Annotated in this window: 101 protein-coding genes and 1 pseudogene (2 of these 102 only partly in view); 48 read left to right on the top strand and 54 right to left on the bottom strand. The window is 60.1% G+C overall.

What is annotated here, in order from left to right:
- Positions 1-604, bottom strand: the 5' end (the start) of a protein-coding gene (eat, locus tag ACYZTY_RS19530) for an ethanolamine permease (RefSeq protein ID WP_461955083.1). Its footprint begins 761 nt before the window's first position; the window shows 604 of its 1365 coding nt (coding positions 1-604); its start codon is at positions 602-604; its stop codon lies off the left edge, out of view.
- A gap of 396 nt (positions 605-1000) precedes the next feature.
- Between eat and kdpF the strand changes: the two genes are divergently transcribed.
- The 6 genes from kdpF (at position 1001) to ACYZTY_RS19500 (ending at position 9188) form a co-directional block, all read left to right on the top strand.
- The gene (gene kdpF / locus ACYZTY_RS19525) at positions 1001-1090 is read left to right on the top strand and encodes a K(+)-transporting ATPase subunit F (protein WP_007899818.1); all 90 of its coding nucleotides are present in this window, start codon (positions 1001-1003) and stop codon (positions 1088-1090) included.
- Positions 1091-1098: 8 nt separating this feature from the next.
- Positions 1099-2793: a potassium-transporting ATPase subunit KdpA gene (gene kdpA, locus ACYZTY_RS19520; protein WP_461955082.1), complete on the top strand. Its 1695-nt coding sequence runs from the start codon at positions 1099-1101 to the stop codon at positions 2791-2793.
- A 10-nt stretch (positions 2794-2803) separates the two neighbouring features.
- Positions 2804-4861: a potassium-transporting ATPase subunit KdpB gene (gene kdpB, locus ACYZTY_RS19515; protein ID WP_461955081.1), complete on the top strand. Its 2058-nt coding sequence runs from the start codon at positions 2804-2806 to the stop codon at positions 4859-4861.
- 236 nt (positions 4862-5097) lie between these two features.
- Complete coding sequence (gene kdpC / locus ACYZTY_RS19510) at positions 5098-5643, top strand: potassium-transporting ATPase subunit KdpC (RefSeq protein WP_461955080.1); 546 nt, start codon at positions 5098-5100, stop codon at positions 5641-5643.
- 132 nt (positions 5644-5775) lie between these two features.
- Positions 5776-8427 (top strand): DUF4118 domain-containing protein, encoded by a 2652-nt coding sequence (locus tag ACYZTY_RS19505; RefSeq protein ID WP_461955079.1) that lies wholly within the window; start codon positions 5776-5778, stop codon positions 8425-8427.
- Positions 8428-8489: 62 nt separating this feature from the next.
- Positions 8490-9188, top strand: coding sequence for a response regulator (locus ACYZTY_RS19500; RefSeq protein ID WP_461959359.1), 699 nt, complete (start codon positions 8490-8492; stop codon positions 9186-9188).
- Positions 9189-9360: 172 nt separating this feature from the next.
- On the opposite strand, the gene ACYZTY_RS19495 is transcribed toward ACYZTY_RS19500, so the two are convergent.
- Positions 9361-10401: a patatin-like phospholipase family protein gene (locus tag ACYZTY_RS19495; protein WP_461955078.1), complete on the bottom strand. Its 1041-nt coding sequence runs from the start codon at positions 10399-10401 to the stop codon at positions 9361-9363.
- Positions 10402-10623: 222 nt separating this feature from the next.
- Here ACYZTY_RS19495 and ACYZTY_RS19490 point away from each other — a divergent pair, with 222 nt between their 5' ends.
- The 3 genes from ACYZTY_RS19490 to ACYZTY_RS19480 all read left to right on the top strand — a co-directional run bounded on the left by ACYZTY_RS19490 (position 10624) and on the right by ACYZTY_RS19480 (position 12748).
- A complete protein-coding gene (locus tag ACYZTY_RS19490) occupies positions 10624-10902 on the top strand; it encodes a hypothetical protein (RefSeq protein ID WP_010461623.1) in 279 nt (92 codons plus the stop codon).
- Positions 10903-10945: 43 nt separating this feature from the next.
- Complete coding sequence (locus ACYZTY_RS19485) at positions 10946-11713, top strand: CHAD domain-containing protein (protein ID WP_461955077.1); 768 nt, start codon at positions 10946-10948, stop codon at positions 11711-11713.
- Positions 11714-11950: 237 nt separating this feature from the next.
- A complete protein-coding gene (locus tag ACYZTY_RS19480; protein WP_461955076.1) occupies positions 11951-12748 on the top strand; it encodes an acyl-CoA thioesterase in 798 nt (265 codons plus the stop codon).
- On the opposite strand, the gene ACYZTY_RS19475 is transcribed toward ACYZTY_RS19480, so the two are convergent.
- From ACYZTY_RS19475 to ACYZTY_RS19465, 3 genes are all read right to left on the bottom strand, one after another.
- Positions 12749-13114 (bottom strand): terminase, encoded by a 366-nt coding sequence (locus ACYZTY_RS19475; RefSeq protein ID WP_461955075.1) that lies wholly within the window; start codon positions 13112-13114, stop codon positions 12749-12751. It lies immediately after the preceding gene.
- A 225-nt stretch (positions 13115-13339) separates the two neighbouring features.
- On the bottom strand, positions 13340-14821 hold the full coding sequence (locus ACYZTY_RS19470) for a methyl-accepting chemotaxis protein (RefSeq protein WP_461955074.1): 1482 nt from the start codon (positions 14819-14821) through the stop codon (positions 13340-13342).
- Between the two features lie 111 nt (positions 14822-14932).
- A complete protein-coding gene (locus ACYZTY_RS19465; RefSeq protein WP_461955073.1) occupies positions 14933-15742 on the bottom strand; it encodes a TatD family hydrolase in 810 nt (269 codons plus the stop codon).
- A gap of 235 nt (positions 15743-15977) precedes the next feature.
- Between ACYZTY_RS19465 and ACYZTY_RS19460 the strand changes: the two genes are divergently transcribed.
- From ACYZTY_RS19460 to ACYZTY_RS19450, 3 genes are all read left to right on the top strand, one after another.
- On the top strand, positions 15978-17399 hold the full coding sequence (locus tag ACYZTY_RS19460; RefSeq protein WP_461955072.1) for an MltF family protein: 1422 nt from the start codon (positions 15978-15980) through the stop codon (positions 17397-17399).
- Between the two features lie 103 nt (positions 17400-17502).
- Positions 17503-17937: a DoxX family protein gene (locus tag ACYZTY_RS19455; RefSeq protein ID WP_461955071.1), complete on the top strand. Its 435-nt coding sequence runs from the start codon at positions 17503-17505 to the stop codon at positions 17935-17937.
- Between the two features lie 248 nt (positions 17938-18185).
- Complete coding sequence (locus tag ACYZTY_RS19450; RefSeq protein WP_461955070.1) at positions 18186-18494, top strand: class I SAM-dependent methyltransferase; 309 nt, start codon at positions 18186-18188, stop codon at positions 18492-18494.
- Between the two features lie 4 nt (positions 18495-18498).
- Here ACYZTY_RS19450 and greB read toward each other — a convergent pair whose 3' ends face one another.
- The 3 genes from greB to ACYZTY_RS19435 are packed head-to-tail and all read right to left on the bottom strand — an operon-like array spanning position 18499 to position 22218.
- The gene (greB, locus tag ACYZTY_RS19445; RefSeq protein WP_033057207.1) at positions 18499-18996 is read right to left on the bottom strand and encodes a transcription elongation factor GreB; all 498 of its coding nucleotides are present in this window, start codon (positions 18994-18996) and stop codon (positions 18499-18501) included.
- 34 nt (positions 18997-19030) lie between these two features.
- Positions 19031-21535, bottom strand: a complete 2505-nt coding sequence (locus ACYZTY_RS19440) for an ABC transporter permease (protein ID WP_461955069.1) — start codon at positions 21533-21535, stop codon at positions 19031-19033.
- Positions 21535-22218 (bottom strand): ABC transporter ATP-binding protein, encoded by a 684-nt coding sequence (locus tag ACYZTY_RS19435; protein ID WP_109633656.1) that lies wholly within the window; start codon positions 22216-22218, stop codon positions 21535-21537. Before ACYZTY_RS19435 ends, ACYZTY_RS19440 begins: the two co-directional genes overlap by 1 nt.
- 10 nt (positions 22219-22228) lie before the next feature.
- Here ACYZTY_RS19435 and ACYZTY_RS19430 point away from each other — a divergent pair, with 10 nt between their 5' ends.
- The 3 genes from ACYZTY_RS19430 to ACYZTY_RS19420 all read left to right on the top strand — a co-directional run bounded on the left by ACYZTY_RS19430 (position 22229) and on the right by ACYZTY_RS19420 (position 24258).
- On the top strand, positions 22229-22834 hold the full coding sequence (locus ACYZTY_RS19430) for an arylesterase (RefSeq protein ID WP_461955068.1): 606 nt from the start codon (positions 22229-22231) through the stop codon (positions 22832-22834).
- 56 nt (positions 22835-22890) lie between these two features.
- On the top strand, positions 22891-23184 hold the full coding sequence (locus ACYZTY_RS19425; protein WP_003226812.1) for a hypothetical protein: 294 nt from the start codon (positions 22891-22893) through the stop codon (positions 23182-23184).
- Positions 23185-23286: 102 nt separating this feature from the next.
- The gene (locus ACYZTY_RS19420; RefSeq protein WP_461955067.1) at positions 23287-24258 is read left to right on the top strand and encodes a L,D-transpeptidase family protein; all 972 of its coding nucleotides are present in this window, start codon (positions 23287-23289) and stop codon (positions 24256-24258) included.
- A gap of 123 nt (positions 24259-24381) precedes the next feature.
- Here ACYZTY_RS19420 and oprI read toward each other — a convergent pair whose 3' ends face one another.
- On the bottom strand, positions 24382-24633 hold the full coding sequence (oprI, locus tag ACYZTY_RS19415; RefSeq protein ID WP_002553018.1) for an outer membrane lipoprotei OprI: 252 nt from the start codon (positions 24631-24633) through the stop codon (positions 24382-24384).
- 642 nt (positions 24634-25275) lie between these two features.
- Here oprI and ACYZTY_RS19410 point away from each other — a divergent pair.
- The gene (locus tag ACYZTY_RS19410; protein WP_010461341.1) at positions 25276-25563 is read left to right on the top strand and encodes a GNAT family N-acetyltransferase; all 288 of its coding nucleotides are present in this window, start codon (positions 25276-25278) and stop codon (positions 25561-25563) included.
- Between the two features lie 66 nt (positions 25564-25629).
- On the opposite strand, the gene ACYZTY_RS19405 is transcribed toward ACYZTY_RS19410, so the two are convergent.
- Positions 25630-26706 (bottom strand): 3-deoxy-7-phosphoheptulonate synthase, encoded by a 1077-nt coding sequence (locus tag ACYZTY_RS19405; protein ID WP_017339811.1) that lies wholly within the window; start codon positions 26704-26706, stop codon positions 25630-25632.
- 162 nt (positions 26707-26868) lie between these two features.
- On the bottom strand, positions 26869-27312 hold the full coding sequence (locus tag ACYZTY_RS19400; protein WP_461955066.1) for a PilZ domain-containing protein: 444 nt from the start codon (positions 27310-27312) through the stop codon (positions 26869-26871).
- On the opposite strand from ACYZTY_RS19400, the gene ACYZTY_RS19395 reads away from it, so the two are divergent.
- The 5 genes from ACYZTY_RS19395 (at position 27311) to cysB (ending at position 31268) form a co-directional block, all read left to right on the top strand.
- The gene (locus ACYZTY_RS19395) at positions 27311-27697 is read left to right on the top strand and encodes a thioredoxin family protein (RefSeq protein ID WP_461955065.1); all 387 of its coding nucleotides are present in this window, start codon (positions 27311-27313) and stop codon (positions 27695-27697) included. The genes ACYZTY_RS19400 and ACYZTY_RS19395 overlap by 2 nt on opposite strands.
- Positions 27694-28650, top strand: a complete 957-nt coding sequence (locus ACYZTY_RS19390) for a putative 2-dehydropantoate 2-reductase (RefSeq protein WP_461955064.1) — start codon at positions 27694-27696, stop codon at positions 28648-28650. Before ACYZTY_RS19395 ends, ACYZTY_RS19390 begins: the two co-directional genes overlap by 4 nt.
- A 25-nt stretch (positions 28651-28675) precedes the next feature.
- A complete protein-coding gene (locus tag ACYZTY_RS19385) occupies positions 28676-29581 on the top strand; it encodes a 5'-nucleotidase (RefSeq protein ID WP_109633637.1) in 906 nt (301 codons plus the stop codon).
- Positions 29582-29676: 95 nt separating this feature from the next.
- Positions 29677-30180 (top strand): universal stress protein, encoded by a 504-nt coding sequence (locus ACYZTY_RS19380; RefSeq protein WP_461955063.1) that lies wholly within the window; start codon positions 29677-29679, stop codon positions 30178-30180.
- A gap of 113 nt (positions 30181-30293) precedes the next feature.
- A complete protein-coding gene (gene cysB / locus ACYZTY_RS19375) occupies positions 30294-31268 on the top strand; it encodes an HTH-type transcriptional regulator CysB (RefSeq protein ID WP_008148549.1) in 975 nt (324 codons plus the stop codon).
- A gap of 5 nt (positions 31269-31273) precedes the next feature.
- Here the strand turns inward: cysB and ACYZTY_RS19370 are convergent, their stop codons facing one another.
- Both ACYZTY_RS19370 and ACYZTY_RS19365 read right to left on the bottom strand, forming a co-directional pair.
- Complete coding sequence (locus tag ACYZTY_RS19370; RefSeq protein ID WP_461955062.1) at positions 31274-31756, bottom strand: GreA/GreB family elongation factor; 483 nt, start codon at positions 31754-31756, stop codon at positions 31274-31276.
- 14 nt (positions 31757-31770) lie between these two features.
- On the bottom strand, positions 31771-32181 hold the full coding sequence (locus tag ACYZTY_RS19365) for a hypothetical protein (protein WP_461955061.1): 411 nt from the start codon (positions 32179-32181) through the stop codon (positions 31771-31773).
- A 124-nt stretch (positions 32182-32305) separates the two neighbouring features.
- Here ACYZTY_RS19365 and earP point away from each other — a divergent pair, with 124 nt between their 5' ends.
- Both earP and ACYZTY_RS19355 read left to right on the top strand, forming a co-directional pair.
- Positions 32306-33448 (top strand): elongation factor P maturation arginine rhamnosyltransferase EarP, encoded by a 1143-nt coding sequence (gene earP, locus ACYZTY_RS19360; RefSeq protein ID WP_461955060.1) that lies wholly within the window; start codon positions 32306-32308, stop codon positions 33446-33448.
- Positions 33449-33496: 48 nt separating this feature from the next.
- Complete coding sequence (locus ACYZTY_RS19355) at positions 33497-34066, top strand: elongation factor P (RefSeq protein ID WP_032626910.1); 570 nt, start codon at positions 33497-33499, stop codon at positions 34064-34066.
- A gap of 189 nt (positions 34067-34255) precedes the next feature.
- Here ACYZTY_RS19355 and ACYZTY_RS19350 read toward each other — a convergent pair whose 3' ends face one another.
- The 4 genes from ACYZTY_RS19350 to ACYZTY_RS19335 all read right to left on the bottom strand — a co-directional run bounded on the left by ACYZTY_RS19350 (position 34256) and on the right by ACYZTY_RS19335 (position 37554).
- Positions 34256-35269, bottom strand: a complete 1014-nt coding sequence (locus tag ACYZTY_RS19350; protein ID WP_461955059.1) for an alpha/beta hydrolase — start codon at positions 35267-35269, stop codon at positions 34256-34258.
- A 32-nt stretch (positions 35270-35301) separates the two neighbouring features.
- Positions 35302-35721, bottom strand: coding sequence for an organic hydroperoxide resistance protein (locus ACYZTY_RS19345; RefSeq protein ID WP_010461312.1), 420 nt, complete (start codon positions 35719-35721; stop codon positions 35302-35304).
- A 345-nt stretch (positions 35722-36066) separates the two neighbouring features.
- Entirely contained in the window at positions 36067-36528 is a 462-nt protein-coding gene (locus tag ACYZTY_RS19340) for a MarR family winged helix-turn-helix transcriptional regulator (protein WP_461959358.1), read from the bottom strand.
- A 69-nt stretch (positions 36529-36597) separates the two neighbouring features.
- Positions 36598-37554 (bottom strand): LysR family transcriptional regulator, encoded by a 957-nt coding sequence (locus ACYZTY_RS19335; protein ID WP_461955058.1) that lies wholly within the window; start codon positions 37552-37554, stop codon positions 36598-36600.
- Between the two features lie 124 nt (positions 37555-37678).
- Here ACYZTY_RS19335 and ACYZTY_RS19330 point away from each other — a divergent pair, with 124 nt between their 5' ends.
- Complete coding sequence (locus ACYZTY_RS19330; RefSeq protein WP_461959357.1) at positions 37679-38413, top strand: sulfite exporter TauE/SafE family protein; 735 nt, start codon at positions 37679-37681, stop codon at positions 38411-38413.
- On the opposite strand, the gene ACYZTY_RS19325 is transcribed toward ACYZTY_RS19330, so the two are convergent.
- Positions 38403-39257 (bottom strand): LysR substrate-binding domain-containing protein, encoded by an 855-nt coding sequence (locus tag ACYZTY_RS19325; RefSeq protein ID WP_131060042.1) that lies wholly within the window; start codon positions 39255-39257, stop codon positions 38403-38405. The two genes, ACYZTY_RS19330 and ACYZTY_RS19325, sit on opposite strands and share 11 nt — an antisense overlap.
- 96 nt (positions 39258-39353) lie before the next feature.
- On the opposite strand from ACYZTY_RS19325, the gene ACYZTY_RS19320 reads away from it, so the two are divergent.
- Both ACYZTY_RS19320 and ACYZTY_RS19315 read left to right on the top strand, forming a co-directional pair.
- Positions 39354-39569 (top strand): DUF1127 domain-containing protein, encoded by a 216-nt coding sequence (locus ACYZTY_RS19320; protein WP_133838411.1) that lies wholly within the window; start codon positions 39354-39356, stop codon positions 39567-39569.
- Positions 39570-39633: 64 nt separating this feature from the next.
- Complete coding sequence (locus ACYZTY_RS19315) at positions 39634-40863, top strand: winged helix-turn-helix domain-containing protein (protein WP_461955057.1); 1230 nt, start codon at positions 39634-39636, stop codon at positions 40861-40863.
- Positions 40864-40959: 96 nt separating this feature from the next.
- Here ACYZTY_RS19315 and ACYZTY_RS19310 read toward each other — a convergent pair whose 3' ends face one another.
- Positions 40960-42306 carry a class II 3-deoxy-7-phosphoheptulonate synthase gene (locus ACYZTY_RS19310; RefSeq protein ID WP_461955056.1) on the bottom strand — a complete coding sequence of 449 codons (1347 nt, stop codon included), beginning with the start codon at positions 42304-42306 and terminating at the stop codon, positions 40960-40962.
- A gap of 149 nt (positions 42307-42455) precedes the next feature.
- On the opposite strand from ACYZTY_RS19310, the gene ACYZTY_RS19305 reads away from it, so the two are divergent.
- Positions 42456-43211: a spermidine synthase gene (locus tag ACYZTY_RS19305; RefSeq protein WP_461955055.1), complete on the top strand. Its 756-nt coding sequence runs from the start codon at positions 42456-42458 to the stop codon at positions 43209-43211.
- A gap of 111 nt (positions 43212-43322) precedes the next feature.
- On the opposite strand, the gene ACYZTY_RS19300 is transcribed toward ACYZTY_RS19305, so the two are convergent.
- On the bottom strand, positions 43323-44114 hold the full coding sequence (locus tag ACYZTY_RS19300) for a crotonase/enoyl-CoA hydratase family protein (protein WP_461955054.1): 792 nt from the start codon (positions 44112-44114) through the stop codon (positions 43323-43325).
- Between the two features lie 421 nt (positions 44115-44535).
- Between ACYZTY_RS19300 and ACYZTY_RS19295 the strand changes: the two genes are divergently transcribed.
- Complete coding sequence (locus tag ACYZTY_RS19295; protein WP_461955053.1) at positions 44536-46209, top strand: DEAD/DEAH box helicase; 1674 nt, start codon at positions 44536-44538, stop codon at positions 46207-46209.
- 98 nt (positions 46210-46307) lie between these two features.
- On the opposite strand, the gene ACYZTY_RS19290 is transcribed toward ACYZTY_RS19295, so the two are convergent.
- Positions 46308-47075, bottom strand: coding sequence for a DODA-type extradiol aromatic ring-opening family dioxygenase (locus tag ACYZTY_RS19290; RefSeq protein WP_461955052.1), 768 nt, complete (start codon positions 47073-47075; stop codon positions 46308-46310).
- Positions 47076-47178: 103 nt separating this feature from the next.
- Here ACYZTY_RS19290 and ACYZTY_RS19285 point away from each other — a divergent pair, with 103 nt between their 5' ends.
- Positions 47179-47835, top strand: coding sequence for a thiopurine S-methyltransferase (locus ACYZTY_RS19285; RefSeq protein ID WP_461955051.1), 657 nt, complete (start codon positions 47179-47181; stop codon positions 47833-47835).
- 229 nt (positions 47836-48064) lie between these two features.
- Here the strand turns inward: ACYZTY_RS19285 and htpX are convergent, their stop codons facing one another.
- Together htpX and ACYZTY_RS19275 are read right to left on the bottom strand one after the other, a co-directional pair.
- Complete coding sequence (gene htpX / locus ACYZTY_RS19280) at positions 48065-48952, bottom strand: protease HtpX (RefSeq protein WP_059403635.1); 888 nt, start codon at positions 48950-48952, stop codon at positions 48065-48067.
- Between the two features lie 317 nt (positions 48953-49269).
- Positions 49270-50481 (bottom strand): pyridoxal phosphate-dependent aminotransferase, encoded by a 1212-nt coding sequence (locus tag ACYZTY_RS19275; protein ID WP_461959356.1) that lies wholly within the window; start codon positions 50479-50481, stop codon positions 49270-49272.
- Between the two features lie 226 nt (positions 50482-50707).
- Here ACYZTY_RS19275 and msrB point away from each other — a divergent pair, with 226 nt between their 5' ends.
- From msrB to ACYZTY_RS19260, 3 genes are all read left to right on the top strand, one after another.
- Positions 50708-51103, top strand: coding sequence for a peptide-methionine (R)-S-oxide reductase MsrB (msrB, locus tag ACYZTY_RS19270; RefSeq protein ID WP_461955050.1), 396 nt, complete (start codon positions 50708-50710; stop codon positions 51101-51103).
- Positions 51104-51290: 187 nt separating this feature from the next.
- The gene (locus ACYZTY_RS19265; RefSeq protein ID WP_438659299.1) at positions 51291-51776 is read left to right on the top strand and encodes a glutathione peroxidase; all 486 of its coding nucleotides are present in this window, start codon (positions 51291-51293) and stop codon (positions 51774-51776) included.
- The gene (locus ACYZTY_RS19260) at positions 51773-52234 is read left to right on the top strand and encodes a MarR family winged helix-turn-helix transcriptional regulator (RefSeq protein ID WP_461955049.1); all 462 of its coding nucleotides are present in this window, start codon (positions 51773-51775) and stop codon (positions 52232-52234) included. Before ACYZTY_RS19265 ends, ACYZTY_RS19260 begins: the two co-directional genes overlap by 4 nt.
- Here ACYZTY_RS19260 and ACYZTY_RS19255 read toward each other — a convergent pair.
- Complete coding sequence (locus ACYZTY_RS19255) at positions 52218-54539, bottom strand: hybrid sensor histidine kinase/response regulator (protein WP_461955048.1); 2322 nt, start codon at positions 54537-54539, stop codon at positions 52218-52220. The two genes, ACYZTY_RS19260 and ACYZTY_RS19255, sit on opposite strands and share 17 nt — an antisense overlap.
- 168 nt (positions 54540-54707) lie before the next feature.
- Between ACYZTY_RS19255 and ACYZTY_RS19250 the strand changes: the two genes are divergently transcribed.
- Entirely contained in the window at positions 54708-55598 is an 891-nt protein-coding gene (locus tag ACYZTY_RS19250) for an ATP-binding protein (protein ID WP_461955047.1), read from the top strand.
- Positions 55595-56077, top strand: a complete 483-nt coding sequence (locus ACYZTY_RS19245; protein WP_461955046.1) for a GAF domain-containing protein — start codon at positions 55595-55597, stop codon at positions 56075-56077. Before ACYZTY_RS19250 ends, ACYZTY_RS19245 begins: the two co-directional genes overlap by 4 nt.
- On the opposite strand, the gene ACYZTY_RS19240 is transcribed toward ACYZTY_RS19245, so the two are convergent.
- The 10 genes and pseudogenes from ACYZTY_RS19240 to ACYZTY_RS19195 form a co-directional block, all read right to left on the bottom strand.
- The gene (locus ACYZTY_RS19240; RefSeq protein ID WP_461955045.1) at positions 56078-59026 is read right to left on the bottom strand and encodes an HD domain-containing phosphohydrolase; all 2949 of its coding nucleotides are present in this window, start codon (positions 59024-59026) and stop codon (positions 56078-56080) included.
- 49 nt (positions 59027-59075) lie between these two features.
- Entirely contained in the window at positions 59076-62720 is a 3645-nt protein-coding gene (locus tag ACYZTY_RS19235; RefSeq protein WP_461955044.1) for a transporter substrate-binding domain-containing protein, read from the bottom strand.
- 8 nt (positions 62721-62728) lie between these two features.
- Complete coding sequence (locus ACYZTY_RS19230) at positions 62729-63355, bottom strand: response regulator transcription factor (RefSeq protein WP_094468347.1); 627 nt, start codon at positions 63353-63355, stop codon at positions 62729-62731.
- A gap of 257 nt (positions 63356-63612) precedes the next feature.
- A pseudogene (locus ACYZTY_RS19225) lies at positions 63613-63699 on the bottom strand (response regulator); the annotation flags it as partial.
- 146 nt (positions 63700-63845) lie between these two features.
- A complete protein-coding gene (locus ACYZTY_RS19220; protein WP_461955043.1) occupies positions 63846-65177 on the bottom strand; it encodes a deoxyguanosinetriphosphate triphosphohydrolase in 1332 nt (443 codons plus the stop codon).
- A 67-nt stretch (positions 65178-65244) separates the two neighbouring features.
- A complete protein-coding gene (locus ACYZTY_RS19215; protein ID WP_461955042.1) occupies positions 65245-66408 on the bottom strand; it encodes an EAL domain-containing protein in 1164 nt (387 codons plus the stop codon).
- A gap of 125 nt (positions 66409-66533) precedes the next feature.
- Positions 66534-66875 carry a hypothetical protein gene (locus ACYZTY_RS19210; RefSeq protein ID WP_461955041.1) on the bottom strand — a complete coding sequence of 114 codons (342 nt, stop codon included), beginning with the start codon at positions 66873-66875 and terminating at the stop codon, positions 66534-66536.
- Positions 66872-67261, bottom strand: coding sequence for a phage holin family protein (locus ACYZTY_RS19205; protein WP_461955040.1), 390 nt, complete (start codon positions 67259-67261; stop codon positions 66872-66874). Before ACYZTY_RS19205 ends, ACYZTY_RS19210 begins: the two co-directional genes overlap by 4 nt.
- A 1-nt stretch (position 67262) precedes the next feature.
- The gene (locus tag ACYZTY_RS19200; RefSeq protein ID WP_090186370.1) at positions 67263-67577 is read right to left on the bottom strand and encodes an ElaB/YgaM/YqjD family protein; all 315 of its coding nucleotides are present in this window, start codon (positions 67575-67577) and stop codon (positions 67263-67265) included.
- A gap of 89 nt (positions 67578-67666) precedes the next feature.
- A complete protein-coding gene (locus ACYZTY_RS19195) occupies positions 67667-67885 on the bottom strand; it encodes a hypothetical protein (protein ID WP_461955039.1) in 219 nt (72 codons plus the stop codon).
- On the opposite strand from ACYZTY_RS19195, the gene ACYZTY_RS19190 reads away from it, so the two are divergent.
- A complete protein-coding gene (locus ACYZTY_RS19190; protein ID WP_461955038.1) occupies positions 67884-69092 on the top strand; it encodes an ammonium transporter in 1209 nt (402 codons plus the stop codon). The genes ACYZTY_RS19195 and ACYZTY_RS19190 overlap by 2 nt on opposite strands.
- Position 69093: 1 nt before the next feature.
- Here ACYZTY_RS19190 and ACYZTY_RS19185 read toward each other — a convergent pair whose 3' ends face one another.
- A complete protein-coding gene (locus tag ACYZTY_RS19185; protein ID WP_461955037.1) occupies positions 69094-70806 on the bottom strand; it encodes a cation:proton antiporter in 1713 nt (570 codons plus the stop codon).
- Between the two features lie 206 nt (positions 70807-71012).
- On the opposite strand from ACYZTY_RS19185, the gene ACYZTY_RS19180 reads away from it, so the two are divergent.
- The 3 genes from ACYZTY_RS19180 to ACYZTY_RS19170 all read left to right on the top strand — a co-directional run bounded on the left by ACYZTY_RS19180 (position 71013) and on the right by ACYZTY_RS19170 (position 72700).
- Complete coding sequence (locus ACYZTY_RS19180) at positions 71013-71249, top strand: glutaredoxin family protein (RefSeq protein ID WP_461955036.1); 237 nt, start codon at positions 71013-71015, stop codon at positions 71247-71249.
- A 168-nt stretch (positions 71250-71417) separates the two neighbouring features.
- Complete coding sequence (locus ACYZTY_RS19175) at positions 71418-71738, top strand: transcriptional regulator (RefSeq protein ID WP_461955035.1); 321 nt, start codon at positions 71418-71420, stop codon at positions 71736-71738.
- Between the two features lie 71 nt (positions 71739-71809).
- Positions 71810-72700 carry a pseudouridine synthase gene (locus ACYZTY_RS19170; protein WP_461955034.1) on the top strand — a complete coding sequence of 297 codons (891 nt, stop codon included), beginning with the start codon at positions 71810-71812 and terminating at the stop codon, positions 72698-72700.
- Between the two features lie 69 nt (positions 72701-72769).
- Here ACYZTY_RS19170 and ACYZTY_RS19165 read toward each other — a convergent pair whose 3' ends face one another.
- Positions 72770-72991: a YgdI/YgdR family lipoprotein gene (locus ACYZTY_RS19165; RefSeq protein ID WP_109633577.1), complete on the bottom strand. Its 222-nt coding sequence runs from the start codon at positions 72989-72991 to the stop codon at positions 72770-72772.
- Positions 72992-73067: 76 nt separating this feature from the next.
- Complete coding sequence (gene mobA, locus ACYZTY_RS19160; protein WP_461955033.1) at positions 73068-73670, bottom strand: molybdenum cofactor guanylyltransferase MobA; 603 nt, start codon at positions 73668-73670, stop codon at positions 73068-73070.
- 81 nt (positions 73671-73751) lie between these two features.
- Between mobA and moaB the strand changes: the two genes are divergently transcribed.
- Positions 73752-74291 (top strand): molybdenum cofactor biosynthesis protein B, encoded by a 540-nt coding sequence (gene moaB / locus ACYZTY_RS19155; RefSeq protein WP_461955032.1) that lies wholly within the window; start codon positions 73752-73754, stop codon positions 74289-74291.
- Positions 74275-75501: a molybdopterin molybdotransferase MoeA gene (locus ACYZTY_RS19150; RefSeq protein WP_461955031.1), complete on the top strand. Its 1227-nt coding sequence runs from the start codon at positions 74275-74277 to the stop codon at positions 75499-75501. The genes moaB and ACYZTY_RS19150 overlap by 17 nt, the downstream gene beginning before the upstream one ends.
- Before the next feature lie 65 nt (positions 75502-75566).
- On the opposite strand, the gene ACYZTY_RS19145 is transcribed toward ACYZTY_RS19150, so the two are convergent.
- A complete protein-coding gene (locus ACYZTY_RS19145; protein WP_461955030.1) occupies positions 75567-75875 on the bottom strand; it encodes a hypothetical protein in 309 nt (102 codons plus the stop codon).
- 324 nt (positions 75876-76199) lie between these two features.
- On the opposite strand from ACYZTY_RS19145, the gene yegS reads away from it, so the two are divergent.
- On the top strand, positions 76200-77117 hold the full coding sequence (gene yegS / locus ACYZTY_RS19140; protein ID WP_461955029.1) for a lipid kinase YegS: 918 nt from the start codon (positions 76200-76202) through the stop codon (positions 77115-77117).
- Here yegS and ACYZTY_RS19135 read toward each other — a convergent pair.
- The 3 genes from ACYZTY_RS19135 to ACYZTY_RS19125 all read right to left on the bottom strand — a co-directional run bounded on the left by ACYZTY_RS19135 (position 77101) and on the right by ACYZTY_RS19125 (position 79544).
- Positions 77101-77760: a response regulator gene (locus ACYZTY_RS19135; RefSeq protein WP_461955028.1), complete on the bottom strand. Its 660-nt coding sequence runs from the start codon at positions 77758-77760 to the stop codon at positions 77101-77103. The genes yegS and ACYZTY_RS19135 overlap by 17 nt on opposite strands.
- A complete protein-coding gene (locus tag ACYZTY_RS19130; protein ID WP_461959355.1) occupies positions 77757-78650 on the bottom strand; it encodes a sensor histidine kinase in 894 nt (297 codons plus the stop codon). The genes ACYZTY_RS19135 and ACYZTY_RS19130 overlap by 4 nt, the downstream gene beginning before the upstream one ends.
- 423 nt (positions 78651-79073) lie before the next feature.
- Complete coding sequence (locus ACYZTY_RS19125) at positions 79074-79544, bottom strand: hypothetical protein (protein WP_131060073.1); 471 nt, start codon at positions 79542-79544, stop codon at positions 79074-79076.
- 462 nt (positions 79545-80006) lie between these two features.
- Here ACYZTY_RS19125 and ACYZTY_RS19120 point away from each other — a divergent pair, with 462 nt between their 5' ends.
- Together ACYZTY_RS19120 and ACYZTY_RS19115 are read left to right on the top strand one after the other, a co-directional pair.
- Positions 80007-80942 (top strand): chemotaxis protein CheV, encoded by a 936-nt coding sequence (locus ACYZTY_RS19120; RefSeq protein WP_131060074.1) that lies wholly within the window; start codon positions 80007-80009, stop codon positions 80940-80942.
- Between the two features lie 192 nt (positions 80943-81134).
- Complete coding sequence (locus ACYZTY_RS19115; protein WP_461955027.1) at positions 81135-81941, top strand: MOSC domain-containing protein; 807 nt, start codon at positions 81135-81137, stop codon at positions 81939-81941.
- A 73-nt stretch (positions 81942-82014) separates the two neighbouring features.
- On the opposite strand, the gene ppnP is transcribed toward ACYZTY_RS19115, so the two are convergent.
- The 8 genes from ppnP to ACYZTY_RS19075 all read right to left on the bottom strand — a co-directional run bounded on the left by ppnP (position 82015) and on the right by ACYZTY_RS19075 (position 91335).
- A complete protein-coding gene (gene ppnP, locus ACYZTY_RS19110; RefSeq protein WP_054614024.1) occupies positions 82015-82299 on the bottom strand; it encodes a pyrimidine/purine nucleoside phosphorylase in 285 nt (94 codons plus the stop codon).
- Between the two features lie 61 nt (positions 82300-82360).
- Positions 82361-82909, bottom strand: a complete 549-nt coding sequence (locus tag ACYZTY_RS19105; RefSeq protein WP_461955026.1) for a 3'-5' exonuclease — start codon at positions 82907-82909, stop codon at positions 82361-82363.
- Between the two features lie 71 nt (positions 82910-82980).
- The gene (locus ACYZTY_RS19100; protein ID WP_461955025.1) at positions 82981-84942 is read right to left on the bottom strand and encodes an acetyl/propionyl/methylcrotonyl-CoA carboxylase subunit alpha; all 1962 of its coding nucleotides are present in this window, start codon (positions 84940-84942) and stop codon (positions 82981-82983) included.
- Between the two features lie 110 nt (positions 84943-85052).
- Complete coding sequence (locus ACYZTY_RS19095; RefSeq protein ID WP_461955024.1) at positions 85053-85850, bottom strand: enoyl-CoA hydratase/isomerase family protein; 798 nt, start codon at positions 85848-85850, stop codon at positions 85053-85055.
- Positions 85847-87004 (bottom strand): citronellyl-CoA dehydrogenase, encoded by a 1158-nt coding sequence (gene atuD, locus ACYZTY_RS19090; RefSeq protein WP_461955023.1) that lies wholly within the window; start codon positions 87002-87004, stop codon positions 85847-85849. The genes ACYZTY_RS19095 and atuD overlap by 4 nt, the downstream gene beginning before the upstream one ends.
- Before the next feature lie 26 nt (positions 87005-87030).
- Positions 87031-88647 (bottom strand): geranyl-CoA carboxylase subunit beta, encoded by a 1617-nt coding sequence (gene atuC / locus ACYZTY_RS19085; RefSeq protein ID WP_461955022.1) that lies wholly within the window; start codon positions 88645-88647, stop codon positions 87031-87033.
- 3 nt (positions 88648-88650) lie between these two features.
- Positions 88651-89520, bottom strand: a complete 870-nt coding sequence (locus ACYZTY_RS19080) for an SDR family oxidoreductase (RefSeq protein ID WP_461955021.1) — start codon at positions 89518-89520, stop codon at positions 88651-88653.
- Between the two features lie 12 nt (positions 89521-89532).
- Positions 89533-91335: an acyclic terpene utilization AtuA family protein gene (locus ACYZTY_RS19075; protein WP_461955020.1), complete on the bottom strand. Its 1803-nt coding sequence runs from the start codon at positions 91333-91335 to the stop codon at positions 89533-89535.
- Between the two features lie 178 nt (positions 91336-91513).
- Here ACYZTY_RS19075 and ACYZTY_RS19070 point away from each other — a divergent pair, with 178 nt between their 5' ends.
- The 3 genes from ACYZTY_RS19070 (at position 91514) to ACYZTY_RS19060 (ending at position 94141) form a co-directional block, all read left to right on the top strand.
- The gene (locus ACYZTY_RS19070) at positions 91514-92140 is read left to right on the top strand and encodes a TetR/AcrR family transcriptional regulator (protein ID WP_461955019.1); all 627 of its coding nucleotides are present in this window, start codon (positions 91514-91516) and stop codon (positions 92138-92140) included.
- 93 nt (positions 92141-92233) lie between these two features.
- Complete coding sequence (locus tag ACYZTY_RS19065) at positions 92234-93028, top strand: substrate-binding periplasmic protein (protein WP_461955018.1); 795 nt, start codon at positions 92234-92236, stop codon at positions 93026-93028.
- Between the two features lie 99 nt (positions 93029-93127).
- A complete protein-coding gene (locus ACYZTY_RS19060) occupies positions 93128-94141 on the top strand; it encodes a GNAT family N-acetyltransferase (RefSeq protein WP_461955017.1) in 1014 nt (337 codons plus the stop codon).
- A gap of 126 nt (positions 94142-94267) precedes the next feature.
- Here ACYZTY_RS19060 and ACYZTY_RS19055 read toward each other — a convergent pair whose 3' ends face one another.
- Positions 94268-94816 (bottom strand): RNA polymerase factor sigma-70, encoded by a 549-nt coding sequence (locus tag ACYZTY_RS19055; protein WP_461955016.1) that lies wholly within the window; start codon positions 94814-94816, stop codon positions 94268-94270.
- Between the two features lie 379 nt (positions 94817-95195).
- On the opposite strand from ACYZTY_RS19055, the gene ACYZTY_RS19050 reads away from it, so the two are divergent.
- Both ACYZTY_RS19050 and ACYZTY_RS19045 read left to right on the top strand, forming a co-directional pair.
- The gene (locus ACYZTY_RS19050) at positions 95196-108179 is read left to right on the top strand and encodes a non-ribosomal peptide synthetase (protein WP_461955015.1); all 12984 of its coding nucleotides are present in this window, start codon (positions 95196-95198) and stop codon (positions 108177-108179) included.
- A 200-nt stretch (positions 108180-108379) separates the two neighbouring features.
- Complete coding sequence (locus tag ACYZTY_RS19045; protein ID WP_461955014.1) at positions 108380-109192, top strand: alpha/beta fold hydrolase; 813 nt, start codon at positions 108380-108382, stop codon at positions 109190-109192.
- 92 nt (positions 109193-109284) lie between these two features.
- Here ACYZTY_RS19045 and dsbG read toward each other — a convergent pair whose 3' ends face one another.
- From dsbG to ACYZTY_RS19025, 4 genes are all read right to left on the bottom strand, one after another.
- Positions 109285-110055 carry a thiol:disulfide interchange protein DsbG gene (gene dsbG / locus ACYZTY_RS19040; RefSeq protein ID WP_131060089.1) on the bottom strand — a complete coding sequence of 257 codons (771 nt, stop codon included), beginning with the start codon at positions 110053-110055 and terminating at the stop codon, positions 109285-109287.
- Positions 110031-110897: a TlpA family protein disulfide reductase gene (locus ACYZTY_RS19035; RefSeq protein WP_461955013.1), complete on the bottom strand. Its 867-nt coding sequence runs from the start codon at positions 110895-110897 to the stop codon at positions 110031-110033. The genes dsbG and ACYZTY_RS19035 overlap by 25 nt, the downstream gene beginning before the upstream one ends.
- Entirely contained in the window at positions 110897-112630 is a 1734-nt protein-coding gene (dsbD, locus tag ACYZTY_RS19030; RefSeq protein WP_461955012.1) for a protein-disulfide reductase DsbD, read from the bottom strand. Before dsbD ends, ACYZTY_RS19035 begins: the two co-directional genes overlap by 1 nt.
- Before the next feature lie 93 nt (positions 112631-112723).
- On the bottom strand, positions 112724-112863 hold the end of the coding sequence (locus ACYZTY_RS19025) for a hypothetical protein (protein WP_461955011.1). The gene runs 547 nt beyond the window's last position; 140 of the gene's 687 nt are visible here — the last part of the coding sequence; its start codon lies off the right edge, out of view — the gene reads right to left on this strand; its stop codon occupies positions 112724-112726.

Here is a 112863-nt window from a genome sequence, read left to right as displayed (position 1 = left end):
AGATGGCAAAAGGAATTGCCGCGAACATCCCGGCAATTGCCGGCGCCCCGAACACATCGGAACCGGCCCAGCCATTGAGTGCGAAGTTGCTGAAGCTGAACGCCGGGGCGACCACGCCCATGAACACCAGCAGTTCCGCCACGGCCAATACGCAGACAATCAACTCGAAGGTTGCGGCCAGTTTTACCCCGAGAATGTTCAGACCCATGAACACGATGTACGCGCCGACCGCTGCATGTTTCGGGTCAAGGGCGGGGAATTGCACATTCAGATAAGCGCCGATTGCCAACGCAATCGCCGGCGGGGCGAAGACGAATTCGATCAGCGTCGCCAGCCCGGCAATCAATCCGCCTTTTTCGCCAAAGGCGCGACGACTGTAGGCAAAGGGGCCGCCGGCATGGGGAATCGCCGTCGTCAGCTCGGTGAAACTGAAGATAAAGCAGGTGTACATCGTGGCGACCATGAAGGAGGTCACCAGAAAACCGAGTGTTCCGGCCACGCCCCAGCCGTAACTCCAGCCGAAATACTCCCCGGAAATTACCAGCCCGACCGCAATGCCCCACAAGTGCAACGTGCCCAGCGTGGGTTTGAGTTGTGTGTTCATGCGTTTGCTCCCTGAACGGTTTGGACAGCTTCGGGGGAGGGCGTTTGCAGTGGGCGTGCCAGTGTTGTGATGGCAGTCGTAAAGCGTAAAAAGGCGTCGTTGCGGGGATGTTCGGTGGTGGATGGGCACTTTTTGTGCGCCAGTTCGGAGCGTTGTTGCCTGTGATGCCGCCTTCGCGGGCAAGCCTCGCTCCTACAGGAATCGTGGCGCTTGTGACCTTGTAGGAGCGAGGCTTGCCCGCGAAGGGGCCCGCCCGGACATCGCTGTAACGCCGGCATAAACCCACTCTTTACTCTTTCTTTATGCCCAGCCAACCCCCTCGATCTCGCTCCTTTACAGCCTCCCTGCCGACAATCACTCCACACGCGGCAATACGCCGTAACACGGAGAACTTCCATGAGCGTTCTGGACGGGGTGTCACTGCTACTCGCAGTGGGGCTGTTCATTTATCTGTTGGTTGCGCTGTTGCGCGCGGACCGGAACTAGGAGCGGCTATGCACAGTTATGACTATTGGCTGATCCTGGCCTTCTTTGCCTTGGTGCTGATCCCGGCACCGTTCCTCGGGCGGTTCTACTACAAGGTAATGGAAGGTCAGCGCACCTGGCTGACACCGATCCTGGGACCTGTGGAGCGTGGCTGTTATCGGGTGGCCGGCGTTGATCCACAGGCCGAACAGAGCTGGCAGAAATACACCTTGGCCCTGCTCGCCTTCAACCTTGCGGGCTTCTTGCTGTTGTTCGTGATCCTGTTGTTCCAGGACCACTTGCCTCTGAATCCGCAAAACCTGCCGGGTCAGGAATGGACGTTGGCGTTCAACACCGCCATCAGCTTCATGACCAACACCAACTGGCAGGCCTACAGCGGTGAAGCGTCCCTGAGCTACCTGAGCCAGATGGTCGGCCTCACCGTGCAGAACTTCGTCAGCGCCGCCACCGGCCTGGCGGTATTGGTTGCGTTGTGTCGCGGTATCGGTCGCAAATCGACCAAGACCCTCGGCAACTTCTGGGTCGACATGACCCGTGCCACCCTCTACGGCCTGTTGCCGCTGTGTCTGCTGCTGGCGCTGTATCTGGTCTGGCAGGGCGTGCCGCAAACTTTCGCGCAATACGTGAATGCCGTGACGATGCAAGGCGTCGACCAAGTGATTCCACTGGGCCCGGCCGCCAGCCAGATTGCGATCAAGCAACTGGGCACCAACGGCGGTGGCTTCTTCGGCGTCAACTCGGCGCACCCGTTCGAGAACCCGACGGCGTGGAGCAACTTGTTCGAGATGACCTCGATCATCCTGATCCCGGTCGCCCTGGTGTTCACCTTTGGCCACTACGTGAAAGACCTGCGTCAGAGCCGCGCGATCATTGCCTGCATGCTGGCGCTGTTCCTGATCGGCGGTGCGACTTCGCTGTGGGCCGAGTACCAACCGAACCCGACCCTGAACAACGTCGCCGTCGAACAGACCGCGCCGCTGGAAGGCAAGGAAGCACGGTTCGGCACCACCGCCACGGTGCTGTGGTCGGTGACCACCACGGCGGCGTCCAACGGTTCGGTCAACGGCATGCACGACAGCCTCAACCCGCTGAGCGGTATGGTCGCGCTGGTCAACATGATGGTCGGCGAAGTGATCTTCGGCGGCGTCGGTGCCGGGCTCTACGGCATGTTGCTCAACGTGTTGATCGCGGTGTTCCTCGCCGGCCTGATGATCGGCCGCACGCCGGAATACCTCGGCAAGAAACTGCAAGCCAGGGAAGTGCAACTGCTGGTGGTGACCTTGCTGGTGATGCCGGTCGGCGTGCTGGTGCTCGGTGCGATTGCCGCGAGCCTGCCCGGTCCGGTCGCGGCGGTGAGTAACCCTGGCGCTCACGGTTTCAGCCAGTTGCTTTATGCCTATACCTCGGCCAGTGCCAACAACGGTTCGGCGTTCGGCGGCTTCGGTGCCAACACCGCGTTCCACAACCTGATGCTCGGTCTTGGCATGTTGATCGGTCGCTTCGGTTACATCCTCCCGGTACTGGCATTGGCCGGCAGCCTGGCGATGAAGAAAACCGCACCGATCGGCCAGAACAGCTTCCCGACCCATGGTCCGCTGTTCGTGACCCTGCTGACCGTGACCATTTTGCTGGTGGGTGGTTTGACCTTCCTGCCGACTTTGGCGCTGGGGCCGATTGCTGAACACCTGAGCATGGGATTCTGAGGACTAGATGATGAATATGCCCGTAACTAAAACCGCCACCGTCAAGGCGCCGGAACAACCGAAAACCGCGATCTCGGCCCTCTGGCGCCCGGCGCTGGTGCAAGCCTTCGTCAAGCTCGACCCACGGCAATTGCAGCGTGCGCCGGTGATGCTGGTGGTCGAACTGACCGCGATCCTGACCACCGTGCTGTGCTTCATTCCCGACAGCACCGTGCCGACCTTCGTCGCTGCACAAATCGCACTGTGGTTGTGGTTCACCGTGCTCTTCGCCAACTTCGCCGAAGCCCTGGCCGAAGGTCGCGGCAAGGCCCGCGCCGACAGCCTCAAGGCCGGCAGCGAAGGCTTGAGTGCCCGCCGCAAAACCAGTAACGGCGTCTTTCAAGTAGTGCCGGCGACCACCCTGCGCAAAGGCGATGTGGTGCGCGTTGAGGCCGGGGAAATGATCCCTGGCGACGGCGAGGTAATCGAAGGTATCGCCGCCGTCAACGAAGCGGCGATTACCGGTGAATCCGCGCCGGTGATCCGTGAGTCCGGGGGCGACCGTTCGGCCGTCACCGGCAACACCCGTCTGGTCTCCGACTGGCTGTTGGTGCGCATTACCGCCAACCCCGGCGAGTCGACACTGGACCGCATGATCGCTCTGGTCGAAGGTGCCAAACGGCAGAAAACGCCTAATGAAGTCGCGCTCGACATCCTGCTGATCGGCCTGACCCTGATCTTCCTGCTGGTGGTCGTCACCCTGCAACCGTTCGCCCACTTCGCCAACGGCAGCCTGCCGCTGGTGTTCCTGGTGGCGTTATTGGTCACGCTGATTCCGACCACCATTGGCGGTTTGTTGTCCGCCATCGGGATCGCCGGGATGGACCGTCTGGTGCGCCTGAACGTAATCGCCAAGTCCGGTCGTGCCGTGGAAGCGGCGGGGGACGTGCACGTCCTGCTGCTGGACAAGACTGGCACCATCACCTTCGGTAACCGTCGCTGCACCGCTGTTTATGCAGCGCCCGGCGTGACCGCGAAGGAATTGGCCGAAGGTGCGTTGTTCGCTTCGCTGGCCGATGACACCGCTGAAGGCAAGTCCATCGTTGAGTACCTGCGTGGGATTCATCCGCAACCTGAGCCCTCCGCTGACGTGTTGACCGCGGTGCCGTTCAGCGCCGAAACCCGTTTGTCCGGTGTTGACTATCAAGGTCGCGTGTATCGCAAAGGTGCGGTCGATTCGCTGCTGGCTTTCGTCGGTCTGAAACGCGCTGACCTGGCCGCGCCGCTGTCCCGGGAAATCGACAAGATCGCCCAGAGCGGCGGCACGCCGTTGCTGGTTTGCGCCGAGGGTAAATTGCTCGGCGCGATCCACCTCAAGGACGTGGTCAAGCCTGGCATCCGCGAGCGTTTCGCCGAGCTGCGCAAACTGGGGATCCGCACGGTCATGGTGACCGGTGACAACCCGCTGACCGCCGCAGCCATTGCCGCCGAAGCGGGCGTCGATGACGTGCTGGCCGAGGCCACGCCAGAGAAAAAACTGGCGCGCATTCGCCACGAACAGAACGACGGTCGTCTGGTCGCCATGTGCGGCGACGGCGCCAACGACGCCCCGGCCCTGGCCCAGGCTGACGTCGGCATGGCGATGAACGATGGCACACAAGCGGCACGTGAGGCGGCGAACATGGTCGACCTCGACAGCGACCCGACCAAGCTGCTGGACGTGGTGCAAATCGGCAAGGAATTGCTGGTGACCCGTGGTGCGTTGACGACGTTTTCCATCGCCAACGACGTGGCCAAGTACTTCGCCATCCTGCCGGCATTGTTCGCCTCGATCTACCCGCAATTGGGCGTGCTGAACGTCATGCACTTGACCAGTCCGCAAAGCGCGATTCTGTCGGCGATCGTGTTCAACGCCTTGATCATTGTGGTGTTGATTCCGCTGGCGCTGCGTGGTGTGCGAGTGCAGGCGGCCAGTGCGGCGGCGTTGCTGCGACGCAATCTGTTGATCTATGGACTGGGCGGGATTCTGGTGCCGTTCGTGGGGATCAAGGCGATCGACATGCTGTTGACGGCGTTGCATCTGGTTTGAGGCTGAAATCGACCCCCTCACCCTAGCCCTCCCGAAACGTCGGACCGCCCGTGGGGCGAGGGGACTGATTTCGGATGTCTTGCGAAATTTAGCGACCTGAGAGACCAGGTCGAACTCAGGTTTTGAAAGGCACGAAGATCGGCTCCCTTTCCCCTCTCCCCCGTGGGGAGAGGGCTGGGGTGAGGGGCTGGATTTTCCTGACACCCCATAACTTCTCCAATTTCGAGGATTTTGAAATGTCCACAATGATACGTCCGGCCCTGAGCCTGCTCGTGCTGATGACCCTGATCACCGGCGTCGCTTACCCCCTGGTCGTCACCGGCGTTGCCCAGGTCGCGTTCCCGGATCAAGCCAATGGCAGCCTTGTGCGCGACGCCGACGGCAAGGTCCGTGGCTCGTCGCTGATTGCCCAGGATTTCGTTGGTGATGCCTGGTTCCACCCACGGCCCTCCGCCGGTGCGTTTGCCACGGTGTCGAGCGGCGCCAGCAACCTTTCGCCGAGCAACCCGGCGCTCGCAACTCGCGTGATTGACGATGCCAGCAAACTGCTGGTGCCAGGTCAGGGGCCAGTGCCGTTGGCCATGCTCACCACCTCCGGCAGCGGCCTCGATCCGCACTTGCCACCGGCGGCGATTGCCTATCAACTGGCGCGAGTTGCGGCGGCGCGTAATCTGCCGGTGGCGACCCTCCAGCAATTGATGGATGCGCATATCGAGCAGCCATTGGTGGGCCCGCCGGTGGTTAATGTGTTGGCGCTGAATGCGGCATTGGAAAACCTGTAGATCGGTGGTGGCGCCAATCGCCAGCAGGCTAGGTCCCACAGGGGAATGCATTTCAAAATGTGGGAGCTAGCCTGCTAGCGATGGCAACAGAATAATCACCACATCAACATCTGAATAAAGTGAGCTTCAAGCATGAGTGACTCCGGCCGCGCCGACGCGCTGTTAGCAGACCTGCCCCGCGATGGCCGTGGCCGGCTCAAGGTTTTCCTCGGCGCCGCGCCCGGTGTCGGCAAGACCTACGCCATGTTGCAAGCGGCCCATACCCAATTGCGCCAGGGCGTGAAAGTCATCGCCGGCGTGGTCGAAACCCACGGCCGCGCCGAAACCGAAGCGCTGCTCGGCGGCTTGCCGCAACAGCCTTTGGTGCGCTCGGAATACCGTGGCGTGATGCTCGAAGAAATGGACCTCGACGGCCTGCTCGCCGCCCAACCGAAACTGGTGCTGGTGGACGAACTGGCCCACAGCAACGCCCCCGGCAGCCGCCACGCCAAGCGCTGGCAAGACATCCAGGAATTACTGGCCGCCGGCATCGACGTGTTCACCACGGTCAACGTCCAGCACCTCGAAAGCCTCAACGATCAAGTGCGCGGAATCACCGGCGTGCAGGTTCGCGAAACCCTGCCGGACTGGGTGCTGCAAGAGGCCTACGAACTGCTGCTGATCGACCTGCCACCCCGCGAACTGCTTGAGCGTCTGCGCGACGGCAAAGTCTACGTGCCGGAGCAGGCACGGGCGGCCATCGATGCCTTCTTCACCCAGACCAATCTCACCGCCCTGCGCGAACTGGCGATGCAAACCGCTGCGGCTCAAGTCGACAATGACCTGGCCCAGGGTTATCGCCAGCTCGGCCAGGCTGCGCCAGCGGTGCGCGGTCGATTGTTGGTGGGCGTCGATGGCGATGCGCAGGCTGAACGCCTGGTGCGTCACGCCAGCCGCGTTGCCCAGCGCCGGCATCTGCCGTGGAGCCTGGTGCACGTGGACAACGGCAGCGTGCGCGACGAGCAATCGCGCCTGCGCCTGCAAAGTGCTCAGCAACTGGCGGAGCGCCTCGGCGGGGAAGTGGTTTTATTGCGCGCTGGCGAAGTCGCCAAGACGCTGATCCAACACGCTGCCGAACGCCGCGCCAGTCTGGTATTGGTCGGTCAGTCCCGGCAGCGATTGCGCCGTCGGCTGTTCGGTGGCGGCTTGGCAGCGCGTTTGTTGCGTCATGCCCGCGGGCTGGAAATCAACGTCCTCGACAGCGATCACGAACAGCACCAGCCACGCCAGCGATCAACGCAGTCGCTGGCGTGGTTCGATTACGCGTTGGCTCTGGTGGCTACGATTTTGGCCAGTGCTTTGGCCTGGGCAGTGGCGAGCGTTTTGCCGCTGCCGAACATCTCACTGGTATTCCTCGCCGCCGTGTTGCTGGTGGCGGTGCGCAGCAGCCTTGGCCCGGCGCTGGCCTGTGCGGCGCTGTCGTTTCTGACTTATGACTTTCTGTTCATCCCACCGACCTTCTCCTTCAGCATCCAGCGCGAAGAAGACGTGTTGACCTTGCTGTTCTTCCTGCTGATGGCGGCCCTCACCGGTAACCTCGCGGCGCGGCAACGGCGGCAATTGCAGGCATTGCGTGACACCCAGGAAGAGACCACCGAACTGCTCGACCTGTCGCGCAAACTCACCGCCGCCACTGATCGCCAGGCCGTGATCAGCGCCGCGGCCCAGCACCTTAACGGCTGGAGCGAATTGCAACTGTGCCTGCTCAATCGTGACGGCCCGGCAGGCTGGAAAGTCGAAACCGGTGGCCCGCTGGAGCTTTCCGAAGCCGAGCGCGCCGCCGCCGATTGGGCCTGGCAACACGATCAACCGGCGGGCGCGGGCACTGGTACGCTGCCGTTCGGGCGTTGGTGGTGGTGGCCGTTGTCGGTGGAGGACGGACCGTTGGCGCTGCTCGGCGTGTGTGCCAAAGAAGGCCAGACATTGAGCGGCCAACGTCGGCGTTTGTTGACGGCATTAAGTCAGCCGCTGGCTCAGGCATTGGCGCGTGCGCAACTGGCCGAAGACCTGGAGGCGGCGCGCCTGCACGGCGAAACCGAGCAGTTGCGCAGTGCGTTGCTGGCGTCGGTGTCCCACGATTTACGCACGCCGCTGACCTCCATGCGCGGCAGCATCGACAGCCTGCTGGCCCTCGGCGATGCCATCCCGCAGGAGGATCGTCTTGAACTGCTCGAAGGCACCCGCGATGAGGCCGAGCGCCTCGACCGCTACATTCAAAACCTGCTGGACATGACCCGCCTCGGCCACGGCGCGTTGAAGCTGGCGCGGGACTGGGTGTCGCCGGCCGACATTGTCGGCAGCTCACTCAATCGCCTGCGGGCAGTGCTGGCGCCGTTGCAGGTCACGACTGAAGTGCCAGCCGAATTGCCGCTGCTGTACGTGCATGCCGCATTGATCGAGCAGGCGCTGGTCAACGTGCTGGAAAACGCCGCGCGTTTTTCCCCGCCTCACGGCCGTCTGCAATTACGTGCCGGAGCCAATGACAGCGAGCTGTTTTTCTCGGTCAGCGACGAGGGGCCAGGTATTCCGGAAGAGGAGCGGGCGAAGATTTTCGACATGTTCTACACCGCTGCGCGCGGTGATCGGGGCGGGCAGGGCACGGGGTTGGGGCTGGCGATTTGTCAGGGCATGGTCGGCGCGCATGGCGGTCGGATCAGCGTCGCAGACGGCATCGAAGGGCGCGGCACCTGCATCACGCTGCACTTGCCCTTGCAGGCGCAGCCAGACATTGAAAATGAGGGCTGAAAGTGAGCATTGAAAGTGAAGCCTGATACCCTTTGGACATCTCCATGCTGCGATCAGAAAACATGAGCCAGACCGCGACCATTTTGGTCATCGACGACGAACCGCAGATCCGCAAGTTCCTGCGCATCAGCCTCGCCTCCCAAGGCTACAAAGTGCTGGAGGCCGGCACCGGCAACGAAGGCCTGGCCCAGGCGGCGTTGAACAAACCCGACTTGCTGGTGCTCGACCTCGGCCTGCCGGACATGGACGGCCAGCAAGTGCTGCGCGAGTTTCGCGAGTGGTCGACGGTGCCGGTGCTGGTACTCTCGGTGCGTGCCAGCGAAGGGCAGAAGGTTGAAGCACTCGATGGCGGTGCCAACGACTACGTGACCAAGCCGTTCGGCATTCAGGAGTTCCTTGCCCGGGTGCGCGCCTTGTTGCGACAGGCGCCCGCTGGCGAGGCCCAGCAAGCGGCGCTGACATTTGGCCCGTTGACCGTGGATCTGGCCTATCGCCGGGTGCTGCTAGAAGGCACCGAAGTCGCGCTGACTCGCAAGGAGTATGCGGTGCTTGCGCAACTGGCGCGGCATCCCGGGCGGGTGATCACGCAGCAGCAGTTGCTGAAAGATATTTGGGGGCCGACGCATACCGAGGACAGTCATTATCTGCGAATTGTGGTGGGGCATTTGCGGCAGAAGCTGGCGGATGATCCGACTCAGCCTCGGTTTATTGTCACCGAAGCGGGGGTGGGGTATCGGTTGTTGAGCGAGGGTAGCCTCTAGATTTTTGGTGTCCGGTCTATTGTCTTCGCGGGCAAGTCGGATCGCCGCACCGCTCGCTCCTACAGGGATTTGAGTCGTTCACATAGCTCGCGAACGATTCAATCCCTGTAGGAGCGAGCGGTGCGGCGATCCGACTTGCCCGCGAAGAGGACCTCAGATTCACTCGGGAACGTCAGGAATCCCGCTCACTTTCATACCGATCCAGCGTATCCCGAGCAATCTCCCGTCCCAACGCGATCAACTCCGGTGCCTTGTAAAACTCGAAAAACCGGCACACCCGTTTTGGCACGTTGATCAGGATATCCGGCGGATACCCGGCGATCTTGTACTGCGCCAATGACGTCTGCATCACCTCGAAGCTCTGGTTGATCAGGTCCAGCAAGGACGCCGGCCCCACGTTGTCGATGATGAAAGAACCGGTGGCGGACTTGGGCGCGCCTTCGCGTTCGGGGGCGGCCGCCGGTTGCTGGGCTTCGGGTTCGGCGGATTCGATCCAGGGGTTGATGTCGGCCGCTTCTGCCATCAACGCTTCCTTCTCCAGCAGCAGCAATTGCTCCGCCTGCTTGCGGCGGAACGGCATTTTTGAACCCAGCGAGTTGATCAGGCTGTCGAACCGGGTCTTGAACGCCGCCGGGCGCTGAATCACCGGCAGTTGATAGTGGCGCTGGTTGGTGGAGTTGAGGTTGACCGCGATGATCAGGTCGCAGTGACTCGATACCACGGGCACGATCGGTAAAGGGTTGAGGATGCCGCCGTCCACCAGCATGCGATTGCCCTGCATGACGGGCGTGAACAGGCTGGGAATCGCCGCCGACGCACGCATGGCCTGGTGCAGGCAGCCTTCCTGGAACCAGATTTCCTGCTGGTTGGTCAGGTCAGTGGCCACCGCCGTGTAGGGGATGCGCAGGTCTTCGATGTTGATCTCGCCGACGATCTTGCGGATCTGCCCGAACACCTTCTCGCCGCGAATTGCGCCCAGACGAAAACTGACGTCCACCAGACGCAAGACGTCGAGGTAGTCCAGGCTTTCGATCCAGTCGCGATACTCATCGAGTTTACCTGCGGCGTAGATTCCGCCGACCACGGCGCCCATCGAGCATCCCGCGATGCAGGCGATGTCGTAGCCGCGCCGTTCGATTTCTTCAATGACTCCGATATGGGCATAGCCCCGGGCTCCACCCGAGCCCAACACCAGCGCGACACGCTTTTTCATGAATCGACCTCGTCTGACAAGGTTCAACAATGCACCCATCAAGGGGCACGCTTCAATCGCTAAGGTCGCTCGATAGGCTGGGGGCGTCGTTTTTTCGACACTCCGTGGCGGCGCACGGATATTCTTGCGACCGCTATAGTTTCCGCGGTGGGGCCAAGGCACTTTTCACGTGCCAGACCGTCTTACCTGCACGACTGTTTACCTATTTTTGAGGTGTGAGTGATGAAAGCCTGGATCTGTGTGCCTTTGATTGCCCTGGCACTTGCCGGTTGTGCCGGCAAAACCGCTTATCGTGACAGCTGCGGTAGCGGGCTCGATGCTGCGTGGCATGAATTGGACCTGGCCAAGGCCGAGGGTTTTGCCGGCACCGTCAGCTACTCCAAAGCCCTGTCGCTGTTAACCGCGGCCAAGACCCAGCAGCAGTTCGAAGGCTTCGAAGGCTGTACCAAGAAGGCCGAGAAGGCGCGTTTCTATATTCGTGAGTCACGCGCCGGCCGTTAAGGCATGATCTAGGCTTAGGGAAATTCATTTCAGGGAGCAAAAAATGCCTGCCTTGGTTGATCGGTTGGTGGCTCAAGTACTGGGTATGGAGGTTCGCCTGCTGGCCTGCCAGGCACGCCTGAGTGCTCGCACTGACCCCGAAGCATTGCACGACCTGCGCACCACGGTTCGCCGTTTGCGCAGCCTGTTGCGGCCTTTGCGTGGGCTTCCCGGCGTCGAGCAGCTGGAAGCGGCGGCGTCCCGGGTCGGCGAGCTGACCACGCCCATGCGTGATCGCGAGGTGCTGGCGGCGTATTTGCTCCAGCACGATCAACCGGAAGCGGCGCAACGGCGCATGGCGCAGATGGCCGCGGCTTATCCGGCGGTGGCGATAAGCCCCGAGGTGACGCAGTTGTTGATGATCCTCGACGCCTTTCCGCGTTTTCTGCGCGCCTCCCAGCGTCAGGGCTTGCTCAAGGGCTTGCGCAAACGCATCGAAAAACGCCTGGCCAAACAATGGAAGAAGCTCGATCAGGCCCTGCACGATCCTGCCCACGATCGCCATCGCTTGCGCTTGCTGATCAAGCGCGTGCGCTATGGTATCGAAGCCTATCCCGAACTTGATCGATTGCCCGACGCTGCGATGCCGCGGTTGAAGTCTGCGCAAGGTGCCCTTGGTGACTGGCACGACTGCTGGCAATGGCTGGCCAGAGCCGAGCAGGAAGCCGATTTGCAACCTTGCGTCGCGGTCTGGAAAACCACCATGGCCAAGGCCGAAGAGCGCGCCGACCGCGTCCTCGACAAACTCAGCGCCGCCTGCTTCAAATCCTGACCCCACCACAAATCCCTGTAGGAGTGAGCCTGCTCGCGAAAGCGTTTTCACATTCAATATGGATGTGGCTGACAGACCGCTTTCGCGAGCAGGCTCACTCCTACAATGGATCTCTGTTGAATTTGGAATCGATGTTCAACGCGGCCTATCTGTCAGCCTATTTGGCCGGAATAAGCGCTGTGCCGGCCTCCCTGGCTGGTTAAGATCCCTCCATCCATTTTCCGTACCGAGGTTTCCATGCGCTTTTCCGATCTGCTCGACGCCGTCCGCAGCCAGCCGCTGGAGCTGTCTATCCCGGCCGGATGGGCTCAGGGGCGTGCCAGTTTCGGTGGCCTGGTGGCCGCGTTGCAATACGAAGCCATGCGCGCAAAAGTCCCGGCGGATCGTCCGGTGCGTTCGCTGGCGATCACCTTTGTCGGGCCGGTCGAACCCGAAGTGCCGGTCAGTTTTGAGGTCGATGTGTTGCGCGAAGGCAAAGCCGTCAGTCAGGTGCTGGGCCGCGCGATGCAGAAGGGGCAAGTGGTGACGCTAATCCAGGGCAGCTTCGGCGCCTCGCGGCCTTCCGAAGTCACGGTCGCGGCCGAGCCGGCACCTGAGATGAAACACTGGGACGACTGTCAGGAGCTGCCGTACATCAAAGGCGTACTCCCGGAATTCATGCAGCATCTGGCGATGCGCTGGAGTGTCGGCGGCCTGCCGTTTACCGGCAATAAATCCCGCGAGATGGGTGGCTGGGTGCGTTTACGTGGGGATGTGAAGGAAGAGGCGGTCAGCGAGTCGCATATTCTGGCACTGGTCGACGCCTGGCCTCCGGCCCTGTTGCCGCACCTGAACAAACCGGCGATGGGCAGCACGCTGACCTGGACCATCGAATTCGTCCAGCCGCTGCTGGTATTGAGCACGCTGGACTGGTGCAAGTACCTGGTTGAAATCGAGCATGGCGCCGACGGCTACGGCCATGCGGCCGCGAAACTGTGGAGCGCGGACGGTCAGTTGATCGCCATGAGCCGGCAGACGGTAACGATTTTCGCCTGATCAATGACGACGGTGGCGCTCACGCCAGGCGCGCCACCAGCCGCCGCTCAGGAAAAAACGTGGAAAGGTCAGGAACTGCTCGACCAGTAAGCGCGACATTGCATCTTTGCGATCACTGAACGGCTCGGAGGCTTGCGCCTCCAGGCTATGGCCGTGGCGTTGCAAGCCCAGTGCGGCGATCACGCCAATGACACCGATGGCAAAGTTCGCGAAATTCAGGCCGAACACCCCGGAAACAATCAGCAGAAACGCCACGATGAACAGCGGCACGGCAATCAGGTGCAACACCAGATTGGTCGGGTGCTGGTGATTGCCCGGGTAGGCGCGCCATTGCCAGGCGGGAAGGTTGGGGTGACGTTTGCCCATGATGCTAATCCTCGATCCATGTTGAACACATGATTGAAGAATAGGCGGGGTGAGGGCGGGCGGCGAATCGAGGTTGGCTATCGGAGTGATAGCGGTCATGGTCGGGATTGATGTTGCCCGGGCGGACGCCTTCGCGGGCAAGCCTCGCTCCTACAACATCAAGAGCATCGCAACGCCCTGTAGGAGCGAGCGGTGCGGCGATCCGACTTGCCCGCGAAGGGGCCCTCAGAGCTTGAGCTGCCCGATCGCCTTGTTCAATTCCCCGGCCAGCGCCGCCAGTTCATTGCTGGTGGTCGCTGAGTCCACAGTCTGCTGCACGGTGTTCTCGGTCACATCGCGAATACTCACCACCGCCCGGTTCATCTCTTCCGCCACCTGACTCTGCTGCTCGGCCGCAACCGCAATCTGTGTATTGCTTTCGCGCATTTGCGCCACCGCGCTGGTGATTTGCGCCAATGCGACGCCAGCCTCCTGGGCCTGTTGCACGCAGTCGTCGGCCTTGAACGAGCTTTCCTGCATGAAGTCCACCGCGTCCCGGGTCCCGGCCTGCAGCGCGGACACCATGAGGGTGATCTCGTCGGTGGACGTCTGGACACGCTTGGCCAGGTTGCGCACTTCATCGGCGACCACCGCAAAGCCGCGTCCCATTTCGCCGGCCCGGGCCGCTTCAATCGCTGCGTTCAGGGCCAGCAGATTGGTCTGCTCGGCAATGCTGTGAATCACGCTGACCACGCCGTTGATTTTCTGACTGTCCTCGGCGAGGCGCTGGATCATCTCGGCCGTCTGTTGCACGCCGCTGGACAACCCGGCGATGGATTTCTGCACCCGACTGACCACTTCCTGTCCGCTGCCGGCCAAGGTGTCCGCGGTTTGCGAGAGGTCGCGGGTCGCGCCGGCGTGCTGGGCGATGTGGTAGACGGTGGCGGTCATTTCGTTGATCGCAGTGGCCGCCTGATCGGTTTCGCTTTGCTGGCCGAGCATGCCGTGACGCACCTCGTTCATGCTCGAGGCCAGTCGCGCCGCGCCGACATCCAATTGCCGTGCGGTGCTGGCGACGGTGTTGACCACTCGTTGGTAACCGGCCTGCATCGCGTTGAAGGCATTGGCCATCTGCCCGACTTCATCCTTGCAGGCCAGCGGCACACGGGCTGACAGGTCGCCGGTTTTCTCGACGTGGAGCATCACGTCTTTCAAGGTGTTGAGCTGACTCAGCAGGAATCGGATCAACAACTGCGAAGCGCCCAGCATCGCCAGCATCAGGATGAACACCGCCACCGCGTAGTTGGCGAAGCGTTCGCCGAACACCTGGCTCAGGCTCGGGCCGTAGGCCACTACCGCGACCTGTTGACCGTCGGGGCGAGACAACACCTCGGCGCCCATCAATGGGTTGTCGCCGAACAGCGGCATGACGTTGATCTCGACCCAGCCATTGGCATCGGCCAGTTCCAGCATCGGGCGCCCGTTCAGCAATGGCGCCTGCCCGCGACTGGAAACCAGCAGATGATCGGCCTTGGGCAGCGGTTGCCCGGCTGGCCAGGCATTGAGTAAGCGTGCCTGAGTCTGAGCCGCTGCTTGGGAGGCTTGGCTGCGGGCTTGTTGTTCGAGCTGCACGGCGTACAGCACAAGCAAAAGGGTGGTGAAGAAGGCGACTGCGTTGACCGCCCAGAATTTGTATTTCAGCGAGATATTGCTAAGCCAGGCACCCATGGAGGTCTTCTCTGATAGCGGAAACAGCATTGGCAAGGTGCCAGCATTGTGCCGCTATGCAGGAACTCAGATGTTGATGCAGGTCAACGAGCACCACAAAACCACCTGTGGTTACTGGGGGATTGAGGGCAGGCCATAGAACGCACGCGCACAAGCAGTGCTATGGGCCGCCAGATCCTCTTCCGTCTCACCACGATGCAACGCCACTTCCCGCAGCACTTCCGTCAAATACGCCGGCTCATTGCGGCCATTCTTCGGCTTGGGCCGCAAGCTGCGCGGCAACAGATACGGCGCATCGCTTTCCAGCATCAAACGCCCGCGCTTGATCTCCTTCACAAGCGGATGCAGATGCGTGCCCCGGCGCTCGTCGCAGATCCAGCCGGTGATGCCGATGTGCAAATCCAGATCGAGGTAACTGAACAGCGCCTTCTTTTCCCCGGTGAAGCAATGCACCACCGCGGCCGGCAGCTGATCACGGTAATCGCGGAGGATTTCCAGCAGTCGCTGACTGGCATCGCGCTCATGGAGGAAAACCGGCAATTGCAGGTCGACCGCCATCGCCAGGTGTTCTTCGAGGACTTTTTCCTGCTGTGGGCGCGGCGAGAAATCGCGATTGAAATCCAGCCCGCATTCACCCACGGCCACCACGCAGGGCTCCTTGAGCAAACCGCGCAGGCGTTGAGCGCTGTCGGCGTTCCAGTCGCTGGCCGAATGAGGGTGAATGCCCGCTGTGGCGAACAGCCGCTGAGCCGATTCGTCCAGCTCCCGGCACAGTTCCAGTGCCTGTTCGCTGCCCTCGACACTGGTGCCGGTCAGGACCAATTGGCAGACCCCCGCGGCATACGCGCGATCAAGTACGGCCTGGTGTTTATCACCAAAACTGGGGTTGGTCAGGTTGACGCCGATATCGATGAGTTGCATGGTGCTACCTCGGACCAAAGGCCGGAAAGCATATCAGAGCTGTAGATTTATAAAAAAAGCCAAGAACTACAACGAGTTAAAGCTGTCTCTTGATGCCGCGAGACTCGCTGGGGTGGTCAAGGTGCCATCACTGTGCCAGTCTTTCGCACTTTGTCAGCGCTCAAGGCGCTCTGTTTCTGTCGTTCGATTTCATGAAAATTCTTGAGATCGGCCCAGTATTCTTTCCGGAGAGTGGATGACACGTCCCTCGATTTTGCTACTGCTGTACTGTTCGTTGCTGCTGCCGATGCCGGCGGTTGCGCGTCTGGCCGGCCCGCTGCAAGCCGTACCGGCGGCCAAGGTCCGTGACCTGACGGAGATTCGCAGCAGCCGTGTGTTGCGGGTGCTGGTCAACCAGAGCCGCAACAGCTCCGGCGAAGTCCAGGGCCAGGCCATCGGCGTCGAATACCACCGCCTGCGTGCCTTCGAGCAATACCTCAACGGTCACGCCCGTGACGGTCAGGAAATCACCCTCAAGATCATTCCCAAAGCCAAGGATCAACTGCTCGGTGCCTTGCAGCGCGGGGAGGGTGACCTGGTCGCGCCGGGCGAGCTGCTCGATTTGCAACCGGGCCACGCGGTCAGCAGCAGCGAACCGATTGCCAGCAACATTCCGTTGGTGCTGGTAGGCATCAAAGGTGAACGCCGTTACACCCGAGTCGAACAACTCTCGGGCAAAACCCTGGCGCTGCCCACCGGCAGTGCCGCCGGGGACGCGGTCAGTCAGATCAATTCAAAGCTCGCCCTGCACAAACTGGCGCCGGTGAAAATCGAATGGGTCGACCCCAGTCTTGCCGTCGAGGATGTGCTGGAAATGGTTCAGGGCGGGATTTTTCACCTGACCATCGTCGAGCAACCGATTGCCGAGCGCTGGGGCAAGATCCTGCCCAAGTTGCGCTTCGACAAGCAGGTGCTGATCAGCGAGCCGGGCGAGGAATACTGGTTCGTGCGCCGTGACGCCTCGATGCTGCGCGCGAGCATTGATCGCTTCCTGACAACCTACAAGAAACCGTCGGACCAGGATGCGGCGTTCCTGCGAATCTATCGACGCCTGTATCAAGTGCACTATCCATTAGCCAAAGCTGACCGGCAGCGTCTGGAAAAACTTCGCCCGGTGCTGCAAAAGCATGCTGATGCCCAAGGCATGGATTGGCTGAACCTGGCGGCGCTGGCCTTCAAGGAATCCGCGCTGCAGCCTAATGCCCGCAGCGGCAGCGGCCCCACCGGGCTGATGCAGATCACCCCGTCCGCGGCCCAGCGTGTTGGGGTCAGCAACATTCAAAACCTCGACGCCAATGTTCAGGCCGGTGCCAAGTACCTGGCGATGATCCGTCGCAAATTCTTCGCCAGCCCCAAACTCAATGAGCGCGAGCGCATGGCGTTCGTGCTGGCGGCATACAACATGGGACCGGAACGGGTTCAAGGCATGCGCGCCGAAGCCCGGCGGCGCGGCCTGAATCCCAATCAGTGGTTCTTCCAGGTCGAGCGCATTGCCATGGAGCAGGTGGGAATGGGCGCCGTCAGCTATGTTAATAGCGTGAACAAGTATTACCTGGCGTTCGATCGTGAAAGGGAGTCGTTGGAGCCCCAGGGGCAAAAAGTTGCCTCACGCAAGTGATCGACTAAACTGATTGTTATGTCGCAAAAATTGCGCTTATAACATTGGATTAATCGATTAATATAGCGGCCAACCAACACACAATCACAATGGATGACACAGCATGAGCTCACTGATCAACAAGGTACTGTTTACCCGCGCTGGCTACGGCTTGACCGTTCTGCGGATCTTCGTCGGCATCATCTTCGCCGCTCACGGCGCGCAGAAACTCTTCGGCATGTTCGGTGGTTACGGCATTGCCGGCACCGCGCAGTACATGGAAAGCCTGGGTCTGGCACCGGGTCAGCTGATGGCGATTCTGTCCGGTGGTACTGAGTTCTTCGGCGGTCTGGCCCTGATCATCGGTCTGCTGGTACGTCCGGCAGCACTGGGTCTGGCCTTCCTTTCGCTGGTCGCCATTTTCACTGTGCACATCAGCCACGGTCTGTTCATGTCCAACAACGGTTATGAATTCGCCCTGGCCTTGCTCGGCGGCAGCATCGCTGTATTGATCGAGGGGGCCGGCAAACTGTCGGTAGACCGCGCGATCGCTGACTGACCGCTCTGGCTCAACGAAAAGGCCCGCATCGCGCGGGCCTTTTTTGTTGCGCGTCATTCTTGACACTGTCCGGTCAGCTTCTCTAGGATGCTGCTCATGCGCCGATTTAAACAGCTACTTGCGGGGCGCCAGGTGACTCGTCCAGTTGCCGATAGAAGCTTGAAACAGGCTTCGAAATACCGCTAAAGCGCTGGTTCGGTGTTGCCTCTCACCTGCCATGCAGACTTTTGAGGCAGAGACACGACACAATGAATGCACTAAGCCCCGTTGTACGCCCCGCGCCGATCACGGCACACCTCACCCAGCGCAATCCAAAAATCCTGCTTGGCGGAAAACATCAGCCGACGCTCCTGCGTTACCTCGATGGCTGGCCACGTCGCACTGGCGGGCCCGCAGCGTTCCTGATCCAGTTTGTCGAAGAGGGCGAATCACTGGTGCGATTTGCCAGCGACAGTTTCGATCTGGCGGTGATTCAATCGCCCAGCGTTGAAGACGCACCGGAAGTGATCAGGCAACTGACTCGGGTTGCCCGGCAAGGTTTGATTACGCGCCGCTGAGGCTTTAGAGATATTCGATCGCCACGATGTACACGCACTGCTCGCCGGTCGGTGTCTGGACCCGAACCTCGGCGTCCAGCGCCTTGCCGATCAGCGCGCGTGCGAGTGGCGAGTCGATGCTGATCAGGCCCAGTTTCAAGTCCAGCTCATCGGGCCCGACAATGCGGTAGCGTGATTCTTTGCCGTCTTCATCTTCGATGGTGACCCAGGCGCCGAAGTAGACCTTGTTCGGGTCGCTGGGCTTCTCGCTGACGACTTTCAGTGCTTCGAGCCGCTTGGTCAGAAAGCGCACGCGACTGTCGATCTCGCGCAGCATCTTTTTGCCATAGGTGTACTCGGCGTTTTCCGAGCGATCACCCTGTGCCGCCGCCTCGCTGACCGATTGCGTCACCTGAGGCCGACGGACATGCCAGAGCTCATGGAACTCGGCCCGCATCCGCGCTTCACCTTCGGGGGTGATCAGCGCGGTGCCAGCGGTGCGGGGAGGGCGATAACGGCTCATGGCAACTTCTTGTGAAGGAAAGGCCTTGAGTCTATCAACCCTCGCGCAACACTGTCAGGGGGCTGGCGTTCAACGCGCGACGGGTACCGAACACGCCAGCGCCGCCGATCAGCACCGCGCCAATCAACGGCAACACCAGCAGCCACGGATGCGGATGCCACGGCAGGTCGAAGGCGTAGCGGTAAAGCACCAGGCTCACCAGTTCCGAACCCAGTGCCGCCAACAACCCGCTGACCGCGCCGAGCAAACCGAACTCGATCCGCCGTGCCTTGACCAGCAACTGCCGTTCGGCTCCCAGTGCTCGCAGCAGCGCACCTTGGCGAATGCGTTCATCGAGGGTCGCCTGCAAGCCCGAGAACAACACCGCCATCCCCGCCGCCAATACAAAGAGCAGCACGTACTCGACCGCCAGGGTGACCTGAGCGAGGATGCTGCGCAGCTGCGCCAGCAAGGCTTCGACTTGCAGAATGGTCACCGCCGGGAACGACCGGGACAGGTCGACGATCTGCTGATCGTGACCCGCCGCCAGATAGAAACTGGTCAGGTAGGTCGCCGGCAGATCCTTCAACGTACCGGGCTGGAAAATCATGAAAAAGTTCGGCTGGAAGTTGTCCCAATTGATCTCCCGCAGGCTGGTGACTTTCGCTTCGCGATTGGCCCCGCCAACGGTAAACACCATGTGATCGCCGAGCTTGAGCTTCAAGCTTTCGGCAACCTTGCCTTCCACCGACACGCCAGGAATCTCATCGGCTGGCTGCTCGTTCCACCAGTTGCCCGCCGTGAGTTTGTTGCCCGCCGGCAGATCCGCCGCCCAGGTCAGGCTCAGGTCGCGCTGGATGGCTCGATCACCCGCCGAATCCTTGCTGACGATTTCCTGCACCGGCTCGCCGTTGATGCTGATCAGGCGACCGGGCACCACCGGGTACAGCGGCGCCGATTGGGCTGACAGTTCGATCAGGCGATCGGTGAAGGCCTGTTTGTCGGCGGGCAAGATGTTCAGGGCGAAATAGTTTGGCGCGTTTTTCGGCAACTGGTTCTGCCAGGTATCCAGTAACTCGCCGCGCAGCAATGCGATCAGCGCCATGGACAACAGGATCAGGCCGAAGGCCAGGGATTGTCCCGCTGCCGCCAAAGGATGGCGCAGCAGTTGGCCCAGCCCAAGGCGCCACGGCAATGATGCGCGTGCCAGCATCCGACGCAGGCTTTTGAGCAGCAGCAACAGCAGGCCACCGAGGATCAACGCCGCAATCACGCCGCCGCCGAGCAGGGCGAAGGTCAACACCAGATCAAGGCTCAGGCGCCACATGATCAGGCCGAGGGCGCCCAAGGCGGCGCCATAGACCATCCAGGTGCTGGAAGGAATCGGCAGCATGTCCCGACGCAGGACCCGTAACGGTGGCACTCGACCGAGTGCAGCCAGCGGTGGCAGGGCAAAACCGGCCAATGCCACCAGCCCGGTACCGATCCCGGCGATGGCTGGAAACAGCCCGCCCGGTGGCACATCGGTCGGCAACAGATCATGCAGCAACGCGAACAATCCAAGCTGTGCGAGCCAGCCGAGGAGGGCGCCACTGAGGCTGGCGAGCAGGCCGAGTACCGTCAGCTGCAAACTGAACAGCACCATGGTTTCCCGGCGCGACAGACCCAGGCAACGCAGCAAGGCACTGGCATCGAAGCGGCGGGTGGCGAAGCGCGTGGCCGACAGCGCCACGGCCACGCCGGACAGCAGAACCGCCACCAGACTGGCCATGTTCAAGTAACGCTCGGCCTTGCCCAGCGCGCCGCCGATCTGCCGGTTGCCATCGCGCGCATCCTGTATGCGCTGGTTGGCGGCCAGACCGGGTTTGATCAGTTGACGATAGGTTTCCAGGGCTTCAGCTTTGCCGCGCCAGAGTTCGCGGTAACTGACCCGGCTGCCGGGTTGCACCACGCCGGTCGCGGCGAGGTCGCTGAGGTTGATCAGCACCCGCGGCGTGAGGCTGTAGAAATTGCCGGCACGGTCCGGCTCGTAAGTCAGGACTCGCGCCAGTTTCAGGGAGCGCAGGCCGACATCGATGCTGTCGCCGATCTTCAAATCGAGCGCGGTCAACAGCCGCGCTTCGACCCAGGCTTCGCCGGGTTTCGGTCCGCCACCGGCTTCTTCCGGGGCGAAGGGCTGCGGGGCGCTTTTCAGTTCGCCACGCAGCGGATACACATCGTCGGCCGCCTTGATGCTGGACAGCTGAATGCCGTTGTCGGTGGCGATGACACTGGAGAACTCCACCACTTGAGCGTGTTCGAGTCCCAGCTCCGTGCCGCTTTTGATCTGTTCGGGCCGCGCGGGAGAGCTGCCTTCAAGCAACAGGTCGGCGCCGAGAAACTCGGTGGCGCGCAGCATCATGGCGCCGTTCAGGCGAGCACCGAAATAGCCGATGGCGGTGCTCGCCGCGACGGCCACCACCAAGGCGAAGAACAGCACGCGCAATTCACCGGCACGGGCGTCGCGCAGGAGTTGGCGGATGGCAAGACTGAACAGGCGCAACAGCGGCAGGCGTGCCATCAAGGCTCCAGAGGGGCGACCAGCAGGCCGGCTTCAAGGCGGATCAGGCGCCGGCAGCGATGTGCCAGGCGTTCGTCGTGGGTCACCAGCACCAAGGTCGTGCCGCGTTCCTGGTTGAGTTCGAACAACAAGTCACTGATGCGCTCGCCGGTGTGGCTGTCGAGGTTGCCGGTGGGTTCGTCGGCGAACAGCACATCGGGTTCGGCGGCAAACGCCCGGGCAATCGCCACGCGCTGCTGCTCGCCACCGGAAAGCTGGCGCGGCGAATGGGTCAGGCGCTGGCCGAGGCCAACGCGCTGGAGCAACTGAGTGGCACGTTCACGGGCGTCTTTGCGGCCATCGAGTTCCAGCGGCAGCATGACGTTTTCCAGCGCGTTGAGGCTGTCCAGCAGTTGAAAGGACTGAAACACAAACCCGACATGCTCCGCCCGAATGCGCGCGCGCTGGTCTTCATCGAGATTGCTCAGGCCTTGGCCGGCGAGGGTGACTTCACCGCTGCTCGGCAGGTCAAGGCCGGCGAGCAGACCGAGGAGGGTGGATTTGCCGGAACCGGAGGCGCCGACGATGGCCAGGCTGTCGCCCTTGTTCAGTTCCAGGCTCAGTTCGTGCAGGATAGTCAGTTCACCTTCCGCGCTGGGAACCACTTTGCTGAGGTTCTTCGCGGTGAGAATGCTTGCGCCCATGGAGAATCCGATGCGAGTGTGGTTTTTGAGTGCTGGCCTGGCCTTGATGTGCATGGCCCAGAACGCAGCGGCGGGTACAGTCCTGATCGTTGGCGATAGTATCAGCGCCGGTTTCGGACTGGATACCCGCTTGGGGTGGGTGTCGTTGCTTGAGCAACGGCTCAAGCGCGAAGGTTTCGACGATAAAGTGGTCAACGCCTCCATCAGCGGCGACACCAGTGCCGGAGGCCAGGCGCGCCTGCCCGCGCTGCTTGCAGAGCATAAGCCGGAGCTGGTGATCCTCGAGTTGGGCGGCAACGACGGGCTGCGCGGAATGCCCCCGGCTAATTTGCAACAAAACCTTGCGTCAATGATCGACAGCTCCAGGGACAGTGGCGCCAAGGTGCTTTTGCTCGGCATGCAGTTGCCACCCAACTACGGCGTTCGTTACACCGAGGCCTTTGCGAAGGTCTACAGTGCGCTGGCCAACGAGAAAAACATCCCGCTGGTGCCGTTTTTTCTCGACGGCGTGGGCGGTCATCCCGAGCTGATGCAGGCCGACGGATTGCACCCGGCTGCCGGGGCTCAGGACAAGTTGCTGGAAAATGTCTGGCCGACACTGAAACCGCTGCTTTGACGCTTTTCTAGCGGCGGCGTTTCGGCTAAGGTGGCGCCCCCGATTTGGAGCCCCCGATGCCGCGTCCCGCCTGGTCCCTGTTTGCCTACCAACTGATCGAGCCTGACGAACAGCTGGATCTGTTCGCCTGCCAGGAAGTGCGGGTGCATCTGGTGACTCGTCAGCTAGAGCTGGGCGGCTCGGCCGATCGAACCTTGTGCGGCAGTCTGCTGCCCGCGCAACCGCGCTGGTCGAGTGTCGACCGTCGGGTGTTCCAGGACCAGCGCCTGTGTTCGCTGTGCCGGGCCATCCTGGAATCACAGAAACGCGGCACCTCGCCGATCTGGCCAGAGTTGCGGTTCGAGCTGTAAAGCGCCAAAGATAGCTTGCTATCGGCCAACTCCCCGAAATTCCGGATGCCGGTGTACAATCGCGTTTTTATACCCTTGTCGATCATGCGAAGGATTTTCCGGATGTTGCCGCGTTTTCCTGCCGTCACCCGCTGCCTGTCTCTTGCCGCCCTTTGTGTGGCGGGCCCCGTAGCCGCATTGGAGCTGCCCCTGCCACCACCCGGTGAAGACATCATCGGGCAGGTGCAAGTGATCAAGGCCAAGTACGAAGACACCTTCGCCGACCTCGGCACCACCTACGATCTGGGCTATACGGAAATGGTCGCGGCCAACCCGGGCGTGGACCCATGGTTGCCGGGCGCTGGTACCGAGATCATCCTGCCGACGCGTTTCATCCTGCCGCCGGGCCCGCGTGAAGGCATCGTCATCAACCTGGCTGAATACCGCCTCTACTACTTCCCGAAAGGCCGGAACGTGGTTTACACCTTCCCGCTGGGTATCGGTCGTGAAGGCTGGGGTTCGCCGATTGCCCACACTAGTATCACCGCCAAGACGCCGAACCCGACCTGGACGCCTCCAGCCTCGATCAAGGCCGAGCACGCCGCTGATGGCGATCCGTTGCCGAACGTCGTGCCGGCAGGCCCGGATAACCCCCTGGGGCCGTTCAAGTTCACCCTGGGCACGCCGGGCTACCTGATCCACGGTTCGAACAAGAAGTTCGGCATCGGCATGCGCACCAGCCACGGCTGCTTCCGCATGTTCAACAACAACGTGCTGGAAATGGCGGGCATGGTGCCGGTCGGTACGTCGGTACGCATCCTCAGCGATCCGTACAAATTCGGCGTCAGTGGTGGCAAGGTCTATCTGGAAGCGCACACACCGCTGGACGACAAGGGCAACCCTTCTGTGGTCGACAAACACACCGCGGTGATCAACGCGATGCTCAAGCGTGAGGACATCACCAATAACCTGCGCATGAACTGGGATGTGGTCCGCGACGTGGTTGCCGCTGAAGATGGCCTGCCGGTGGAAATCGGAGTGCCGAACACTTCCGCGCCGATGGTGACGAGTGCACCGATCGACCCGCTGCAGTAACGCTTGAAAAGAACCCGCCGACGCAGGCCGCGTCGGCGGGTTTTTTGTTGCCCACAGGAAACGTCAGGCAATAAAAAAGCCGACCCATAAATGGGTCGGCTTGATAACAATCCCGAAGGATTATTACTTGCGGCTAGCTTTGTCCAGCATGCGCAGAGCACGCTCGTTAGCTTCATCAGCAGTCTGTTGTGCTTTTTGAGCAGCAGCCAGAGCTTCATCAGCTTTACGGTAAGCTTCGTCTGCACGAGCCTGGGAGCGAGCTGCTGCGTCTTCAGTAGCAGTCAGACGTGCTTCGGTTTCTTTCGATACGCTGCTGCAACCGGTAGCCAGAACTGCGGCCAGAGCCAGAGCAGAGAATTTCAGAACGTTGTTCATCGTGTTCCCCTTCAAGGACTTTCTATTAAGTAGCTGTCTCCTCAGAGTGAGGAAATGGCCGGCGTACATACTACCCATTACTTCTAGTAAGTAAACTGACGTGTAGCAAGAAGCAAAAAAAATTGTAGGCGTTGATTCTTTTTCGAGCAACTTTTAACTGCATTGTTTAAAAAATATCCAGCTGGGAGGCCCGAGCTGAGCGAGCCGGCGAAAAAAAGTTCCGTGCACTCAGCGCTGTTTTTCTCAATCTTGGCTAAAGTCTGTCTATATGGATTCGTCCACACTTCTGTTCGGATTTTGCGCCGTGGCTCTCATAATCTTTAACCATCTTGATGGTGACTTTAAGAGCGCGCGTTCGTCTTAAGTCTCAACATCCGGCAATGTTCAGGCTATCGACCCGCGGATATTTTCGGTCGAGCCGTCCCTGCGTCACCCGGAGCAGCACCCGCCACCTGCGCGCGATGACGAGCGTACCTTGAGCATTTCTGCCAATGGTGCCTACTATTTGATACGTGTCAGGTTGCGCGAGATCGGTGCAGCTCTTCTCGGTGTCCATTCAGGCACGGGGTGGCGTAGATGTTCCTTCGCCGGAAAAACATCGGTAAGGTAGGGGTCAGAATTCAAGACCCGCGAGGAGTAGTGATGAGCGAGGCGTTGTCCATCCACCATGACCAGGCTGGTCATCAGTTCGAGACCAGTGTGGACGGTCATCGTGCCTACCTGACTTATATGGATCTGGGGAAACAGACCCTGGATATCTATCGCACGTTCGTGCCCAACGCGTTGCGTGGTCGCGGCATCGCGGCGGCCTTGACCGAGAAGGCGCTGGAGTACGCCGAGGAAATGGGCTACACCGTCATTCCTTCGTGTTCCTACGTGGAGCGCTACATGGAGCGTCACCAGCGGCATGCCGCCAAGCTGAGCCAGTAACCTCAGAATACGAACACAAAAAAACGCCGGGTTTAGCCCGGCGTTTTTGTGTGCGGCGAAAAGTGATCAGGTGCGAGCGCGTTTCGGCAGCACATCCTTGAGCTTGGCGTGCATGCTGCGCAAGGTGTTTTCAGTGGCGGACCAATCAATGCAGGCATCGGTGATCGACACGCCGTATTGCAGGTCGGCGAGGTCTTTCGGAATGGCCTGGCAGCCCCAGTTCAGGTGACTTTCGACCATCAGGCCGATGATCGACTGGTTGCCTTCGAGGATCTGGTTGGCGACGTTCTCCATCACCAGCGGTTGCAGGGCCGGGTCTTTGTTGGAGTTGGCGTGGCTGCAATCGACCATGATGTTCGGCTTGATCTTCGCCTTGTTCAGCGCTTGCTCGCAGAGCGCGACGCTGACCGAATCATAGTTCGGCTTGCCGTTGCCGCCGCGCAGTACGACGTGACCGTAGGCGTTGCCCTTGGTGGTGACGATCGACACGCCACCTTCCTGGTTGATACCCAGGAAGCGGTGCGGGCTGGAAACCGACTGCAGGGCGTTGATCGCAACCGTCAGGCCGCCATCGGTGCCGTTCTTGAAGCCGACAGCCGAGGACAGGCCGGAAGCCATTTCGCGGTGAGTCTGGGATTCGGTGGTGCGTGCGCCGATGGCCGACCAACTGATCAGGTCCTGCAAGTACTGCGGGGAGATCGGATCAAGGGCTTCAGTGGCGGTTGGCAGGCCCATCTCGGCCAGGTCCAGCAGCAACTGACGACCAATGTGCAGACCGTCTTGAATCTTGAAGGAGTCATCCAGGTACGGGTCGTTGATCAAGCCTTTCCAGCCGACGGTGGTGCGTGGCTTCTCGAAATACACGCGCATGACCAGATACAGGGTATCGGACACTTCTGCGGCGAGCACTTTCAGGCGCTCCGCGTATTCGTGGGCTGCCTTGATGTCGTGGATCGAGCAAGGCCCGATCACGACGAACAGGCGGTGGTCGGTGCCATCAAGAATGTTGCGAATGACTTCGCGGCCCTTGGTGACGGTGCGCAGGGCAGCGTCGCTCAGAGGGATATCACGCTTGAGCTGATCGGGAGTGATCAGGGTCTCGTTGGAGGCGACGTTTAGGTCGTTGATCGGTAAATCAGCCATCGTTTACTCGTCAGGTCACGGGTGCCGGCCGCCAGCGAACCCGCGCGGCGGAGCACAGCAAATTAAGCGCGTCGGGGAGCCGAACCTTAGCGCGTTACGCGCCTGCTCGACAATGGGCAGACAGCGGTTTCGGGGGCATTCGCCACGAATTGATGACGTCCCTCAATCCAGCACAGCATGGGCAAATGCCTTGCGAACCGTGTCGTGGGAGAACTCGTCGGCGTGTTGCTGGACCCATTCGAGTGCCAGCGCCTGGGTTTCCTGCAGATCGTCGTGGGCGTCATGCAGTCGACAATAACGTTCGATCTGGCACACCTGCTCGCCCATCCGGGCACTGAACATCATCTGTTCGTCAACAAAGGCAATGCCCACCAGATAACCGCGTTTGCGCCGCAGACACCAGGCTACATAGCCCAGAAAACGCAAATCGGGGTTCAAGGTCGGCATGCGTACTTCCAGCGCCGTACCGTGACGCCAGGCGCGGTGGTAATTGCAAGCCATGCCCCCGAGGCTGATAGTGTGCAGCTGTTGTCGCGAAATACACTCAGGCTTCAGCAACGTTAATTCGACGGGCACATCGTCAGGATGAGGAATAAAACGTCCCATGAACACGGACTCCATGTGTCGGCCATTTGACATTGTTTCCCCCAGTATAGTGGTCGAATTGGAACTGACCGATTTCGACGCCGACCAACGGCTGCTGGCGATGAGCGGCGTGTCGCTGGTGATTTTCACCAGTGTCGGCTGCGCCAGTTGCCGTTTTGCCCGCGAGCAATTGCCAAGACTCGATCTGGCAATCGACCGGCTGTGCTGGATCGATGCCGGGGACAATGGCGGGGTGGTCGAGCGTTATCAGGTTTTTCATTTGCCGGCGCTGTTTGTGGTGCGCGACGGCGAGTTCTTCGGGCCAGTACAGTCGCGCCTGACCAGCACCGGGCTCAATGAAGCCGTGCGCCAGGCGCTCAGTCGAATTGCAGAGGAGTTGCCATGATGGGGGCAGTTGCCAAACCGACAATCGGTATTATCGGAACCGGCGCAATCGGTGGGTTCTACGGGGTGATGCTGGCGCGTGCCGGTTTCGATGTGCATTTCTTGTTGCGCAGTGAGTTTGCAGCGGTCGCCGAACGCGGGTTGCAAGTCGACAGTGCGGCGCATGGCGCGCTGACGCTGAACCCGGTTCAGGCCTATTCATCCGCTGAAGACATGCCCGCCTGCGACTGGTTGCTGGTCGGCGCCAAGACCACCAGCAATGCCGATCTGGCGCCGGCGATCATTCAAGCGGCGGCCCCGAACGCCAAGGTGCTGTTGCTGCAAAACGGCCTGGATGTCGAAGACAGTCTGCGTGCCTTGCTTCCGGATTCCCTGCACCTGCTCGGCGGGCTCTGCCTGATCTGCGTCCATCGCACCGGCCCCGGCGCGATCACCCACCAGGCTCTCGGCGCGGTCAATGTCGGTTACCACAGCGGCCCTGCCACCGATGAACAGGCGCGCATGGCGATTGTCGAGGAGGGCGCAGGTTTGTTCCGCAGCGCCGGCATCGACTCCCAGGCCATGCCGAACCTGCATCAGGCACGCTGGCAGAAACTGGTCTGGAATATCCCTTACAACGGCCTGTCGGTGCTGCTGGTGGCGGGCACCACGCCGTTGATGGCCGATGCCGACAGTCGGGAACTGATCAAGGCCTTGATGGCCGAAGTGGTTCAGGGTGCCAAGGCCTGCGGGCACGACATGCCGGCCGGTTACGCGGACTATCTGTTCATGATGACCGAAAAAATGCCGGACTATTGGCCGAGCATGTACCACGATTTCCTGCATAAACGACCGCTGGAACTGGCGGCGATTTATGCCCGGCCACTGGCGGCAGCCAAGGCCGCCGGCTGCGAATTGCCGCGTATCGAAGCCTTGTATCGCAGCTTGAGTTTTATCGATCGACGCAACACGTAAGTCGATCAACCTGAGGGGGAAGGGCATGGCAAAGACTATCGACGACAAACTGGTGCTGGCGATTTCGTCGCGGGCACTGTTCGACCTGAGCGAAAGTCACAAGGTCTATCTGTCGAGCGGCGTCGAGGCCTACCGGCAATATCAGATCGAACACGAAGACGAAATCCTCGAGCCCGGTGATGCGTTTCCGCTGGTGCAGAAACTGCTGAACCTGAACGCCAGCCTCGGTCGCGCCCGGGTCGAGGTGATCCTGGTGTCGCGCAACAGCGCCGACACCGGCCTGCGGGTGTTCAACTCGATTGATCATTACGGCCTGGCGATTTCCCGCGCGGCGTTTGTCGGCGGACGCAGTCCTTATCCGTACCTCAAGGCCTTTGGTTGCGACCTGTTTCTGTCCACCCATGCCGAAGACGTGCGCAGCGCGCTGGATGCCGGATTCGCCGCAGCGACCATTCTGTCGGGCGGTGCCAGCCGTGCGGCCAGCGATGAACTGCGTATCGCCTTTGACGGTGATGCCGTGCTGTTTTCCGACGAGTCTGAGCGGATCTACCAGTCCGGTGGCCTGGAAGCGTTTCAAGCCAGCGAACGTGAGTCTGCCCGCGAGCCCTTGCGCGGCGGGCCGTTCAAAGGCTTCCTCGCCGCCCTCAATCTGTTGCAGCGTGAGTTTCCCGATGACGCCTGCCCGATCCGCACCGCTCTGGTGACGGCGCGGTCGGCGCCGGCCCATGAACGGGTGATCCGTACGTTGCGCGAATGGGACATTCGTCTGGACGAGTCGCTGTTTCTTGGCGGGCTGACCAAGTCGGCGTTTCTTGAAGCGTTCGCCGCCGACGTGTTTTTCGACGATCAGGCCGGCCATTGCGAGTTGGCCCGGGAAGTGGTCGCCACCGGTCACGTGCCTCACGGCATAAGCAACGAGCAAAAGGTTTAAGCCCACGGTTCAACGCGTTACGCGGGCCGTCGTACTCGCCAAGGCACTGCTAAGCTGAATCAAATCTCCGCCATGTTGGCACGCGAGGAGGTCATATGATTCGTTCAATGCTGTATGCCACTGACCTCGGCCTGTATGCACCGTTGGTGATGCAGCATGCCCTGGCGTTGGCACGGACATTCAATGCCGACTTGTATGTGGTGCACGCCGTTGAACCCATGGGGTTGTTTGCTGAATCCGTGCTGCAGAGTTACCTCGATGAGCAGGCCTTGAGCGAGTTTCACAGTCAGGGCCTGAGCACGGTGATCGCCAGTATCGAGCAGCGGGTGCTCGACAGCTTTCGGGAAGAGTTGGGGGATGAAGGAGAGCAGGACCTGGAGCGGATTCAAGCGGTTCGGGTGCTGCAGGGCGACCCGTCGCAGGTGATTCTCGACCAGGCGCAGAAACTCTCGGTGGATTTGTTGATCGTAGGTAGTCATAGCCATGGTGCTGGCGCGGAAACGCCTTTGGGCAGGACCGCTGCGCGGGTGTTGCAGTTGGCACGGGTCCCGGTCTATCTCGTGCCGCTGGTGGAACGTCGTCGCCAGAGCGATCGCTAGAACACGAATAGTGGCAATTTGACAAAAAAGTTCTAGATTTATTCTTCAAACCATTAATATAGTTATATACCGTCGCTGATGCCCGTGGCGTCTACCTGCTTTGAGGGATTCATATGAAGCTTCAACAACTGCGCTACATCTGGGAAGTGGCGCACCACGACCTCAACGTTTCCGCTACAGCCCAAAGCTTGTACACCTCGCAACCGGGTATCAGTAAGCAAATCCGTCTGCTGGAAGACGAACTCGGCGTCGAGGTATTTGCTCGCAGCGGCAAGCACCTGACCCGCGTCACCCCGGCCGGCGAGCGCATCATCACCACCGCCGGCGAGATCCTGCGCAAGGTTGAAAGCATCAAGCAGATCGCCCAGGAATTCTCCAACGAGAAGAAAGGCACCCTGTCGATCGCCACCACGCACACTCAGGCACGTTACGCATTGCCGCCGGTGATCAGCAATTTCATCAAGCAGTACCCGGACGTTGCCCTGCACATGCACCAAGGTTCGCCGATGCAAATCGCCGAAATGGCCGCTGACGGCACCGTGGATTTCGCCATCGCCACCGAAGCGCTGGAACTGTTCGGTGACCTGGTGATGATGCCGTGCTACCGCTGGAACCGTTGCGTGGTCGTGCCTCAGGGACACCCGCTGACCAAGCTGTCGAAGCTGACCCTCGAAGCCCTGGCCGAATACCCGATCGTGACGTACGTGTTCGGTTTCACCGGCCGTTCGAAACTCGACGAAGCGTTCAGCCATCGTGGCCTGACGCCAAAAGTGGTGTTCACCGCCGCCGACGCTGACGTGATCAAGACTTACGTTCGACTCGGTCTGGGTGTGGGTATCGTGGCGAAAATGGCCGTTGACGCCAAACTCGACAGCGACCTGGTCATGCTCGATGCCAGCGACTTGTTCGAATCCAGCATCACCAAAATCGGTTTCCGCCGTGGCACCTTCCTGCGTGGCTTCATGTGCGACTTCATCGAGAAGTTTGCTCCGCACCTGACCCGCGAAGTCATGGCCAAGGCCATTCAGTGCCACAACAAGCAGGAACTGGAAGAGCTGTTCGACGGCGTCGAACTGCCGGTCCATTAATCCGCTTAAATCACCTCGGTGACAGCAAACTGTTGCCGAGCACCCGCCACCAGAATATCCACCTCGTCCCCTTCAAACTTGCCCAGCAGGCTTTTGCCCAGCGGTGAGCGAGGGGTAATGACGGTGATCATTTGCCCCACCATATCGACTTTCAGACCCGCCGCGTCAGGGGCCAGAAACAGCCACTGCTCACGACCCTTTTCGTCTTCCAGGCCGAGCAGGGCGCCGACTTCGATTCCGCGTTGTTCGTCATACGGACGTAAGGTCAGGTTCTGGCAAAGCGTGAGTGAATGACGGATTTCTTCCACACGTTTGGCTTGTCCAGCCGCCAGATAAGACGCCTCCAGACCCAACGTGTCGTACTTGTTTTCTGCGATGTTTTCTTCGTGGGTCGCGGTTTCGTAAGCGGTTTGCGCGGCACGCTCGGCGATGTCGAGATCGATCCGAAGCTTGTCGATAATCAATTGGTGGACGGTTTGCTTGTGCATAGAGAGCTTCATGGTCAGTCGCAGAATTGCAGGACGTTGGCGCGGCTTTTTTCGCTCGGCGCGTTCTGGTCCTGTTGCAGCCAGAACTGGCATTTCGGATTGGACAGATTGCGGCGGGTGCTGCGGGCCTGATCCATTCGATGCTGCTGCTCGTTTTTGCGCAGGTTCTCTTCGTACTGTTCGAACAGCGGGCTTTGCGGCGGGATGTCCGGCACCGGTTGCACCACCACCGGCGGTTTGGCCAGTTGCTCTACCGCGGCGGCGACAGGCGCGAGTTGCTCGCTGAACAGCAGGCGCGAGGCGAGCCAGCAGGTCAGCGCGATCGCGAGAAATCCAAGCCACAGACCGAGGGCAATGCTGCCGGTCAATTGCAGCGCATTGAGCTGAATCGGCAACGGACGGCGCGGGTTGGGACGGTAGGGCATGGCTGCCTCCTGGCGGGTGGTCGCGGGCGAATGGCGATTGTCGCACGAAGATTAATCGCCGTCGGCTCTTCTGCGCGAGGTAATTTATGCGGACAATCGGCGCCTTTGCCAACGGGAGCCTGGAATGCCTGAAATGAACACCCGCTGGGATATTTTTTGCACCGTGGTCGACAACTTTGGCGACATCGGTGTGACCTGGCGCCTCGCCCGACAGCTGGTGGCCGAACATGCCGTGACGGTGCGCTTGTGGGTCGATGACCTGCGGGCCTTCGAACGCATCTGTCCTGAAATCGACATCAGCACCGCGCAGCAATGGCAGCAGGGTGTCGAGGTGCGCCAATGGCCGACCGAATGGGAACCCACTGAAGCCGCCGATGTAGTGATCGCCGCGTTCGCCTGCCAGTTGCCAAGCGCCTACATGGACGCCATGGCCTCACGGGAAAAGCCGCCACTGTGGATGAACCTCGATTACCTGAGTGCTGAAGACTGGGTGATTGGCTGTCACGGTCTGCCGTCGGTGAAGTACAAAAGTGTGCAGAAGTACTTCTTCTTTCCGGGGTTTCAGAAAGGCACGGGTGGCTTGCTGCGTGAAAGCGGATTGCTTGAACGTCGCAGGCAGTTTCAGCAAAACCCCGAGGCACAGCGAGAATTCCTGCAAGGCCTGGGGATTGATCGCGCCCCGAACGCACAGCTGATTTCGCTGTTTGCCTACGAAAATGCCGGATTGGCCAGTTGGCTGGAGGTGATGGCCGCCGATTCGATACCCACGCATCTGCTGGTGCCCGAAGGCCGGATTCTCGGGGATGTCCAACGCTGGCTCGGTGTCGATCAGCTGGCGGCCGGCGCGTTGCACGTGCGTGGTGGGCTGACCGTGCAAGTGCTGCCGTTCGTCCGACAGGATCAATACGATCACTTACTCTGGTGCTGCGATTTCAACGCCGTGCGCGGCGAAGATTCATTTGTCCGCGCGCAATGGGCAGGGCGTCCGCTGCTCTGGCACATCTATCAGCAGGACGAAGACATCCACCTGGATAAGCTCGATGCCTTCCTGACGCTGTACACCAAAGGCCTGTCCGAGCCTGCCAGCGAGGCGATCAGCGGTCTTTGGCGTACGTGGAATGCAGGTCAAAATATGTCTGACCACTGGCTGGCAACCCGTAAACACTGGCCGGAGTTGCAAAAACACGCCGAGACGTGGTGTCTGGAACAGGCCTTGCAGGCTGATCTTGCCGCAGCGCTGGTACAGTTTTATGTAAATTGGATATGATACGCGGCCTAGATTTTTGTAAATCCCATCCAAATTCGGATATTCGTAATGAAAACTGGTAAAGAACTGAAACCCGGTACCGTGATCCGTCTCGAAAACGATCCATGGTTGGTTCAGAAAGCTGAATTCACCAAATCTGGTCGTAACAGCGCGATCATGAAGACCAAGCTGAAAAACCTGCTGACCGGTTACAAGACCGAGATCGTTTACAGCGCCGACGACAAACTGGACGACGTAATCCTCGACCGCAAAGAAGCGACTCTGTCCTTCATCAGCGGCGACACCTACACGTTCATGGACACCACCGACTACACCATGTACGAGCTGAACGCTGAAGACATCGAAGCTGTTCTGCCTTTCGTTGAAGAAGGCATGACCGATGTTTGCGAAGCGATCTTCTTCGAAGAGCGTCTGGTTTCCGTAGAACTGCCGACCACCATCGTGCGCGTAGTTGACTACACCGAAGGCTCCGCTCGCGGCGACACTTCCGGCAAAGTCATGAAGCCTGCCAAGCTGAGCAACGGCACTGAGTTGCAAGTTGCTGACTTCATCGAAATCGGTGACCGCATCGAAATCGACACCCGCGAAGGCGGTTCCTACAAAGGCCGTGCTAAATAAGCACAGCTTCAGGAATAAAAAAGCCCGACCATCGAGTCGGGCTTTTTTGTGCCTGCCAGAAACACGCAGTACTCCGTAGGAGCGAGGCTTGCCCGCGAAGGCGGTGTGTCATTCAACATTGATGTCGACTGACACTACGCTTTCGCGGGCAAGTCGGGACGCCGAACCGCTCGCTCCTACAAGGTGTCGTTATTTCAGGTGTTGCTTCAGTTCTTCGGAGGCTTGCAGCATCGCCGAACGCACCGCCGGCACCTGGCTCACCACATTCAGCAAACCGTAGTCGTGAATCATGCCGTTGTAGCGAACCGACGTGACCGGCACACCCGCCTCGTCCAGTTTGCGGGCATAGGCTTCACCTTCATCGCGCAGCACATCGGCACCGGCCGTCTGCACCAGCGCAGGCGGCAAGCCCTTCAGTTGCGCGGTGGTTGCCCGCAGCGGTGAGGCATAGATCTCGTTACGCTGCTTGGCATCGGTGGTGTAGTTGTCCCAGAACCACTTCATCATGTTTTTGGTGAGGAAGTGCCCCTCGGCAAACTGGTTGTAGGACGCGGTTTCGAAGCTGGCATCCGTCACCGGCCACAGCAGCACCTGGAACTTGATCGCCGGGGTGCCCTTGTCTTTGGCCATCAGCGCAACCACGGCGGCCATGTTGCCACCGACGCTGTTGCCGGCCACGGCCAGGCGCTTGCCGTCGACGTTGATCTCTTTACCGTGCTCGGCCACCCATTTGGTTGCAGCGTAAGCCTGGTTGATCGCCACCGGGTAATGCGCTTCCGGCGACGGGGTGTAATTGACGAACACCGCCGCTGCACCCGAACCCGTTACCAGGTCACGAACCAGACGTTCGTGGGTCGGGAAGTCCCCCAGCACCCAGCCACCGCCGTGGAAGAACATGAACACCGGCAACTCACCTTTGACCCCGGCCGGCCGGACGATGGTCAGGCTGAGCGGTTGGCCGTCGACTTGAATGGTCTTCTCGCTGACATCGGCTTTTGGCAGTGTCAGTTTTACCGAGGCTTGCGCACCCACCAGCACCGCGCGGGCTTCTTTGGGGGTGAGTTGTTCCATCGGTTTGCCGGTGCCCGCATTCAGGGCGTCGAGGAAGGCCTGAGTGTTGTGTTCAACCCCATCGCCTGCAAACGCGTTGCTGATGGACAAAGCGAGAAGGGTACCGGTCAAGACTTTGCTGAAAGTGTTCATGTTCGTTTCCTGTTCGGTCTGGTTGTCAGCGGTTAGACGGTAACGTGCAAGCGCACATCGACGTTGCCACGGGTAGCGTTCGAGTACGGGCAGACCTGGTGGGCCGCCTCGACCAGGCTTTGCGCGTCGGCTTGTTCAAGACCTGGCAGGCTGATGTGCAGGTCGATGTCCAGACCGAAACCGCCAGGGATCTGGCCGATGCCGACATGGGCGGTGATCGAAGCGTCGTTCGGGATGCTGCGCTTGGTCTGGCTGGCGACGAATTTCAGCGCGCCGATGAAGCAGGCGGAGTAGCCGGCTGCGAACAGTTGCTCAGGGTTGGTCGCTGCACCGCCGGCACCACCGAGTTCTTTCGGGGTCGCGAGTTTGACGTCGAGGATGTTGTCACTGGAAACCGCACGACCGTCACGGCCGCCAGTGGAGGTTGCGATTGCGGTGTAGAGAGTTTGCATGGTGTGAGCCTCGTTTGAATTTGGTTTTTTTGCGCTAAATATTTGCGCGCTAAGTAAGTGCGAGATGAATGTATCGCGCTAATATTTTGCGCGCAAGATAAATTTTTGAAAAAGTTTTGTCTTTCAGAAGGGTTTTGATTGGATGTATTGAGTTAGAGCGGTCGCGGCAGGATTTTCAGCAGAGATTTTTTTGAAAGACGAAGCGAGATCGACAGGCGCACCACAAAACTAATGTAGGAGTGAGCCTGCTCGCGATGACGGAGTGTCAGTCAATATCAATGCTGACTGACACTCCGTCATCGCGAGCAGGCTCACTCCTACAGGGGATTTGTGGGGGGTGGAGGGTTAGAGGCTGTCTTGCAGGTTGCTGCGCAGCACTTGCAGCTCCGCTTGCAGTTTCTGCAATCGTTCAAGCGTCATGCCGCTGGCGCCGAGAATGCACTGGGGCACGCTGCGCGCCTTGTCCCGCAAGGCACGACCTTGTTCAGTCAACTCGACAATCACCACCCGTTCATCCTCACGGCTGCGGGTGCGGCTGAGCAATCCCTCAACCTCCAGGCGTTTGAGCAAAGGTGTCAGTGAGCCGGGGTCTGTCAGCAGTCGCGTGCTGATTTCGCCTACGGTCAAACCATCCCGCTCCCACAGCACCATCATCGCCAGATACTGCGGATAGGTCAGGCCCAGCGCTTGCAGCAGCGGCTTGTACACCTTGGTCATCAGCAGCGAGGTGGAATGCAGGGCGAAACAAGCCTGATTGTCCAGCAGCAGGTCATCGCAGTTATCCGGGGTGTTGCGCTCGGTGGTCATTTCAAAGCCTTGATCAGTGATCGTCATGAATCTAGCGGACGAATCTTTAATGCACCAGACAATTCTAGACTAGTGCCGGTCCAGGGTGTTTTGTAGTGCCAGATCCCACGGCGGAATGGGGCTGAATCGGGTTTTCAGGTATTCCAGCAGCAAGCGACTGCGGGAATTGGGTTGTTGCGACAAGCGCAGTGCATAGATGCCGGTGGTCTCTGGGGGCGGCAGGCCTTTATCGCAAAACAGTGGCAGCAGCTCGCCGCGCAACAGGTATTCGCTGGCCAGCCAGGTCGGCAAATGCGCGATGCCCAACCCGGCCAGTGCACCGCAGACCAGTGCCTCGGCATTATTGGCACTCATGCGGATTCGTGCAGGGCGATGCAGGTGCATGTGGCCGTCGCGTTCAAAGCGCCAGGCGAAGGGTGGGGCCAGGCCGTCCCAGTCGAGGCCGTCATGTTCGATCAACTGCGCCGGCTCGCTCGGGACGCCGCGACGTTTCAGGTACTCAGGGCTGGCGCAGGCAATGCGCACCATACTCGCCAGCGGCGTGGCCACCAGCCGGGTGTCGGCCATTTGCCCGGCGCGCAGTACCAGATCAACCTTGCCGAGGTTCAGCCCCTGCATGTCGACAAAACTGTCGATCAGATGCAATTGCACATCGAGGCCTGGGTAGAGCATCAGGAAGTCAGCAATCACCGGCGCCAGATGCCGTCGCCCGAATGCCGCAGGCGCATCGATCCGGATCAAGCCCTCCGGCGCGCTGCTCAGGGACACGGCTTCGGCGCGGGCCAGGCGCAATTCCGCCACGATCCTTCGCGCCCGTTCGGCAAACGCCAGGCCGGCGGGCGTCGCGCGCACTGCGTGGGTGCTGCGAATGAACAGTTGGCTGCCGACCGCATTCTCGAGGCTGTCGATACGCCGCGCCACGGCCGAAGGCGTCAGCGGATGCCGGCGGGACGCCGCGGAGAAACTCCCGGTTTCCAGCACATCAAGGAACAGGCCGAGCTGATCGGTCAATTGATTGGGGTTCATGATTTGTCGGCACTTGTGCGAAGTTGGCACAGCCATTGTGCGTTGCTGTGCGTTTCCCCGCCAGCCTCGACTGCGTAGGATGAGTCTCCTGACAAAAGGGAAATCGCCTGTGATTGAGTTCGTGATGTATCTGGCCTTTGGCGCAGCCCTGGGAACCCTCGGCGGGATATTCGGCATCGGCGGTGGATTGATCGCGATTCCGTTGCTGGGTGTGCTGTTCGGTCTCGATCAGCAAATTGCTCAAGGCACGGCGTTGGTCATGGTGGTGCCCAATGTGATGCTGGCGCTGTGGCGTTATCACCAGCGCATCCGCATCGAAATGCGCCACGCCCTGCCATTGGCCGCGATGGGTTTCTGTTTCGCCTGGATTGGCTCGATCTGGGCAGTAGGCATCGACGCGCAAACCATGCGCGTGGGGTTTGTCGCGTTCCTGATTGCCCTGTCGGCCTACAACCTTGTGCGCATGTTCACCGCTAACGCACCTGCTTCTGCACAAATGCGTTATTCCTGGCCATGGTTGGGCGTGCTCGGTGCGGCATCCGGCACCATGGGCGGGCTGTTCGGGGTCGGCGGTGCGGTCGTGGCGACGCCGGTGTTGACCAGCGTGTTTGGCACCACCCAGGTTGTGGCCCAGGGTTTATCACTGGCGCTGGCGCTGCCCAGCACCGGTGTCACGCTGGTGACTTACGCGGTGCACCATCAAGTGGACTGGATGATCGGGTTGCCGTTGGCCGTCGGCGGATTGATGAGCATCAGCTGGGGCGTGAAGATCGCCCACGCCATGCCGGAGCGGCTATTGCGCGCGCTGTTCTGCGGTTTCCTGGTGCTGTGCGCGGTGATGCTCGCGTTTAAAGTTTGAAGCCTTCGACGATGTGCTCGGCCAGGCACTCGGTAATTGGTGACGGGTTGTGCAGGTTGCGCACCAGCATGATGCTGGCTTCCGGCAACAGCGGCAGGTCCTCGGCGGCGCCGAGGATGCGCATGTCCGGTGTGATCAGGCTTTCCAGTTGCGCGGTCACCGCGAGTCCTGCACTGACCACGGCCATCAGCGCCGACAGGCTCGAACTGTTGTAGGCAATGCGGTAATCGCGACCCATGGCGTCCAGCGCATTGCATGCCCACAGCCGGCAGAAGCAGTCACTGTTGAACATCGCCAGTGGCAACGGCGTCTGCTCGTGGGCGCTGTAGCATTGTGCTTCGGCCCAGACGAAGCGCTCCTTGCGCAGCAACTGACCGATTTCAGTGCCGGGTTCACGGGTGACGATGGACAAGTCCAGGTCCTGGCGCTGCAACAGTTGCTTGGTTGATTCGCAGTGAACCTCGATCTGGATCAGCGGATAGAACTTGGCGAAGCGCGACAGAATCCCCGGCAGAAAACGCATGACGTAATCGTCGGGCGTGCCGATGCGCACGGTGCCGACCATGTGCGGCTCGCGCAGGGTATTGAAGACTTCGCTGTGCAGTTTGAGGATACGCCGCGCATAACCCAATAATACCTGGCCTTCGGCGGTCAACTTGACCTGGCGTCCATCACGCTCGAACAGCTGGCGCTGCAACACGTCTTCTTCAAGACGCTTCATCTGCATGCTCACCGCCGACTGCGTGCGGTTGACCATTTCACCGGCACGGGTAAACCCGCCCTGGTCTGCGATAGCGACAAAGGTGCGCAGCACATCGGTATCGATACTTGGGTACGCCGACATCCATCAATCTCCGAGATGGTTACCATCAGAAACATTCGTTGGATTGATCTTAGTCCTGAGGCGAGACTTGAGCCATCCCTAAAGGAGGGCAACAAGATGAAAGGTCAACACGAGCATGTAACGGCAGAAAAATTCTCAATCCACGCGGTATCCGATCTGCTGCACAAGTTTAGTCGCTGGTACGAACTTCACCGTGAGCGTGAGTTGCTGGCGAGCCTGAGCGACGAAGCGCTGAAAGACATCGGCGTAAGTCGTGCCGATGTGGAACATGAATCGGTCAGGCCGTTCTGGGACGATCCGATGCATAAATGATGAGGCCATTGCTACACAAACCCCTCTACGGTGAGGTAGGTTGCGAGCAGACAAGGAGATGCTCATGCCCGCAACAGTGTCCTTTACCCTCAAACAGGCTCGACGTCTGGCGCTGGCCGCCCAAGGGTTCAACGGGCGGCGACCGCCAGCGGCGATCAAACCGGTTCAGCTCAACGGGCTGATCGAACGGCTGGGCATTCTGCAGATCGATTCGGTCAATGCGTTGGTGCGTTCGCACTACCTTCCCTTGTTTTCCCGCCTCGGTAATTACTCCTCCGATTTGCTCGATCAGGCCGCCTGGAGTCAGGGCCGACGACGCACGTTGTTCGAATATTGGGGCCATGAAGCTTCGTTACTCCCCATGTCGATGTACCCCTTGATGCGTTGGCGCATGCTGCGTGCGACTCGCGGCGAAGACATCTATCAGCAACTGGCGCAATTCGGTCGCGAGCAAAAGGACACGATTCGCCGGGTGCTGGCCTCAGTTCAGGAACTGGGCGCACTGGGTGCCGGAAGCTTGTCGACCCGTCAGGAGCGGGCAGGGCCATGGTGGGACTGGAGCGCTGAAAAACATGCGCTGGAATGGTTGTTCGCCGCCGGTGAAGTGACGGTCGCCGGCCGTCGTGGGTTCGAGCGGCTTTATGATTTGCCTGAGCGGGTGATTCCTTCGGAGATTCTGCAGCAGCCTTTGCTCAGTGAGGCCGAGGCCCAGCGCGGGCTGTTGCTGCATGCCGCGACGGCATTGGGTGTCGGCACGGAAAAGGATCTGCGTGATTATTTTCGCCTGAGCCCGACAGACAGCCGGCCGCGTCTGGCGGAACTGGTAGAGGCGGGTGAGTTGCTGACCTGCGAGGTTCAGGGCTGGCGGCAAGCGGCCTATTGCTTGCCTAAGCCGAAAGTGCCGCGCAAGGTCGAGGCCAGTGCGTTGCTATCCCCATTCGATTCGTTGATCTGGGAGCGCAGCCGCACCGAGCGGCTGTTCGATTTCCGTTACCGACTGGAGATTTATACGCCGCAGGACAAGCGGGTCTACGGCTATTACGTGCTGCCGTTTTTGCACAATGAACGGATTGCCGCACGGGTGGATTTGCGTGCCGAGCGAGCGTTGGGCCGTTTGGCGGTGCATGCCGTGCATGAAGAGGAACCGGGGCTGGACGAGGCGGGGATGCAGGCTTTGGCGGTCAATCTGCGGCAGATGGCGGATTGGCTGGGGCTTGAGCAGGTTCAGTTGAACTGCCCGCGGGCAAGTGCGGCGCGGTTGCGGGTGGCATTGGCACAGATCGGTGGTGATTAACCTGACGCCTTCGCGGGCAAGCCTCGCTCCTACAGATTTTATGAGCGACAAAGATCCTGTAGGAGCGAGGCTTGCCCGCGAAGGGCTTAACGCGATTTAACGGCGGACTTGCTTCAACGTCTCGGCAATCAGAAACGCCAACTCCAGCGACTGATCCGCGTTCATCCGCGGGTCGCAATGGGTGTGGTAACGATCCGACAACCCGTCTTCCGTAATCGGCCGTGCGCCACCAATGCATTCGGTGACGTTCTGCCCGGTCATCTCGATGTGGATACCGCCGGCGTAACTGCCTTCCGCTTGGTGAACCTGGAAGAACTGCTTCACCTCGCCAAGGATCTGCGCAAAATCGCGGGTCTTGTAGCCGCTGCTGGCCTTGATGGTGTTGCCGTGCATCGGATCGGAGCTCCAGAGCACCTGCTTGCCTTCACGCTGCACTGCACGGATCAACGCCGGCAAGTGATCGCCGACCTTGTTTGCGCCCATTCGCGCAATCAGGTTCAAGCGGCCCGGGTCGTTGTCCGGGTTAAGCACGTCGATCAGGCGAATCAGGTCTTCGGGGTTCATGCTCGGGCCGACCTTGACCCCGATCGGGTTATTCACCCCGCGCAGGAATTCTACGTGGGCGCCGTCGAGCTGACGGGTACGGTCACCGATCCACAGCATGTGCGCCGAGCAATCGTAGTAATCGTTGGTCAGGCTGTCGCGGCGCACGAAGGCTTCTTCGTAATTGAGCAGCAGCGCTTCATGGGCGGTGAAGAAACTGGTTTCGCGCAGTTGCGGCGAAGTGTCCATGCCGCAGGCGCGCATGAAGGCCAGGGTTTCATCGATGCGATCGGCCAGGTGGCTGTATTTCTCGGCCAGTGCCGAGTTGGCGATGAAATCCAGGTTCCACTTGTGTACTTGATGCAGGTCGGCAAAACCGCCCTGGGCGAAAGCACGCAGCAGGTTCAGGGTGGCCGTGGACTGGTGATAGGACTGCAGCAGACGCTCCGGGTCCGGCACGCGGCTTTTTTCGTCGAAACCAATGCCGTTGACGATGTCGCCGCGGTAGGCGGGCAGGGTCACGCCGTCAATGGTTTCATCGTTGGCCGAGCGAGGCTTGGCGAACTGGCCGGCCATGCGCCCGACCTTGACCACCGGGCAACCCGCGGCGAAGGTCATGACGATCGCCATTTGCAACAAGACTTTAAAGGTGTCGCGAATTTTCGCGGCGGAGAACTCGGCGAAGCTTTCGGCGCAGTCGCCACCTTGCAACAGGAACGCGCGGCCCTGGGTGACCTGGGCAAACTGACGGCGCAACTCCCGGGCCTCACCGGCAAATACCAGTGGCGGGTAACTCGCCAGGGTTTGCTCGACCTGCAGCAAATGCGCCGCGTCGGGGTAGTGGGGTTGTTGCTGGATCGGCAGGGCGCGCCAGCTGTCAGGGCTCCAGGGTTGGCTCATCACGGTCTCTGTTGTTTTACGCTCGGACGTTCATGTTATCAGCAAATTAGTGCGTGACCTGTTCCGGTTGCTTCGCGGACAATCGCGCCTTTGCCGCTTCATGTTGCGGTTTGTCGCGTTGCCGGACTCGGCGACGATCAGGAGACGAAATGACTGAGGAGCGCGTCGAGCATCTGCTCGCCGAGGTACAGGATGAGTTTGGCGTGATTCGCGTGCTCGAAGTGGCCGATTACCGTTTTCTCGAGTTCGGTGATGCCATCGAGCAGAGCTGCGTGTTCACGGCTGACCCGAGCTGGCTCGAGTACGATTACACCCGGGCGATGCTGATTGGCGCGCTGTGCCACGAACAGCCGGAAAGCGCGCTGTTTCTCGGCCTCGGCGCCGGCACGCTGACCCAGGCGTGCCTCAAGTTTCTGCCGCTTGAAGATGTCGAAGCCATCGAGCTGCGCCCCGACGTACCGCGTCTGGCCATCGAATACCTTGGGCTGGATGACGATCCGCGGCTGTATATCCGCGTTGGCGATGCGCTGGAATTGCTCGATACCGCTGAACCAGCGGACCTGATTTTCGTCGACCTTTACACCGATGTCGGTCCGGGTGTCGGGCATCTGGCCTGGAATTTCCTGGAAAACTGTCAGAAACGCCTGAACCCGGGCGGCTGGCTGGTGATCAATCAATGGGCGACTGACGACGGCAAGCCATTGGGCGCGGCGTTGTTGCGTGGCCTCTATCACCGGCATTACTGGGAGTTGCCGGTGAAGGAGGGCAACGTGATTTTGCTCGTGCCTTCGGAGCTGGATCAGGAACTGGACATGGACGGGTTGATCGCCCGGGCCGAAGGGCTGGCGCCGCGGTTGGGGTATTCGTTGCAGTCTTTGATCAAGGCCATCCGTCCGGCGACCTGATTTGTTGCCTGTAAGGGCCTCTTCGCGGGCAAGCCTCGCTCCTACAGGGCTTGCGTGATCCCGTAGGAGCGAGGCTTGCCCGCGAAGAGGCCCTTACAGCCGATACATCACTTAGATCCCTTTGAAGATTCCCGGTCGCTTCTCGATCATAGACCGCACACCTTCCCTGGCATCCTCACTCGCCAGCAACTTCTTCACCAACGGCGGCAACCCCTGCGCCGCAGCCGTTTCCCCTTCGTATCGCGCCTGTCGGGCAGACATCAATGTCGCCTGAACCCCCAACGGCGCCTGCCGGGCAATCCGCTCAGCCAATTCAATCGCCCGTGGCAGCAAGTCCTCGCTGGCCATGACTTCCTGCACCAATCCCAGGTGCAAGGCATCGTGAGCATCGAATTCATCGCCGGTCAGCAACCAGCGCATGGCATTGCCCCAGCCGGCGACTTGATGCAGACGCAACGTGGCGCCACCGAAGGGGAATATCCCGCGCTGCACTTCCTTCTGGGCAAAGCGGGTGTTACTGGCGCAGAGGTTGATGTCGGCGGCCAGCATCAGCTCGATGCCGATGGTCAGGCAGTAGCCTTGCGCGGCGACAATCACCGGTTTGCTCACCCGGGGGCCGGCAAACACGCCCCACGGATCGCAACCGCCGGGCGGTGCCTGCCAGCCTTCGGCCAGGGCCGCGCTGGCATTGATCAGGTCGAGCCCGGCGGTGAAATGTTCACCATGAGCGAACACCACCGCCACCCGCGCCTCTCTGTCGGCCTCGAACTCGCCGTAGGCCAGGCTCAGTTCGTTGAGCAGGTCGAGATCGAAGGCGTTGCGCTTGGCCACCCGATCCAGGCCGATCATCAGGACATGGCCGTGTTTTTCACGGGTGACACGACTGGAGCCGGGCTGATTCATGGAGCATTTCCTCGGGCGGGAAGGGTGTGCCAGACCGAAGGTCTGCGTCACTAGGATGAACCGTTTTAGCGCCATCGCCAGCAGGGCCGGGCCTTTGAAAAATAGACCGTCGCACGATTATCCGCAAAGCGTGTGACACAACGGTGTATACGTCAGTTTTCCGACAAATAATGCTCCCTTTTTGGGCGAATTCCGGTATAGTGCGCGCCGGCCTTTAACCGGGCCGCGTTTAGGTAGCGCAATTTCCCGAAGTCAGCTTCGGCTGCACGTCCGCACAGCGGACTCTCCCTTGACGAATCTTTTTCATTCATTCGTTTTCGCAAATCCCCGCCGACAAAGCAGCCAGGGCGACTCTTGAGTCTTACACGGCATGCGCAGCTTTGGAGCATGGGTCTTTGCGGATGCACTTAGAGGCAGACCCATGACCCAGGAAACCGGCGGCTTCGCCGCTTTTAATCTTAATCCGAATATTCTTGCAGCCGTCATTGCGACTGGCTACGAAGAGCCTTCGGCTATTCAGCAGCAATCGATCCCGATCATCATGGCCGGTCAGGACATGATTGGTCAGGCGCAAACCGGTACGGGTAAAACCGCCGCATTCGCCCTGCCGATCCTGCACCGCATCGATCCTGCCAAGCGCGAGCCGCAAGCCCTGATCCTGGCGCCAACCCGTGAGTTGGCGCTGCAAGTAGCAACCGCTTTCGAAACCTACGCCAAGCAAATGCCGGGCGTTACCGTTGTGGCCGTTTACGGCGGCGCCCCTATGGGCCCACAACTGAAAGCAATCCGTAATGGCGCACAGATCGTTGTCGCCACGCCGGGCCGTCTGTGCGACCACCTGCGTCGTGACGAAAAAGTCCTGTCGACCGTGAACCACCTGGTTCTGGACGAAGCGGACGAAATGCTCAAACTGGGTTTCATGGACGACCTCGAAGTTATCTTCAAGGCTCTGCCCCCAACCCGTCAGACCGTATTGTTCTCGGCCACCCTGCCACAGTCGATCCGTGCCATTGCCGAACGCCATCTGCGCGATCCGCAACACGTGAAGATCCAGACCAAGACTCAGACCGTTACCGCGATCGAACAGGCTCACCTGTTGGTTCACGCTGACCAGAAGACCTCGGCTGTATTGAGCCTGCTGGAAGTGGAAGACTTCGACGCCCTGATCATGTTCGTGCGCACCAAGCAAGCGACCCTGGACCTGGCCAGTGCCCTGGAAGCCAAAGGCTACAAAGCCGCTGCGCTGAACGGTGACATTGCTCAGAACCAACGTGAGCGCGTGATCGAATCCCTCAAGGATGGCCGTCTGGACATCGTTGTGGCGACCGACGTTGCTGCTCGTGGCCTGGACGTTCCGCGTATCACTCACGTGTTCAACGTTGATATGCCTTACGACCCGGAATCCTACGTTCACCGTATCGGCCGTACCGGCCGTGCCGGTCGCGAAGGTCGTGCACTGCTGCTGGTGACTCCACGTGAGCGCCGCATGCTGCAAGTGATCGAGCGTGTAACCGGTCAGAAAGTTGCCGAAGTCCGCCTGCCGGACGCTCAGGCTGTTCTCGATGCCCGCATCAAGAAACTGACCAACAGCCTGTCGCCGCTGGTGGCTGATGCCGAATCGACTCACGGTGATCTGCTGGATCGCCTGACTGCCGACATCGGTTGCACCCCGCGTGCACTGGCCGCTGCTCTGCTGCGCAAGGCAACCAACGCTCAGGCGCTGACCCTGGCTGCAATCGAGAAAGAACGTCCACTGGTGCCGAACAACGCACCGCGTGGCGATCGTCCAGAGCGTACCGGTGACCGTCCGGACCGTGGTGATCGTGAGCGTCGTGCTCCGGTTCCATTGGCCGAAGGTCGTGCTCGTTGCCGTACCGCGCTGGGTGCGCGTGATGGTATCGCTGCCAAGAACCTGCTGGGCGCTATCCTCAATGAGGGTGGTCTGGCTCGCGAAGCAATCGGTCGCATCCAGGTGCGTGACAGCTTCAGCCTCGTCGAGCTGCCGGAAGATGGTCTGGAGCGTCTGCTGACCAAGCTGAAGGACACTCGCGTTGCCGGTAAGCAGTTGAAGCTGCGTCGCTATCGCGAAGATTGATCCGCTCTCGGGCTGATTGATCGAACATAAAAAATCCCCGACTGGTTCGGGGATTTTTTTTGCCTGATCGTTCCCACGCAGAGCGTGGGAACGATCATTTACCCAAAGCGATAAATGTCCATCCCCAGCGCCCCCATGGTGAACCCTTGGTGTGCAATCCCGAACTCACCCCCAGCCCCGCGAGCAAAGTACAACGGCAGCAAATGCTCATCGCTGGGATGGTTGCGCACCGCATTGGGCGCCTGTTGACGATAATCGTGCAGCGCGGTTTCATCGTTGGCCGCGAGTTTTTCAATCATCCAGTCGCGAAACGTTTTGGCCCACGGTTCGACGCTTTCCGGGCCGGCATGCCAGTCCAGTTCTCGCAGGTTGTGGGTGATGCTGCCAGAACCGATCAGCAACACGCCGTGGTCGCGCAGGCTGGCCAGGGCGTGGCCGACCCGGGTTTGCAGGGCAGGGCCGCCACGGGTGGGCAGCGAGACTTGCACCACAGGGATGTCGGCCTGTGGGTACATCAATGACAAAGGCACCCAGACCCCGTGGTCAAACGGCCGCTTGGCGTCAATGCGCGACGGCAGACCATCGGCCTTCAACAACTCCACAACTTCTGTCGCCAGCTGCGGATCGCCGGGCGCTGGGTATTGCACCTCGAACAGGGCCTTGGGAAAGCCGCCGAAGTCATGCCAGGTTTCAGGCCGGGGATTGCCGCTGACCAGCAGCTCGTCACTTTCCCAGTGTGCAGAGACGATCACGACGGCTTTCGGTTTCGGCAATTCTGCGGCCAGGCGAGCCAGGGCGGGTCCGCTGGCGCCCGGTTCCAGTGCCAACATGGGCGAGCCATGGGATATGTACAGGCTGGGGAACATGAATGACCTCCTGAGGGGTAAGATGGCAGCATCTTCAGTCAGATCATTGATCTAAATCTAATATAAGTTTTAGGGTCTTTTGATCGAATTTTCGGGATTAATTATGCAGCCGGAGTTTTGGCACAAGCGGTGGACGTCGAATCAGATCGGCTTTCACCTGCCGGAAGTGAATCCATATCTGCAACGGTACTGGCCGCAGCTGGGCCTGGAGGAGGGCGCGCGCGTACTGGTGCCGCTATGTGGGAAAAGCCTGGACCTGCTGTGGCTGGCGAAATGCGGTCATGAGGTGTTGGGTATCGAATTGTCGGAAAAGGCGGTGGAAGACTTTTTCCACGAGCATCAATTTGACCCGGACGTCAGCGACCAGGGGCCCTTCACGGTCTATCGTGCGGGTTCGATCGAAGTCTGGTGCGGCGACTTCTTCGCGTTGACTGCCGGCGATGTCGCCGATTGCAGCGCGCTGTACGACCGCGCGGCGCTGATCGCCTTGCCGCCGACGATGCGTGAGCAATACGCCGAGCATCTGAAGCGGATTCTGCCGAAGGATTCGCTGGGGCTGTTGATTACCCTGGATTACGACCAGACGCAGAAGGACGGCCCGCCGTTTGCCGTGCTGGATGATGAAGTGCAGCGGTTGTTTGGGGCGACCTGGGAACTGAAAATTCTGGAGGACCAGGATGTGCTGGGCGAGAGCTGGAAGTTTGTCGAGAGTGGTGTCACTCGGCTCGAAGAGCGGGTTTATCGGGTTTCCAGCCATTAAGGTGTGTTGAGTTTGCTGGCTCTTCGCGGGTAAGTCGGATCGCCGCACCGCTCGCTCCTACAGATATTGTGTCGTTCACATAATCGGCGAGTGACACAAAACCTGTAGGAGCGAGCGGTGCGGCGATCCGACTTGCCCGCGAAGAGTCCCTGATGAACACCACGCCAACTAGAAGCTAAAAAAAAGGCCCGCATTCACTGCGGGCCTTTTCTTTTTAGTGCGGAACCTCTCAGCCCCGACGACGCAGCGCGTCAATACGCTCTTCCAGCGGCGGGTGGCTCATGAACATGCGAGCGAACCCTTGTTTGATGCCACCGTTGATGCCAAAGGCATTCAGCGTATCCGGCATGTGTACCGGCAGGCCCTGTTCTGCACGAAGGCGTTGCAAGGCGCCAATCATTGCACTGGTGCCGGCCAGGCGTGCACCGGCTTCGTCTGCGCGGAACTCACGTTTGCGCGAGAACCACATGACGATGGAGCTGGCCAGGATACCCAGGACCAGTTCGGCGAAGATGGTCGCCACGTAGTAGGCGATGCCCTGGCCTTCTTCGTTCTTGAAGATCACCTTGTCGACAAAGTTGCCGATGATCCGTGCGAAGAACATCACGAAGGTGTTCACCACGCCCTGGATCAACGCCAGGGTGACCATGTCGCCATTGGCCACGTGGCCGATTTCGTGGGCCAGAACGGCCTTCACTTCGTCCGGCGAAAAACGCTCGAGCAAGCCCTGGCTGACCGCGACCAGTGCGTCGTTCTTGTTCCAGCCCGTGGCGAACGCGTTGGCCTCGTAGGCGGGGAAAATCCCGACTTCGGGCATCTTGATCCCGGCTTCGCGGGACAGTTGCTCGACGGTTTGCAGCAGCCATTGCTCGTGACGGGTGCGCGGCTGGCTGATGATTTGGGTGCTGGTGCTCATCTTCGCCATCCACTTGGAGATGAACAGCGAGAACAGCGAACCGGCGAAACCAAAGACCGCACAGAAAATCAGCAGCTGATTGAGGTTGAGATCAACCCCGTTGGCCGCCATGAACCCGTTGAAGCCGAAAAGGCTCAGGGTGATGCTGGCAATCAGCACGACCGCCAGGTTAGTGGCCAAAAACAGCAGGATGCGCATCATGGTTGTAGAAATCTCCTCATGCTAAAGATGTAGCGTACTGCGGGGTATATAAGGTGCTGCACCGGGCTATTCAACCGAGTGACTATTTCAAACTGTGTCCTACGGCAACAGTCTAGCTGCTTGAAGGGCATTTCCGACGGGAATGCGGGAAACGTTTGACAGTCAATTCGCGTCACAGGCCCCGTCTTTGTTAGACGCGGCCGCAAAACGAGGCATCAGTCAGCGATAGGTGCAGTGATGTCTGGCGGGGTGCAAAGATATGTTGCTGAATTAATCACCGTGCGACAGACGCACGCGTCGCACGGTGAATATCAAGTTTACTGGCGGTAGGTTTTGAGGAAGTTGCCGATCCGGCCGATGGCCATGTCCAGGTCATCCACCCGTGGCAAGGTCACGACACGGAAGTGATCCGGCCAAGGCCAGTTAAAGGCTGTGCCTTGTACCACCAGCAGCTTCTCGGAGAGCAGCAGGTCGAGCACGAACTTCTCGTCGTTGTGGATCGGACAGACCTTCGGGTCGATCCGCGGGAACGCGTACAGCGCCCCCATCGGCTTGACGCAGCTTACGCCCGGAATATCGTTGAGCAGTTCCCAGGTGCGGTTGCGCTGTTCCAGCAGGCGACCTTGCGGCAACACCAGGTCATTGATGCTCTGATAACCGCCGAGTGCGGTCTGGATCGCATGTTGGCTCGGCACGTTGGCACACAGGCGCATGTTGGCCAGCATGTCGATCCCTTCGATGTAGCTCTGGGCGTGGTGTTTCGGGCCGGAAATGGCGATCCAGCCGGAACGGAAACCGGCAACGCGATAGGACTTGGACAGACCGTTGAAGGTCAGGCACAGCAGGTCAGGCGCCAGGGACGCGGTGCAGATGTGCACGGCGTCGTCGTACAGGATCTTGTCGTAGATCTCGTCGGAGAACACCACCAGATTGTGCTGGCGAGCCAGCTCCAGCATGCCCAGCAGCACTTCTTTCGAGTACACGGCGCCGGTCGGGTTGTTCGGGTTGATGATCACCAGCGCCTTGGTGTTCGGGGTGATCTTGGCCTTGATGTCGGCCAGATCCGGCCACCAGTTGGCCTGCTCGTCGCACAGGTAATGCACCGGGTTGCCGCCGGACAGGCTCACGGCAGCGGTCCACAGTGGATAATCAGGCGCTGGCACCAGTACTTCGTCGCCATTGTTCAGCAGTGCCTGCATCGACATCACGATCAGCTCGGAAACGCCGTTGCCCAGGTAGATGTCTTCAATACCGACGCCTTCCACCTGCTTCTGCTGGTAGTACTGCATGACGGCCTTGCGCGCACTGAACAGGCCTTTGGAGTCGCTATAACCCTGAGCGGTCGGCAGGTTGCGGATCACGTCCTGGAGGATTTCGTCCGGCGCTTCGAAACCAAAGGGCGCCGGGTTGCCGATGTTCAGCTTGAGGATGCGATGACCTTCCTCTTCCAGGCGTTTGGCGTGCTTGAGCACTGGGCCGCGAATGTCGTAGCAGACGTTGGCGAGCTTGTTCGATTTGCTGACCTGCATGGCGATGTGTTCCCGAAAATGAACGATCCAGGCGGCGTATGAACGACCGTACTGGGAATCCTGCGTATTCACACAGGCCCGGCGCCTTGAGAGGCAGCACCCATAAATCCGTTTGAATGCGCGTGGTCTGGCTGCCAGACTGGCGTTTGACGAGGCGCAATCATACGTGCCGCCCGATCCGTGGAAAAGGTACAGATCGGGCTTTTTCAACTGCTGAGGTGTGACGATGGAAAAGTTGGAAAAAACCCTGGAAGAATGGAAGGCGATGCTCGATCCAGAGCAGTACAACGTTTGCCGCCTCAAGGGCACCGAACGGCCGTTCTCCGGCAAATACAACGACACCAGGACTGACGGCGTCTACCACTGCATCTGCTGCAGCGAACCGCTGTTCGACTCCAAGACCAAATTCGACTCCGGCTGCGGCTGGCCGAGCTTCTACGCGCCGATTGGCGAGAGTGCGATGGTCGAGATCCGCGATGTCAGCCACGGCATGATCCGCACCGAAGTGGTCTGCGCCAAATGCGAGGCGCACCTGGGCCACGTGTTCCCGGATGGCCCGCCGCCGACCGGTCTGCGCTATTGCATCAACTCGGTGTGCCTGGACCTGGTGGCGCGCGCCTGACGCAGGCCCCTGTAGGAACAAGCTTGCTCGCGAAGGCGTCGGGTCAGTCAACATCAATGTTGAATGTCAGGACGCCTTCGCGAGCAAGCTTCGCTCCTACAGATGATCAGCGTTCAATAATTTAAATTGCACGCAATTCAATTGCTCGCTATGTTCAGTGCTTGTTCCTTTATATCGAGCCTAAGCCATGAGCGACAACCTGCTGACCATCCCGGTGACCACCATCAAAGGTGAACAAAAGACCCTGGCCGATTTCGCCGGCAAAGCCGTGCTGGTGGTCAACACCGCCAGCAAATGCGGTTTTACCCCGCAATACAAAGGTCTCGAGGAGTTGTGGCAGACCTACAAGGATCAAGGCCTGGTGGTGCTCGGCTTTCCCTGCAATCAGTTCGGCAAGCAGGAGCCGGGTAACGAAGGGGCGATTTCCGAGTTCTGCGAGTTGAACTTCGGTGTCAGCTTCCCGCTGTTCAAGAAGATTGATGTCAACGGTGCCGGCGCGCATCCGCTGTTCGTGCAGTTGAAAAAACGTGCGCCGGGCGTGCTGGGTTCCCAAGGCATCAAGTGGAACTTCACCAAGTTCCTGATCGGCAAGGACGGCCAGTTGGTCAAGCGTTTCGCTCCGGCGACCAAGCCGCAGGACCTGAGCCGCGAGATCGAAGCCCTGCTCAAATGAACACCTTGTCAGTCGACTCCCTGAATCTCGACAGTCAGCTGTGCTTCAAGTTGTACGCCGCTTCTCGGGCGGTGATTCGTGCCTACAAGCCGATGCTTGATCAGCTTGGCCTGACCTATCCGCAATACCTGGCGATGCTGGTGTTGTGGGAATGGCAGGAGGCGGCGCCGGAACAGCCGACGGTCAAGGCACTGGGCGAACGCCTGGCGCTGGATTCCGGCACCCTGACGCCGTTGCTCAAGCGTCTTGAGCAGCTGCAACTGGTACAGCGCCAGCGGTCGGCCCGCGATGAGCGGGAGGTGCACCTGAGTCTTTCGCCCACCGGCAAGGCCTTGCGTGATCAGGTCGGGCCGCTCAAGGCCCGGTTGTTGTGTGACAGCGGCGTCGATCTGGATCGCCTGAATGATCTGCGCGACGGTCTGGATCAGCTGTTGGGGCAGATCAAAGGGCTGTCGTAGTCGGAATCCACAGGTCGAGCAGGGCGGCCAGTTCCTCACGGCGAAAGGGCTTGGCCAGGTAGTCGCTCATGCCCGCCACACGGCAGCGCTCGCGTTCCTCGGACATGGCGTTGGCGGTCAGGGCAACGATGGGCAATTGTGGCCAGCGCCCGCTGCGGCGGATTTGCCGACTGGCTTCATAGCCATCCATCACCGGCATATTGCAATCCATCAGCACCAGATCGAATTCGCTGTGCTCAAGCTGATCCAGGGCTTCGGCACCGTGAGCGGCGACGATCACCTCGCAACCGAGTTTGCCGAGCATGCCCTTGGCCACCAACTGATTCACCGGGTTGTCCTCGACCAGCAGGACACGTCCGCGCCGTTGGGGGGTAAGGGCTTCGACCCGGGCACCGTTGATCAGGTTGCTTTCAGGCTGCAAAACCCGACGCAATGTCTGGTAAAGCGCATTGCGCGCCAGAGGTCGTGCCTGTTGTTGCAGGGGCGCCAAGGCGCTGGCTTCTTCGCTGGGCATGAAGCTGCCATAGGCGGTCACCAGCAGAATCGGGGCGTCGAGGGTCGGACGCAGGCCAAACAGGCATTCGGGACAGTCAGTGATCAGCACATCCGGGTCGAGGCCGATAAACGAGTCATCGATGGAGCGTTGTTGGTAGTCCAGGCCCCAGCCGGGCAACAGGTTTTTCAACAGCTCCGCCAAGCCACTGTTCGCCGCAGTGATCGCGATAACCTTGCCCGGTAAAGGCTGCGGGGGCATGGCCCGGGTGTGGGAGGGTAACGGCAGGTCGGCGCAGAACTGGCTGCCGAAACCTGCTTCCGAGCTGATGGTCAGGCGCCCCTGCATGGCTTCGCAGAGGTTATAGGTCAGCGCCAGCCCCAGCCCGGTGCCGCCGAACTGCCGGGTGATGCCGGCACCGGCCTGTGTGAAGGGCTGGAAGATTTTGACCTGAGCATCCTGGGCAATCCCGATACCGGTGTCGCAGACTTCGATTCTGACGCCATCTTCAAACGTTGAAAGACGCACATCGACCCGACCGAATCGGGTGAATTTGAGGGCGTTGGACAACAGGTTGCTGACGATCTGCCGGACCCGGGTCGGGTCCCCCAGCACCAATGCTGGAAAGTGCGGATCGATCAGGCAGGTCAACTCGACGCTGGGCGCAGCGTTCTGCGACAGCAGGTTGGCGGTGTCTTCGATCAGCGACCCGAGGTCGAACGGAATGTGTTCGAGTTCGAGCTGGCCGGCATCGAATTTCGACAGGTCGAGAATATCGTTGAGCAGCTCCACCAGCACTTTGCCCGAGTCGTGGGCGATAGACAGCTGTTGCTGTTGTTCGGCATTGAGCGGGCCGTCCAGCGAGAGCGCGATCATGCCCAACAGGCCGTTGAGCGGCGTGCGGATTTCATGGCTCATATTGGCGAGGAACACCGAGCGTGCTTCGGCCATATCGAGGGCGGTGCTGCGCGCGACTTCCAGTTCCTGGTTGGATTGGCTGAGCCGGGCGTTGATCGCCTTGAGTTCCGCGGTGCGCGCCGAGACGATATTTTCCAGTTGCCCGAGGTAGTCGGTCAGGCGGTTTTCGGCGTTGCGTCGCTGCTGGATTTCGGTGGCGATGTTCTCGAATTGCTGGTTGGCCACTTTGACCAGTACACCGATTTCATCGTTTTTATGCCCGTTCGGGTATTCCAGCCAGGTCGGTTCCGCGCTGCGCGGATCGCGTCCGCTGAGTTCGCGGATAACCCGCACCAGCGGTTTTGTCAGCATCACGTAGAACAGCGCCAACAGGATGCCGGTCAGGAGCAGGCTGCGAGCGAAGCCGTTGAGCAGCGTCACCTCGGCCCGGCGCAGGAAGCGGCTGCCGTAGGCGTAGGTATCGACCTCCAGTCGCAAGGTCCCGAGGGATTCGTCCGGCAAGTGGTCGAGGTAGAGGCGGTCTTCAAACTGGCGGTTTGCGCCGAACAGGAAGTCGCTGATCATCCGGTAATTGTTTTGCTGGGTCGGACGTTTGACGCTGGCCAGAACGGTACCGTTGTTGTCAGTCAGTTGCCCGCCGACGATCGCCGGTGAGCGCAACAGGCCCATCGTCAGTTCCTGAGCGAGTTCGGCGTCGATGTTGTAGGCGATGCGGGACGCGGGGTTATGGCTGATTTCCAGCAAAGACAGTATTTCGCGGTTGATGGAGGCGTCTTCGCTGGCATAATCGATGCCGATTTGCAGCAGACTGAGCAGCGTGCCCAGAATAAAACCGACCAGCACAGTCAACCTGGCTTGCTTGTATGACAGCCGGTGGGTGAATTTGATATCCATGGGGTGTTGAACCACTTCCGTTTCCCTTCGCTGCTCAAGCATAGTCGATCATGCATGGATACCGATGTTCTCGCGAGCCCTTGTGCAACAAGGGATGAACAGGTTACCGAACGCTGTGTTACGTCGCTGTAATGCCATCATCACTGTGAACGTGCCCGAGGAGAAGACGTGGATTCCCGATTGAATGCTTTTCTTGAACGCGCCGATGCCGTCCTGGCCCGTATCGAACCGCTCTTGCCTGCACATCGGCAAGCCATCGACTGGACGCAATGCCTGGCTGCGCGCTGGCAACGCGAGGGCCGCAGCGGTTTTCTGCTGCCGCTGCACGTCAGCCTCGACACGCGGTTGTCCGACCTGATCGGTGTCGACCGGCAAGTGGAGCAACTGGGGCGCAATACCCAGCAGTTCCTCGACGGCATGCCCGCCAACCACGCACTGCTCTGGGGCGCGCGCGGCACCGGCAAATCGTCGCTGGTGCGTGCATTGCTGGCCGAGCACGCCAAGGCCGGCTTGCGGCTGATCGAGATCGAGCGCGATCACCTGGCGGACCTGCCGCGCGTAGTCGAACAGATCGCCAAGCTGCCTCAGCGTTTTGTGCTGTTCTGCGATGACTTGTCGTTTGAGTCGGGCGAAGGCGATTATCGCGTGCTCAAGAGCGTGCTCGACGGTTCTCTGGAACAGGCTCCGGATAACGTTTTGCTCTACGCCACCTCCAACCGTCGCCACCTGGTGCCGGAGAAGGAAAGCGATAACGAAAACTGGAAAAGGGTCGATGGCGAACTGCATCCCAGCGAGGCGGTGGAAGACAAAATCGCGCTGTCGGACCGTTTTGGATTGTGGCTGTCGTTCTATCCGTTTACTCAAGAGCACTTCCTTAACGTCGTCGAGCACTGGATCGGTCAATTGGCCGAAAAATCCGGCCTTGAGTGGCAGCGTAACGAAGAACTGGACATCCTCGCCGTGCGCTGGGCTACCGGCCGGGGCAATCGCAATGGACGCTGCGCGTATCAATTTGCCCGTTATTGGGTGGGGCTGAAGCTGTTGGAGCACAAAGCATGATCGATTTACACAAGAGCGGCCAAGGCCTGGACGGTTACGGCATGTTATGGGCGCAGCTGGAGTCGTTACTGGCGGACGAGCGTGACTTTATCGCCAACGCCGCACAGTTTTCGGCGTTCCTGTACAGCCAGCTCGACGACCTGAACTGGGCCGGTTTCTACCTCAATCGCAACGAAGAACTGGTGCTGGGCCCGTTTCAGGGGCAAATCGCCTGTGTACGTATTCCGTTCGGTCGCGGCGTGTGCGGGACGGCGGCGGCGACCTTGCAGACCCAGCTTGTCGAAGACGTTCACGCGTTCCCCGGGCACATTGCTTGCGACAGCGCATCGAACAGCGAGCTGGTTGTGCCGCTGGTCAAGGACGGCCGCCTGATCGGTGTGCTGGACCTCGACAGTCCGAGCCTGGCGCGGTTTACCGCTGACGATCAAGCCGGTATCGAGCAACTGGCGGCGATTTTCCTGCGTCTGACCGATTGCTGATCACGCCCTCAAGCCGGCCTTGGCCAGCAGGCTTGACGGGTCGACTGTATCGATCTGTCGTGGATCGAGGAATCGGTCGGCGTACTGCAAATAGATTCCGGCGTTGATGAACAGGCCGAACAACTCCGGATCGATATGGGCGTCACGGCACATGGTGGCCATGATGCCCAGCGCTTCGCTCAAGGATTTAGCCTTCTTGTAGGGGCGATCGGCGGCGGTCAGCGCCTCGAAAATATCGGCAATTGCCATCATTCGTGCCGGCAGGCTCATTTCTTCGCGTTTCAACTGTTTTGGGTAACCGGTGCCGTCCATTTTCTCGTGATGACCACCGGCGATTTCTGCGACGTTGTTGAGGTGGCCGGGGAAGGGCAAATGGCTGAGCATCAGGATCGTCTGCACCATGTGATGATTGATGATGTAACGCTCCTCGCGGGTCAGCGTGCCTCGGGCAATGCTCAAGTTGTAGAGTTCGCCCCGGTTGTACTTGTAGTGCGGCAAATCGAGTTTGAAACCCCAGGGGTTGTCTTCCGGGATCAGCTCGCTTTCGGCGCGTTCGAACAGGTGCTCGGGCTTGTCCGCCAACAGCGGTTCGTTGATTGGCAAGGTCGGCGCCGAGGTTCGTGCCTGACGGCGGTTTTCCTCCCAGGACACGCCGAGTCGATCGTCCAGGGTTCGGGTCCAGCTGCGTTGGGCAATGCTGCGCAGACGTTGCAGATCGGCCTCGGCCATGGTCTCTGCACCCAGATTGCAGCGGGCGACGAAGGCGAAATCATCATCCAGACCAGCCAGGTTGGCATTGCGCAATTGGGCCAGGTGCTGCTCGTCACCGCCCAGGGCGATGGCCTGCCAATAGTTGATCCAGGCATCGCGCTTGAGAACCTCGAAACGGGTGCGGATTTCATGGATGCGGTCGTTCAGGGTCTCAAGCTTGGTGGCTTTGTCGACTACATATTCAGGCGTCGTGACCTTTCCGCAGTCGTGCAGCCAGGCCGCAATGTGCAGTGCTTCCCACTCATCCTCGGTGGGTTGGTAGTCGCTGAAGGCCGGAGCCTGACTGGCGGCAGCGGCCTGGGCAAGCATCAGGGTCAGCTCCGGCACTCGTTGGCAGTGACCGCCGGTATAGGGGCTCTTGGCATCGATTGCACCGGCCAGCAGTTGAATGAAGGCGTCCAGCAGTTGTTTCTGTTTGGCTTGCAGGCGCTGGCTCTCAATGCTCACGGCGGCTGCGCCGGAAACAGCCTGGAGAAACGCGATGCGGTCCGGGCGAAGCTTTTCCAGGTCGCTCTGTGCGCCGCTGTCGGTCAACAGCAGGATCAACAGGCCCACGGTTTCGTTGTGCCGATTGTGTAAGCGGATGCCGATCAGGTGAACCCGGGGGCATTCCAGCGCGAGCATCACCTTCTGCAAATCCCCCGCCTGTTCGAACCCCAGATTGATGACGACATTGTCGGTACTCGACAGCTGCTGCAGCCACTCAGGGCTCTGCGGGTCCTGGAGTTCGTGTCCTTGAACATCGAACGACGGCAACGTCTTTGACGTACCATTGATGACCAGGCCCTGGGGCTCCATGCGATCGCTGTCACGTTCGCGCAGGTAAATCAGCCCGGCCTGGGCTTGCCCGATCTTCACGGTTTCAAACAACACTCGCTGCAGCAACGGTGCGAAGCGGGTCTCGGCGCTCAGGCTATCGGTGATCTGGAAAAAACTCCCAAGGGTGTCCTTCATCCGCGCCATCGACACGCTCAGTTGATCAATTTCAAGCACCGGCGAACGACGGCCGATCGGAACGTTGAAATTGAAACTGCGAACAGCATCGGCTTCCTGAACCAGCGCGCGCAGCGGCTTGACCAGGACTCTTGAAGTCAACCATCCCACGGGCAGGCACAGCAGCAATGTCGCCAGGGTAATCAACGCGCCTTGCCAACGCATGCGGTAGGCATCGGCGAGCAATTCGTCCTCTGGCACCAGCAACGCCAATTGCAAGCCCTGTGGTCCGCCCTCCGTCATGCTGCTGCGCGCCACGATCCATTGACGACCGGCGGCATCCAGACGATTACCGGCGGGAGGACGGGTGAGCAGGGCTCCGAGGCCGGGGCTCAGGTCGGCCGCCTTGTTCAGGCGAGCGGTCTGGTCGTCGATGATCAGTTTGCTGCTGTCGGGGTAAGCGACCGCATTGCCTTGGGCATCGAACAGCACGATTTCGGTATGGGGCGTTACCACATGTTTGGCCAGGGTGGCCGACAATTCCACCAATGTCAGGTCGGCACCCATCACCGCCTGTTCACCGCTGCGTCTGGCCAGGGTGGTGCCGACGTTGTGGGTGGAGAAAAAAACGTAAGGTTCGGTGGTGATCTGGTCCACGTCGCCGAGCGCGCTGGTGAACCAGGCGCGGGTACGGGGATCGTAGGCTTCGTCGAGATTGTCCTGACGGTTGATGAGTGTCAGGGACTGATCAAAAAACAAGGATTGGGAGCGCAGTTGACCACTGCTGACATTGCGCTCGATGCTCCAGACTTGAAACGCCGCCGTGTCCGGGGCTTTCAGGGCTGTTCTCAGGGCTGTGGTCCGCAGCGGGCGAACCATGAAAAAGTCGCCATTGCCGTAGCCCAGGTACAACGATGCGAGGTTGGGGTTGTCCTTGAGCGACTGGCTGAAGGGCTGAAGCAATGCCAGTCGCTGTTCCAGATCCGGTGCCCGGGTCGCCGGGTAGTCCGCCAGCAGGCTTAGCAGATGGCGAATCGGCTCATAGGTGCCTTGCAGGTCCAGGCGGACATCCTGCTCAATGCGGTCGAATAGCTTTTCACTGCTGGACAGAATGATCTGCGTGGTTTGTCCATAATTGAAGATGCCGAGCACCACGCCGGTCAGCAATAACAGGAAGGTGAACATCACACTGATATGGATGTGCAGGGGAAACCGGCGTTGATCCGGGCGCAGTGGGCTGGGCATTGCGGGTCTCTCCATGATGTTTAACTCACTGCTCAGCGTCCAAGCATAGTTAAGGCTCCATCATTCTGCTTTTGTCGTTTTGGCCTATCTGTTGTTGCAATGCCTGCTCCAGTTCGAGCATGGCGCGCTCCATGGCCTTGGTGCAATTGACGACTTCGTCAGGGTGGAACACCTCATGACAGGCGTTTTCGAGCGCCTCGCAGCTGTCGATCAATCGACAAGCCTGGACAATTCGCGCAGCACCCTTGATTTTGTGGGCAACGTCGATGAAAGACTGCCGGTCTTTTGAGGGGGACAACGCCAGCAATTCTTGCCGGTCCAGACGGTTACTGTTCAGCAGTTCGGACAACAACCGGTGGTCCAGTGTCGGGTTGCCACCCGTTAACAGGTGCAGCCCTGCAAGGCTGAAGGCCGGGGCGCGGACCATCGGCGCAACGCCTCCAATCCATTGACTCAAGGCTGTCAGGCTGAGGGGTTTGAACAGGCAGTCGTCCATTCCGGCGAGTTTGCAGCGTTGGATTTCTTCTGGCTGTGCATTGGCGGTGAACCCCAGCACGGTACAAGGCTGGCACCGGGTTTGCTGTTCGTGATGGCGAATGGTGCGAGCCAATTCGTATCCATCCATGATCGGCATGTTGCAATCGACAATCACCAGGTCGAACAGCTCGTCCTTCCAGGCCTTCAACCCTGCTTCGCCATCCGGTGCGGCGCTGGAGCGATGTCCCAGGAACTCCAGTTGCTGGCACATGAGCAAGCGATTGGCGGGATGGTCGTCGACCACTAGGACATTCAGCGTAACCGTGGTTGTCTGGATATACGGTTCAACGGTTTTCGTCACCCGCTCCGGGGGCAGCGTTGCAAGGTTCAGCGAGACCTGAACCTGGGTGCCGATACCGGCCTGGCTGCTCAATTGCAGGCTGCCGCCCATCATCTCGCACAGGCTGCGGCTGATCACCAGGCCCAGTCCCGCACCGCCTCCGACGGACTGACCGGCATTGTCGGCCTGGGCAAAAGGCTCAAACAAACGCCGTTGATCCTGCTCACTGATCCCGACCCCGCTGTCCTGAACCTGCAACTGCAGCAGCACGCGGTCGGGTTCGTCGGTCGGATGCAGCTCGACCACAATCCGGACCTGACCCTGTTCGGTGAACTTGATGGCGTTGCTCACCAGATTGGACAGCACCTGCTTGAAGCGCATCGGGTCCAGCAGAACGTCGGTGGGTGGTTCGCCAGGGTTGAAGTCCAGCCGCAGGCGAAGATTTTTCTGGCGTGCCAGTCCGTCGAAGATCCGCATCACCGACGCCACGGTTTCTCTCAGGTTGACGCGTTCCGGGCTCAGGCTCAGGCGTCCGGATTCAATTCGCGCAATATCAAGAATGTCCCCGATCAGGTTCAGCAGGTCTTTCGCCGAGTGGTAGGCCACGTCAATGGCCGGGCGATCCGGATGGCTGTGATCGATGCGCTTGAGGGTCAGTTCGAGCATGCCGATGATTGCGTTCATCGGGGTGCGGATTTCGTGACTCATGGTGGCCAGAAAGCTGCTTTTGGTACGGTTGGCTTCATCCGCACGCTCTTTCGCGGCACGCAGGTCATCGAACAGTTGTCGGCGCTCGCTGATGTCGATCCAGCCACCAATGATGCCTTGTACTTCCCCGCTGGAGTCCCGGTAGGGAAGTATCCAATGATAAATCGTCAGCGAGCGGTCGCCGATATGCAATGGCCGGTCGAGAATCAACGGCACACCTTCGGCCACGACGCGTTGGTAATCCGCTTGGTATTCCTGCGCTTCAAATGAGTTGCTCATGCTGCCCTGCATGACGTTTTTTCCCACTACGTCTTCGCGTCTGGCGCAGAAGGTCGCCAAGTAGCTGTCATTGCAGCTTTGCAGCAAGCCCTGGCGATCACGCACGTAGATGGGATGAGGCGTTCCGTTGACCAGTGATCGCATGAATTCGAGCTGGTCGTTCAGGGCGAGCTCGGCGGCCAGCCGCTGATTGATCTGGCGACGCATGTACGCGTTCCAGGTCACGGAAATCAGCAGCAACACGCCGATACCGAGAACGATCTGATAGAACACCCGGTGAAAGTTGCGCCAGGTACTTTGCGAGGCAGACGAGTAGCCGCGCCAGCGGCTGTTGATAATGCCCAGTTCTTCCGGCGCGATGCTCAGCAGTGCTTTGTCGAGGATCGAACCCAGCTCTTTGGCGTCGCGCCCGGTCGCCAGGGAGAACGCTGCTTGCCGGGTGCCGATGGTGGTGCTGATTTGAAGTGTGTGTTCGAAAATTCGCGATGAGATGAAATAGTTGGCGATCACCAATGAGCTCACCGCGCCTTCAGCCTGACCCTCGGCGAGCAGTTCCACCGCACTGAAAGTATCCGGCGTTTCGATCAGATGGATTCGCGGGAACTCGCGGCGCAGGTAATCCACTATCGGATTGCCTTGGGCGATGGCCAGGCGCTGGTCCTTCAGTTGCGTCAGGTTTGACGGGCTGCCAGCCGCTTTGCGAGTCAGCAGGACAACGGAGTTTTCCAGATAAGGGCGGCTGAAGTTCAGCATCGTTTCACGTTGCGCGCTTGGGAGCAGAGCGGCGATCAGGTCGGCCTGATGGCTGTTGACCTGCTCGATCATCTCGTCATCGTTGCGGCTGCGATGGATTTCGAAGCGCAAACCGGTGCGCAATCTGATCAGCTCGAGCAAGTCGGCGGAGATGCCCCGAAAGTTGCCGTTGCTGTCGAAAAAAGTCAGCGGTGCCAATGCCTCGTTGACCACGACGCGCACGACTGGATGTTGCGCCAGCCAGCGTTCTTCGCGGTCGGTGAGTTGCAGTTTCTGATCGGTGAGAAGCATGTCACTGCCCGCACTCCAGCGTTTGGCAATGTTTTCTCGCTCACTGCCAGGGGTCGCTTTGAGGATTGCGTTTATGATCCCGAGCAGATCCGGGTTGTCCCTAGGCACGGCAAAGCTGAAACCGTGGGCTTCGTGTTTACCGAAGTTGGCCATGCGGATGTTGTTCAGATACCCCTTGTTGATCATGTAATGGGTGGAAATGGTGTCGCCAAGAAAAACATCGGCCTGGTCGAAAGCCACCGCATTGATTGCATTCTGGTAGGAGGGGTAGGAAGTGATGATCGCTTTCGGGTACAGGGCCTTGACTTCGTCCAGCGGTAAATAGTGATAGACCATGCTCAGCCGCAGCCCGGCGAGGCCATCGCTCAGGGACCTGGTTTCTCCTTCTCGTGTCACCAGAACCGGTTGATCCACGGCATAGGGTGTGGACAGTACAATGTCGGCATTGCGGGCTTCAAAACCATTGGCGCTACCGAGCATGTCGACCTCGCCTTTTTCCAATGCCTCGATCGCGTCTCCCCGGGAAGGGTAGCGCTGCACCTTGACTGGCAAACCGGTGGCCTTGCCCAGGATACCCGCGTAATCAGCGGTGAAGCCTTCGTAGTCGTGGCCGCTGATGGTCAGGTCGAAAGGAGGATAGTCAGGGGCAGAGGTGCCCAGAATCAGTTCACGCTTGTTGTTAAGCCATTGTTGTTGCGATTTATCCAGCTGGACTTCCATGTGTCCGGTCATTGAACGACTGAGCAGAGTGTAATGCTCACTCGCAGCCTGTGCCGCGTGCACTGAGGTGCTCAGGCATAAACCCGCGGTCAGCAGTATCAGATAATCCTTTATACGACTGGGCATCCGGTCTCTCACACTAACGCGTTGCGTTTTGCCATATCAATGAGTTCAACGAGTGACTTGGCTTTGAGTTTTTGCATGAGGCGTTTCTTATAGGTGCTGACAGTCTTGTTGCTCAGAAACATGCCCTTGGCAATTTCCTTGTTAGTCCGGCCCTGGGCAAAAAGTTGCAATACCATCAGCTCGCGGTCGTTGACTGACTTGAACAATTCCAGGTCGGCGTATCGCTCGTCATCGGCACGAACAGGATTCAAAGCCTGGCTGGGGAAATAGTTGTAACCTGATAGTACTGCCTTGATTGCGCTCACCAGTTCACTAAGGTCTTCCTGTTTGCATACATAACCTGATGCCCCCGACTGCATGCAACGGATACCAAAAAGTGTCGGGCACTGGGCCGTTAATACCAGTGTTTTGAGGGGTGTACTCATTGCGTTGAAACGGGAGAGAACTTCGAGTCCATCCAGTTTGGGGATGCTGATGTCGAGAATGACCAGGTCGGGCATGCACTCACGAACCATCTGCATGGCGTCGACCCCATTATCAGTTTCGCCGACGACTTTGTAACCCTCATGTTCGAGCAACATTCGGACGGCAAGACGGATGACAGGGTGATCGTCGACAATAAAAACGGAGTTCATAATCAAATCCCATACGCGCTCAAATAAAGCGGGCACCTTAGCTCAGATAGTTGAAGTGGACATGAACTGACGGGCCTGTAGTGGCAATATCGGACAATTCCTACGGCGGAAGAAGAATCGGACTACGGATCAACTAGGTTTTGCATGAGGACGTATGGAAGTATTGTAGGTGTGTCCGAGTCATCGGACAGATGGGTTGATAGCGTTTTACTTGTGTTTTAAATGTTTGGTTCTAGTGTGTGATTGTTGCGGTATTTTTATAATGAAGCCAAGGTCAACACGTTTCTAAAGTCCGATTGTTTCAGGGGTTTGATCAAGTAGCCCAACAAGGGCAGTCTGTGTTTGCCGGTCATTTTTTCAGATTATTTCGCGATCAGAAGTTTCAATCGATGGGTGTAGGGCGATTCTGTTGACGCCGGGATTGAAATGAAAAATGCGCAGAAAATCGATCAGCCGTCAGGCGACCCTGACGCGGCTGATCGATGCAGGCTCATCCGTGGCTTGAACGACCGGTCATTTCCAATGCCATTTGACTGGCGTAGCTGTCGGTCATGCCGGCGATGAAGTCGATCATTCTCAGGAACGAGGTGTGCAGAGGGCCGTGAGGATCGGGCGCATTGTTGCCCAGCAGGTCGAGAATGCGCCGGCTCTTGAAGGACGGTGTTCGACCGTTGTGTTGTTCCAGTGCCGCGCCGCAGAACGCGTTGAGCAGGATTTCGAGAGTGGTGTAAGCACCGATTTCGTGCAGCGTCTTGCGCTTGTCCTGGAAGATCTTTTTGCGCGCCATGTCTTTGGCATTCAAGACGCAGCGCTTGGCCGGACCATGCATGTGCTCGACCAGATCACCGGGCAGTGTGCCGGCCAGCAGCGAGTCCTGTTGCTCGACGAAAGCCCGGGCGGCGGCGTTGGTCAGGTGCTCGATGGCCTTGCCCCGCAGGATCGCCAGTTTTCGCCGACGCGAATCCAGCGGGCCCAGCTGGCGATAGGTTTCCGGAAGGTCATCGCCCACAAGGTCGAGCAGCAAGGACTCGACTTCGGCGTACTCCAGCAACTCCATTTCCAGACCATCTTCCAGATCGATCAGCGCGTAACAGATGTCGTCCGCAGCCTCCATCAGGTACACCAGCGGATGGCGCGCCCAGCGCTGGTCCTCCAGTTGCGGCAGGCCGAGTTTAAGCGCGATCTGCTCCAGTAGCGGGAGTTCGCTCTGATAGCAGCCGAACTTGTGTTTCTTGTAGCCCAATGAATCGGCGTGCTTTGCCGTCCACGGGTATTTCAAATAGGTGCCCAGCGTGGCGTAGGTCAGCCGAGTGCCGCCGTCGAACTGATGGTACTCAAGCTGTGTGAGCACCCGGAAGCCTTGGGCGTTGCCTTCGAAGTTCAGGAAGTCATTGCGTTCGGCTTCGCTCATTGCGTCTAGCCAGCCACGGCCTGCAGCCTGCTGGAACCAGTGACGGATTGCGTCTTCGCCGGAATGCCCGAAGGGCGGGTTGCCGATGTCATGGGCCAGGCAAGCCGATTGCACCACCATCCCCAGGTCGCTCGGTTCGCACCAATCGGGCAGGGCGCTGCGAATGGTCTCACCGACGCGCATGCCCAACGACCGACCCACGCAGCTGACTTCCAGCGAGTGGGTCAGGCGCGTATGGATGTGATCATTGCTGGACACCGGATGAACCTGAGTCTTGCGCCCGAGGCGGCGGAAAGCACCCGAGAAAATGATGCGGTCATGGTCTTTGTGAAAAGGGCTGCGGCCGAGTTCTTCCGGGCTGTGCAGAGGCTTTCCGAGGCGTTCGCGGGTAAGCAGGGTTTGCCAATCCAAGGCTGGACTCTCCGTCAGGTGACTGAGCCTCTAGCTTCCGGGTTCGTGCCTGCGCCTGCAAGCGGAACTAGAGCCCGGCGGCATCGATGTCGATGAGCAGCAGTCGCTCGCCGTTGTCGAAAAATTGCCCGGCGGTGAGGCAATACTGATTGCTGGTGGCATCGCGGTAGGTCGTGGACAGTGTCAGGCGCCGCTCTTCCCAGCCCTCGGCCAGCAAGTGATAAAAGTACGGTCGCCACGACCAGTTATGGCCCAGGTAGCGGTTATCGGCCTCCCAGCCGTTGTTGCGCCATTCCAGATTGGGCGTCAACTGGGTGCCGTGACGGTCGCACTGATAGAAACGCAGCAGCCAGGGAAATGCTTGCAGTTGTGGCAAGGCGCTCAGTGGCGCACGGGCCAGGGCCCAGGCTTGCAGGATGGTCATCAGTTCGCAGAGTTGCTGGCGCATGATCATCAGTCGACCGCGTTCGCCCAGTTTCTGCTGAACATAACGCTGGCGCAGTTGCGCGAAACGTTCGACAAAGGCGTCGGTGGCAAAGAAGTCCACCTGCGCCCGGGCGAACAGAAACCCCTGCACGTAACGTGAACCGCACTCCAGGGCGAAATTGAGTTGAGCGTCGGTTTCCACCCCTTCGGCGATGATCCAGCAGCCGGTTTTCTCGGCCATTTGCGCCAGAGCTTTCACCACATCGCTACTGGGGCCGCCCAATGCCGCGGCCTGGAACAGTCGCATATCGAGCTTGAGAATGTCCGGTTGCAGGGCCAGCACACGATCGAGTTGCGAGTAGCCGGCACCGAAATCATCGATGGCGATCCGTGCCCCGGCCTGTCGGTAGCGCGCCACGACGTCGGCCAGGCGCTGGATGTCGCCTCCCAGTTCGGTGATCTCGAAAACGATGCGTTTCGGGTCGACGTTGTGCCGGCTCAATTGCTTGAGGCTCGGCAGAGCCTGGTCCGGCCGTAAGCGGTTAATCCAGCGCGGCGAGATGTTCAGGCTCAGAAACCAGTCCGTAGGCGCTTCATGCAGGCGGCTCAGGGCATTGTCGCGAATCTGGCGATCAAGACGACGAAGGGCGATGGCGGGCGTTCGCGGGTCGGCGAACAGCGGTCCCACCGAGGCCAGTTGACCGTCGGCCTGGCGCAGACGACCCAGCGCTTCCACCCCCGCAATACGACCCGTGGCGGTATCGATAAACGGCTGAAAGCAGGCGAGCGGTTGCCCGTCGATCACGAGGCCTCCTTAGTAAGGTCTTGTTTTTGGATTAACCCGGTCGCCGGATAGGCACGCGGGATTGAACCTCTCGATAAAGAGGTTAATCCCGGTGTATTGCAAGAATGCAGCCAGATAGCGGCTATTCAGTCTTTGCGCGAGGAACCCTGCAGGACCAGCTTGATCAAGGGCCCCAGCGTGGTGCCTAGGCGAACCAGCCGGGTCAGGCTGCTGGCACCACCGGTCTTGGCGCCTTTACCGGTCAGAAAACCGAGCAGCGTCACGGCCGCCACGCCCCAGAGCGGGGCGTGCTTGATGCCGAAGCCATCGTGCAGGTTTTGTGTCATCCCGCGTACTCGCTGCAAGGGTTGCAGCAGTTGCGCGGACTCGTGACGAATTTCCTGGCGATGCATTTCCATGCGCAGGCGTATCAGCGCCTTGCGCATTTCAGTGCGCGAGCTGTTATGGGGCAGTTCAGGCAGGCTCATGGCAGCAGGCGCTCCCTATCGTTGGCCAACTCTTCCAGGGTGCCGTGGAAGGGCGAGGACTCATCGAAAATCGCCGCCTTCAGGCGCATGGCACAGAATACTGCAGCCAGGGAGTAGAACACGCAGAGCCCGATGATCGCTGGCAGGCGGTAGGTGTCCCAAAAAAGGATCAGCACCAGCGTCGACAATCCCACCAGCAACAGCAAGGCAAAGACCAGCGCCAGGCCTGCAAACAGCAACAGGCTTACGGTGCGCGCTTTTTGTTCCTGCAACTCGATGCCGAACAGTTCGACATGACTGTGCAACAGTCCAAGAAAAGCGGCACCCAGGCGCCGCGATGAAGAGCTTGTGCCCGTCGCGGACGAGCTGGATTCACCGATAGACATATCAGCGCCGAGTGGCCAGCAGGCCAATCAGAAAGCCGACGCCCGCCGCGATTCCGACCGATTGCCATGGATTGGTCTGGACATAGTCTTCGGCAGCGGTAACGGCAGCCTGGCCGCGTTCACGCAGGGAATCTTCCGTGAGCTTCAGGGTTTCGCGTGCACGCAGCAGACTTTCGTGGATCTGGCTGCGCAGCTCATCGGCCTGATCGCCAGCCAGGGTTGCGGTGTGTTCCAGCAACCGTTCGGTGTCGCTGACCAACGTCTGAAAGTCGTTCATCAGGATTTCTTGAGCAGTCTTTGCTTTGATGCTGGCCATTGGTGATCTCCGTAAGTGGCTTCTGAAGCGTTCGAGTATGAGCCCAGTGTGAAGGTTCAGTACAAATGACTGGTACAACTTTTGCTACGTCATGGTGCATCAGCCCGCGCCGTTGCGCTGTTGCCGGGCATGATTTCAGGAAAACCCTGATACAAACAATCATAACTCGCGTGAAGGTTCCGGCCTTGTGCGCCAAAGCGGTTCATCGGTATCAACGCGTTGATCCTGATGGGCCGCAACTTGGTGCGTAAACGGGATGCGCGAACCTCTTTGGTGCTTTTTTTAGCCTTCAGGTCTGCCAACTCCATGGAAAATCTGCAAAGCGCTGTGGACAGTCTGGTCCATAGCTCCAATACGTTGTTCATCCTTATCGGTGCAGTCATGGTTCTGGCCATGCACGCCGGTTTCGCCTTTCTTGAAGTCGGCACGGTTCGACAAAAAAACCAGGTCAATGCCTTGTCGAAGATCCTCAGCGACTTCGCGATTTCGACCCTGGCTTACTTCTTTATAGGCTATTGGATTTCCTACGGGGTCACCTTCATGCAACCGGCGGCGGTGATCAACGCCGATCACGGCTACGGGCTGGTGAAGTTTTTCTTTCTGCTGACCTTTGCTGCGGCGATTCCCGCGATCATTTCCGGAGGCATTGCCGAGCGCGCCCGGTTCGTCCCGCAGTTGTGTGCGACGGCGCTGATCGTTGCGTTCATTTATCCGTTCTTTGAAGGCATGATCTGGAACGGAAACTTCGGGCTGCAAGCCTGGTTGCTGGAGCGTTTTGGCGCCAGCTTCCATGACTTCGCAGGCTCCGTCGTGGTGCACGCCATGGGCGGATGGCTGGCGCTCGCGGCGGTGTTGTTGCTCGGGCCAAGGCAAGGGCGCTATCGCGAAGGGCGACTGGTGGCCTTTGCACCGTCGAGCATTCCCTTCCTGGCATTGGGTTCGTGGATCCTGATTGTCGGCTGGTTCGGCTTCAACGTCATGAGCGCACAAACGCTGCAAGGCGTCAGCGGATTGGTGGCGGTGAACTCGCTGATGGCCATGGTCGGCGGCACCGTGGCGGCGCTGATTGTCGGGCGCAATGACCCGGGGTTTCTGCATAACGGCCCGCTGGCCGGGTTGGTGGCAATCTGTGCCGGTTCCGACCTGATGCACCCGGTGGGCGCGCTGATCACGGGTGTGATCGCCGGGACATTGTTTGTCTGGTGCTTCACCGCGGCTCAGGTCAAATGGCGCATCGACGATGTGCTGGGTGTCTGGCCGTTGCATGGTTTGTGCGGTGTCTGGGGTGGAATCGCCTGCGGCATCTTCGGCCAGAGCGCATTGGGTGGTTTGGGCGGGGTGAGCCTGATCAGCCAGGTGATCGGCACCTCTTTGGGGGTGATCGTGGCGCTGCTCGGCGGTTTTGTGGTGTATGGCGTGATCAAGGCGTTGCATGGCCTGCGCCTGAGTCAGGAAGAAGAGTATTACGGCGCGGACTTGTCGGTGCACAAGATCGGCGCCGTGAGCCAGGACTGACTCACTTTTCTTCATCGTCGCTCCCGGGATAAAAGCCGTGCAGCAGACGATAGCGGTCATGCCGTATCTGGTCGGCCCGCTCCTGTACCTGATGCGCGGGCAGACCCAGCATGATCAGTGCGTGGGAGGCGAGCATAAGGCTCGACTCCAGCAGTTCGGGCACGACTTCGCTGGCACCGGCCGCTTTTAACTCGGCCAGCTGGCTGTCATCCCGAGTGCGTACCAGGATCGGAATTGTTGAGTTCAATCGGCGCGCCTCTTGGAGAATCAGTAGCGCGATGTCGGTCTGGTCGACGGCAATTACCAGCAGTTTGGCGCGCGCCAGCCCTACCGCCAGCAGCAGTTCACCGCGCCGCGAGTCGCCGTAATGCACACAGGTTTCACCGACGGCGGCTTCCTGGACGCGCACCGGATCGGTGTCCAGTGCAAGGTAAGGTTGCAGCGCATTACGCAGCGCTCGGCCGATGGATTGGCCCACGCGACCGTAGCCACAGATCACGACGTGGTTGTGCAAGTCGGCGTTGAGCGCGCTGATTTTTGCCAGTTGTGTTTCTTCGTTGGGGTTGCGATGCAGGCGTGTCGCAAGGTGGGGAGCGGCGCGCAGCAGCAACGGAGTGACCAGCATCGAGCAGAATGTCGCGGCCAGTAGAAGGCCTCCGAAGTCGGCGGGCATCAGTTTGTTTTGCTGCATCAGCGCCATCAGCGCAAAGCAGAACTCGCCACCCTGAGCCAATGCCAAGCCGCTGCGCCACGCGGTTTCGCTGTCGCTGCCGCGCCATTTGACTAGCAGCGCGACCACTGTGCCCTTGATCAGCAATAACCCAAGCGTCAGGCCGAGGATCAGCAGGCCGTGGCTGGCGAACAGCCGCAAGTCGATCAGCATGCCGATGCTGACGAAAAACAACCCGAGCAAGATGTCGCGGAACGGGCGGATGTCCGCCTCGATCTGATGCCGATAGTGGCTTTCCCCCAGCAGCATGCCGGCGAGAAATGCGCCCAAGGCAGGGGAGAGGCCGAGCAGGTGAGTCAGCCACGCTGTCAGCAAGACAATGACCAGCGCCAGCAGCACGAACAGCTCCGGGGAGCGGGCGGCGGCGACTTCATGGAACAGGCGGGGCAGCAACCAGCGACTGGCCAGCAGCAGACCGCCGAACAGCACCAGGGTCTTGCCCAGTGTTATCGGCAATGCCCAATACCAGGCCTGATCGCTGTTGCCGGCGAACACCGGCACCAGGGTCAACAGCAACACCGCCACCACATCCTGGAACAGCAGCACGGCGATGGCGTTCTGACCGTGACTGCTGAAAATCTCGCCGAGGCTGCCCAGCTCCTTGCTGACAATGGCGGTGGAAGACAGCGAAAGGCCGGCTCCGAGTAACAGCGCTGGCGTCGTCGGCATGCCGAACAGGATCAGCAATGCCCCCATCAATAGCCCGGACACCAACACTTGCAGGCTGCCAAGGCCAAACACCACCCGGCGCAGCGCGATCATTTTCGACAGGGAAAACTCCAGCCCGAGGGAGAACAGCAGGAACACCACACCCAGTTCGGCAAGGTCTGGCAACTCTTCGCTTTCATTCACCCAGTTGAATGCCGTCGGCCCGATCATCAGCCCTACGCACAGATAGCCCAGCACCGGTGGCAAACGCAGGCGCTGGAACAGTGCAATCACCACCAGGGAGGAGGCGAGGATGATCAAGAGGTTGGCGAACACGAAGAACTCCGGTGATGGGGTTGGCTATTCAAGCGTAGAGGTAAAAAAAACCTGAGCATCGCGTAAATGGCATCTGCAGTGACTGATATGCATCAGGGTTTTGCCGCCGCTATCGCGGTTCGTGTTCCAGGGCAGAAAAATCAACGTCTCGACGGTTTTTCGGGGCAGGCCTAGAATAGTTACTTAATTTTTTAGGTTGAGCGCTCATGCTTCCTGAATGTCAGCTGTTCGGCACCCTTGGGTGCCATCTCTGCGAAGTGGCCGAAGCCATGCTGATGGAGTTTGTCGAACGTGGTCTGCTGGTGGAACTGGTAGATATCGCTGAAGATGAAATGTGGTTTGCAGCGTACAGCCTGCGTATACCGGTGTTACGACGGGTTGATACGGGTGCCGAAATGGGCTGGCCATTCAGTGCCGATGAGGTCGTAGCGTTCCTGCGATGAGTGTTTTTTGTGGTGGCAATGTCCCGTCTGTCGAACTTTGCGATTGATCCCCTTGGCTTAACCGATGCTCTTCGGATACTGTATGCGCATACAGTTATTCGTAAAATTGCCTTGCACCTTCGTTTTTCAGGTTTGAGCAGGCAGTTCCGGGCGTAAGAGGGATACATCGTGGTCAATGTCGAACAATTGAAAAATAGCGTGAACCGGATGTCGGTCGATGTTGTAAGCGAGGCTGTCCTCGAACTGCGTCTGGATGGTTTGGTCACGGAAGGAAAAACACCCTTCAACAAACTGCACTTCAATACCTGTTTTGCCGAAATCGAAGCGTTGTTCCAGCGCGCGGGTTATCACCGACAGCTGGATGTCGTGGGTTATCAGGGGTTGTTGTATGCGCTTTATGATCCCGGTCGCTGGGAAGCGGTCGATGTGCTGCGCTGGCTCAAGGAGTTCACCGAGGCGGCGGCGCGCACGCAGATACCGGCGGCTTGAGGATTCTTTTCTAGGTCCGTTCCGGCCACTGTTGGATAATGCCTCCCTGTATTGAGGGTCAGAGCGTTCGTATGTCCACTTCATCTTTTTCTGCTGCACACAACCAGGCCAGCACGCTCTACTTGCCGCCGGGTCCGTGGCAGACCGTGCTCGATTGCCTGTGCGAACACTTCAGCGCTATCGGTCGTGAACAATGGCTGGACAGAATTGCTCGCGGTCGCGTGCTTGACGGGCACGGTCATCCGATTGCTCTTGATCTGCGTTACAAGGAAGGCCTGCGAATTCATTACTTTCGTGAGGTGCCGGACGAAAAGCCGATCCCGGTGGTTGAGTCGATCCTGTACGCCGACGAACACCTGGTGGTGGCGGACAAGCCGCATTTCCTGCCAGTGACGCCGGCTGGCGAATACGTAGAGCAGACGTTGTTGCGACGGCTTATCCGTCGACTGGATAACCCGCATCTGGTGCCTTTGCATCGCATTGACCGGCATACGGCGGGACTGGTGTTGTTTTCAGCGAACCCCGAGAGTCGCTCGGCTTACCAATCATTATTTCCTACACGGAACATCGAAAAGCGCTACGAAGCAATCGCCCGCGCATTGCCTGAACTGACCTTTCCATTGGTTCACAAAAGTCGGCTGGTCGATGGCGAGCCGTTCTTTCGCATGCAGGAAGGTCCGGGCGTCAGCAACACCGAGACGGCAGTCGAGGTTCGTGAGAAGAACGGCGATCTTTGGCGGTATGGACTTTACCCGGTGACCGGTAAAAAACATCAGTTGCGGGTACACATGACCGCTTTGGGCGCCAGTATCTGCAACGACCCGTTCTACCCGCAGGTGCTCAAGGATGTCGAGGATGACTATGCCAATCCCTTGAAACTGCTGGCTCAGGGTTTGCGGTTTATCGACCCGGTCACTGGCCTGCAACGTGAATTCGAGAGCACCATCACCCTGCAATGGTGATCACAATGCTTCAGGCACGAAAAAGCCCGCGATAAACGGGCTTTTCTGTATCCGGTGGTGCCGTAAAGATTACAACTCTTTAACGGTACGAACCTGATCCTTGTTGATGCGGGTTTGCTTGCCGTCCAGCTGTTCGAACTCGTAGAAACCCGATTCGTCGTCGTATTTTGGTGCGTCGACGGCCTGGATTTCGCGACCGTCATTCAAGGTGATCACTGTAGGCGAGGCGCAACCGGCGAGGGTCGCGAGGCCCAGTGCGAGCATGAAAGTGGCGAGGGTCCGTTGAGTCATGAGTGTGTCTCCGAATATGAATTCTTTTGGTTACTGAGCTTGAGACGTATACAACACGCGCAAGTTCCTTCTCGTGTCAGTCTGCCACAGTGTTGTGTGCACTTAACAGCTCTGGCGTGTTGAGGTTGGCCAGGCGCGGATCGTTGTCGGGGCATTGCAGAGCGGTAGCACCCAGTTTGCGCATGAGGCGCCCCGGGCTGCGTTCGCCGTCGTTCCAGGCACTTTCGAACTGTGCCGAGAGCGCCGTGGGGATGATGCACAGCAACGGTTCCCAGTGTTCATTATGGTGCAGCATCAGCGGTTTGTCCGGATGCTGGCGGGCGGTGTCGCGCATGCTGTGGAGCAGGGCCGCATCGATGCGCGGCACGTCACATGGCAACACCAGCAGATAGGGATGGCGGGCGGCCTTGAGGCCTGCACGAATACCGGCCATGGGTCCCGGAAAATCGCCTTCGTCGTCATGGACCAGTTGATCAGCGTAAGGCGCGTATTTTTCCAGGTTCCTGTTGCAGGAGATGATCAGGTCATCGCTCAGCGCACGGGTCTTGCGATGCAGATGCGCAATCAGCGGCTCTCCATGCCATTCCAGCAACCCCTTGTCCTGACCGCCCATGCGTTGGCCTCGACCACCTGCCAGGAGCAAAATGGAGCAGGGCGGCAAATGTGTATTCGAGGTCATGGCAAGTCTCCATGGGGGCGGCGAAAAAACGGGGCGCTGTGATATAACACCGGGCTGTTTATCCTACAACTGGACGAGCCTATGAAAGCCAAGGCTGATGTACCTTTCGCGCCGCTCAACATCGCGGTGTTGACTGTAAGCGATACCCGCACCGTGGAAACCGATACGTCAGGACAGGTCTTCGTCGACCGCTTGAGCGATGCCGGTCATTACCTGGCCGCTCGGGTTTTGCTTAAAGATGACCTCTACAAAATTCGCGCGCAAGTCGCCACCTGGATTGCCGATGATGTCGTGCAGGTGGTGTTGATCACCGGCGGTACCGGGTTCACGGGGCGCGATAGCACACCGGAAGCGGTGAGTTGCCTGCTGGACAAGCAGGTCGATGGTTTTGGAGAGCTGTTCCGGCAGATTTCGGTCGCGGACATCGGCACTTCGACTGTCCAGTCCCGAGCTCTGGCGGGTTTGGCCAATGGCACGCTGGTTTGCTGTTTGCCGGGATCGACCAACGCTGTGCGCACGGGCTGGGATGGCATCCTCGCCGAACAGCTGGATTCGCGGCACCGTCCCTGCAATTTTGTCGCTCACCTGAAACAGGCCGAACCCTGTGAATCCCGTGGGTAAGCCTGGCAAAACCGGCAGCCTGATGGCGGTCGAGGTGGCATTGGCGCGTTTGCTGGAAATGGCTGAGTCATCAAGGATACGTGAGCATGAGCGCTTGCCGTTGGCGCAGGTTCAAGGTCGCATCCTGGCCGATGACCTGGTCTCGACGCTTGATCTGCCGCCCTGGCCGAACAGTGCCATGGACGGCTACGCCTTGCGCATCGCTGACTGGACGGGAGAACCGTTGGCGGTCAGTCAGAAGATTTTTGCCGGCCAGGCACCCGAACCGTTGAAGGCTGGTACCTGCGCCCGGATATTTACCGGCGCGCCTGTACCGGCGGGTGCCGATTGCGTCGAGATGCAGGAGAACGCCGAGGTCCAGGCGGATGAGCGTGTCCGTTTTATCGAGACAATGACCCCGGGTCAAAATATCCGGCCACAAGGCCAGGAAACCACTGTTGGCGAACTTGTACTGCCGGCTGGCACACGCCTCGGACCTATCGAGCAGGGCCTTTCGGCGTCTCTGGGATGTGCTGAGCTGGGCGTGGTGCGCAAGGTTCGTGTTGCCGTCCTGTCCACCGGGGATGAATTAATAGAACCGGGCCAGCCTCTTGGGCCGGGGCAGATTTACAACAGTAACCGTGTGCTGCTGTGCAGTTGGTTGCAGCGCTTGGGCTGTGAAGTGATTGATGCTGGAATTCTTCCAGATGATTTAGCGACCACGCGTGCCCGCCTTGGCGAGTTGAAGGACGTCGACCTGATCCTTTCTACCGGCGGTGTGTCTGTGGGGGAGGCCGATTTTCTGGGCATTGCCTTGCGCGAAGAGGGCGAGTTGACCCTGTGGAAACTCGCCATCAAACCAGGCAAGCCGCTGACGTTCGGTCATTTTCGCGGCGTGCCTGTGATTGGTTTGCCCGGCAACCCTGCGTCGACACTGGTTACGTTTGCCTTGTTGGCCAGGCCCTATCTCTTGCGCCGCCAAGGTGTAAAAGAGGTTGAACCGTTGAAGTTTCAGGTGCCGGCAGGGTTCGACTGGCCCAAGGCTGGCAATCGCCGAGAGTATTTGCGTGGGCGCCTGGAGAATGGTCGGGCAATCATCTACAAAAACCAGAGCTCTGGGGTGCTTCGCAGTGCCGCCTGGGCTGATGGCCTGGTTGAAGTGCTGGAAGACCGTACGTTGATCGAAGGCGATTACGTGAACTTCATTCCGCTGAGCGAAGTCCTGGGCTGATCCTGGCCAAAGTCTTGCCACACAAGCCCGGTTGATCGCTCCGGACTTGCGTGCATGGCGAGCGTTTAACGCGCCAGAAGTGACACGACCTGATCGAAGCGGCTGTTGGCGACCCAGCCCAGCAGCCCCAGGACAACGGCTGTTCCACCCGCAGAATAGGCCAGCCTGTGCTTGATGGATTTCACATCACCACGGACCTCTTCCATGTCTCTTCGGATGTATTTGAGGTGTGTCTCGAGCTCAATGACGCGAGGTTCCATATCAACTCCTCCGGTAGGCTTTGCGCTGTTATTGAATTCAGCCTGATGATTGGCGCGACTTTCTGGCAATGGTGCGACCTGAATGATGGGTAACCTGATGTCATGGCTTTGCATGGACTAAAACGCTCCTTGCCTTAAAGCCCTTTGGCTGGCCGACACTATTGTTGATTGCGCTTTGTGCGGCCTTTGAAGAGGGTCTACTCATTGCTTGCACATCCCTGTGTATTTAATGTTGATGACTGATACCGCGGACACCAAGGTGTACCAATCGCCAAGGTAGGTCAATTGAGCCGATTCCTCACATCTTGTAAGAAAATATCCCCCCCCTGTAGGACCGAGAGACTGCGCGCGTCAAAAAAATTCAATTCCTTGCAACTTTTATAGGGGGTGGCGAGGTCAACATCTCTCATACGGGTTCCAATTATGGGAGCGACAACAATGAGTGAGCGCAAGGCGCTGTTGATTCTGCACGGCAAGCAGGCACTCAACGAAGAGGTCCGCGCCGCCGTCGACGTTAAACGCGAGCAGGGCTGGGAGTTAGCGGTTCGACTGACCTGGGAGGCGGGTGATGCGCAGCGGCTGGTGGAAGAAGCCCTGAACGCAGGCTATACGCAACTGATTGCCGGTGGCGGTGATGGCACGTTGCGTGATATCGCCGATGCCATGGCAGCGCATTCTACGCGGGCCAGTCTGGTGCTGATGCCGCTGGGCACCGCGAACGATTTTGCTCGCGCCGCCGGTGTGCCCCTGGAACCCACTCTGGCGCTGGACCTTCTGGACGCTGCCCCGCACGCGATCGATCTGGGGGAGGTTGGCGGTCAGGTCTTCCTGAACATGGCCACCGGCGGTTTTGGTAGCCAGGTCACGGCGAATACGTCGGAGGACTTGAAAAAAGTCCTTGGGGGCGCCGCCTATCTGTTCACCGGCTTATCGCGTTTCAGCGAGTTGCATGCCGCCTACGGCGAGTTGCAGGGGCCGGACTTTCATTGGAGCGGTGAGCTATTGGCGTTGGGGATCGGCAATGGACGGCAGGCTGGCGGCGGTCACGTGCTGTGTCCGGAGGCACTGGCTGACGATGGTTTACTGGATGTCAGCATTTTGCCTGCGCCGCAGGAGGTGGTCAGTACGTTGAAAACGCTGCTGGCCGATGGCTTCGGCATCGACAACATGTTTGTGCGAGCTCGCCTGCCGTGGGTCGAGATCAAGGTCTCGGAAGGCCTTTACATCAATCTGGATGGCGAACCCATTGAGGGCGAGAGCCTTAGGTTTTCGGCGCGTCCAGCGGCATTGCGCGTGCACCTGCCGCAGGACTCGCCGCTGCTGAGTGCTTCGAATACGGCTAGTCGTCCAGGCTGATGATTTGCTCGCGCACGGCAAACAGTACCAGGCCGGCCACGTCGTAGATCTGCAGGCGCTTCATGATCTGCGAACGGTGGGTCTCGACGGTTTTGATACTGAGGCCCAGGCCATTGGCGATTTCCCGGGTGGATTTGCCCCGAACGATCAGTCGCAGGATTTCCAGCTGACGGGCCGTCAGGTTGTGCGAGTCCGCAGGCTCGGGCTGATGTTTCTGGTTGCGGATCAGCGCCTGGTTGATGACCGTGTGGGCAATGGCCGGGCTCAGGTAGCGTTCGTTATTGCGCAAGGCATCCAGGGCATGTTCCAGCTCGGTGGCCGTGGTGTCTTTGAGCAAATAGCCATGAGCACCGGACTCAAGCGCCTGCATGATGAGGGCGGGATCGGTGTGCATCGACAGGATCAGCACCTTGCTTTGCGGGCGTACCCGCTTGAGTCGTTGCAAGGCTTCAAGGCCACCGGTCTGCTTCATGGAGATATCCAGCAGCACAATGTCAGGCGACAGCTTCTCGACCATCTCGAGTAACTGCGAGCCGTCATTGGCCTCACCAATAACCGCGTAGCCGGGAATATCCAGCACCAGAGCGCGCACGCCTGCCCTGATAAGCGAGTGGTCATCCACCAGAAGTAAGTTACAAGTCAATGCATAACCTTATTCGTACTGGCCCGTTCAAGCGCTCGGGGCGCCCAGGGGAAGAGTGCTTCGATTTGAGTGCCTTTGCCCGGCTCGCTGATCACGGCCAGGGTACCGCCCAGTTGATCGATCCGTTCCACCATCCCGGCCATCCCGCGCTGTCCCTCTCGACCGGGGTCTGCTGCTGGCGCGAACCCCAGGCCATCATCGCTGATTAACAGCGCCAGACCCTGGGGCATGCGTTGCAGGCGGATCAACAGGTTGTTCGCTTCGGCGTGACGCAGGATATTGGTCACCGCTTCCTGGGTGATCCGAAAGGCGGCCACCGCCATTTCTTCGGGTATGCCGGTCAAACGTTGATGGCATTCCAGGCTCCAGTGCACAGAGGTATTGGCCAGGGTCTTGAGCAGATGAGCACGCAGACTGGCTTCCAGTCCGAGACTGGCCAACTGCCTGGGATTGAGAATGGCCGAGACATCACGAACCTTGGCCAGGGTTTCGTCCAGTGTGTCGCAGAGCACCGAGCACTGGCCCTGCATGTCTTCAGGCATCCGGCGTTTGAGCCATTCACATTGAAGTTTTGCCGCGGTCAGCAACTGGCCGATGTCGTCATGCAGTTCTCGGCTGAGCCGATGACGTTCGTTTTCCTGTACTTCCAGCAGACGGTCGGCCAGCTCTTGCGGCTGAAACTTTATCGACTTGCGCGAGAGGAAATGTTGCACCCAGACGCAGGCGAGCGCCGCAATACTGAGTACCAGCAGGCTCAACGGCAGTGGAACAGACAGGCTGAAGACCAGCAGGCTGCCAAATGCCGAGCCGGAGCACAGCAAAAGCGTGAACCGCCGCGCGTTTTTTTGGGAGGGTGGCCATAGGGTGATCGACTTGAGACTGGCGTACATAGCGGATGGAGCCAATGGATGTTCGCTGCGGGCAGACCGGCCATAGTGGTTGACGGGTCTCTGTCTGAAAATCTGTAGTGACTCGTCTCAAGCAGTGCAGTCCAGGGTTGAAACTACAGCCTTTAACTTATCGGGCTGCTCTCATCTGGAATCACTTTGCCATTAATTGGCGTCAACTAATGGTCGGCATAATACCACTTAAGATACCGTCGGTCGCGTTTGCTATATATGTCTGTTTGGTCAGGAATTAAAAGTTATGGACGATAGTTCCACAATGGAAAAGTTTTACGAAGGCGGGGTAGTTATTTGTATCGAACTGTCGTTGACAGATATGAAATATTCAATTGCGACATGTGCGCACTCAAGTTAATGAGCGGCAGCATGGCAACAAGAATACGTAACACGGCATTGTTGCCTGGCGAATTAAGCCTGCCGCTCCGAATAGGTAACGAGCGTGAACGGTTTGGAATTAACCGGTAACTGAAAATGACTTTGTCCGACCTGAAACGCAAAGGCTTCGATCAGGGAAGTCTGTTCACTGTCATCCAGGCTGAGTTGGCCAGTGGTTTGATCGATGAGTTCGAGTTGCCAGGCCATCAACGTGAAGCAGTCCTTCAGCGCGCCGAGCGCCTGGTCGTGCAGTTCCATGTGGCTTTGGGCGTGGTTCAGCAGGCCATGGATGTGCAGCGAAAATTCGGAAACCGCTTCCAGTGCCAGTGCATCAGCCTTGCTGGCCAATTTGAGGAGGCTGCTGAGCATGCAATCGATTGCGTCCTTGTCATTGCTGATCAACTGCAGATGGCTAAGGCACTCCTCCGATTTGGCCAGAAGTGTTTCAGCCTCGACGAGAAACTCCGGAAAGCGCTGAGCCCACTGTTTAGGGTCGTTCGGCATGCTTATCTCCACAACGTCATGTCAAATGAGGGGATGTCGTGTGTGGCGACAAAAATGTCCAACGTCCCGACGCTGCCGTACCGGCATGAGATCGCGCTCCGGCAGGCCTGGGCGCAGGCTGGGGAACTCGAGAGGGTGGATGGCCACTTACCTGCGATCGCACACAAAAGCCTGACTCCGTTCATGCAATGAGAATGGCGTCACATTAATGGCTATTGGATATTGCGAATATCAGGTTGGGCCTGATTGTTACTAGGGGAATCCCTTACGCAGGGGAACCTAACGTGCAAACCGAGGTCGCGCCGCAGGGGATGAAGCAGATGAAATCACTGCGCCAGTAAAGCATGATGTTAATGTGACATCAATGCCCGATCGTGGCATTTTGTCTCAGGGTCAAGATCTGGCAAAAACAGCCGATAACCCCCTTTAGTGAATTCATCAGAACAAGCCCAGGAGTCATTAATGGCCGGCATTCTCGACACGGTAGACCAACGCACGCAACTGGTGGGTGAGAATCGCCTGGAAATTCTCATGTTCCGGCTGGCCGGTCGGCAATTGTTCGCGATCAACGTCTTTAAAGTGCAGGAAGTGTTGCAACTGCCGAAGCTGACCCTGATGCCCCAGCGCCATCCGTTTGTCTGCGGCGTGGTTAACCTGCGTGGCCAGACGTTGCCGGTGATTGACCTGTCTCAGGCCATCGGCATGCGTCCGCTGGTGCCGAGCCCTACCAGTACGATCATCGTCACCGAGTACAACCGTTCGGTGCAGGCGTTCCTGGTGGGCGGCGTGGACCGCATCGTCAACATGAACTGGGAAGCCATTCTGCCGCCGCCGACCAGCGCCGGCCGCCAGCATTACCTGACCGCCATCAGTAAGGTCGACGATCAGTTGGTGGAAATCATCGACGTCGAAAAAGTCCTGGCCGAAATCGTGCCGTACAACGCCAAGGTTTCGCGCGAGAAGCTCGACGACCCGGTGCTGGAACGCGCCCGTGGTCGTGAAGTGCTGCTGGTGGATGACTCCAACGTAGCCCTGTCGCAATTGCGCGACACCCTGGGTCAGTTGGGCGTAAAGATGCATATTGCCAGCGACGGCTTGAAGGCGCTGAACATGCTCAAGGCCTGGGCCGATACGGGCGTGTCGATGACCGACAAACTGCTGATGGTGTTTACCGACGCGGAAATGCCGGAAATGGACGGCTATCGCCTGACCACCGAAATCCGTAACGACCCGCGTCTGCGTGGCCTGTACGTGGTGCTACACACTTCACTGTCGGGCAGCTTCAACGACTCGATGGTCAAGAAGGTCGGCTGCGACAACTTCCTCTCCAAGTTCCAGCCGGACAAACTCGTCGACGTGGTGCGCCAGCGCCTGATGCTCGATGAAGTGCCTGCCTGAGGCAATCCACTGTCAACCTGTGGGAGCGAGCTTGCTCGCGAAGAGGCCATCACAGTCAACATTGAGGTTGTCTGTTACACCGCCTTCGCGAGCAAGCTCGCTCCCACACGGTGGCTGCGTCCAAATCTCAGCCTTTGATTCAATGAGCAAGCTCGTATAGGGTGGCTTTTTTTGCCCACCAGGGAGCTGGCCATGTTGCGTTTGAGCGCGCTTTACCGATATCCGTTGAAATCCGGCAAGGGCGAGCCCCTGCAGCAGGTCGGTCTCGACAAGTTGGGGCTGGACGGTGATCGACGCTGGATGCTCGTGGACGAGGCCAGCGGGCGCTTCCTGACCCAGCGCGCGGTGGGGCAGATGAGTCAGCTGTCGGCGCTGTGGAATGCCGACGGTGGCCTGACCCTCAGTGCTCCCGGTCGCTCAGCGATCGATATTGCCTTGCCGGCCAGCGACGCTGAACTGCGCGGCGTGACGATCTTCAAAGACAGTCTGCGGGTGCCCGATGCCGGTGATGAGGCCGGTGCCTGGGTCAGTGAGTTCATCGGAAAGCCGACGCGACTGGTGCAAATTCCTCTGGATCGCGCGCGCACCACGCAAGCTGGCTACGGCAGGGAAGACGATCAGGTGGCCTTCGCCGATGGCTTCCCGCTGTTGCTGATCGGGCAGGCGTCCCTGGAAGACTTGTCGCAAAAGGTCGGGCGCCCGCTGGAAATGCTGCGCTTTCGACCAAACCTTGTAATCGAGGGCAGCGAGGCGTTTGCCGAAGACAGCTGGAAGCGCATCCGCATCGGCGATGTCGAGTTCCGCGTGGTCAAGTCCTGTTCGCGCTGCATCCTGACCACCATCGACCCGCAAACCGGTCAGCGCAGCGATGATCGCGAACCTCTGGCCACGTTGCAGAAATACCGTTCCGAGGCCGACGGCGCGATGTTCGGGCAGAATCTGGTCAACGACAGCAATGGCCAACTTGAAGTCGGTATGCCGGTAACCATCCTCGAATAAACAGACTGAATGAAAAAAGCCCGCGTCCCAAAAGGACGCGGGCATTTTTTTGTCGCTGTGAAAACCCGGGGTTTTAGCCGCGGTATTCGCACAGGTAAGCGGTGTCGACGGCCACTTTCAGCTGGAACTTGCTGTTGGCCGGTACGTTGAACTGGCTGCCGGCGGCGAAGGTTTCCCAGTCGCTGCTGTCAGGCAGTTTGACGGTCAGGGCGCCGGTCACCACGTGCATGATTTCGCGCTGGCTGGTGCCGAATTCGTATTCGCCCGGAGCCATGACGCCGATGGTCGCAGGACCTTCAGCGGTGCCAAAGGCGATCGACTTGACGGTGCCGTCGAAGTACTCGTTGACTTTAAACATGGGCGATTCCTCGAAAAGGGCTAAAAAGGGCAGGCCAGTATGCACAAGGCCTCGAATGCCGTCACCTCTCCACGGGGAAAACCTGTGGCAACAAACGCGCCGTATTGCGCGCGTCCTCCAGCGCTCGATGCTGTTGGCCATTGAACTGCATGCCCACCAGTTGCAGCGCGCCGTTGAGCCCCAGCGGGCGCTCCAGGCGCAGGGCTTTGGCAAAGCGCTGTTTGAGGTTCATGTGCGGAACGCGACCCAGAACGCTGTCCAGTTGCAGTCGCTTCCATTCCTGAAGCAGTTGCTTGCGATCGTAATCGCCCCAACTGGCCCAGCCCTCCAGAACCGGTTGATGGCGCTCGAGCCATTGCTCGAATGATGGCCAGACCTCGCTCAGCGTCTGCGCTGCATCGACGTTAGCCTGGGTAATGTGCGTCAATTCCCGGCAAAACGGCGTCAGCAGCGGCCGCTGCAATGGCCGTACGAAGCACTGAAAATAATCCACTTCGCGGCCTTTTCGGTCCACCAGGGTGGCACCGATTTCGATGATTTCCATTTCCGTTACTGGCCAGCCACCGTCATCGGTGGTGGCTTCCAGATCAATCACCAGCCAGTGAGGCATCGCAGGGTTCCTGGTATCCGCGTCCTGATAGGGCTTGAGCGTAGCCAAAGCCGGCGGATCCGCCTAGCGCCTTATTCGACCTCCAACAAAATCTGACGATTTTTCACCTGATCACCGACCCGGACCTGTAAGCGTTTAAGCACCCCGTCGATGCCTGATTTGAGCGGGTGTTCCATTTTCATCGCTTCGAGCACCACCAGCAACTGACCTTTGCTGACCGGGCTGCCCTCGCTGACCAACACGTCGACGATCGCCCCGTCCATGGGCGCCTTGAGGGTGCCGGAGCTGACGCTGGACTGGCAACTGACCAACGCTTGGGGGCGATCGATCAGTCGCAGGCTGCCGGGGCGGGTGAACAGCCAGAGCTGCCCGGCCGCGAGGCGGTAGGCATGGCGTTGGCGGATGCCGTCAATCATCAGTGTTGCCCAGTGCCCGTCGCACTGGATGACCTTCAATTCGAGGGTTCGGTCGCCGACTTGCAAGCGGTAAGGCACGTCAGGCACTGCGTTCAGTTCCACCGGCCAGTCCTGATTCTCCATTCCGATTCGATAATGCAGGGGCACGCTGGCGTTGCTACGCCAGCCGGCCAACGGCGCGGGATGAACGTGCGCCGAAGCGTGATAGAACAGCGCAGCTGCAATGGCCAGTTCTTCGGCGCTCGGTACTGATGGATGCAGGCAGGGATGGTCGGCAAAACAGTTCGGGATAAACCCGGTGCTGAATTCGCCGCTGATGAACTGCGGGTGTTGCAGCAGGCTGGCGAGCAAGCGCTGATTGCTTTGCACGCCCAGCAGCACGCTGTCCTGTACCGCCCGCAGGAGTTTGCGCCGGGCCTCTTCACGGGTAGCGCCATGGGCAATGATTTTGCCCAGCAGCGGATCGTAGAACGGGCTGATGTCCTGCCCTTCGATCAAGCCATGATCGATCCGCACACCGTCTTGCAACGCAAGCTCCCAAGCCTCTATACGACCGGTTTGCGGCAAAAAGCCCTGAGCCGGATCTTCGGCGTACAAGCGCACTTCCATGGCATGCCCATTGAGCTGCACCTCTTCCTGTTTTAAAGGCAGTGGCAGGCCCTCGGCGACGCGCAGTTGCCAGGCCACCAGATCGAGGCCGGTGATCAACTCAGTCACCGGGTGTTCCACTTGCAGGCGGGTGTTCATCTCCAGGAAGTAGAACTGCCCGCGTGCGTCCAGCAGGAATTCCACGGTGCCAGCGCCCTCGTAATTCACCGCGCGTCCGGCCTTGAGCGCCGCTTCGCCCATGGCCTGACGTAACTCGGTGGTCATCACCGGGCAGGGCGCTTCTTCGATGACTTTCTGGTGGCGGCGCTGGATCGAACAGTCGCGTTCGCCGAGGTAGATCAGGTTGCCATGCTGGTCGCCAAACACTTGAACCTCGACATGGCGCGGATCGATCAGCGCTTGTTCGAGGATCAGTTCGTCGCTGCCAAACCCGTGCAGGGCTTCGGATCGCGCGGTTCGCAGCTGTTCCAGCAAATCGTCGGCGCTGTGCGCCAGGCGCATGCCGCGTCCGCCACCGCCGGCACTGGCCTTGATCATCAGCGGGTAGCCGATGCGCTCGGCTTCGCGGCTCAGGGTCGCGTCGTCCTGTTCGGCGCCTTGATAGCCTTTGATGCACGGCACGCCGGCCGCGAGCATGGCGAGTTTCGACAGTCGCTTGCTGCCCATCAACTCGATCGCTTCGGGGCTCGGGCCGATGAAGGTAATGCCGGCGTGTTGGCAGGCGAGGGCGAATTCGGCGTTTTCCGAGAGGAAACCGTAGCCGGGGTGAATCGCGTCGGCACCGCTGCGCCGGGCGGCGTCGATGATCGCCGGGATGTTCAGGTAGGACTGCTGCACCGGGGCCGGGCCGATGTTCACGGCTTCATCGGCCATTTGGACGTGCAGGGCGTCGGCGTCGGCATCGCTGAATACGGCAACGGTGCGGTAGCCCAGGGCGTGGGCAGTGCGCTGGATGCGACAGGCGATTTCACCGCGGTTGGCGATCAGGATTTTGCTGAGTCCGGGCATGGGTTGTTCCCTTGGTTTTGCGGTGAATGTGATGGCCTCTTCGCGGGCAAGCCTCGCTCCTACAGGGGTTGATGGTGCCTTTGTAGGAGCGAGGCTTGCCCGCGATGCTTTTAAAGGGCCCACCCCGGTTTACGTTTTTGCACGAAAGCCATCGTCCCCTCGACCCCTTCAGCACCGGTCACCGCTTCGCTGAACCACTCGGCCGCCTCATCCAGCAACGCGTCCGAGGGTTGCCCTGCGCTCGCCAGCAACAGCTTTTTGGTCGTCGCATTCGCCCCCGGCGCGCAGCACAACACATGGGCGAGGATTTCATCGAGGCGCTCGGCCAAGGCTTGCGCGTCATGCTCGACAAAGTGCACCAACCCCATGCGCCGCGCCTGGGTGCCATCGAAACGCGCCGCCGTCAGCGCCAGTCGGCGCGCCTGGGTCAGGCCGATGCGCTGGACCACGAACGGCGCGATCTGTGCGGGAAGCAGGCCGAGGCTGGTTTCCGGCAGACCGAACTGCGCATTGTGATCGGCCAGGGCAACATCGCTGACGCAGGTGAGCCCCAATCCACCGCCGAGCACCGCGCCTTGCAGCACCGTGATCACCACTTGCGGCGTGTGTTGGACCTCTTGCAGCAGCGCGCCGAACGCTCGGTTCAAGTCACGATAGGCTTGCGAACCTTGAGCCCGGGCATTGGCCATGTCCTTGATGTCGCCGCCGGCACAGAAATGCCCACCGGCACCGCCGATCACCAGCGCCCGAACGGCTCGATCATCACGCACCGCTGCCAGCACCGCACGCAGCTCGGCGACCATCTGCAAGCTCATGGCGTTGCGGCTTTCCGGGCGATTGAGGGTGATGTGCAGCACGCCGTTATGCGATTCCAACAACAAGGTTTGGCAAACCGGCAGAGCACTCATTTCTTTTTCCCCGGCAGGATGCCCATGAGTTTGCAGATGATCCCCAGCATGATTTCGTCGGCACCGCCGCCGATCGACACCAGCCGAACGTCACGGTAAGCGCGGGCCACCGGGTTATCCCACATGAAGCCCATGCCGCCCCAATATTGCAGGCAGCTGTCGCTGACTTCGCGGCCCAGGCGCCCGGCCTTGAGTTTGGCCATCGACGCCAGGCGCGTGACGTCCTGACCTTTGATGTATTGCTCGGTGGCCTGATAGACCAGCGCCCGCAGGCATTCGATTTCGGTTTGCAGTTCGGCCAGGCGGAAGTGGATGACCTGGTTGTCGATCAGCGCGCTGCCAAAGGTTTTGCGCTCCTTGCAGTACTCGATGGTGCTGTCGACGCAGTATTCCAGGCCCTTGATCATGTTCGCCGCGCCGAACAAACGTTCTTCCTGAAATTGCAGCATCTGCATCATGAAGCCCGCGCCTTCATGGCCGATGCGGTTGCGTTGCGGTACGCGCACGTTGTCGAAAAACACCTGGGCGGTTTCCGAACTGCGCATGCCTAGCTTGTCCAGGTGCGAACTGAGGCTGATGCCCGGGGTGTTCATCGGCACCATGATCAGGGACTTGTTGATGTGCGGTTTGTCGTCAGAGGTGTTGGCCAGCAGGCAGATGAAGTCGGCGCTCGGCGAGTTGGTGATCCACATTTTGCTGCCGTTGATCACGTAGTCGTCGCCGTCCTTGCGGGCGGTGGTTTTCAACCCGGCCACGTCGGAACCGGCACCGACTTCGGAGACGCCGATGCAGCCGACCTGTTCGCCGGTAATCGCCGGGCGCAGGAACTCTTCGCGCAATTCATCGGAGCCGAAGCGGGCGAGGGCAGGCGTGCACATGTCGGTCTGCACGCCGATGGACATCGGGATCCCGCCGCAGTGGATCGTGCCGAACTCTTCGGCGGCGACGATCGAATAGCTGTAATCGAGCCCCATGCCGCCAAACTGTTCCGGTTTGGAAATCCCCAGCAGGCCGAGGTCGCCGGCCTTGCGGAAGATCTCGTGAATAGGGAAGCGTCCGGCCTTCTCCCATTCCTCGACGTGAGGATTGATCTCGTGATCGACGAATTGGCGGACCGTGCGACGCAGTGCTTCGTGTTCCTGGGTGAAGATCATTTTTATTGTTCTCCTGTGATCCGCGATCAGAATCTCGCGACGCCAAAACTGTTGGTTTGCAACGGCCGCACGTTGGCCTCGTGACAGATGTCCAGCAAGTAGCCGAGCAAGGTCCGGGTATCCCGGGGGTCGATCAGCCCGTCGTCCCACAAGTTGGCACTGCCATAGAGTGCGGTGGACTGGCTGTCGAGTTTCTGTGCGGTGACCTGTTCCAGCATGTCGAGCATTTTCGGGTCGGGCACCAGACCATCCTTGAGCTGTTTGGCTTCGGTGACGATTCGCAGCACCTTGCCGGCTTGAGCGCCGCCCATGACGGCGGTGCGGCTGTTGGGCCAGGCGAAGATGAAGCGCGGGTCGAGGCCGCGGCCGCACATCGCGTAGTTCCCGGCACCATAGGAGCCGCCGACGACGATGGTCAGTTTGGGCACCCGGGCGTTGGCCACCGCTTGAATCATCTTCGCGCCGTGTTTGATCACGCCTTGCTGTTCCGATTCGGTGCCGACCATGAACCCGGTGGTGTTGTGGAAAAACAGCAACGGCGTCCGGCTCTGGTCACAGAGTTGAATAAATTGCGCCGCTTTGCTCGCACCTTTGGGCGTGATTGGGCCGTTGTTGCCGATGAATCCGCAGGCGCGGCCCTGAATGTGCAAATGGCCGCAAATGGTCTGTTGATCGAACTCACCCTTGAACTCGAGGAAGCTCGAACCGTCGGCAATCCGCGCAATGATTTCGCGCACGTCATAGGGCTTTTTCGGATCGTCCGGGATCAGTCCCACCAGCTCATCGATAGGGTAAAGGGGATCTTTCCACTGCCGTTCGGGCAACCATTGCAACTGCTCGTTCCATGACAACAGGCTGACAATCTCGCGCACCTGACGCACGCCATCAGCATCGTTCTCGGCCAGGTATTCAGCGGTGCCGGCGGTTTGCGCGTGCATCTCGGCGCCGCCCAGTTCTTCATCGGTGGCGACTTCTCCGGTGGCGGCTTTGAGCAGCGGCGGGCCGGCCAGGAACAACTTTGCCTTGCCGCGCACCACCACCACGTAATCCGAGAGCCCCGGTTGATAAGCCCCGCCCGCGGTGGCCGAGCCGTGAACCACGGTGATCTGCGGCAGCCCCATGGCCGACATCCGCGCCTGATTGGCAAAGCTGCGCGCGCCTTCGACGAAAATCTCGGCTGCGTAGTTGAGGTTCGCGCCGCCGCTCTCGGCAAGGGTGATCACCGGCAGTTTGTTCTCCATGGCGATCTGTTGCAGGCGCAGGGACTTTTTCAGGCCGCTGGGGGAAATGGTCCCGCCCTTGATCGCGCTGTTGTTCGCCACCACCAACACCCGCACGCCGGAGACGTAGCCGATCCCGGCGATCAAGCCGCCACCGGCCGAGCTGCCGTCCTTGTCGTCGTGCAGTTTGTAGCCGGCCAGGCTCGCCAGTTCGAGGAACGGCGCGCCAGGGTCAAGCAGCAGATTGAGGCGTTCACGGGGCAGCAACTGGCCGCGCTTGTCGAACCTGGGCTTGGCCTCGGCTGCCTTGTTCAGCAGGTTTTGTTCGAGCTGACGGACTTGCTCGATGCCGACCAGCATTGCCGCGCGGTTCTGGGCGAACTGTTCGCTGAACGGGTCCACGTGTGACTGGATCACCGGCATGGCTTATTCCTTGCCCTTGAGTACGTCGGGCAAATACGCCCGATGGAAGCCGTTGTACGACTCACTGTTCTGCGCCTTGTGAATCGGCCATGCCCGCCCGCCAAGGCTCGCCGCACCGTCGATGCGCAGCGTGCTGCCGCTGATGAATCCCGCCGCCGGGCTAAGCAGGAAAACAATCGCCGCGCTGACTTCGGACTCAGTGCCGATGCGCTTGAGCGGGACGTGTTCGCGCAAGGTCGGAATGACTGCCTTGAACGCACCTTCGTAGGTGTCCATGCCGCTCGATGCCACCCAGCCCGGCGCCACCGCGTTAACCCGCACCCCGGCATAACCCCATTCGAAGGCAGCGGTCTTGGTGAGGTTGTCCATGCCCGAGCGCGCCGCGCCCGAGTGGCCCATGCCGGGCATGCCGCCCCACATGTCGGCGAGCATGTTGACGATGGCGCCGCCGTGTTGGCTCATCGACTGATTGAACACTTCCCGGGCCATCAGGAAACCGCCCACCAGATTGGTGCGCATCACGGTTTCGAAACCCTTCTGATTGATCGAAGCCAGCGGCGACGGGTATTGCCCGCCGGCATTGTTGACCAGCCCGTGAATCGGGCCGTGCTTGCGAATCAACTCGCTGACCAGATGCTTGACCGCTTCTTCTTCACGAATGTCGCAGGTGGCCCAATCCGCCTTGCCGCCGTCCTCGGCAATCTCGGCGGCCACGCTTTTCAACTTGTCAGCCTTGCGCCCGACCAGCAGCACATGGGCACCGAGCGCCGCCAGTTCATGGGCGGTGCACCGGCCGATGCCGCTGCCGCCACCGGTGACGATGATGTTTTGGCCTGCAAACAGATCGGCTTTGAAAATCGAATCGTACGCCATGGCGACAGTCCTCTAGTTGACCTGGTCGGCGATGCGCTGGGGCACCGGAATCTGGATGTCCAGCAACTGCTGGGCGAAGGCTTTGCCTTGCGGATCGATTCGCAGGCTGGCCACGCCACCGCCGCCGAGGGCGTTTTCCAGGAGAAAATTGAAGCTGTGAGTGCCGGGCAAATACCAACGCTCGACACGTCCGTGTACCGGGTCGAGGACGTGGCTCATCCAGTCGACCATCACCTCGGGCGTCAGGGCTTCGGCGATCCATGGCAGGTACTCGGGCTCCCGTGCCATGACGCCGATGTTGCTGTGATTGCCCTTGTCGCCGGAGCGCGCCACCGCGAGTTTGATCAGGGCCACGCTGGCATCGGCGCGGCCGGTGGGTTGCGGCGGGTCGAACGGTACGGGCAAGTCGTCCGGGTCGAGCACATCGACAGCGGGCAGGGCGCACGGGTGGCGCTGGCGCTTGATATCAATTTCGAGCGTGCAGGCGGTTTTGTCGATGAGGAACGAAAACAGCCGGATCAGCGGATACACCGTCGGCCGTCCGCCGACAATCCCGGTCAGCCCCGGCGCCATGCCGGTGGCGGCCTGGGCAATTTCCCGGGAGAACACGATCAATGCCTGTTTGCTCGGATGACGCACCGCGAGTTTGATCACCACTTCACGGCTGTCCTGGCGTTGGCCGTGGGGGCCGTACGTGGCTTCGCTGCCGAGCAGTTCGATGTTCACTTCGCTGAAGGGCGCCCAGCCGCGCTGGCTGAAGATGTCCGATGTTTTATTGATGATGGCTTCGCTGACTCGACGCGCCTTGTCGACCGCATCGATCCCCGCGATCAGGCAGCTGGCGGTGCAGCGGAAACCATCTGGATACGTCGCACTGACCTTGTATTGATCAGTCGGCGGCAGGCCTTTTGCGCCATGCACCTGAACCGCGTTTTTACCTTGTTGCACGAGTTTGACCTGGGTGAAATCGCAGACCACGTCAGGCAGTAGGTAGGCCTGGGGATTGCCGATTTCATAGAGCATTTGTTCGCCGACGGTCAGTGGCGTGACCAGGCCGCCGGAACCCTCGGGCTTGCTGACGATGAACTGGCTGTCGGCGCTGACTTCGACGATGGGGAAACCAATGTGTTCGTAATCGGGCACGTCGCGCCAGTCGGTGAAATTGCCGCCGGTGCACTGGGCGCCACATTCGATGATGTGCCCGGCCAATGCGGCCTGCGCCAGTTTGTCGTAGTCATGCCAGGACCAGCCGAATTCATGCACCAGCGCGGCACTGACCACCGCGCTGTCGACGACGCGCCCGGTAATGACAATGTCGGCACCCAATCGAAGGGCTTCGACAATGCCCGGTGCGCCGAGGTAGGCATTGGTCGACACGCACATCGGGGGCAGGGGGGCGCCGCTGAACATTTCATGAAGGCCGCGGCTGCTCAGCTGTTTGAATTGCGGTTGCAGGTCGTCGCCCAGCAGCACGGCGATCTTCAGCGCCACCCCGGCCTTGTCGCAGGCCGCTTGCAGCGCGGCGGCGCAGGCCTGTGGATTGACCCCGCCGGCGTTGCTGATGACGCGGATTTTTTGTTCGGCGAGTTGCCCCAGCAGTGGGCTGAGGACTTCGATGAAGTCTCCCGCATAGCCCGCCTGCGGATCTTTCATTCGTGCGCCGGCCATGATCGACATCGTGATCTCGGCCAAATAGTCGAAGACCAGGTAGTCCAGGCGTCCACCTTCCACCAGTTGCGCGGCGGCGGTCGAGGTGTCGCCCCAGAACGCGCTGGCGCATCCGATGCGAATTGTTTTAGGCGCAGCCAATTCCATAACCACCTCCGACAGAAGTGCATCGAGACTACCAAGCAAGCGCTTGGTTTGTAAATGGCTGAAATATCTTCTGCCCGAGCGCTTGCTTGGTTGCCGTTGCCAGCTTAAATTGCCCGCGCAACCCCGCTGTTTTAGCGGTGGCTGGCGCATTTGATTGATCGACTGTAGGAGAGAACGGGTGGACGAGCAAAAAGCCCTGAGGGTCATGCGCGAATTGGTCGACAACGGCCAATTGACCGACCCTGACAGCGCCCGCGGCAAACTGCTGCAAGTGGCGGCTCACCTGTTCCGCAACAAAGGATATGAACGCACCACCGTGCGCGATCTGGCCGGTGCCGTGGGCATTCAGTCGGGCAGCATCTTTCATCACTTCAAAAGCAAGGACGAGATCCTGCGCGCGGTGATGGAAGAGACCATTCGCTACAACACTGCGTTGATGCACGCAGCCCTGGCCGAGGCCGGCAACGTGCGCGAGCGGGTGCTGGCGCTGATTCGCTGCGAATTGCAGTCGATCATGGGCGGCAGCGGCGAGGCCATGGCGGTGTTGGTGTATGAATGGCGCTCGCTCTCCGAAGACGGACAGGCGCAGGTGCTGGCGCTACGCGATATTTATGAAACGCTTTGGCTGCAGGTGCTGGGTGAAGCCAAGGACGCCGGTTTTATCCGCGGCGACGTGTTCATCACGCGCCGTTTTCTGACGGGCGCGTTGTCCTGGACCACCACCTGGTTCCGTGCCGGCGGCAGCATGAGCCTCGATCAACTGGCCGATGAGGCATTGATACTTGTGCTCGAAGAGAAGCAATAAGTTGTCATGTGTCTGCAGGAAACTGGCTAAGTGGCCGAAACCGCCTAGCTTGAATGCATTGATGCGAATTTTTTTGGGGAGTGGGTTGTTTTGATGTCTTCGCCAATTAGGACGGCTACGCGGCTTTTGCTGGCGTCGCTCGTGGCAGTCTGGGTGTTGCCGTCCCAGGCCGCGCAACTGGTGCGCGTCGGTGCCGCACATTTCCCGCCGTATACCGTGCGCCCCGAATCCGGTGCCGACACGGGCCTGCTGCCGCAATTGGTGGAAGCCTTGAATCAATTGCAGAGCGACTATCAGTTTGTTCTGGTGCCGACTTCGATTCCCCGACGGTTCGGTGATTTCAAGCAGGGTCGGGTCGATATGGCCATTTTCGAGAACCCGGACTGGGGCTGGAAGGACATTCCCCACACCAGCGTCGACATGGGCCTTGAGGACGCCGAGATTTTCGTCGCGCAACGTGAGCCCGATCGCCAGCAAAGCTATTTTACCGACCTCACCGGCAAGCGTCTGGCCCTGTTCAGCGGCTACCACTATGAGTTCGCCAACTTCAATGCCGACCCGAAATTCCTCGCGCAGAACTACAACGCCACGCTGACCTATTCCCATGACAGCAACCTGCTGATGGTGCTGCGCGGGCGGGCCGACGTTGCCCTGGTGACGCGCTCCTACCTGAGCGATTACCTGCTGCGCAACGAGCAAGTGGCTGATCAGTTGCTGGTGTCCCAGCGCATCGATCAGGTGTATCACCATTACGCGATCCTGCGTCCGGCCGCGCCCATCAGTGGCGAAGCGTTCGGCAAGTTGCTACAGGGGTTGCGGGACAATGGCGAGATGCTGAAGATTTTCGATCCGTACAAGATTGCGGTAGTGCCGGTGCCCAAACCCTGAAGGGCGCCGCAGGTCGCGTCATTCGCGACTTCGCTTAAATTTCTTGCCCCGGCTCACGTCACATCGTTGAACTGTCGACGATTATCGTGAGCCCGACCCATGCCCAATCTGAATGACCTGACTGCCCTGGCCTTGCCCGATGGAAGCCGTCTTGTAGCTGATGAAACCCAGAATCGCCTGCACCTCAGCCTGGAAGGGCAGCCGCTGATCGAGCTGCGCCTGACCCGCGAACCCGAGTTGCAGGTGCAGGTCGAAAATCGCTTTGACATGTCTGAAGATCAGGCACTCTGGGCGGCCTGTTATTGGCTGTTCGCCCGTGATCCGGCGTGTCAGCAGGTGACTTTCCAACTTCAGCAATCGCCCACCGACGCCTTGTCGAGCGGTTTGCTGATGGCCACGGAAACCACCGGTCAATACCGCTGCGAACGCACGCTGTTCTGGCAATTGCCTCAGCCTTGGCTGTGCGAGTCGCTGGCCGCCAGTTATCCCCAGCGCATGGTCATCAGTGGCGGCAAGCGTCATCCACTGCGCCCGATAAAACCACGGGGTGAAGTCTATCGGCGCTTCGATGCGCGGCTTGGTGCCTGGATTTCCCTGCGTACGGTGGACATCGACCTCGACCTGGCACGTTTCAATCGTTGGCAGAACAGCCCGCGGGTCGCCAGTTTCTGGCAGGAGGAGGGCAGCCTCGAGCAGCACCGGGAATACCTGAGCAAGCTTGAGGCAGACCCGCACACGGTGACGCTGATCGGTTGTTTCGATGATCAGCCGTTTGCCTATTTCGAAGCCTATTGGGCCAAGGAAGATCGCATCGCGCCGTTCTATGACGCCGGCGATTACGACCGCGGTATCCACATGCTGGTGGGCGAAGAAAATCACCGTGGCCCGCACAAGGTGGCGAGCTGGTTATCGGCGCTGACGCATTACCTGTTTCTCGACGATCCGCGCACTCAGCGAGTGGTGGCCGAGCCTCGCGCCGACAACGCGAAGATGATCGGGTATATGCAGAACCAGGGTTACCACTGCGAGAAAGAGTTCGACTTCCCGCACAAGCGCGCGGCGTTGATGATGCAGGGACGTGAGCGGTTTTTTGATCGGTGCAAATTGGCGTGATGCGTAAGGCTCAAGATCCTCTGCGATCTTGAGTCTGCCTTCGCGGGCAAGCCTCGCTCCTACAGGTTGGTCGCTGAATTACATTCAAGCCGAATCCTGTAGGAGCGAGGCTTGCCCGCGAAGCTTTTAGCGGCGGGCAAAAGTATCCACACGATTCCCCGACACCTTGCGGCAGTGCACCAGCGCATCGCGAATCATGAAGTTCACCAGGGTCGGCGAGACGCCGAGTTCCTTGGCGATGTCTTTTTGTGGCACGCCGTGCAGGCGGTACATCTCGAAGGCGTAACGGGTGCGGCTGGGCAGCTCCGTCAGCGCATCGGCAATGTTTTCCAGGGTCGAGAAATTGATGTGCGAGGTTTCCGGCGAAGCGCCCTGAATCACCACGTTCAGACCTTCCTCTTCCGGCCCGGAATACTTCTGCTCCAGCGCCTGTTTGCGATAGTGGTCGATCGCCAGGTTGCGCACGATCTGGAACAGATAGCTGAGCTGAGCCTTGAAGGACGACGTGATTTGCGGCGCCGATTGCAGCCGGAAAAACGCATCCTGGACCACGTCTTCGGCACGCGACCGGCAGCCGGTAATCCGCGCTGCAATTTTGACCAGAATCAGTCGGTTGTCGACAAAGGCCTGAAGTAGCGGTGAATCGCACTTGCTTGTGGATACTTGTTCCGTCATGGAAATCACCTTGCTGCCAATAGGTTGGTGGGACGGCGAGGGGGGCCGGCCTACACATCGAGCGACAAATTATGCTGAATGATAATGATTGTCAATTGAGAAAGAGAATTAATGCATCGCGATGGTGCAGAGTGAGAACTGCGACACGCTGTCGCGCTCGCTTGCCGCACCCGTAGCCCCATTGGCGATCAAGCCTGTCGACTAATTATTTCAAGACGTCATCCGTTCTCATTGGTGAAAGGTGCAGGGTAAATCCCGGCCAAAACAGCATTCCCAATGCCTTGCGCAGTCGGCGAAGACCGCGTCCTGCACGCCCTCCAGTGGGCGTGAGTTTAGAAAATCGATTCCATTTGCAAGCCGAATTCAGGCAGGAAACCTCATGACCGACGCGTTCGAACTCCCAAGCAATCTGGTCCAAGCCCTCCAGCGCCGCGCGGCCCTGACGCCGGATCGGGTGGCCTTGCGGTTTCTCGCCGAAACCCCGGATCAGGCTGTGGTCCTCAGTTATCGCGAGCTGGATCAGCGGGCGCGAACCATTGCCGGTGCGTTGCAGGCCGAGGCTGAATTCGGCGATCGCGCCGTACTGCTTTTTCCCAGTGGCCCGGATTACGTCGCGGCGTTTTTTGGCTGCCTGTATGCCGGTGTGATCGCGGTGCCGGCTTATCCGCCGGAGTCGGCTAAGCGTCATCACCAGGAACGTCTGCTGTCGATCATCAACGATGCCGAGCCGCGCCTGTTGCTGACCAGCGCCGGTCTGCGCGATGCCTTGCAACAAATTGAAGGTGCGCCGCCGCTGCTGTGCATCGACACTCTCGAAGATGCCTTGGCCGACCGCTGGATCGAGCCGAACCTGGCAGATGACCACATCGCTTTCCTGCAATACACCTCCGGTTCCACTGCGTTGCCCAAAGGTGTGCAAGTCAGCCACGGCAACCTGGTGGCCAACGAACTGCTGATCCGTCATGGTTTCGGCATCGACCTGAACCCGGATGATGTGATCGTCAGCTGGCTGCCGCTGTACCACGACATGGGCCTGATCGGCGGTCTGTTGCAGCCGATTTTCAGCGGCGTGCCGTGCGTGTTGATGTCGCCGGCCTATTTCCTTGGTCGGCCGTTGCGCTGGCTGGAAGCAATCAGCGAATACGGCGGCACCATCAGCGGCGGACCGGATTTCGCCTATCGCCTGTGCAGTGAGCGCGTCAGCGAATCGGCGCTGGAGCGCCTCGACCTGAGCGGTTGGCGCGTGGCGTATTCCGGCTCCGAACCGATTCGTCTCGACACCCTCGATCGCTTCGGCGAGAAGTTCGCGGCGTGCGGGTTCACCACGGACAGTTTTATGGCGTCTTACGGGTTGGCCGAAGCCACCTTGTTCGTCGCCGGAACCCCGCGCGGTCAAGGCATCGGCAACCTGCGCGTGGACGATCAGGCTTTGGCACAGAACCGGGCAGAAGCAGGTGAAGGCAGCGCGATCATGAGTTGCGGCATCAGTCAGCCGGATCACGCGGTGCTGATTGTCGACCCGGTCGCCCTCAATGAACTCGCCGACAACGCGGTCGGCGAAGTCTGGGCCGCCGGACCGAGCATCGCCCATGGCTACTGGCGCAACCCCGAGGCCAGCGCCAAAACCTTCGTTCAGCACAACGACCGGACCTGGCTGCGCACCGGTGACCTGGGCTTTATGCGTGACGGTGAACTGTTCATCACCGGGCGCCTGAAAGACATGCTGATCGTGCGCGGTCACAACCTGTACCCGCAGGACATCGAGCAGACCGTCGAGCGCGAAGTGGAGGTGGTGCGCAAAGGTCGCGTCGCCGCTTTCGCCGTCAACATCGACGGTCAGGAAGGCATCGGCATCGCCGCGGAAATCAGCCGCAGCGTGCAGAAAATCCTCCCGCCCGACGCCCTGATCAAAGCCATTCGCCAAGCCGTGGCCGAGGCGTATCAGGAAGCGCCGAGCGTGGTGGTGTTGCTCAACCCGGGCGCGTTGCCCAAGACCTCCAGCGGCAAACTGCAACGTTCGGCCTGCCGCAATCGTCTGGCGGACGGTAGCCTCGACAGCTACGCAGTGTTCCCGTCGGCGCACGTTCAGGACGAATCCAAAGCCCAATCAAGTTCCGAACTGCAAACCCTGATCGGCCAGATCTGGTGCGAGCAATTGCAGGTCAAACAGATCAACGCTGACGATCACTTCTTCCTGCTCGGTGGCAACTCCATTGCCGCCACGCAAGTGGTTGCGCGTCTGCGTGAAGCACTCGGTCTGGAGCTGAATCTGCGCCTGCTGTTCGAAGCGCCAACCCTTGGCGCGTTCACCGCCGCTGTCGCTCAGTTGCAACAGGACGGCGGCCTGGCCCAAGGTGCGATCACCGCGCTGTCGCGCAACGAACCGATGCCGCAATCCCTGGCGCAAAACCGTCTCTGGATCACCTGGCAGCTCGACCCGCAGAGCAGCGCCTACAACATCCCAGGCGCCTTGCGCCTGCGCGGCGAGCTGGATGAAGACGCCTTGCGCGCCAGCTTCCAGCAATTGATCGAACGTCATGAATCCCTGCGTACGCGGTTCTTCGAACGTGACGGCGTGGCACTGCAACAGGTCGATGCGGCGAGCGAATTCAACCTGCAATTGATCGACATCAGCGACCTGCCCGCCGCCGAGCGTGAAGCCCGCGCGCTGCAAATTCGCGAAGACGAAGCGCGTACCCAGTTCGATCTGGAGAAAGGCCCGCTGCTGTGGGTGACGCTGGTACGCCTCGACGGTGAGGACCATCAGCTGTTGGTGACAATGCACCACATCATCGCCGATGGCTGGTCGCTGAATGTGCTGATCGACGAGTTCTCGCGTGTGTACGCCGCCGCGTCCCAAGGACAAACCGCGACGCTGCCGGCATTGCCCACGCACTACGCCGACTACGGCAGCTGGCAGCGCCAATGGCTGGCGCAAGGCGAGGGCGAACGCCAACTGGCGTACTGGAAAGCGCAGTTGGGTGAAGAGCATCCAACCCTGAATCTGGCCATCGATCATCCACGCTCGGCCCAGCACATTCACAGCGCTGCTCGTCATTCCATAAAGCTGGACGCGACCTTGAGCGACGCCATTCGCCAGACCGCCCAGGCGCATGAATCGACGCCGTTCATGCTGTTGCTCGCCGCGTTTCAGAGCTTGTTGCACCGCTACAGCGGCCAGCGCGACATCCGCATCGGCGTGCCGAATGCCAACCGCCCGCGCCTGGAAACCCAAGGGCTGATCGGCTTCTTCATCAACACCCAAGTGCTGCGCGCCGAGGTGGATTCGCGTCTGCCATTCGTTGAGCTATTGGCGCAAACCCGTCGGGCCGCGCTCGGCGCACAAGCGCATCAGGACCTGCCGTTCGAGCAACTGCTGGAAGCGTTCCCGCAGGCGCGCGAGCAAGGCCTGTTCCAGGTGATGTTCAACCACCAGCAACGGGATTTGAGCGCACTACGCCGACTGCCTGGATTGCTCGCCGAAGAACTGCCGTGGCACAGCCGCGACGCCAAGTTCGACCTGCAATTGCACAGCGAAGAAGACCAGAAAGGCCGCCTCAGCCTGTCCTTCGACTACGCCAGTGAACGGTTCGACGCGACGACCATAGAGCGTCTTGCCGAACACTTCAGCAACCTGCTGCGGGCCATTTGCGAACAACCGACTACCACCATCGGCGACCTGCAACTGCTGACCCCAAGCGAACACGGCCAACACACCTCCTGGAGCGTCGCACCGTGCACGCCGGCCAGCCAATGGCTGCCGGAACTGCTCAACGAACAAGCGCGCCTGACCCCGGAACGCACCGCGTTGATGTGGGACGGCGGCAGCCTCAATTTCGCCGAACTGCACACCCAGGCCAACCGACTGGCCCATTACCTGCGCGACAAAGGCGTCGGCCCGGACGTTTGCGTGGCCATCGCCGCCGAGCGTTCGCCGCTGTTGCTGATCGGCCTGCTGGCGATCATCAAGGCCGGTGGTGCCTACGTGCCGCTGGACCCGGATTACCCGTCCGAGCGCCTGGCCTACATGCTCAGCGACAGCGGCGTCGAATTGCTGCTGACCCAAACCCAATTGCTGGATCGCTTGCCGGTAACCGACGGCGTCAGCGTGATCGCCATGGATGCGCTGCATCTGGAGAACTGGCCGAGCCAGGCGCCGGGCCTGCATTTGCACGGCGACAACCTGGCCTACGTGATTTACACCTCGGGTTCCACCGGTCAACCGAAGGGCGTCGGCAACACCCACGCGGCCCTCGCCGAGCGGCTGCAATGGATGCAGAACACCTATCGCTTGAACGACACCGACGTGTTGATGCAAAAAGCCCCGATCAGTTTCGACGTGTCGGTGTGGGAGTGCTTCTGGCCGCTGATCACTGGCGCACGCTTGCTGATCGCCGGCCCCGGCGAGCACCGCGATCCGCATCGCATCGCGCAGCTGGTTCAGCAATACGGCGTGACCACGCTGCACTTCGTACCGCCGCTGCTTTCGTTGTTCATCGATGAGCCGCTGACGGCCGAATGCACCAGCCTGCGCCGGGTGTTCTCCGGTGGCGAGGCCTTGCCCGCCGAGCTGCGCAACCGCGTTCTGGAACAGCTGCCTGCCGTACAACTGCACAACCGCTACGGCCCAACTGAAACCGCGATCAACGTCACCCATTGGCACTGCACCTCTGCCGATGGCGAGCGCTCGCCGATTGGCCGTCCGTTGGGCAACGTGGTCTGCCGTGTGCTCGACAGCGACCTCAATCCGGTGCCAGCCGGTGTGCCGGGTGAACTGTGCATCAGCGGTATTGGCCTGGCTCGGGGTTACCTCGGTCGTCCGTCCCTGACTGCCGAACGCTTTGTCGTCGATCCACTGGGCGAGCAGGGCGCGCGTCTGTACCGCACGGGCGACCGTGCGCGCTGGACCGCTGACGGCGTGATCGAATACCTAGGTCGCCTAGATCAGCAGGTCAAGTTGCGCGGCTTCCGCGTAGAACCGGAAGAAATCGAAGCGCGTCTGCTAGCCCAGGACGGCGTCGCCCAAGCCGTGGTGCTGGTGCACGAAACTGCCGCTGGCGCCCAGTTGATCGGTTACTACACCGCCACCGACTCAACCGAAACCGAAGACGCGCAAATTGCGCGGCTTAAAATCGCACTGGCGGCTGAACTGCCGGAATACATGGTCCCGGCGCAGCTGATGCGTCTGGAGGAAATGCCCCTGAGCCCGAGCGGCAAACTCGACCGTCGTGCCTTGCCCGAACCACAGTGGCAAGTGCGCGAACACGTCGAACCCGTGACCGCGCTGGAGCAACAAATCGCCGGCATCTGGCGCGAAGTGCTGGGCCTTGCGCAGATCGGCCTGCGCGATGATTTCTTCGCCCTCGGCGGTCATTCGTTGCTGGCCACGCAAATCATTTCCCGTACCCGTCAAGCCTGCGACGTCGAATTGCCGCTGCGAGCGCTGTTCGAAAACAGCGAACTGGGCGCCTTCGCCGAACAGGTGCAATTGATCCAGGCCAGCGGCAAAACCAACCAGCAACCGCCGATCGAGAAAGTCGACCGCAGCCAACCGGTACCGCTGTCCTATTCCCAGCAGCGCATGTGGTTCCTCTGGCAGATGGAACCAGACAGCCCGGCCTACAACGTCGGCGGTATGGCGCGCTTGCGCGGGGTACTCGATGTCGGGCGTTTCGAAGCGGCGTTGCAAGCGCTGATCCTGCGTCACGAAACCCTGCGCACCACGTTCCCGAGCATCGATGGTGTGGCCCAGCAACGGGTGCATGCCGAAACCGGCATGCGCATGGACTGGAAAGATTTCTCGGCGCTGGACGCCGACAGTCGTGAGCAGCGCGTGCAACAACTGGCTGACGACGAGGCGCATAAACCGTTCGATCTGGAAACCGGTCCGCTGCTGCGCGCCTGCCTTGTCAAGACCGCCGGGCACGAACATTACCTGGTGCTGACCCTGCACCACATCGTCACCGAAGGCTGGGCGATGGACATTTTCGCCCGTGAATTGAGCGCGCTTTACGAAGCGTTCGTCGATGACCGCGACTCTCCGTTGGCACCGCTGCCGGTGCAGTACCTGGATTACAGCGTCTGGCAGCGCCAGTGGCTGGAGTCTGGCGAACGTCAACGCCAGCTCGACTACTGGACCGCGCAACTGGGCCGCGAGCATCCGCTGCTGGAATTGCCCGCCGACCGTCCGCGTCCTCCGGTGCAAAGTCATCAGGGCGAACTGTTCCGTTTCGACCTGAGCGATGACCTCGCCGCACGGGTCCGCGCCTTCAACGCGCAAAAAGGCCTGACCCTGTTCATGACCATGACCGCCGCGCTGGCCGTGCTGCTTTACCGCTACAGCGGCCAGACCGACCTGCGCATCGGCGCGCCGGTCGCCAACCGGATTCGCCCGGAAAGCGAAGGGCTGATCGGTGCGTTCCTCAACACTCAAGTGCTGCGTTGCCAGCTCGACGGGCAGATGTCCGTGGGGGAATTGTTCGAGCAAGTGCGCCACACGGTGATCGAAGGTCAGTCCCACCAAGACCTGCCGTTCGATCACCTGGTTGAGGCGTTGCAGCCACCGCGCAGCGCCGCGTACAACCCGCTGTTCCAGGTGATGTGCAACGTGCAGCGCTGGGAGTTCCAGCAGAGCCGAACCCTGGCCGGCATGACCGTCGAGTACCTGGCCAACGATGCCCGGGCGACCAAGTTCGACCTCAACCTGGAAGTCACCGACCTCGATCACCGATTGGGTTGCTGCCTGACCTACAGCACCGATTTGTTCGATGAACCACGCATTGCGCGCATGGCCGGGCACTGGCGCAATCTGCTGGAAGCGCTGCTGAGCGATCCGCAACAGCGCCTCAGTGAACTGCCGTTGCTGGAAGCCAAGGAACAGCAAAAGCTGCTGGACAGCCTTGGCGTCGAACCGGGCGAACATCGCCTCGACCAGTGCATTCATCACCTGTTCAGCGAGCAGGCACTGGCGCGCAAGGACGCTCCGGCGCTGACGTTTGCCGGTGAAACCCTGAGCTACGCCGAACTCGACAGCCGCGCCAATCGCCTGGCCTGGATGCTGCGCGAGCGTGGTGTCGGCCCGCAGGTTCGCGTCGGCCTGGCGCTTGAACGTTCATTGGAAATGGTCATCGGCCTGCTGGCGATCCTCAAGGCCGGCGGCGCTTATGTGCCGCTGGACCCGGAATACCCGCTCGATCGCCTGCATTACATGATCGAAGACAGCGGCATCGGTCTGCTGCTCAGCGATGCGGCCATGTTCGACGCACTCGGTGAGTTGCCGGCCAACGTCGCTCGCTGGTGCCTCGAAGAGGACGCCGCCGAGTTGGCCAATTACCCGGCCACCGAGCTGCCGTTTATCAGCCTGCCGCAACATCAGGCGTACCTGATTTACACCTCGGGCTCCACCGGCAAGCCGAAAGGCGTGGTGGTGTCCCACGGCGAAATCGCCATGCATTGCCGCGCCGTGATCGAGCGTTTCGGCATGCGCCCGGACGATTGCGAACTGCATTTCTATTCAATCAACTTCGATGCTGCGACCGAGCGTTTGCTGGTGCCGCTGTTGAGTGGCGCACAAGTTGTGTTGCGCGCGCAGGGCCAGTGGGATGCGGAAGAAATCAGTGGCCTGATCCGTCGCCACCACATCAACATCCTCGGTTTCACCCCAAGCTACGGCAGCCAGTTGGCGCAGTGGCTGGCGACCCAGGGCGAAACCCTGCCGGTGCGCATGTGCATCACCGGCGGCGAAGCCCTGACCGGCGAACACCTGGCGCGAATTCGCGCGGCGTTCAAACCGAGCCTGTTTTTCAACGCCTATGGCCCGACCGAAACCGTGGTCATGCCGCTGGCGAGTCTGGCACCTGAACAACTGGAAGAAGGCTTGGGCAGCGTGCCGATCGGCAGCGTGATCGGTGCGCGGGTGGCGTACATCCTCGACGCGGACCTGGCCCTGGTGCCGCAAGGCGCGACCGGCGAGTTGTACGTCGGCGGTGCCGGTCTGGCGCAGGGTTATCACCAGCGTCCGGGCATGACCGCCGAGCGGTTTGTGGCTGATCCGTTTGCCGCCGATGGCGGGCGTCTGTACCGCACCGGCGACCTGGTGCGTCAGCGTGCCGATGGTCTAGTTGAATACCTCGGGCGCATCGACCATCAAGTGAAGATTCGTGGTTTCCGCATCGAGTTGGGCGAAATCGAAACCCGTCTGCTGGAGCATGCGTCGATCCGCGAAGCCGTGGTGCTGGCCCTCGACGCACCGAGTGGCAAACAACTGGTCGGCTATCTTGTGACCGACGTCGCCGAGCAGGACGACACGCAACAAGCGGCACTGCGCGAAGCGCTGAAGACTCACCTCAAATCGCAGTTGCCGGATTACATGGTGCCGACGCACCTGATCCTGTTGGCCAGCATGCCGCTGACCGCCAACGGCAAACTCGACCGCCGCGCATTGCCGGCGCCGGACCCGGAACTGAACCGTCAGCACTACGTGGCGCCGAGCAACGAACTGGAATTGACCTTGGCCGGCATCTGGTGCGAAGTCCTGAACGTTGAGCAAGTGGGCCTCAACGACAACTTCTTCGAACTGGGTGGCGATTCGATTTTGTCGATCCAGGTGGTCAGCCGTGCGCGGCAGAAAGGCATTCATTTCAGTCCGCGTGACCTGTTCCAGCACCAGACCGTGCAGACCCTCGCCGCCGTGGCGACCCGCACCGAGCAGGTCACCGCCGAGCAGGGTTTGCTCACCGGCGAATCACGTTTGACGCCGATCCAGCACTGGTTCTTCGATACGGAAATTCCCGAGCGCCAACACTGGAACCAGGCACTGCTGCTGGAACCGGCCGTAACGCTGGAACCCCATCGCCTGGAGCAAGCGCTGCTGGCGGTGATCGAACAGCACGATGCTTTGCGTCTGCGCTTCACCCAAACCGGCGCTCAATGGCGCGCTGAACACCAAGCAATTTCCGACGTGCCGGTGCTGTGGCAAGTGCGTGTTTCGTCCATGGACAAATGCACCGCACTGTTCGCCGATGCCCAGCGCAGCCTCGACCTCGAACACGGGCCGCTGATGCGAGTGCTGCTGGTCGATGGTCCTGAAGGCCAACAACGGTTGTTTATCGCCATTCACCACTTGGTGGTGGACGGTGTTTCGTGGCGTGTTTTGCTGGACGATCTGCAAACGGTCTACCGTCAGCTCGACGCGCAGCAGTCGGTCAAACTGCCGGCGAAAACCAGTGCGTTCAAGGATTGGGGCGCACGCTTGCAGGCCTATGCCGGTAGCGAATCCCTGCGCGAAGAACTGAGCTGGTGGCAGTCGCAACTGGCCGGGCCGAGCGCCGATTTGCCATGTGATCGTCCTGAGGGCGGACGGCAGAATCGTCATGGGCAAACCGTCAGCGTGCGGTTGGATGCCGAGCGTACTCGCCAATTGCTGCAACAGGCCCCGAGCGCCTATCGCACCCAGGTCAACGACTTGCTGCTGACAGCGTTGGCCCGGGTGCTGTGCAATTGGAGCGGACAGGAATCGGCGCTGATTCAACTCGAAGGCCATGGCCGCGAAACCCTGTTCGACGAGATCGACCTGACCCGCACCGTCGGCTGGTTCACCAGCGCTTATCCGCTGCGCCTCGTACCGGCGAACGGGCAGGGCGCCTCGATCAAGGCGATCAAGGAACAACTGCGCGCCGTGCCGCACAAAGGCCTGGGTTATGGCGTGCTGCGTTATCTGGCCGATGATCTGAGTCGCCAGACCCTGGCCGCGTTGCCGGTGGCGCCGATCACCTTCAACTACCTCGGTCAGTTCGACCAGAGCTTCGGTGCGGACGCGTTGTTCCGTCCACTGGACGAGCCCGTCGGCGCGGCCCACGATGCGCACGCGCCGCTGCCCAATGAGCTGAGCGTCGACAGCCAGGTTTATGGCGGTGAACTGGTGCTGCGCTGGACGTTCAGCGCCGAGCGTCACGATCCGCAAGCCATCACTGCCCTGGCGAATGCTTACTTGGGCGAACTGCAAAGCCTGATCGAGCATTGCTTGCAGGACGATGCCGGCGGCCTGACGCCGTCCGATTTCCCGCTGGCCAGACTGACTCAGCCACAACTGGATGCGCTGCCGATTCCGGCTGCGGTCATCGAAGACGTCTACCCGCTGACCCCGATGCAGGAAGGCATGCTGCTGCACACCTTGCTGGAACCGGGCACCGGTCTCTACTACATGCAGGATCGCTACCGCATCAACAGCGAACTCGATCCGCAGCGTTTCGCCCAGGCCTGGCAAGCGGTGATTGCCCGCCATGAAGCTCTGCGTGCATCGTTCTGTTGGAACGTTGGCGAAGACATGCTGCAAGTGATCCACAAACCCGGCAGCACGCCGATCGAAGTCCTCGACTGGACTGAGATTGCCGAAGCCGAGCAAGAACCGAAGCTGCAAACGCTGCTCAAAAGCGAGCGCGAAGCCGGGTTCGATCTGCTCAACCAGGCACCGTTCCACCTGCGCCTGATCAAAGTCGGCGCGGCGCGCTACTGGTTCATGATGAGCAACCACCACATCCTCATCGATGCCTGGTGCCGCTCGTTGTTGATGAACGATTTCTTCGAGATCTACACCGCCCTCGGCGAAGGCCGGGAGGCGCAACTGGCGGTGCCGCCGCGTTATCGCGACTACATCGGCTGGCTGCAACGCCAGAGCCTGGCCGAGGCGCGGCAGTGGTGGAAAACTAACCTGCAAGGCTTCGAGCGGACCACGCCGATCCCGAGCGACCGACCGTTCCTGCGTGAACATGCCGGTGAAAGCGGCGGCATGATTGTTGGCGACCGCTACACCCGTCTCGATGCCCGTGACGGTGCGCAACTGCGCGAACTGGCGCAAGCGCATCAGCTGACCATCAACACCTTCGCTCAAGCGGCGTGGGCACTGGTGCTGCGGCGATTGAGCGGTGATCGCGACGTGTTGTTCGGTGTCACGGTGGCCGGGCGTCCGGTGGAAATGCCGGAAATGCAACGCACCGTCGGGCTGTTCATCAACAGCATTGCGCTGCGGGTGAAGATGCCCGATGACGACCAGCGTGTCAGCGTGCGCCAGTGGCTGAGCGGTCTGCTCGACAGCAACATGCAACTGCGTGAGTACGAATACCTGCCGCTGGTGAGCCTCCAGGAAAACAGCGAACTGCCCAAGGGCCAGCCGCTGTTCGACAGCCTGTTTGTGTTCGAAAACGCGCCGGTGGAAGTCTCGGTGCTAGACCGTGCGCAGAGCCTCAATGCCACGTCGGATTCGGGCCGTACCCACACCAACTTCCCGCTGACGGCGGTCTGCTATCCGGGCGATGACCTGGGGCTGCACCTGTCTTACGACCAGCGTTATTTCGATGAATCGACCGTCGAACGCATGCTCGGTGAGTTCAAGCGTTTGCTGCTGGCGCTGGTCGACGGTTTCCATGGCGACATGGTCGAGCTGCCGCTGCTGGGCACCGAGGAACAGGATTTCCTGATCCATGGCTGCAACCAGAGCGAGCACGATTACCCGCTGGAACAGAGCTATGTCGCGTTGTTCGAAGCGCAGGTCGCTGAACATCCGCAGCGGATTGCCGCGAGTTGCCTGGATCAGCAACACAGCTATGTCGAGCTGAACCAGCGCAGCAACCGTCTCGGTCATGCATTGATCGCAGCCGGGGTCGGGCTGGATCAACCGGTGGCGTTGCTGGCTGAACGTAACCTCGATTTGCTCGGCATGATCATCGGCAGCTTCAAGGCCGGCGCGGGTTATCTGCCGCTGGATCCGGGGCTGCCGAGTCAGCGCCTGAGCCGGATCATCGACCTGAGCCGCACACCGTTGCTGGTCTGCACGCAGGCCTGCCGCGAGCAAGCCATCGCACTGCTGGAAGAGTTTGGTTGCGCCAATCGGCCGAAGTTGCTGGTCTGGGAAGAGGTGCAGGCGAGCGATGTATCGGTGGCGAACCCGGGTATTTACAGTGGCCCGGACAACCTCGCGTACGTGATCTACACCTCGGGTTCCACCGGTTTGCCGAAAGGCGTGATGGTCGAGCAACGCGGCATGCTCAACAACCAGTTGAGTAAAGTGCCGTACCTGAATTTGAGCGATGCCGACGTGATCGCCCAGACCGCTTCGCAAAGCTTCGACATTTCGGTCTGGCAGTTCCTCGCTGCACCGCTGTTCGGGGCGCGGGTGGACATCGTGCCGAACACCATTGCCCATGATCCGCAAGGGTTGCTGGCGCATGTGTCGGCCCAGGGCATTACCGTGCTGGAAAGCGTGCCGTCGCTGATTCAGGGCATGCTCGCCCAGGAACGCATGAGCCTCGATGGCCTGCGCTGGATGTTGCCGACCGGTGAAGCAATGCCACCGGAGCTGGCGCATCAATGGCTGCTGCGTTACCCGGACATCGGGCTAGTGAATGCCTATGGCCCGGCGGAATGCTCGGACGACGTGGCGTTCTTCCGCGTGGACATGGCCTCGACCCGTGGCAGCTACCTGCCGATCGGTACGCCGACCGACAACAACCGTTTGTACCTGCTCGATGGCGCGCTGGAACTGGTGCCGTTGGGTGCGGTGGGTGAGTTGTGCGTGGCCGGCACCGGGGTCGGGCGCGGTTATGTCAGCGATCCTTTGCGCACGGCGCAGGTGTTTGTACCGAACCCGTTCGGTGCGCCGGGGGATCGTCTGTATCGCACCGGCGACCTGGCCCGTCGGCGCAGTGACGGTGTGCTCGAATACGTCGGGCGTATCGACTATCAAGTGAAGATCCGCGGCTACCGCATTGAACTGGGTGAAATCGAAGCGCGTCTGCATGAGCAACCGGAAGTCCGCGATGCGGCGGTCGGCGTGCAAGAAGGCGTGAACGGCAAGCATCTGGTCGGCTACCTGGTGGCAGCTGACTCGGCGCTGAACCCAACCGAACGTCTGGAGCGCATCAAGCAACGCCTGCGCACCGAACTGCCGGAGTACATGGTGCCGCTGCACTGGCTGTGGCTGGACCGGATGCCGCTCAATGCCAACGGCAAACTCGATCGCAAGGCGCTGCCGGCGCTGGAGATCGGGCAGCTGCAGAGCCAGGACTATCAGGCGCCGCGCAATGAGCTGGAGCAGACCCTGGCGGATATCTGGGCTGAGGTGCTAAAGGTCGAACAGGTGGGCGTTCGCGACAACTTCTTCGAGCTGGGCGGTCATTCGTTGCTGGCGACGCAGATTGCTTCACGGGTGCAGAAAACCCTGCAGCGCGATGTGCCGTTGCGGGCGATGTTCGAGTGCAGCACGGTGGCGGAGTTGGCCGAGTACATTGATGGGTTGGCGGCGAGCGACATCACCGAGGAGAAGGTGGATCGCCTGAATGACCTGATGGCGGAACTGGAGGGGCTTTGATCCTTTAGCGTCTGTGCGGGCCCCTTCGCGGGCAAGCCTCGCTCCTACAGGTGATCGCGAATCCTTGTAGGAGCGAGCGGTGCGGCGATCCGACTTGCCCGCGAAGGCGTCATTGAAATTTGCGCGTTGACTGCCGCTTCGGACCGGCTCAGGCTGCCTCTGCTTTTTTTGTTGAATTCCCTTCACAAAGGAGACAGTCAATGCCCTTCGTAACGATTGACGGACAAGCCCTTCACTACATCGACCAAGGCACCGGCCCGGCAGTGCTGCTGGCCGGCAGCTACCTGTGGGACCAGGCCATGTGGGCGCCGCAGATTGCTGCGTTGTCGCAACACCACCGGGTCATAGCCCTGGACCTGTGGGGCCACGGTGAATCCGGGCCACTTCCCGAAGGTACGCAATCGCTGGATGACATCGCCCGCCAGGCCTTGGCGCTGCTCGATCATCTGGACGTTGATCGTGTCACGCTGGTCGGTCTGTCGGTGGGCGGCATGTGGGGCGTTCGACTGGCGCTGTCGGCGCCACAGCGGATCAACGGCCTGGTGCTGATGGACACCTACGTCGGCGTCGAGCCGGAACCGACTCGCCAGTACTATTTCTCGCTGTTCAAGCAGATCGAAGATACCGGAGTGATCTCACCGCAGTTGCTCGACATCGTCGTGCCGATTTTCTTCCGTCCGGGGATCGATCCACAGTCGGCGCTGTATCAGGATTTCCGCGCCAAACTGGCAGCGTTGCCGTCCGAACGTCTGCGTCAAAGCATTGTGCCGATGGGGCGGATTACGTTTGGTCGGAATGATCTGTTGCCACGTCTGGGCGAGCTGAATCCTGAAACCACGCTGGTGATGTGCGGCGATCAGGACAAACCGCGGCCACCGTCGGAAACCAGGGAAATGGCGGAGTTGATCGGTTGCCCCTATGTGCTGGTGCCGGAGGCGGGGCATATCTCCAATCTGGAGAATCCGCAGTTTGTGACCGAGGCGTTGTTGAAGTTTCTGGCTGAAAGAAATTAGTCGATCTTTCGGACGCCTTCGCGGGCAAGCCTCGCTCACAGGTGGTCGCATATCCTGTAGGGCGAGGCTTGCCCGCGAAGGGGCCGGAGAGGTCACTTAGGCCCGAGAATCTTCACCAACTTGTCCGGCGAAGGCGCGCCCTGCTGCTGTTGCAGCTCGCCCTTGTCGTCCATGTAGAAAATCGCCGGGGTGGCCTGCAGCTCCAGGTCTTCCATCAGCTGCATGTTCGCCGCCAGTTTCGCCTGAATTGCCGGCGGCACGTCCTTCAAGGCCTTCAGCGAGCTGCTCTTGCCTGACTTTTCGTGATCTTCCAGCGCCTTGCTCGGGTCCTTGGCGGCCAGCAGCGCGGCGGATTTGCCCGGGCTGTCTTCGCGAATGATCCCGACCATGATGTGCCGCAACTGCACTTTGCCAGCCTTGACCCATGGCCGCGCCTGCTCCCAGAACATGTTGCAGTAAGGGCAGTTCGGATCGCTGAACAGATAGACGACGCGCGGCGCATCCTTTTTGCCGTCACCGATCCAGTTGCTGGCCTCCATCTTGCCCCAGACTTCCTTGGCCATCGGTGCATAAACCAGTTTCTGCAATGGCGCGCTGCTCAGGTCATTGCCGTCGGCGTCGTACAAATTACCGAGCAACACGTGCTTGCCGTCCGGAGTCAGGTACAGCGCCATGCCGCGGCTCTGGTATTGCGCGGCATAACCGCGCAGACCGTCGGGTGCGTCGAACTGACCGACGATTTTTGCGCCCTTGGCTTCGATTTTCTTGATCGCCTCAGGCAATTCTTCGGCGGCCTGCACCGACGGCAGGTGCAGCAACGCTGCACCCAGGGTCAGCGTCAGCAGGTGGCGGAGGCGGGGCATGGCAGTTTCCTTGAAGAGGTGGCCGGTACGGCAGGAGAAGGTGTGTCGAAGTTTTCCAGGGCGCGGGCCAGGCTGGCGTCCGAGAGTTCGCCCAAATGGCTGCCCAGCAATCGACCGTCAGGGCTATAGAACAGCGTAGTCGGCAATGCCATGGAACCCACGGCCTGACCCAATCGACCACTGCCGTCGAACAGCACGTTGGTCAGGCTCAGGCCCTGGGTTTCGAGGAAGGTGCTGACGCTTTGCATGCTTTCGGCCTGATTGACGAACAGGAAGGTCAGGTCCGGGCGCTGTTGCTGGGCGTTTTCCAGCACCGGCATCTCCCGACGGCACGGCGGGCACCAGGTGGCCCAGAGATTGATGACCAACGGCCCACCCTTGTAGTCCGCCAGTTGCACGGTTTCGCCGGCGGCATTACGCAGGGCGATCTCCGGCAGGCGCGTGCCTTGTTCGTAAATACTCAGGGAGAAGGTCGCCAGCAGCCAGAACACCAGACCGCTGGCCACGCCAAAGCCCAGCGGGCGGCGCAAACCCGGTCGACGCCAACCGCGAAATAGCGCGGTGAGTAGCAGCACAATCACCCCGGGCCAGGCGAGGAAGCCGCCATCGCGCAGGTCGATGATCTGCCACGGATCGTTGCGATAGTGCGCCCAATAGGCGATCACAAAACTGACCCGCGCCGCCAACATGCCCAGCAAAAACAGGCCGAACAGCACCGACTCGGGGTTTTCGCCACCGCGCTTGGCCACCCGCCAGCCGACAAACGTCGCCAGCGCCAAGGCACTGATCAGCAGCAAATGGTTAAGCGCGATGGCAAAGGTGCCGAGGGTAAAAGTCAGCATTAACGAGCGTCTCGGGTGGTGGTCCAGCGTTGCAGGAAGGTGTCGGCATCGACCTCGCCGGTGATGCGCTGGCTGCGACGCTCCTGGCCGTCTGCCCCGATCCACAGAAAACTCGGTGGCCCCGGCACTTTATAACGGCCGAGCAGTTCGCGGCTGGCGGCATTGTCGGCGGTCACGTCCAGCCGTAGCAAGCGCACATCACTCAGCGCTTCCATCACATTGGCTTTGCCGAAGACCTGTTTTCCCATGACCTTGCACGACACACACCAGTCGGCGTAGTAGTCCAGCAGCACCCATTGGCCCTGGGCCTGGGCGGCGTCCAGTTCCCGTTGCAACGTGGCGGGGTCTTTAACGGTAGTGAACGCCTCATGGCCGGTCGGGCGAGCAGCATTGCCGGAAGCGGATGCACTGTAGACCTGCAACGGTTTGAGCAAATCATCACCGCCACCGGCGGCGCCGATCATCAGCAGACCACCCCAAATCCCGAGCAACAGCGAACTGGCGCCGAACAGGTGAGCGACCCGGCCGAACCCTTCCGACTGTTTCCAGGCGCTGTAGGCGGCAATCAGCAGCAAGGCACCGCACAAACCGATCCACAGCGATTGATCCAGCACCGGGCGCAGCATCAGCAGCGCAGTAGCAAGGAACAGGAAACCGAACACGCCTTTAAGCAGGTTCATCCAGGCGCCGGGTTTGGGCAGGAATCGATTGCCGACGGTCACCAGCAACAACAGTGGCACACCAATGCCGATCCCCATGGTGAACAGAATCAGGCCGCCATGCAGCGCATTGCCGCTTTGCGCGATGTAGAGCAGGGCGCCGGCCAGTGGCGCGGTCATGCACGGGCCGACCAGCAACCCTGACAAGGCCCCCAGCACACCGGCACCGATCAGGCTGCCGCCGCGTTGGTTGCGCGAGACATTTTCCAGCCGATCACGCACGGCCACCGGCAGTTGCAGCTCGAAGAAACCGAACATCGGCAACGCCAGCAGCACAAAAATTGCCGCGAAGCTGCCCAGCAACCACGGGTTCTGCAACAGGGCCTGAAGGTTTGCACCGAGCAATGCGGCCAGCACACCCATCGCCGCATACACCAACGCCATGCTCACCACGTAACTGGTCGCCAGGGCAAAACCGCGTCTGGGCGTGGCCCCACTGCCGACGATCAACCCGGCCAGAATCGGCAGCATCGGCAACGAGCAAGGGGTGAAGGCCAGCAACAGGCCAAGACCGAAGAACACCAGCAAACTCCAGCCCAGCGCCCGTTGTTGCAGGCCGCTGGCCAGGGCCTGGTCCGGTGCTTCGTTTGCTGCGACCGCGACGCTGCCGCCCAGATCCACGACCTGGGTTTGCGGCGGATAACACAAACCGGCATCGGCACACCCCTGGAAGCCCACCTTGATCTGACCGGTGGCACCTGCCGGAATCTTCAGCTCCAGGCCTTGGCGATAAACCTGTTGCTCGCCGAAGAACTCATCACTGTGCGATTCGCCTTCAGGTAATGGCGGATGCTGCTCCGGGGGCAAACCCTCGAATTTCAGGCGTTTCTGATAAAGGTAATAACCATCGGTAATCTGCCAATAGAGCTGTGTTTCGCCCGATTCAAGGCGCTCGGAGGTGAAGACAAAGGCCTTTTCCACCGGCAGGAATTCAGGTTTGGTATCGAACGGATTGGTCCCTGCCTGGGCCACACCCGAGATCAAGAGAACAAAAAACAGAAACAGTCGACGCATGGGTAAGCCTTATCCCTGTGCAAGTGAGGTGCACAATGGGAGGCGGCGATTAACCGATGATTAACCGCGCCAGGTTCACAGACAAGTCAGTGTTCAGCTTGGAATCAGACCCCGCCATGTCGTTTCGTCGACATTGAATGGGCCTGTCACTGCGCGCTCATCACAGTCATATCTCAGGTACTGATTGTTGGTCAGAAAGATATAAAAGTAGGTGTCGAGCAGTGGCGCATCGT

The sequence above is a fragment of the Pseudomonas sp. LB1P83 genome (genome assembly GCF_054897885.1).
This window is presented reverse-complemented; position numbering and strand designations above follow the sequence as displayed.

Bases quoted from the DNA above. Each gene is read 5' to 3' on its own strand.
- ACYZTY_RS19355 (WP_032626910.1), top strand. From the start codon at position 33,497: ATGAAAACTGGTAAAGAACTGAAACCCGGTACCGTGATCCGTCTCGAA.
- ACYZTY_RS19485 (WP_461955077.1), top strand. From the start codon at position 10,946: ATGCCTGCCTTGGTTGATCGGTTGGTGGCTCAAGTACTGGGTATGGAG.
- ACYZTY_RS19050 (WP_461955015.1), top strand. From the start codon at position 95,196: ATGACCGACGCGTTCGAACTCCCAAGCAATCTGGTCCAAGCCCTCCAG.
- ACYZTY_RS19120 (WP_131060074.1), top strand. From the start codon at position 80,007: ATGGCCGGCATTCTCGACACGGTAGACCAACGCACGCAACTGGTGGGT.
- ACYZTY_RS19330 (WP_461959357.1), top strand. From the start codon at position 37,679: ATGTATCTGGCCTTTGGCGCAGCCCTGGGAACCCTCGGCGGGATATTC.
- ACYZTY_RS19320 (WP_133838411.1), top strand. From the start codon at position 39,354: ATGAAAGGTCAACACGAGCATGTAACGGCAGAAAAATTCTCAATCCAC.
- ACYZTY_RS19365 (WP_461955061.1), bottom strand. From the start codon at position 32,181: ATGCCCTACCGTCCCAACCCGCGCCGTCCGTTGCCGATTCAGCTCAAT.
- ACYZTY_RS19455 (WP_461955071.1), top strand. From the start codon at position 17,503: ATGAGCTCACTGATCAACAAGGTACTGTTTACCCGCGCTGGCTACGGC.
- ACYZTY_RS19240 (WP_461955045.1), bottom strand. From the start codon at position 59,026: ATGCCCAGCCCACTGCGCCCGGATCAACGCCGGTTTCCCCTGCACATC.
- ACYZTY_RS19245 (WP_461955046.1), top strand. From the start codon at position 55,595: ATGATCGATTTACACAAGAGCGGCCAAGGCCTGGACGGTTACGGCATG.
- ACYZTY_RS19395 (WP_461955065.1), top strand. From the start codon at position 27,311: ATGAACACGGACTCCATGTGTCGGCCATTTGACATTGTTTCCCCCAGT.
- ACYZTY_RS19205 (WP_461955040.1), bottom strand. From the start codon at position 67,261: ATGTCTATCGGTGAATCCAGCTCGTCCGCGACGGGCACAAGCTCTTCA.
- ACYZTY_RS19130 (WP_461959355.1), bottom strand. From the start codon at position 78,650: ATGTACGCCAGTCTCAAGTCGATCACCCTATGGCCACCCTCCCAAAAA.
- ACYZTY_RS19105 (WP_461955026.1), bottom strand. From the start codon at position 82,909: ATGCCTCACTGGCTGGTGATTGATCTGGAAGCCACCACCGATGACGGT.
- ACYZTY_RS19475 (WP_461955075.1), bottom strand. From the start codon at position 13,114: ATGGGCAAACGTCACCCCAACCTTCCCGCCTGGCAATGGCGCGCCTAC.
- ACYZTY_RS19165 (WP_109633577.1), bottom strand. From the start codon at position 72,991: ATGACTCAACGGACCCTCGCCACTTTCATGCTCGCACTGGGCCTCGCG.
- ACYZTY_RS19310 (WP_461955056.1), bottom strand. From the start codon at position 42,306: ATGAGCCAACCCTGGAGCCCTGACAGCTGGCGCGCCCTGCCGATCCAG.
- ACYZTY_RS19235 (WP_461955044.1), bottom strand. From the start codon at position 62,720: ATGCCCAGTCGTATAAAGGATTATCTGATACTGCTGACCGCGGGTTTA.
- ACYZTY_RS19420 (WP_461955067.1), top strand. From the start codon at position 23,287: ATGTTGCCGCGTTTTCCTGCCGTCACCCGCTGCCTGTCTCTTGCCGCC.
- oprI (WP_002553018.1), bottom strand. From the start codon at position 24,633: ATGAACAACGTTCTGAAATTCTCTGCTCTGGCTCTGGCCGCAGTTCTG.
- htpX (WP_059403635.1), bottom strand. From the start codon at position 48,952: ATGATGCGCATCCTGCTGTTTTTGGCCACTAACCTGGCGGTCGTGCTG.
- ACYZTY_RS19385 (WP_109633637.1), top strand. From the start codon at position 28,676: ATGGCAAAGACTATCGACGACAAACTGGTGCTGGCGATTTCGTCGCGG.
- kdpF (WP_007899818.1), top strand. From the start codon at position 1,001: ATGAGCGTTCTGGACGGGGTGTCACTGCTACTCGCAGTGGGGCTGTTC.
- ACYZTY_RS19505 (WP_461955079.1), top strand. From the start codon at position 5,776: ATGAGTGACTCCGGCCGCGCCGACGCGCTGTTAGCAGACCTGCCCCGC.
- ACYZTY_RS19100 (WP_461955025.1), bottom strand. From the start codon at position 84,942: ATGCCCGGACTCAGCAAAATCCTGATCGCCAACCGCGGTGAAATCGCC.
- ACYZTY_RS19295 (WP_461955053.1), top strand. From the start codon at position 44,536: ATGACCCAGGAAACCGGCGGCTTCGCCGCTTTTAATCTTAATCCGAAT.
- cysB (WP_008148549.1), top strand. From the start codon at position 30,294: ATGAAGCTTCAACAACTGCGCTACATCTGGGAAGTGGCGCACCACGAC.
- ACYZTY_RS19080 (WP_461955021.1), bottom strand. From the start codon at position 89,520: ATGGCGTACGATTCGATTTTCAAAGCCGATCTGTTTGCAGGCCAAAAC.
- ACYZTY_RS19300 (WP_461955054.1), bottom strand. From the start codon at position 44,114: ATGAATCAGCCCGGCTCCAGTCGTGTCACCCGTGAAAAACACGGCCAT.
- kdpB (WP_461955081.1), top strand. From the start codon at position 2,804: ATGAATATGCCCGTAACTAAAACCGCCACCGTCAAGGCGCCGGAACAA.
- ACYZTY_RS19145 (WP_461955030.1), bottom strand. From the start codon at position 75,875: ATGCAAAGCCATGACATCAGGTTACCCATCATTCAGGTCGCACCATTG.
- ACYZTY_RS19290 (WP_461955052.1), bottom strand. From the start codon at position 47,075: ATGTTCCCCAGCCTGTACATATCCCATGGCTCGCCCATGTTGGCACTG.
- ACYZTY_RS19180 (WP_461955036.1), top strand. From the start codon at position 71,013: ATGCTTCCTGAATGTCAGCTGTTCGGCACCCTTGGGTGCCATCTCTGC.
- ACYZTY_RS19170 (WP_461955034.1), top strand. From the start codon at position 71,810: ATGTCCACTTCATCTTTTTCTGCTGCACACAACCAGGCCAGCACGCTC.
- ACYZTY_RS19370 (WP_461955062.1), bottom strand. From the start codon at position 31,756: ATGCACAAGCAAACCGTCCACCAATTGATTATCGACAAGCTTCGGATC.
- ACYZTY_RS19335 (WP_461955058.1), bottom strand. From the start codon at position 37,554: ATGAACCCCAATCAATTGACCGATCAGCTCGGCCTGTTCCTTGATGTG.
- ACYZTY_RS19190 (WP_461955038.1), top strand. From the start codon at position 67,884: ATGGAAAATCTGCAAAGCGCTGTGGACAGTCTGGTCCATAGCTCCAAT.
- ACYZTY_RS19115 (WP_461955027.1), top strand. From the start codon at position 81,135: ATGTTGCGTTTGAGCGCGCTTTACCGATATCCGTTGAAATCCGGCAAG.
- ACYZTY_RS19230 (WP_094468347.1), bottom strand. From the start codon at position 63,355: ATGAACTCCGTTTTTATTGTCGACGATCACCCTGTCATCCGTCTTGCC.
- ACYZTY_RS19390 (WP_461955064.1), top strand. From the start codon at position 27,694: ATGATGGGGGCAGTTGCCAAACCGACAATCGGTATTATCGGAACCGGC.
- ACYZTY_RS19400 (WP_461955066.1), bottom strand. From the start codon at position 27,312: ATGGGACGTTTTATTCCTCATCCTGACGATGTGCCCGTCGAATTAACG.
- greB (WP_033057207.1), bottom strand. From the start codon at position 18,996: ATGAGCCGTTATCGCCCTCCCCGCACCGCTGGCACCGCGCTGATCACC.
- ACYZTY_RS19055 (WP_461955016.1), bottom strand. From the start codon at position 94,816: ATGACGGAACAAGTATCCACAAGCAAGTGCGATTCACCGCTACTTCAG.
- msrB (WP_461955050.1), top strand. From the start codon at position 50,708: ATGGAAAAGTTGGAAAAAACCCTGGAAGAATGGAAGGCGATGCTCGAT.
- ACYZTY_RS19125 (WP_131060073.1), bottom strand. From the start codon at position 79,544: ATGCCGAACGACCCTAAACAGTGGGCTCAGCGCTTTCCGGAGTTTCTC.
- ACYZTY_RS19255 (WP_461955048.1), bottom strand. From the start codon at position 54,539: ATGGATATCAAATTCACCCACCGGCTGTCATACAAGCAAGCCAGGTTG.
- ACYZTY_RS19340 (WP_461959358.1), bottom strand. From the start codon at position 36,528: ATGACCACCGAGCGCAACACCCCGGATAACTGCGATGACCTGCTGCTG.
- ACYZTY_RS19265 (WP_438659299.1), top strand. From the start codon at position 51,291: ATGAGCGACAACCTGCTGACCATCCCGGTGACCACCATCAAAGGTGAA.
- ACYZTY_RS19450 (WP_461955070.1), top strand. From the start codon at position 18,186: ATGAATGCACTAAGCCCCGTTGTACGCCCCGCGCCGATCACGGCACAC.
- ACYZTY_RS19200 (WP_090186370.1), bottom strand. From the start codon at position 67,577: ATGGCCAGCATCAAAGCAAAGACTGCTCAAGAAATCCTGATGAACGAC.
- ACYZTY_RS19210 (WP_461955041.1), bottom strand. From the start codon at position 66,875: ATGAGCCTGCCTGAACTGCCCCATAACAGCTCGCGCACTGAAATGCGC.
- dsbD (WP_461955012.1), bottom strand. From the start codon at position 112,630: ATGCGTCGACTGTTTCTGTTTTTTGTTCTCTTGATCTCGGGTGTGGCC.
- ACYZTY_RS19470 (WP_461955074.1), bottom strand. From the start codon at position 14,821: ATGGGTGCCTGGCTTAGCAATATCTCGCTGAAATACAAATTCTGGGCG.
- ACYZTY_RS19060 (WP_461955017.1), top strand. From the start codon at position 93,128: ATGCCCAATCTGAATGACCTGACTGCCCTGGCCTTGCCCGATGGAAGC.
- ACYZTY_RS19275 (WP_461959356.1), bottom strand. From the start codon at position 50,481: ATGCAGGTCAGCAAATCGAACAAGCTCGCCAACGTCTGCTACGACATT.
- ACYZTY_RS19430 (WP_461955068.1), top strand. From the start codon at position 22,229: ATGCGAGTGTGGTTTTTGAGTGCTGGCCTGGCCTTGATGTGCATGGCC.
- ACYZTY_RS19460 (WP_461955072.1), top strand. From the start codon at position 15,978: ATGACACGTCCCTCGATTTTGCTACTGCTGTACTGTTCGTTGCTGCTG.
- ACYZTY_RS19490 (WP_010461623.1), top strand. From the start codon at position 10,624: ATGAAAGCCTGGATCTGTGTGCCTTTGATTGCCCTGGCACTTGCCGGT.
- ACYZTY_RS19480 (WP_461955076.1), top strand. From the start codon at position 11,951: ATGCGCTTTTCCGATCTGCTCGACGCCGTCCGCAGCCAGCCGCTGGAG.
- ACYZTY_RS19435 (WP_109633656.1), bottom strand. From the start codon at position 22,218: ATGGGCGCAAGCATTCTCACCGCGAAGAACCTCAGCAAAGTGGTTCCC.
- ACYZTY_RS19315 (WP_461955057.1), top strand. From the start codon at position 39,634: ATGCCCGCAACAGTGTCCTTTACCCTCAAACAGGCTCGACGTCTGGCG.
- earP (WP_461955060.1), top strand. From the start codon at position 32,306: ATGCCTGAAATGAACACCCGCTGGGATATTTTTTGCACCGTGGTCGAC.
- ACYZTY_RS19195 (WP_461955039.1), bottom strand. From the start codon at position 67,885: ATGGAGTTGGCAGACCTGAAGGCTAAAAAAAGCACCAAAGAGGTTCGC.
- atuC (WP_461955022.1), bottom strand. From the start codon at position 88,647: ATGCCGGTGATCCAGTCACACGTGGACCCGTTCAGCGAACAGTTCGCC.
- ACYZTY_RS19065 (WP_461955018.1), top strand. From the start codon at position 92,234: ATGTCTTCGCCAATTAGGACGGCTACGCGGCTTTTGCTGGCGTCGCTC.
- ppnP (WP_054614024.1), bottom strand. From the start codon at position 82,299: ATGTTTAAAGTCAACGAGTACTTCGACGGCACCGTCAAGTCGATCGCC.
- ACYZTY_RS19350 (WP_461955059.1), bottom strand. From the start codon at position 35,269: ATGAACACTTTCAGCAAAGTCTTGACCGGTACCCTTCTCGCTTTGTCC.
- ACYZTY_RS19425 (WP_003226812.1), top strand. From the start codon at position 22,891: ATGCCGCGTCCCGCCTGGTCCCTGTTTGCCTACCAACTGATCGAGCCT.
- ACYZTY_RS19440 (WP_461955069.1), bottom strand. From the start codon at position 21,535: ATGGCACGCCTGCCGCTGTTGCGCCTGTTCAGTCTTGCCATCCGCCAA.
- ACYZTY_RS19305 (WP_461955055.1), top strand. From the start codon at position 42,456: ATGACTGAGGAGCGCGTCGAGCATCTGCTCGCCGAGGTACAGGATGAG.
- ACYZTY_RS19285 (WP_461955051.1), top strand. From the start codon at position 47,179: ATGCAGCCGGAGTTTTGGCACAAGCGGTGGACGTCGAATCAGATCGGC.
- ACYZTY_RS19465 (WP_461955073.1), bottom strand. From the start codon at position 15,742: ATGCAACTCATCGATATCGGCGTCAACCTGACCAACCCCAGTTTTGGT.
- atuD (WP_461955023.1), bottom strand. From the start codon at position 87,004: ATGATCTTCACCCAGGAACACGAAGCACTGCGTCGCACGGTCCGCCAA.
- ACYZTY_RS19260 (WP_461955049.1), top strand. From the start codon at position 51,773: ATGAACACCTTGTCAGTCGACTCCCTGAATCTCGACAGTCAGCTGTGC.
- yegS (WP_461955029.1), top strand. From the start codon at position 76,200: ATGAGTGAGCGCAAGGCGCTGTTGATTCTGCACGGCAAGCAGGCACTC.
- ACYZTY_RS19325 (WP_131060042.1), bottom strand. From the start codon at position 39,257: ATGTCGGCGTACCCAAGTATCGATACCGATGTGCTGCGCACCTTTGTC.
- ACYZTY_RS19075 (WP_461955020.1), bottom strand. From the start codon at position 91,335: ATGGAATTGGCTGCGCCTAAAACAATTCGCATCGGATGCGCCAGCGCG.
- ACYZTY_RS19500 (WP_461959359.1), top strand. From the start codon at position 8,490: ATGAGCCAGACCGCGACCATTTTGGTCATCGACGACGAACCGCAGATC.
- ACYZTY_RS19495 (WP_461955078.1), bottom strand. From the start codon at position 10,401: ATGAAAAAGCGTGTCGCGCTGGTGTTGGGCTCGGGTGGAGCCCGGGGC.
- ACYZTY_RS19405 (WP_017339811.1), bottom strand. From the start codon at position 26,706: ATGGCTGATTTACCGATCAACGACCTAAACGTCGCCTCCAACGAGACC.
- moaB (WP_461955032.1), top strand. From the start codon at position 73,752: ATGAAAGCCAAGGCTGATGTACCTTTCGCGCCGCTCAACATCGCGGTG.
- ACYZTY_RS19410 (WP_010461341.1), top strand. From the start codon at position 25,276: ATGAGCGAGGCGTTGTCCATCCACCATGACCAGGCTGGTCATCAGTTC.
- ACYZTY_RS19045 (WP_461955014.1), top strand. From the start codon at position 108,380: ATGCCCTTCGTAACGATTGACGGACAAGCCCTTCACTACATCGACCAA.
- ACYZTY_RS19095 (WP_461955024.1), bottom strand. From the start codon at position 85,850: ATGAGTGCTCTGCCGGTTTGCCAAACCTTGTTGTTGGAATCGCATAAC.
- kdpC (WP_461955080.1), top strand. From the start codon at position 5,098: ATGTCCACAATGATACGTCCGGCCCTGAGCCTGCTCGTGCTGATGACC.
- ACYZTY_RS19035 (WP_461955013.1), bottom strand. From the start codon at position 110,897: ATGCTGACTTTTACCCTCGGCACCTTTGCCATCGCGCTTAACCATTTG.
- ACYZTY_RS19380 (WP_461955063.1), top strand. From the start codon at position 29,677: ATGATTCGTTCAATGCTGTATGCCACTGACCTCGGCCTGTATGCACCG.
- ACYZTY_RS19345 (WP_010461312.1), bottom strand. From the start codon at position 35,721: ATGCAAACTCTCTACACCGCAATCGCAACCTCCACTGGCGGCCGTGAC.
- mobA (WP_461955033.1), bottom strand. From the start codon at position 73,670: ATGACCTCGAATACACATTTGCCGCCCTGCTCCATTTTGCTCCTGGCA.
- kdpA (WP_461955082.1), top strand. From the start codon at position 1,099: ATGCACAGTTATGACTATTGGCTGATCCTGGCCTTCTTTGCCTTGGTG.
- dsbG (WP_131060089.1), bottom strand. From the start codon at position 110,055: ATGCCCCGCCTCCGCCACCTGCTGACGCTGACCCTGGGTGCAGCGTTG.